This is a genomic window from Anaerocolumna aminovalerica (assembly GCF_900115365.1).
Taxonomy (GTDB): Bacteria; Bacillota; Clostridia; order Lachnospirales; family Lachnospiraceae; genus Anaerocolumna; species Anaerocolumna aminovalerica.
On the sequence record NZ_FOWD01000004.1, the window covers coordinates 115344 to 217307 of the forward strand.

Consider the following 101964-nt stretch of genomic DNA (forward strand, 5'->3'; position numbering starts at 1 on the left):
TATGATAATAACACACAAACAATTAAACTAGCACCTCCAAAAAGTCCTGTTTATAAGCCGGTAACTAACATGTTCTCTATCGTTAAAAATGAAGGATGGGGCTACGCAAATACATACTATCTAGCTTATTTTTATGATTTAAATACAGGAGAGAAACTAGAAAAACCGCAAATAACTATTTTTACAGTTGAAAGAGATTTAAAGTCTCCATTTCTTAAATATGAGATAAAAGATGGAAATATACGATACTACTGGGATGAGGTTCCAGGAGCAGTGGAATATATACTTAGTTTTGTTAAGAAAGATGATACTCAGTTTGATTTTCTATCCTTTAAAAAAGTGAAAGATTTAGAGCATGTGGATAAGGACATCATCGAAATGGGAGTCCATAAGTTAATCAACTTTAAATATAGATTAAATAATGACGATGATCTTGATCTTTACTATGTTACGGTTATGGCAATTGATAAAGATGGTAATGCATCCAATGCAAGTAATATGATTTCCATTGATTCTTTTCGAAATCAACTGCCATACAGAGCACTTAGTCAATCAGAAGAAGGGGTAAGCTCTATAGCAGATAAAATTAATTTGCTGGGAAACAGACGTCTTGTAGAAATGTGTGATGGCAGCACGGTCCTGTATACAGTTACCTATGATATTGAAAATGCAAGAATTACCCAATTATCGGATATTGTATTTAAGCTGGAGGGGGAAGATAGAACCCTTTTAGTTCTGGATTCTTTTATCGATGGTACAGATTTAAAATTAATTTCCATAGTAAAGAATTTTGATGAGACAACTATGGAAAAAGAATTGAAGTTATTATATGAGCAAACAGAAGCTTCAAAAGGAAATGCTGGTGTAACGAATAAACCAGAATTTACCGTAGTGGAAGAAAATAATCAAAAGGATAGTCCTAAGAATCCGTCAAAGGAATCTGAAATTGTTGTAAAAGGTGATAACTTTCCTGTATTTGCTTCCAGTGCTTTATCAGAATACCTGGCAAGACATATGCTTTTAAATGAAGAAACGATTGACCTGAGGGACTTTAGCGAAGCAGCGGATATTGATTTATTATGGGACTCTTTGTATGAAGCAATCTATCAGAATCCTCTTATTCTTGGTGTAAGCAGTTTTCAATACAATCGTTTTACTAAAATGTTGAATATTGAGTATGAGCAAGATAGGGCGGAACAGGAAAAGAAACAGGAAGAAATTAAAAAGGAAGTACTGCGTGTTGTTAATGATATTATAACACCGGGAATGACAGATATTGAAAAAGAGTACGCAATCAATCAGTATTTATGTGACATTGCCGAATATGATAATGCTGCGTTAGAAAATGCAATGGAAAATGATTATATTGTGGATTCTTCTTTCCGTGATTCCTTTACACCATATGGAGTTCTTATAAATAAGACAGGTGTATGTGCCAGTTATGCAGCAGCATTTAAGCTATTAGCGGAACAAGCCGGACTTAATTGTATTGTTGTTACAGGTAATCTAAATGGTAATCTGCCCCATGCCTGGAATCGAGTATTTGTAGATAATGAGTGGAAAACTGTAGATTCTACTAATAATGATAATGAAGAGTTATTCAATGCTTTGTTAAATCTTCCGGATAAGGCTGCTGCAAAGGTCTTAGTCGAAGATGATCGTTATATCCTAAATCAAAAATACGGAGAATTTACTTCGGTAATGGAGGAAGCTGAGTACTACAGGGCAAGCAACCAATATTTTAGTAAAAGTACTATAGCAGACAGTCTTGCAAAAGAAATATTGGCTTCTGGTACTGTTACACTTCGAACAGATTATGACTTATCCGATGAGGAATTCCAAGACATTGTAATGTCAGTGATTGAACGTGCAAAATTGGAAGACAAATTAGACAGATTAATGGGTGGGCATTGGCTTGGCGTTATCTATTTATCCGTTGAAGACTAAGAGAATGGAAAGGATGAGACAAGCATGAAAAGAATAAATATTTAATACTATAATAATGATGCACTAGTATGTACCGCATGTTCAAGCAGTAAAAAACAGTGAATAATACACCGGCTACAGCAGGAATATATGTAATGAACCTCACCGGTAAATAGTACAAATAATATAGGATAGACCAAAGAGGATTTCTATGGTAGAATAGCGTTTAATGACTATTTAACTAGAAGGAGAGTACATAAAAATGGAAAAAATAAAATTAGCGCTGATGGGCTGTGGATATCTGAATGAAATTGTTGCCAATGCATTAAAGGATGGCTATCTGCCGGAATATGAGCTTGTAGCTGTATTAGGAAAGACTTATGACCGCACGAAAGCATTTGCTGAGCATTTTGGATGTAAGGCATGTTCTGATATAAATGAACTTATGGAGACGAAACCGGATTTTATCGCTGAAGCAGCATCAGTTAAGGCTGTAAAGGATTATAGTGAAATCGTGTTAAAGGGAGGCTCAAATCTTGTTGTATTATCTATCGGAGCTTTTGCAGATCAGGAATTTTATGAACGGGTAAAAACTACAGCAGCACGTAATAACCGCCGTGTTTATATTGCCAGTGGTGCTGTAGGGGGTTTTGATATTTTGCGTACCGCAGCTTTAATGAGTCCGATTACCGCCTCTATCAGTTCGCAAAAAGCACCGGGTTCACTTTATTATACGCCCCTTTACAAAGACGGACTACTTGATATTACAGAACGGGAGCAGGTATTTACCGGTACCACCAAGGAAGCTATTTCTATCCTTCCTACCCATGTTAATGTAGCAGTGGCAACTGCTCTTGCCAGTGCAGGTCCTGAAAATACTGTCATGAATATCGATGCAGTACCTGATTTTAAGGGGGACGAATACAAAATTGAAATACAAGGCGAAGAAGTAAGAACGGAACTTAATATCTATTCACGAACCAGCAAGGTTGCAGCCTGGAGCGTAGTAGCTGTTCTGCAGAATGCAGTGTCGCCAATTGTATTTTAGGAGGTATGAGAACATGTTTAAAAAGTTAGTGGCAATTGAGCCAGTTAGCTTGATTCCCTCTGCGGAACAAAAACTTCATGATTATGCAAAAGAAGTAATCTTATTTGATGATATACCAGAGGATAATAAAGAGATTATTCACCGAATCGGAGATGCCGATGCCGTACTGCTTAGCTATACCAGCAGTATTGATAAGGAAATTTTAGATGCCTGTCCCAATATCCGCTATATCGGAATGTGTTGCAGCTTGTATTCACCGGAAAGTGCCAATGTGGACATTCTTACTGCCAATGCTAAAAATATCACAGTTTATGGAATACGTGATTATGGTGATCAGGGAGTTGTTGAATATGTAATCAGTGAGCTTATTCGTTATTTACATGGTTTCGGAAAGAAGCAGTGGAAGGAGCTGCCGGTAGAGATTACTGATTTAAAAGTCGGAATCGTAGGTCTTGGTACTTCAGGACAAATGATAGCAGTTGCACTTCAGGCTTTTGGGGCAGATGTATATTATTATAGCCGTACCCGAAAACCGGAAGAGGAAGCAAGAGATATTAAATATCTGCCTTTAAAAGATTTGCTGCAGACTGTAGATGTAGTCTGCACCTGTCTAAATAAAAACGTCATCTTATTCCAAGAAGAACAATTTGAATGGCTTGGAAATCACAAAATCATGTTTAATACCTCCATTGGTCCATCACATGATATTTCTGCACTTACCAAGTGGCTTTCACATGGGGATAATGAATTTTTCTGTGACACTGCAGGTGCGTTAGGGGATACAGGTGAGCTTCTGTTACATCCTCATGTCAATTGTATGGATGTGTCTTCCGGCCGGACAAAACAAGCCTTCGATCGTTTAAGCGAAAAGGTATTGAATAATATTGAGACATACTTAAAGAGTGACATAGAATTAAGATAAAGATATCCAAAATATCCATTATCCACACAGCATTATGGTAGATGCAAAAAATAATATATTTGCATTTCCAATTATAATAGATGATGACCTGTATGATAACAGAAAAACCGGTACAGTTGTAAAGATTGATCCTTCCTCCGGTTTAACCACACTTGCTGACGTAAATGGTTTTACGTATGAATTTTTGATGCCCGTTTTTGCTATGGGAATGATAAATTATATTTTTTGGCAGATGGCAGGATAACAGTATATAGCTATCCGGAATGTCAACTTATGGATAGTACTTTATTTTACTAGATAGCAATGCTTTTGTTACAGATATTTTAATTTTAATGCCTTGTTATAATCATGATTTTATTAATAAAACGAAAAGGAAGGTATAATATAATGAGCATTAATAAAAAAATATGTCCTCTATGTGGAAAAGAGAATAACTGTGGTTATGAAAAAGGCTTGGAGCATGGTACCTGTTGGTGTACAACCATCAAGGTTCCAAAAGAACTTTTAGCGCAAACTCCGGAGGAATTAAAGGGAAAGGCATGTATATGCCGTGATTGTATCATTGCTTTTAAGGAAAAAAATAATAATAAATAGGACAATCCTATTATCTGCTTTAGATCAAATCAATGCCAGTTAATAATATAATGTTTATTGAATCCAATTTATTTTACTGGTTAATGAAAAATAAAGATGGTATCCTCAAGTCATTTCATGACTTGGGAGATACCATCTTTTAGGTTCTTTGCCAAAAGTGTTTATTACGCTGTACTTTTTTAACAAACATTTGTATGGCTTAGCATTGTCTTATTTATCTAGTAAAAAAACAGTCCAAAAAACTTTAGACACTTTTTTATGTGATTCATTATTCTATATCAGCTATAATGCGGCAAGGTAATCCGGTTGCGATTTCATCATTAAACCATAGAGCGTAAATGTTAAAGTTAATAGCGTCAACTAACTTATCTAAATTCGTAAGATTTTCTACCACATAAACTCCTTTCGATTCACATAATCTATCAGCTTTTTCATGCTCATCACCACGTCGGATGCCAGAACAGTCAATTCCGATAAAACGTATTTTTTTACTCAATAAATAATTAATCAAATCATGGGATAATTGGGGATGGTTAGAGAAATAGCCAGCTGTTCCATAAACTTCATTTTCACTACGTGCTGTACGAATCAGAACGAAACTATTTTGCGGGATATTTATACCGTCTATATCATCTATTCTAACTTCTCTTTCTTCGGAAATACTGGACACATCCAGTAATACACCTATATTTTTAAAATATTCTAAAGGTATTGTTGACTTATTATAAACATCCAAATGTGTACCTGCATGACCGGTTGCAATATGTCTGTTCTCTTGAGTGGATAACCACTGTTCCATTAATTTCTTATCCATTTCTGTAGTTAATTCAATTTCCATATTATGATTCCTCCTTGATTAGCTGTTCCAGGTAAGCGTTAAATAAGGTTAAAAAGGATAAAATTATTTCTCGTTCATTTAAATCAATGGTTTCTAAAAAGTTTATATCTCTTTCTACCCATGCTTTATGGGCAATTTCATGTTGCTTATAAATATCCATACCTTGATCGGTTAATTTGAAGTACAATTCTTTCTTATTTTCAGGATGCTTAAAGGCTTCAACTAGCTTATGTTCCATTAATCTTTTCGTAATCTTGCTTGCTGCTCCTCTAGTTATATTCATAATCTGGGCCAATTTTGTACCATTGATTTGCACTCCCTGTCCGATTATTTCAATGCAATGAATTTCTGTAAGACTATAATTAAAATTTAGTTTTCCATTTATTAATTTACTTAATATATCCTGATAATTATATAGCCGTGTAAACTCATATAGGATTTTATCATTCATTCTATCACCTCAATATTATTTCCATGGAAACAATATTATCCTATTTAATTCTATTTGTCAAGTTTTAAATTAATAAAGAATAGTTCAGTTAACTAATAATAGCATTAACTGGAGGTATTTTCTGAGAAGTATTTATCTGGTACCAATAAAATATCTTGCTAATTTAAGATTAATTTGTTATTATAAATGTACAAATAAAAGGGAGGTGTCTTGATGTCGTCTATTCGATAAGATAATGAACAATAAATTTTGAAGCTCTCGTATCACGAGGGGGTATTTGTTGTACTTATTTTGAGGATAGATAAACTCAAGCTACCTATACTTTAACTAAAAATTATAGGTCTCTATACAAAGACAAAAATTAGGTTAATATAATGACTGATTTTTGTCTATAACATGAGAAACACTAAAAGTGTTTCTTTGTTGTTAGTGTATTATTAAGTATTGCAGGTAACTCTGAGTGATAGGGTTATCTGTTTTTTTTGTTCTAAATATTACATTATTAATTTTAATAACGATACCAGCCAGCCAATGTAAATGTTTATCAAACCATTAAAAAAATCAAAGGAGGAATGATGATATGATTAGAGAATTTATGTTAAAAGATTTAGACTCCATCATGGAACTGTGGCTAGAAACGAACAAACAAGCTCACGATTTTATCGATAACAGTTATTGGGATAATAACTTTAAATCTGTTAAAGAAATGCTGCCCCAATCAACAATTTATGTATATGAACACAATAGCCAAATACAGGGATTTATAGGTCTGATTGATGATTATATTGCAGGGATATTTATTTCTAAGGACAATCAATCCAGAGGAATAGGCAAAAAACTTCTAAATTACACTAAAGAAAAGTATATGAAATTATCTTTACAAGTCTATCAGAGAAATGCCAGGGCAGTTCAGTTTTATTTAAGAGAAGGCTTCACAATTTCCAAAGAACAAATAGACGAGGGAACCGGAGAAATAGAATATATTATGGAATGGAGCCGATAATCTGAATTTAGGGTATGTACATCAAAAACAGCTAGTTTCTTTTGGATTTGCGAAATTAAAGCTGGGCAGCCAGTAGACTAAAGGGCTGTTGCCATTTCCCAAAAAGATAGTCAATTTGACATACTGATAAAACAATATTATAATTAATGAAATAAGTTAATGGAAGGAGTGCACTTCAGCATGCTAAGTACATTTTCCTCGGTTCGTTATGCGTAGCAAAGGCTATTGAATACAACCGAATGGACGAATAGCCTTTGCTCGAACCTAAGAAAAATTTAGGAGGGAGCATAATGGGCTACAAACAAGGCGGGAAAATATTCCCAGCTAAGTTGTTAATTGAGATACAAAACTATGTTGATGGGCAATATGTTTATATTCCCCGCAAAGAAGGCAATCAAAGAATGTGGGGGGAAGTTAATAGAAGTAAAGAAATAATCAAAAAGAGAAACATTGAGATTTTTAAAAAATATAACAATGGAATTTCTGTAAAAGAACTTGCATCAATATATTATTTATCTCCAAAAACCATATATAAAATTATTAACAAAATAAAATCTAGTTTATAATTTCAAGAAAAGCGACATGGACTTCCCTATGTCGCTTTTTTATGTGCTTTACTGATGTGATGTAAGGAGTCAGAAAGTAGAAGTAGTATTCAACTGCAAAAAGTATTGAAAAATAAGATGATTGATCATTCGGATAAAGTGCTGTACAGTCGTATACTTAATTAACAGAAAGTCTCCTATTCGATTGTTAGACAAAGAGTAGACACTTGACATGTAGGTTATCTGTTATAATAAAAAATAAGTAAAGCTTTATGTAAACAAATACTAACTTACTAAAATAATGGTACCTATTAGGTTGAAAAGAAAATGATAGATAAGATGGATGTAGTGTCGTAATACAGTACGCGTATATTGATAATGTTAATTATGTACTTTGTGCGGTTGAAAAAGAATTGTAAAAGTGATAGGTGTAATAATGAAAAATAACTATTTAGATATAATGTATCAAAATGTAAAGATTCAAGAAGGCCGGCAGGCCATAGAGAAATTATTGATTGACTTTTATTTTTCCCGTGGAGATACCAGTAAAGATTATGCCATATTAAACAATATCCCTGTACCTTTGGTAACAGCAATAAAAAATGAAGCGATGAAACTTAAGCTTTTAGAAAAATCAACCGGTATTCATTTGAGTCTCAAAGGTAAACAATTTGTTGAAAACGAATTAGGGTATAAAGGAATTAATGTGGAATTATATAAAAAATTAAATCATAATTATGTTGACGAGGTAATTGAGCAATTATCACAAAAGCTTAATAATATCTTTGAGAACAGGCCAGAAGTGGATGTATCTGTTGATCAATCTAAATGTACTCTGGAAACTGCTATAAAAAGAGCTTTATTATGTCTTGAAAATAATTGCTTGATTGGGAAAAATATTCTCTGTGTCGGTGATGATGATTTGATCAGTGTTTCCATAGGAATACTGTTGCATACTTTATATGGAGGCAACATGAACCTATGTAAAACAAAAATCTATGTTTTAGACAGTGACCAAAGAATATTGGATTATATTAGTGATATCGCAAGAATTTATGACTTACCTATAGAGTGTTACAATATTGATTTCCGTAACCCAATCCCCAGCAAATATCTTTGCAAAATGGACTGCTTTTACACAGACCCTCCCTATACATTATCAGGAATGAAGTTATTCTTATCAAGAGGATTGGAATGCCTAAAAAATTCTGTTTCTTTGAACGTGTTCTTATCCTACGCCCATAAATCACAAGAAGAAATGTTAAAAATTCACAAGATGTTTATCGAATTAGGTTTATCTGCATTAAGAATTATGCCCCAGTTTAATCGTTATGAAGGTGCAGGTATTTTAGGAAATAGCAGCCAAATGTTTTTATTGAAGACTACCGCAGCTACAAGAACACCAAGTATGGGGGAAAAATTTAATATTCCAATATACACAGGAGAAATAAAAAGGACGCGCCGGAAATACGTCTGCAAGAAATGTAATACCATACATTATGTTAGCTTTGAAGATACTTACAGTACAATAGAAAAATTAAAAACTGCCGGCTGTACAATTTGCGGCCACCATTTCTTCAATATGGTTAGTAAAAAAGAAATATTAAATGGTAATAAGGAAATTTACAAATAACACCATATAGGATCCTAGTAAATGTAAATATAATATAAAATCATAGGAAAAGAGCATATCAGTATGTCACAATAATGTATCCACAGTTAAGATACAACTTTAAATTTACACAATTAACAATGGAATTAAATGAAAGGGAAATAAATTTTGAAATACACAGGATATCACCTAATGTTTGATTTATTTGGTTGTAATTTTGACCAACTAGAAAATACAGATTATATAATAGAAATGCTTGAAAAATTAGTAGAGATACTGGATGCCACAATTATTTCAAAAGCGTTTCACAAGTTCCATCCTCAAGGGTTAAGTGTCGCATTAATCATTTCAGAATCACACGTAACAATACATACATGGCCGGAAGATAATTATGTAGGAATTGATATATTTACATGCTCCAAAAGTTTTGATTCTGATAAAGTAGTAGCATATTTAAAAGAAAACTTAATATTTGAAAAGATAGAAATGAAGGAAATATTGAGAGGTCAAATTTGTTGATATTACACTTTGAATTTTATTCTGTACTGAAAATATAATTTTATTAAATGGGGGCTGTCCCACTAAGTAATTAGTGACCAGCTCCTTTTTCGTGAAAACAACACCAAAATAACAGTAAATCCTTTGCAAATCCTAAACTTCAGGCATTTCTGAAATGCCTGAAATATTAACAGAATTTTATTTAAGTTGATCAATTGGGCATTCCAATTGCTGTTCTCGTATAAATAACGGTTTATGTTTATATAAGCTGCACGTAATTGTGTCAGTTTCATGGTCTTTTTTTACATATATGCAATCTCTGAAAGGTGAAGTTGTTCTGATTTCATATTTAAAATTCATAGCTATAATAATCAATAGTATCGTTAAAGCAAGCAAAAAGATAAGCAACGGTATTTCTAATCCTCTCTTTGCCGCCCATTGGTATAGTTCTAAGCCGATTCCCATTTTAACACCGCCTTATTATAGTAATTAGAAGTTTATACTTCATGTATATATTATATCATAAATATGGTCAGTATGGATATACTATCTAAAAAATATATACTTTATGAACACGATTCGACCTAATGTGTATATTACAATTATACGCAAAGGAGGATGAACTATAATGAATGAGGATGATAAGCACGAATATGAAGCTTTATTTATAAGGCAACTGGAAAAATTTCGTATAGATAAAGGAGTTTCACAAAGAGAAATGTCTCTATCCCTTGGTCAATCAGCAGGCTATATCGCAAAGCTGACCAGTGGACACAATCTACCGCGGATGATAACATTCTTTTGGATATGCGATTATTTTAATATCCATCCACGGGATTTTTTCAATGAGGAAATCATAGGAAATCCGGTACTGATAGACTCCATTAATAAGGGATTATATAAGCTGAGTAACGAACAACTTAAATATATATTAGCTCTTGTTACGGATTTGAGTAAAAAGTAAAAAAAGTCATGTAATTCCATTTGATTTATAATTTTATACTTGAATTGATTCCGCACTTGCCTTTCTAATTTTAAATTTATTGACTTAATAATCGCCTTCATTTATAATTTATTTACCTGATGTAGTGCGTAAAATGGAGTTAGAATTCCACTTCTCCGTTTGTGATAATAAATTGTGGTACAAGCAGGTTAACGGCAGAAGAAGATACATTCATGAGTTCCCTATGTTAAAGGAGAGAAGTAAATTCTACAATTAAGTGGTATCAGGGGATTAATGAGTAGATTTAAGGAACAGCAGAAAGGGAAAAATATGAATACGTATCATAATGTAATGGAGACATTGGTACTTCAAATGTTAGATGAAATGTGGGATACTTTAGATTGCTGTAAATGTGAAAAATGTAAAATGGATATTATCGCTTGTACATTAAATCAATTACATCCTAAATATGTTGTAACAAAAGAAGGGGAGTTATATGCCCGCTTATGTGAATTAAATAATGAGCACGAAATCGAAATTGTTATAGCATTAACAAAAGCTATTAAAGTTGTAAAAGATAATCCAAAGCATGACGAATAGCATCTACTGCGTATATTGAGTTTATAACTAGAAAATTAAATAATAAAATAAAAAGACTGTTATAAAATATACAATTTGGCAAAATAATTATATATTTTATAACAGTCTTTTTTATAAATTACAGTTACGAATGGGTTAGTTTCGTAACTGCTATATGATGAATTAAGCGATTGAATTAACAGCTTTGCTTAAACGAGATACTTTTCTTGATGCAGAATTCTTATGATAAACGCCTTTTGAAGTAGCTTTATCAATTTCAGAAATTGCAGTAGTAAGAGCTGTTTTAGCAAGTTCTTTGTCGCCGGCAGCCACAGCAGCATCAACTTTCTTTATAACAGTCTTAACTTTAGATCTGATTGCTTTGTTTCTTAAAGTCTTAGTTTCATTAACTAAGATTCTTTTCTTAGCAGATTTAATGTTAGCCAAATCATACACCTCCAAAAATAATATTATTGAATTAACTTTGTTTCATTAAATCCGGACACGGTCGTTCTAATGTAAACATACTATTATATAGTATTATAAACCAAGACATCTGTCAATACATATTTTTTAAATAAATGAAGAAAATACTACAATAGATATAATTGTTTTAACTTATTTTGTATAGAGAATCTATTTTAAATTTTATTACGGTTAATAAAATAGATGTTCAGAATGCTTTATCTTAACGTAAGTAAAAGAAATGATATGGAGAGTGATATTATGGTAGATAAAAATACGGATGGTTCTAACCAGAGTTTCAATAGTTTTTACAATAAAGAAAATGTAAAAGGTATGTCCCGTACTGACCTTGCATTAGAAGTTCGTGAGAGTTTCAAGGAAGATGATGTTGAGATTAAGGGAGTTATTCTGGATGAAGAATATAATAAGGATAAGGATATACGGATAACAACTGTTGTCATAAAGGATCAAAAAGGTGCAGAAGCCATGGGTAAACCCATTGGAACCTATATAACCATTGAAGCACCAAAATTACAGGAAGATGATGAAAGCTTTCATGAACCTATTACTGAAGAAATAGTAAAATATCTTAAAAAAGTGGCAGCTAATTTGGAGGAAGTAAATGTTCTGATTGCCGGACTTGGTAATAGAGAAGTAACACCGGATGCTTTAGGACCACAAGTGGTGGATAATTTATTTGTCACCAGACATTTAATTCGGGAGTTTGGCGATGAATTTAAAGAAAAAAATAATTTAGGTAATGTAAGTGCTATATCACCGGGAGTAATGGGGCAAACCGGTATGGAATCCAGTGAGATTTTACGGGGAATTATCAAAGAAACAAAGCCTCAACTAGTTATAGTAATAGACGCCCTTGCAGCAAGAAGCATCAATCGTTTGAATACTACCATTCAAATCACCAATACTGGAATCAGTCCGGGATCCGGTGTAGGGAATAATCGAAAAGCTTTGAACAAAGAAAGTCTTGGAGTTGATGTCGTTGCAATTGGAGTTCCCACTGTTGTGGATGCTGCAACTATAGTAAATGATACTATGGAACAATATATGAGAAAGCAAGGATTGGAGGAAAAAGAGATTTATCAATTTCTTTCAGAAGTTAATCAGCAAACTGCAAATATGTTTGTAACACCGAAAAGCATTGATGATTCTATAAAAAGAATTAGTTTTACCATATCAGAAGCACTAAATAAATGTTTCTCATAATAAGCATGTCTAAAATCTTTTAAAATAATGCCCTAAAAAGTTATCATAAATTAGAAAGCTGCATATGATAGAATATGACATTTGCTTACTAAAGATGCATTACCCAAGTAAGATTTTAGACTACATATTAATTTGCAGTGGCAAGTACGGCCGTAAAAAAGGAAAAAAAATCGGGAAAGGGTAATCCTCGGCATTCATTAGAACGCGCGAAAGCATGGCAGGAAAGAGGGAAGACTGAAAGAACTTCATTCTTTCAGCCGGAGATTGTGCTGTACAAAATCTCCAAACTTTGAAAGGAGCATGGTTATTAATATGAAAAAGTGTAGCAGGTACAGAAAGGCTAGACTGTTTCATATAACCGTATGGGGGTTAATAGTTTTCTTAAGCATTCGATTAATCATTCAATGTATACAGATATTTGGGGCAGAATTAAACACAGATTCAAGAACCCCTGTTGAAAATAAATTGATTTCCTCCTTATGTAATTATATGATGCAGAGTAATATACCAATTGCAGATTATGTGATAAACGACGGTAAAGATAATAAACAAAATAATTTCATTCTAAATGCTATGGCCGGTATATCTCCAATTAACCGATATGTAGCAGAAAATGCAGATTCAAACCATTACATAGAAGAAGATCATGATTCAGGAGTATTAGCAAACGGAGACTTAAAATTCAGTGATGAAGTTTATATGGCAATTCTAAATGAGAACAAAAAAAAGTTACTTGATGATTCAAATGGAACGAATGAAGATTCTGACATGGATAGTGAAGCAGCAATGACAAATCCCCAAAACCTAATGCCAATTGATATTATAAACGGAGATGTTTATTTGGAGCAAGGTGATACCGGTAATCTTATATTAAATGAAAGCAATAATACAAAGAATAAAATAAATGCAAAGGAAACACTGGGAAAAATAAATGGTCAGTATTTTACATTAGAGAATTTACTAAACCGATCATTTTTATATAATAATTTTTATATCACGGATGGTTCCACCAAAGTGGATGATAAAATGTTTGATGCAAAGAAATTATTAGGCAAGGATATGACAATAAAACAAAAATCTGAGAAGCCGCAGATTTTAATATATCATACCCATTCAAGAGAAACATTTATTGACAGCCGTGAAGGTGTTGAAGATGATACCATAGTAGGATTAGGGGCATATTTAACAAAGGTGCTTACGGAGAAATACGGATATAATGTAATACATGATAAAACCCATTATGATATTGTAGATGGTAAATTAGATAGAAACCTGGCTTATAATTGCGCAAAACCAGGCATAGAAAAAATATTGGAATACAATCCATCTATTGAAGTAGTGATAGATTTACATAGAGATGGTGTAAATTCGGATGCTAAAAGGGTGTCCACAATTAACGGAAAAGAAGTTGCTCAACTTATGTTTTTTAATGGTTTAAGTGCAAATTCAAAAGGTGAAAAAATATCTTATCTGGATAATCCATATACTCAGGATAACCTGGCATTTAGTTTGCAATTGCAATTAGCAGGCAGGGAATTGTATCCGGGATTAATGTATAAAAATTATTTAAAGGCCTACCGTTATAATATGCATTTACGTCCGAAATCCTTGCTGGTAGAGACAGGCACTCAGAACAATACATTGGGAGAAGCTAAAAATGCCATGGATCTGCTTGCAGATATATTGGATCAGGTACTGACAGGTAAACAGTAATAACCAAACTAAATCAAGGAGCCCCGCCTGTTGTGATATAGTAAGCAGGGGGGCTTCCTTTTCAGTTATAAAGATATACTTTATGGATAGGAGTCACATTCACGGAGGCTAATCCGGTTAGGAAATATTATGAAAATGTAACATATTCAATATTTTCGATTTTTTCTTCTTTTACCTCGCCACTTCCTACTAGTCTGATGCAGAAAGTATCATTGGAAACTTTTAATATTTGTCCTCTTACTTTTACAGGCATCCCATTGCAATTCAAACCAACTTTTACGATTTGCCGGGTTACCTCGGCAGCATCTAAGGCTTTTATAATACCTTGAAGCTCTTCTTGATTAGTATATTCGGAGCAACTGCCACGTATTTCATCTTCACCATCAAAGGTGACAGATTGGATTGCGTGAATTGCAATCCAGGCTTTTCTGATTTCGTTATTGGAGCGGCAAAGTTCTCCGGGATTGATCCATAAGCGGCATGCTGTTGGGCATAGCTCTTCTATGATGCCTTCTAACTCCTGTCCGCTGCATAAAGTGATTCTAACAACCTGTCCGGTGAATTCAGCAATATTCAATGCACCTATAACAGTTAGACAATTAGTCATATTTATACCTCCTTTTGGTCTATACTAAATGGATTTCTACTATATAATATGAGGAACTCTATTCCGTGTTACATAAAATAACATAATATGAGTTTTTACGACATGATTTTGTGGACTTAGTAAGGGATACAACTCTTTTTGGTTTCTATATATTACTAATCTTATATGCTTTTTCTTGTAAGAGAGATATGACTATGCTATAATACAACAGAATATAACTCACTTTTGCAGGAGGAAATGTTAATGAACCAGAATCATATACGAAATTTTTGTATTATCGCACATATAGATCATGGAAAATCAACCTTGGCTGACCGTATTATTGAAAAAACAGGCTTACTGACAAGCAGAGAGATGCAATCTCAGGTTTTGGATAATATGGAACTTGAGAGAGAACGTGGAATTACCATTAAGGCTCAAACCGTTCGTACCGTTTATAAAGCAAAGGACGGAGAAGAATATATTTTTAATTTAATTGATACTCCGGGACATGTAGATTTTAATTATGAAGTATCAAGAAGTTTAGCTGCATGTGAAGGAGCAATCCTGGTTGTAGATGCAGCCCAGGGTATAGAAGCACAAACCTTAGCTAATGTATATTTAGCCATTGACCATAATCTGGATATTTTGCCGGTAATTAATAAAATAGATTTACCAAGTGCTGAACCGGATCGGGTGAAAGCTGAAATTGAAGATGTTATAGGACTGGATGCAGAAGATGCTCCTTTGATTTCTGCAAAAATCGGTCTGAATATTGAAGAAGTTCTGGAACAGATTGTAGCTAAAATAGCACCCCCTAAAGGTGATATTAATGAACCTCTAAAGGCTTTAATATTTGATTCCAAATACGATTCTTATAAAGGCGTTATTATATTCTGCCGTATTATGGAGGGAAAGGTCACCAGAGGGACTGAAATAAAAATGATGGCTACCGGTGCTACGGCAGAGGTAGTAGAGTTAGGTACTTTTGGGCCGGGACAATTTATCCCCTGTGAGGAATTGTCTGCTGGAATGGTAGGTTATATTACTGCAAGCTTAAAAAATGTAAAGGATACTCAGGTAGGCGATACCGTAACAGATGCCAATAATCCTTGCAAAGAAGTTTTGCCAGGCTATAAAAAGGTTAATCCGATGGTATACTGCGGTATGTATCCTGCGGATGGCGCAAAATATCCTGATTTAAGAGATGCTTTGGAGAAATTGCAGCTTAATGATGCTTCTTTACAATTTGAACCTGAAACTTCCGTTGCTTTAGGTTTTGGTTTCCGTTGTGGTTTCTTAGGACTGTTACACCTTGAAATTATTCAGGAAAGACTGGAGAGAGAATATAATTTAGACCTTGTAACAACAGCACCAAGTGTTATTTATAAGGTTCATAAAACAGATGGACAGGTACTTGAAATTACCAATCCTTCCAATTTACCTGATCCTTCAGAAATTAATTATATGGAAGAGCCGGTAGTAAGTGCTGAGATTATGGTTACAACGGAATTTGTGGGTTCTATTATGTCATTATGCCAGGAACGAAGAGGCGTTTATCTTGGCATGGAATATATGGAGGCTACAAGAGCCCTTCTTAAATATGAACTTCCTTTAAATGAGATTATCTATGATTTCTTTGATGCTTTAAAATCCAGGTCCAGGGGATATGCTTCCTTTGATTATGAGTTAAAGGGTTATAAAGAATCCAGTCTTGTGAAATTAGACATTCTTATTAACAAGGAAGAAGTGGATGCCTTATCCTTTATTGTTCATGCTGACACTTCTTATGAACGGGGAAGAAAAATGTGTGAAAAGCTAAAAGATGAGATTCCAAGACATCTTTTTGAAATTCCTATTCAGGCTGCTGTTGGTAGTAAGATTATTGCAAGGGAAACGGTAAAGGCTATGCGTAAGGACGTTCTTGCAAAATGTTACGGCGGTGATATCAGCCGTAAGAGAAAACTCCTTGAAAAGCAAAAAGAAGGTAAGAAACGTATGCGCCAAATCGGTAATGTAGAAATTCCTCAAAAAGCATTTATGAGTGTTCTTAAATTGGACGAAGATTAAACTGTGGACTGAGCATGATGGCAAAGGGACGCTGAAAAAGCCTGTAAGTGGTTGGATTTTGCAGAGGGTGGCAGCATTTCATTTGTTTTTCGCTGCCTTTCCCGAAAGCGGAATCCAAATTTTTTACAAGCCTCTAGGATGTTATGAAAATGCAAGGCCAATGCTTGCATTTTCTCAACATCCTAGAGGCTTAAGTAAGCATGGAGACCGCTTTCGGCCGGTCGACGCGAAAAACAAATGAAATACAGCCACCCTCTGCAAAATCAATTTATGTTGTGGAGGCTTTTTCAGCTGTTTGTTGGATGATATTGTCAAGCTTAGTACAAATTCAGCTTGACTGAATTGGGGAGAAGAATCTACAGAGGGATTAGGAATGGTAGATTTTTTATAAATTGGAGGAGCTTATGGAGAATACTATTGAGATACTTAATGATATTTACAAGCCTGTTTATGAATATTTAAAATGTTTATTAAAAGCATTGAAGGAATTGAATTATGACTATGAATGGAAGTTTTGTAATAATCATTCTATCAGAAAAGATAACCAATGGATTTTGGAGTATTATCCAATTCCTCTTGTTACAGTAAAGGATATTTGCGATATTGGAATAGATATAAATCATATATTTATAGAATGTAAAATGAAGAAAGAAAAGATAATTGGATTTGAGTGGAAGTTAATTTCCGATTATAATTTTGATGTTTACGGAGTAGAAGATTATTTGAATGATTTTTATAATTCCTCTCTAAAACTTGATGACATTACGGAAAGAATCATTCACAGCAATGAAAATGAAATTGGTATAGAATTTCAACTTAGATTTCTTGAAGAAAAAAGTATTATATTAGAATTGATTAAAAAATTAGAATTTATGGGTACATTTATTTTGTAAATAGTTCATTTATTATTGAAATAGGTAGTTAAGGATTTGATTAAGTAAGGTGCATCATTTGCAAATGAATTTTGAAAGGAGGAATAATATACTATGGAAAATAAGTTGATAGACAGTTATAAGGACTTAGGGTTATATATTCATATTCCTTTTTGTGTAAAGAAGTGCGATTATTGTGATTTTCTTTCGGGGCCGGCTAGTGAAGAGACTAAAAGACTTTATGTGAAGGCTCTGATTAAGGAGATTTTATCTAATAGGGATTTGGCGTCGGAGTACCTTGTTAAAACGATTTTTATCGGTGGAGGTACTCCGTCTTCTGTTGATGGGAGGTTTATTGGGGATATTTTAGAAGCAGTACGAGAAGTCTTTCCTGTTAGTGAGAAGGCAGAGATTTCCATTGAAGCAAATCCGGGGACTCTGAATGAAGATAAACTTAAGGAATATAAGAAAGCAGGTATTAACCGGATTAGTTTTGGACTGCAATCAGTGGATGACAGAGAACTTAAGCTGCTTGGAAGAATTCATTCTTATAAGGAATTTGAAGATAATTATTTGCTGGCTAGAGAACTGGGATTTCAGAATATTAATGTGGATTTGATATCGGCTTTGCCGGGGCAGACCATGGAGCAATGGTTATGTACTTTAGAGAAGGTTATCTTGTTAAAACCAGAACATATTTCTGCATATAGTTTGATTCTGGAAGAAGGGACGCCGTTTTTTGAACGGTATAGTGAAGAGGATCAAGATGAAGATCTGGATAGAAGAATTTATGGTAAGACAAGAGAAGTTCTTGAAAAAGCAGGGTATTATAGGTATGAGATTTCCAACTATGCAAGACCTGGTTATGCTTGTAGGCATAATTCTTCCTATTGGACTAGAACTAACTATTTGGGGCTAGGATTGGGAGCTTCTTCCTTGTTTCATAATATCAGATTTCATAATGAAGAGAATATGCAGCTTTATATTGAAAATTCCCATAACAGAAAGCAAATTAGAAAAGATATTGAATATTTAGATAAAAATAAACAAATGGAAGAGTTTATGTTTTTAGGTCTAAGAATGACAGAGGGAATTCATAAGAATAAGTTTAAGGATTTGTTTGGTGAAGATATTGAAAATATTTATGGAGATGTTTTAAAACAATCTTTTGAGGAAGGTTTATTAATGGAGGAGCATAATCATATATTTCTTACGGAAAAGGGACTAGACTTAAGTAATGTAGTTATGGCTAGATTCTTATTAGATGAATAATTATTTTTTATATCGGTTATTATTATTTCAATGGATAGAGATTTTGTTTATTAAATTGTAAAAAGGAAGGTAATAGCGATTGGTTTTATTAAAAGAAATTACAAGGGAAAATTTTTGGGATTGCATTGAACTTTCTGTTACAGAGAATCAAGTTGAATATGTAACTTCAAATGCAGTTTCCATAGCACAATCTAAAGTTCAACCGGAATGTATACCACTTGCCGTCTATGATGATGAATTGTTGGTAGGATTTGTTATGTATTGTATTGATGAAGATGACGGGGAGTATTGGATCTATCGATTGATGATTGATAAACATTACCAATCAAAGGGATATGGTAAAAAGGCTATGAAAAAACTTTTGGAAATCATTGAACAAGATAAGTCTCATAATAAAATCTTTCTTGGTGTACATAAAGAAAGCATAAATGCAGTAAAACTGTATAAAAGTGTTGGCTTTGATTTTACCGGACAAATATTTGGTAAAGAACATATTATGAAATTAGATTATTAAACATAGTATGGTTTTCTTTTTTGATGAAATTTAAATATTAATTGAGTAAAATAACACTTGACAAAGCAATTTGATAGTGCTATTTTATGTATAAAGATGTTAGCACTCCTTGACAGTGAGTGCTAACAATAAAGTTGGGGGTGGTTAGATGGTATTGGATGATAGGAAGTTAAAGATATTACAGGCAATTATTCAAAATTATCTTGAAACCGGCGAACCTGTCGGCTCCAGGACAATTTCTAAATTAACCGATTTAAATCTAAGCTCCGCAACAATTCGTAATGAAATGGCTGACTTAGAAGAACAGGGGTATATTATTCAGCCTCATACTTCAGCAGGTCGTATTCCATCTGATAAAGGATATCGTTTGTATGTAGATACTATGCTGCAGGACAAAATTCAAGAAGTAGAAGATATGAAAGTACTTCTGGTAGACAAAGCAGATAAGATAGATACTTTATTAAAACAAATAGCTAAGTTACTAGCTGCGAATACCAATTATGCCACATTAGTTACAAAGCCTCAATACCGAAGCAGAAAAGTAAAGTTCATACAATTAACAGAAGTGGATGATGATCAGATACTTGCTGTTATTTTACTGGAAGGTAATATAGTAAAGAATAAGATAATCGATACATTAGAAAAATTAGATAAAGAGATTATTCTTAAATTAAATATTGTGTTTAATACTTTCCTTCAAGGATTAGATCTTTCTGAAATTAATCTGACTATTATTCAGAAGATGAAAGAACAAGCAGGTTCATACAGTGGCGTTGTAAGTGATATTCTTGATGCAATTGCTCAGGCAATCAGTGAAGAAAAGAATGTGGAGATTTACACCAGCGGTGCAACCAATATGTTAAAATATCCTGAACTTAGCGATATGGATAAAGTATCAGAATTACTGAATACTTTTGAGGAAAAAAATCAACTGACAGAGCTGGTAGCCGCTTCCCCTTCAGAAGATTCCGAAAAGAGAGGTATTCAAGTATATATTGGAAGTGAAACTCCCGTAGAGGCTATGAAAGATTGTTCTGTTGTAACAGCCACTTATGAAATTGAAGACGGTGTTTATGGCAAGATAGGCATTATTGGTCCAAAGAGAATGGATTATGAAAAAGTAGTCAGTACGCTGCATACACTTATGGTGCAGTTGGATGAAATATTTAAGAAAAAAACTTAACATAAGGAAAGGCGGTAACAAAAGTGGAAGATAAGGATAATTCTGTAGAGGATTTAAAGAAAGATGGAGTTAACCAAGAGGAAGAAATGAAAAATAATATAAATCCAGATAGTGCAAACCAAACCTTAGAAAATGAAGATAATAATGAGCAAATAGAACAGGATGTGAATCTGGAAGCTGAAGAAGGCACAGAAGAAAATGAAGATAAGAAATCCGGAAAGTTCTTTAAAAAGAAAGAAAAGAAGAAAGATCCGAAAGATCTAAAGATTGAAGAACTTGAGGACAGATTAAAGCGCACCTTCGCTGAGTTTGATAATTATCGAAAGCGCACGGAAAAGGAAAAATCACAGATGTTTGAAATCGGTGCAAGAGACATTATAGAAAAAGTCCTTCCGGTTATTGATAATTTCGAAAGAGGACTAGGAACCTTAACAGAAGAAGAAAAGTCCGGAGGATTTGCACAAGGTATTGAAAAAATCTATAAACAATTAATGGATACCTTAACGGAATCCGGTCTAAAACCGATAGAAGCAGCAGGTAAGGAATTCAATCCTGATTTTCATAATGCAGTAATGCATTCTGAGGATCCTGAACTGGGAGAAAACATAGTAGCAGAAGAATTCCAAAAAGGTTATATATTTAAAGATACTGTAGTTAGACATAGTATGGTAAGAGTTGTTAATTAAAGTAATATAATTATTTATTAAGTAAATACATTATATTTATTTATAATTTATTAGTAGTTTGTAATAATTTATATTGTTATATTGAAAAAATTAGGAGGAATAAATTATGGGCAAAATCATAGGAATCGATTTAGGAACGACAAACTCATGTGTTGCCGTTATGGAAGGTGGAAAACCGGTAATTATTGCTAATACAGAAGGTACCAGAACGACTCCTTCAGTAGTTGCATTTACAAAAACAGGTGAAAGATTAGTTGGTGAACCAGCAAAACGTCAGGCTGTAACAAACGCTGATAAAACAATTGCATCTATCAAAAGGCATATGGGAACTGATTACAAAGTTAAAATAGATGATAAGAGATTTTCACCACAAGAAATTTCTGCAATGATTCTTCAAAAATTAAAAACAGATGCAGAAAGCTATTTGGGAGAAAAAGTTTCAGAAGCAGTTATTACTGTACCAGCTTACTTTAACGATGCGCAAAGACAGGCTACAAAAGATGCGGGTAAAATTGCGGGACTTGATGTTAAGAGAATTATCAACGAGCCTACAGCAGCAGCTTTAGCATATGGTCTTGATAATGAAAAAGAACAAAAAATCATGGTTTATGATTTAGGCGGCGGTACTTTCGACGTTTCTATTATTGAGATCGGTGACGGCGTTATTGAAGTTTTAGCTACTTCAGGTGATAACAGACTTGGTGGTGATGACTTTGATGAAAAAGTTACAAGATATATGATTGATGAGTTTAAGAGAACAGAAGGTGTAGACTTATCTACAGATAAAATGGCCCTTCAAAGATTAAGAGAAGCAGCAGAAAAAGCAAAGAAAGAATTATCTTCTGCAGCTACAACAAATATAAACTTACCTTTTATTACTGCAACCGCAGAAGGACCAAAGCACTTTGATCTGAACCTGACAAGAGCAAAATTTGACGAATTAACTCATGACCTAGTAGAAAGAACAGCAACTCCTGTTCAAAACGCATTAAGAGATGCCGGAATTGCTGCTTCTGAATTAAGTAAAGTTTTACTTGTTGGTGGTTCTACCCGTGTTCCAGCTGTACAGGATAAAGTAAAGCAATTAACTGGTCATGAACCATCCAAATCCTTAAATCCTGATGAATGTGTTGCTCTTGGTGCTTCCATTCAGGGTGGTAAATTAGCCGGAGATGCCGGAGCAGGAGATATTCTGTTGCTTGACGTTACACCATTATCCTTAAGTATTGAAACTATGGGTGGTGTTGCAACAAGATTAATCGAAAGAAATACAACTATCCCTACCAAGAAGAGCCAAATCTTCTCAACAGCTGCGGATAACCAAACAGCAGTTGATATTAATGTAGTACAGGGTGAAAGACAATTTGCCAAAGACAACAAGAGTCTTGGACAATTCAGACTAGATGGCATTCCACCAGCTAGAAGAGGAGTTCCTCAAATCGAAGTTACTTTTGATATTGATGCCAATGGTATCTTAAACGTATCAGCAAAAGATTTAGGAACAGGTAAAGAACAGCACATTACAATTACAGGCGGTTCTAATATGTCTGAAACTGATATCGAAAAAGCAGTGAAAGAAGCGGCTGAATTTGAAGCACAGGATAAAAAACGTAAAGAAGCTGTTGAAGTTAGAAATGATGCAGATTCAATGGTATTCCAGACAGAGAAGGCATTAAATGATGTAGGTGATAAACTTAATGCAGATGATAAATCCAAGGTAGAAGCTGATTTGAATCACTTAAAGGATTTAGTGGAAAAAGCAAATCCAGAAGTTATGTCTGATGGAGAATTAGAAGATTTAAAAGCTGCAAAAGAAAAATTAATGGAAAGTGCACAGAACTTATTTGCAAAAGTATATGAACAGGCACAGGGAGCTCAAGGTACACAAGGGGGACCTGCACCGGATTATACAGCCGATGGCGGAGCTGCTGCTGATGATGTAGTAGATGGAGACTACAGAGAGGTATAAATCAGTAGCATCTATAAAGGTTTTCCGGAGTTGACTTTTTCAAATATTTTGTATAGTATATTGGTTGTGGGTCGTTCCCTGACATTTATAAATAGGCGGTCTTTTGACTGCCTATTTGTGGATTAAGAATAAATTACGGTCAAGAGGATGAAATATATCCCCTTAGATTGATTATTAAAAAGTGAAGTTTTGGACTAAAAGTCAAGAAATAGACATGGGAATTTTCTTGGCAGTTTTTGTTCGCTTAGAAAATTCGCAAGGAGGATAGATAAAATCATGGCAGATAAACGTGATTATTATGAAGTCTTGGGGGTCTCCAAGTCTGCAACAGATGATGAACTAAAAAAAGCATATAGAAAATTGGCAAAACAATATCACCCGGACGCCAATCCTGGTAATAAAGAAGCGGAAGCTAAATTTAAAGAAGCTTCAGAAGCTTATACGGTATTAAGTGATCCGGATAAACGAAGACAATATGATCAATTTGGCCATTCTGCATTTGAAGGCGGTGCTGGTGGCGGCTTTGACTTTACCAATATGGATATGGGAGACATCTTTGGAGATATCTTCGGAGATTTATTTGGTGGCGGAGGTCGCAGAAGAAGCAATAATGGCCCAATGAAAGGACCGAATGTCAGAGCTGCGGTAAGAATCACATTTGAAGAAGCAGTGACCGGTGTTGATAAAGAATTAGATTTGAACTTAAAAGAGGAATGTACTACCTGTCACGGAACTGGTGCAAAACCAGGTACCAATCCGGAAACTTGTACAAAGTGCGGTGGTAAAGGCCAGGTTGTATATACCCAGCAGTCCTTATTTGGCATGGTTAGAAATGTTCAACCCTGCCCGGATTGTCGTGGTACCGGTAAAATAGTAAAAGAAAAATGTCAGGATTGTTATGGTTCCGGCTATGTGAACAAGAGAAAGAAGATTGCAGTTTCCATACCAGCCGGTATTGATAGTGGTCAGAGTATCAGAATTCGTGAAAAAGGGGAACCTGGAATCAATGGCGGCGAAAGAGGAGATTTACTGGTAGAAGTTACCGTAAGCAGACATCCAATCTTCCAAAGACAGGACTATGACATTTATTCTACTGTACCTATTTCTTTTGCTCAGGCGACCCTGGGCGGTGATATCCGCATTAATACGGTAGACGGAGATGTTATTTATACAGTAAAACCGGGTACCCAAACGGATACCAAAGTACGTTTAAGAAGTAAAGGTGTACCTACACTTCGTAATAAACAGGTACGTGGAGACCATTATGTTACTTTAGTAGTTCAGGTACCGATGAAATTAACCAACGAGCAAAAGGAGTTATTGCAAAAATTTGATGATGCAATGAACGGTAAAAGCGTGGAACCGGAACACGAAAAAGAAAAGGAAAAAGGAAAGAAGAAATTCTTTGGTAAATAACAATGAAATGGACAAAATTAACTTTAAAAACCATGTCGGAAGCGGAAGAACTTATTAGTAATATGTTAACGGACTTGGGGTTTGAAGGTATTGAAATAGTAGATAATGTTCCAATTACAGAAGAAGAGAAAAAAGCTATGTTCATTGACATACTGCCTGAAGTAGATGAAGAAGATAAAACCGCTGCTATAAGCTTTTATTTGAATGAAGGCGAAGATGTGGAAGAGACTATAGCTAAAATCCAGGAGGGCTTAGATGAATTAGCTGAATTCGTGGATGTGGGAAGCAGAAAAATTATGGTCTCCGAAACAGAAGATGTAGATTGGATCAATAACTGGAAAGAATTTTTTAAACCATTTCGTGTAGATGATAATATTGTAATTAAACCAACCTGGGAACCTCTTAATAATGTTTCGAATAAGGACCTTATCATTGAAATCGATCCGGGTACTGCTTTTGGTACCGGTGCTCACGAGACTACCAAATTATGTATCAGTGGTTTGAAAAAGTATGTTAATTCGGAAACAAAATTGTTAGATGTAGGCTGCGGAAGTGGAATTCTATCCATTATCGGAGCAAAGCTGGGAGCTTTTTCCGTATTCGGAACGGATATTGATCCTAATGCAGTAAAAGCCGCCTATGAAAATGCAAAAGTAAACCATATTTCGGATGATGTTTTAACCATTATTAGTGGAGATATTATATGCGATGAAAGTATTCAAAAACAAGTAGGTTTTGAATGTTACGATGTTGTTGCAGCAAACATATTGGCGGATGTTATTATTCCCCTTTCTGCTGAGATCGGAAAACACATGAAACCGGGCGGCGTATTTATCAGTTCCGGAATCATAAACATGAAGAAGGAGCAGGTAAAGGAAGCAATTTTAAAAAACGGTTTTCAAATATTAGAAATAAATGAAATGGGTGACTGGGTTTCTATTGTAGCGCAGAAGTAGTTTTACAAAACTGTTGCAAACTGTCATTCTGAGCATAAATTCAGCTGTGCCAAATTTAAGGGATGAATCTTGTAAAATTGGGATTCTCTAGCATAGAATTCGGCACAGCTGAACTTACGCTCTTAGAGTGGCAGTTTATTGTTTTCTGACAGCTTCTTTAATAAATGTAATAGAATTCAGCTTTGCAAAATTACTGTATAAAATATTAATTGCGAAGGAAGGCAGGTGCTTGGGATGTACCGTTTCTATGTAGATCAAGATCAAATAGGTGAAGAATTTATCACCATTAAAGGCATAGACGTAAATCACATAAAAAATGTATTACGGATGCGGACTGGTGAGAAACTAATAATTTGTAATGGACAAGGGAAAGACTTCTATTGTATAATAGATAGCGAATCTAAGGACGAAATTATAGTCTCTATTGAAGAAGTCTGTAACACGGATACAGAATTGGATGGGAAAATATATTTATTTCAGGGACTTCCTAAAAAGGATAAGATGGAATTAATCATTCAAAAAGCAGTAGAACTTGGTGTTTTTGAAATTATTCCTGTTATGACACAAAGAACCGTTGTAAAATTAGAAGATAAAAAGAAGGAAGACAAGAAAGTAGAACGCTGGCAGTTAATTGCAACAAGTGCGGCAAAACAATCCAATCGGGGAATCATACCCACGGTATCAGGAACTATGAGTTTTAAAGAATCGCTAGATTACGCAAAGAATATGGATATTAAAATAATTCCATATGAAAATGCAGATGACATAAATGAAACCAAGGAAATTATACAAAGTATAAAAAGTGGACAGTCAGTGGGAATCTTTATCGGACCGGAAGGTGGATTTGAAGAAAAAGAGATCGGACAAGCTTTAGAGGCAGGTGTTCTACCCATAACTTTAGGAAGAAGAATTTTGCGAACGGAAACTGCCGGACTTACTATCTTATCTATGATTATGTTACAGATGGAACTGGGCTGACAAGGATATCTCATCCGCAATATATAAGAGATTCTTTATAAATGGTATAGAAGTATTGATTAGTATTAGAGAAGAGGAAAGTATGGAAGCATATTTGGACAATGCCGCAACTACAAGGGCATTTGATTCGGTAAAAGATATTATGATAGAAACTTTAAGTATGGATTATGGTAATCCCTCCTCCAAACACTTAAAGGGAATGGAAGCAGAACGGTATATACGGGATGCAAAAGATATTATTTCAAAGAGACTGAAAGTGGAACCCAAAGAGATTATATTTACCTCCGGTGGCACAGAATCCAATAATATGGCTTTAATTGGTACCGCTTTAGCCAATAAAAGAAGGGGCAACCATATCATTACAACCGGAATTGAACATTCTTCCGTTCATAACCCACTTATATTCCTTGAAGAGAATGGTTTTCAGATAACTTATGTACCAGTAGATTCCTATGGAAAAGTCATAACGGAGGAATTACTAAGTGCAGTAAAGGAAGATACTATACTGGTATCTATTATGTATGTAAATAATGAGATTGGTTCCGTACAAAATATCAGTGAAATATCAAAAAAAGTAAAAGCAAAAAATCCTAATGTTATTTTACATGTAGATGCCATTCAGGCATTTGGTAAATATAATATATATCCAAAAAGAGAAGGAATTGATCTGTTGTCTGTCAGCGGGCATAAGATTCATGGACCGAAAGGAAGCGGATTCCTGTATATAAAAGATAAAATAAAGATAAAGCCTATATTATATGGCGGGGGACAGGAAAAAGGTATGCGTTCCGGCACAGAAAATGTTCCGGCTATAGCTGGACTTGGACAGGCGGTAAAAGAAATTTATGAGAATCATGAGGATAAAATCAAAAATCTGTATCATATAAAAAAATCTTTTATAGAAGAAGTCAGTCAAATAGAAGGTGTAACCATAAATGGAGCGGGAGACAAATTAGAAGATTCTGCACCTCATATTGTTAGCGCTAGCTTTGAAGGAATTAGAAGTGAAGTTTTATTACACGCATTAGAAGAAAAGGGCATCTATGTATCTTCCGGTTCTGCATGCTCCTCTAATCATCCTGCTCTCAGTGGCACATTAAAGGCAATTGGAGTAAGAGATGATTTGTTGGATGCCACAATAAGATTTAGTTTTTCTGTCAATACAAACATGAAAGAAATCGGGTATACGGTGGATATGCTGAAAGAATTATTACCTGTTTTAAGAAGATTCAGAAGACATTAATGCATTTTATAAACGAAAATAATATTTTGGTAATGATAGTTAAATTAGCGTAGTGTAAATTATTGAAATACATAATTTACACCTTGATTTGTTGCAGTGCTGCATTTGCAGGCAGGTACAGCATGCAGTGGGAGCTAGAAAATATTTTATATACAGGAAAAGAGGAAAGTATGTATAAAGCATTTTTAATAAAATATGCAGAAATAGGTATTAAAGGTAAGAACAGATATTTATTTGAGAATGCCCTGAGAGACCAGATTAAGAACTCTTTAAAAAATCTCGGTAATTACATGGTAACAAAAGAACAAGGCAGAATCTATATTGAATGTCCGGAAGATTATGATTATGAAGAAACGGTAGAGGCCCTACAAAGGGTATTTGGTATCGCACAAATATGTCCTGTAATGATTATAGATACCATAGAATGGGAACCATTGACCAAGGCAGTAGGCGATTACGTAGAGGCAAGGTATGAAGATAGAAACTTTACCTTTAAGATGGAAGCAAAACGGGGAGATAAAAATTATCCTATGACTTCTCCGGAGATATGTATTGAAATGGGAGCTTATTTGCTAAAGCGTTTTCCGGAAATGAAAGTAGACGTTCATAATCCTTCTGTGCGTATTATGGTGGAAGTTAGGAACAAATCTTATGTATATTCGGAAGTAATACCAGGTCCAGGGGGTATGCCTGTTGGAACCAATGGTAAAGCGATGCTTCTTTTATCAGGTGGAATTGACAGTCCTGTTGCAGGTTATATGATTTCCAAAAGAGGTGTTACTATAGATGCCGTTTATTTTCATGCACCTCCATATACCAGTGAAAGAGCAAAACAAAAGGTAGTGGATTTGGCAAGATTGATTTCTAGATATACCGGTCCTATAAAACTTCATATCGTTAATTTTACAGATATTCAGTTGTATATATATGATAAATGTCCTCATGATGAGTTAACCATTATTATGAGAAGATATATGATGAGGATAGCAGAACAGATTGCAGAAGAATCGGGCTGTCTTGGATTGATTACAGGTGAAAGTATCGGTCAGGTTGCAAGCCAGACACTTCATAGTTTAGCTGCAACAAATGAAGTATGTAATTTGCCGGTTTATCGTCCGCTGATAGCATTTGATAAACAGGATATTGTAGATATTGCTGAGAAAATCAATACCTATGAAACTTCTATTCTTCCATTTGAAGATTGCTGCACCATATTTGTTGCGAAACATCCGGTAACAAAACCAAGTTTAAAGGTAATTCATCACTCTGAAAAATCACTGGAAGAAAAAATAGATGAGATGGTTAAAACTGCATTAGATTCAAGGGAGATTGTTCTTGTAGATTAGATTCTGACCGGAATGCTGCCTGTTATATAGTGAAACTGGGATAGTATATGCCAGATGTTATGTATATACTATCCCAATTAATGTACTTGTTGGATCGTGATTTAGAAGACATATTTATGAACACAAAAAAAAGAGGATACGGTAGTATCCTCCATAAGTAACAAACAATTAAACATTATTCAACGATATACGGACTTAGTTTTTCTAAGATTTCATTAACGTTTTCTTCGTTGTGAATATTTAAATCAATTGGTCTTGATAAATCCAAACTGAAGATACCCATTATAGATTTTGCATCAATTACGTATCTACCGGATACTAAATCAAAATCTGTATCAAATTTTGTAACTTCATTTACAAAGGATTTTACTTTATCAATTGAGTTTAGCGAAATTTTTACGGTCTTCATAATGATCCTCCTTTAATTAGTTTTTAGGATTGATTTTATAGCATTTATAAGTTATATACTACATATTAGACCATAAAAAGTCAATATACAAAGTAGATAAAAAATCCAACCTATAATATATCAAATTATAGTAATTACCAATATAATACATGTAAAATTTTGTAATTGAAATAAGGGAGTTGGAATAGAAGAAGGCTGTTTTGAGGCACCGAGGCAGATGTCATAACCGAAAGGTTAAAAGAAGACATATTGTTATATAGAATTTTGCAGAAGGTTTTATGTTTAGAAAGGATTCCTATGAATAATAATCATTTTGATAAAAATGGAAAAACGGTAGCTTTTTTAACTTTGGGTTGTAAGGTTAATTCTTATGAGACAGAAGCTATGCAGAAGTTGTTTGAAGATGAAGATTATCAGGTTGTTGATTTTGATTCAAAAGCAGATGTTTATGTAGTTAATACCTGTACCGTTACCAATATTGCAGACCGTAAGTCCAGGCAAATGCTTCATAGAGCAAGAAAATTAAATGAAAATGCCACCGTTATTGCAGTTGGCTGTTATGTTCAGGCAGCAAAAGACGTGTTGGAACAGGATGACGCCATTGACATAGTTATTGGAAACAACAAAAAAAATAAAATCATAGATATATTAAAAGAATATAATCAGGGTAAGAATATAGAAGATGAAGCGGTTATAGATTTGAGCATAGAAGCTAAATATGAACCACTTATGATAGAGTCGGTAACAGAAAAGGTACGTGCTTATATTAAGATTCAAGATGGATGTAATCAATTTTGCTCTTATTGTATCATTCCTTACGCAAGAGGCAGGGTAAGAAGCAGGGACGAAGAATCTATTATGGAAGAAGTACAAAATCTTGTTACGAAAGGTTATAAAGAAATTGTTTTAACCGGAATACACTTAACTTCCTATGGTATTGATTTGGATGAAAGAAAAGAATCAAAGCTGTTAGCTCTTATTGTAAACTTAAGTACAATTGAAGGTTTGGAAAGAATTCGTCTAGGTTCTTTAGAACCAAGAATAATTACTGAAGATTTTGCCAAGACTTTAGCTGTTAATAAAAAATTCTGTCCTCATTTTCATTTATCTTTGCAAAGTGGTTCAGATGAAACTTTAAAACGAATGAACCGTAAATATTCCCCAAAAGAGTATTTTGAAAAATGTGAACTTTTAAGAAAATATTTTGATAATCCGGCTATTACTACCGATGTGATAGTAGGATTTCCCGGAGAGACAGAAGAGGAGTTTAATGAAACGAAACAATTCTTAGCAAAAGTTGCTTTTGCTCAAATGCATGTCTTTAAATACTCCAAGAGAAACGGTACCAGAGCTTATAGTATGCCTGATCAGGTGAAAGAAGAGATAAAAGCGGAACGTAGTAATATTCTTATTGATTTGAATGCAAAAATGATGGAAGACTATCACAGTTCCTTCATTGGTAAAAGTGAAAGAATTTTAGTAGAAGAAATTATTGAAATTGACGGTAAACAATATCAAATCGGGCATAATGAAAGATATGTAAAGTTGGCAATAAATGCTGAAAAATCTTTGATTAACCAAATTGTAACCGTGAATGTTATAAAAGATCTTACAAAAGAAATTATGTTCTGTGAAATAATGGATTGAAATTTCATTTGATTTATATTAATATAGATATAATACAATGTGCGTAATCATAATTATTGAGTTAGATTTAAATATTTATTCTTTTGATAATATCAAATAAATAGAATATATATATGGATTTCTAACCATTATGTTAAAAGAAGGACGTGATGAAATGCAGGAAATGAATCATACACAATATTTTAAAGTGCAGAAAGAAAATGAAATTTCGGTAAGAGATATTATATCAACGGTATATATTGCAATGAAGGAAAAGGGATATAATCCAATTAATCAAATTGTGGGATATATTATGTCAGGAGATCCCACCTATATAACAAGCCATAAAGGCGCTAGAAGTTTGATTATGAAAGTTGAGAGAGACGAAATTCTGGAAGAATTATTAACCAATTATATTAAACACAATGTAGTGAAGTAATTGTAAAAGAAAGTATGAAAAGGATTCTAAGGAAGTATTACACCTGTAAACTAGCAACCCTCTGGGAGCAAAGTAAATTATCTGTAAGCAGAGCAGTCATCTGTAAACAGAATAGAAATCTGAAAGCAGAGTAACACATATCTGAAGCGGAGCAGAGTAGTATTCTGCAAGCAGATGTGTATTGCAATAGGTATATATATGAGAATAATGGGATTGGATTACGGCTCTGTCACAGTTGGAGTATCCATTAGTGATGAGCTGTTAATAACCGCACAGGGAATCGAGACTATTCATCGGAAACAGGAGAATAAGTTACGGCAAACTTTGGCGAGAATAGAGGAATTGATAAAAGAGTATGATGTAGGGCGTATTGTATTAGGCTATCCCAAGAATATGAATAATACCATTGGTGAACGGGCAATTAAATCGGAAGAATTTGCAGAAAAATTAAGAAAAAGAACCGGCTTGGAAGTTATTTTATGGGATGAAAGGCTTACCACAGTAGCTGCTCATCAGATTTTGGATCTTGGTGATGTAAAAGTAAAAGACAGAAAGAAAGTAGTGGATAAAATAGCCGCTGTATTAATTTTACAAGGGTATTTAGATTTGCTGAGTCAGCAAAAAGAAAATCAGGAAGATAGTGAATAGCAAGGAGCGAAATAATGGATAATAAAGTTGTTTTTACTACTGACAATAATGAAACTGTTGAATTTCATGTATTAGAACAGACTAAATTAAATGGTAAAACCTATCTTTTGGTTACGGATGCTGATGATAATGATGAAGTAGGCAATGCTTATATATTAAAAGATTTATCGGCGGATACAGATGAATCAGCTGTTTATGATGTGGTAGAAGACGAAAAAGAGTTGGAAGCAATTGCTAAAATATTTGAAGAGTTATTAGATGATGTTCAAATAGAAACAGAATAATAAATTTGATTATAATTAGTGCGAACTATTCAATTAGATTACAAGAATTTAAATGATTTATCAAAAGGAAACCGGGAAGGTGATAAGAATGCCTGATAATCAAGAAAGATTTAAAATGTTGTTAAGACAAAAAGGGCTTAAGGTTACAACCCAGAGAATATTAATACTTGAGACGTTGGAAGACAGACCAGATGAACATTTAACTGCTGAAGAAATATATGAATGTGTAAAACAGGAGAATCCCGATATTGGATTAGCAACAGTTTATAGAACAATTCAATTATTATCTGAGTTAAACCTAATAGACAAATTAAATTTAGGTGATGGTTATGTGCGTTATGAAATAGGTCATCATGGAGATGATGCCACAATACACCATCATCATCATTTAATCTGTCTTGATTGTGGTAATGTATTTACGTTTCAGGACGATATGTTAGAAACCTTGGAAACAAGGATTCAGGATTCCATGGATTTTAAAATCGTAGATCACGAAGTTAAATTGTATGGATACTGTAGAGAATGCCAAAAAAAGAATCAGGGTGAATGAATGTGAAATCATTTGAATTATAATCTAATTAAATAAGGAGTGCACTGTAAATATAATGGACAATATTACATAAACTAACCATTGGAGGTGCAATCTTTTGAATGAACAGATAACAGACATAAAGGGAGTCAAGATAATTCCCTTAGGAGGACTTGAACAAATAGGAATGAATATGACTGCATTTGAATACGAAGACAGTATTATCGTTGTAGACTGCGGTCTATCTTTTCCAGATGATGAAATGTTAGGAATCGATTTGGTTATACCAGATGTTACCTACCTGAAAGAAAATATTAATAAGGTAAAAGGTTTTGTTATAACACATGGACATGAAGATCACATTGGTGCTTTACCATATGTATTAAGAGATATTAATGTTCCTATATATGGTACAAAGTTAACCATTGGTATTATTGAAAATAAACTCAAAGAGCATAATCTTTTAAAAACCACAAAAAGAAAAGTTATTAAATATGGACAATCTATCAACTTAGGTTGTTTTAGAATCGAATTTATCAGAACCAATCACAGTATATCGGATGCAGCGGCTTTTGCAATTTTTACACCTGCAGGGACTATTGTGCATACCGGAGACTTTAAGGTAGATTACACACCTGTATTCGGTAATATTATTGATTTGCAACGTTTTGGTGAACTGGGTAAAAAAGGTGTATTAGCTTTACTTTGTGACAGTACCAACGTTGAAAGACCTGGTTTTACTATGTCAGAAAAAACGGTAGGTAAGGTATTTGATAATATATTTGCTGATAATGTAAGAAGCAGAATTATAGTAGCCACATTTGCTTCCAACGTAGACAGAGTGCAACAAATTATTAATTCAGCCGCAAAGTTTGGAAGGAAAGTAGTAATTGAGGGAAGAAGTATGGTTAATATTATCTCAATTGCACAGGAATTAGGCTACATTAATATACCAGATAATATTCTCATTGATATTGAACAAATGAAGAATTATCCTGATGAACAGTTAACTTTAATAACAACAGGCAGTCAGGGAGAATCCATGGCCGCGTTATCCAGAATGGCAGCTTCCATTCATAAAAAAGTAACCATTAAGCCGGGAGATACGGTAATCTTTAGTTCCAATCCGATTCCGGGAAATGAAAAACAAGTATCAAAGGTAATCAATGAATTATCCATGAAGGGAGCTAAGGTTATATTCCAGGATACTCACGTATCCGGTCATGCCTGCCAGGAAGAAGTTAAGCTGATTTATGCTTTAACGAAACCTCAATATGCAGTGCCCATTCATGGTGAATACAGGCATCTGATGAAACACGCAGAACTGGCACAAACCATGGGAATACCAAAAGAAAATGTATTTATTATATCTTCCGGAGATGTGTTAGAAATGTCAAAGGAGAAAGCCGGTATAGCTGGTAAAGTTCCTGCGCAGGGAGTACTGGTAGACGGACTTGGTGTTGGTGACGTAGGTAACATTGTACTTCGTGACAGACAGCATCTGGCAGAAAACGGTTTAATTATAGTAGTAGTTACTTTGGAAAAATATTCAAATCAGATTCTTTCAGGACCTGATATTGTATCCAGAGGATTTGTATACGTTAGAGAATCAGAAAACCTTATGGATGATGCCAAAGAGGTTGTATATAGTGCTTTGGAAAGATGTTTAAACAAGAACACTTCTGATTGGGGTAAAATCAAAACTGAAGTAAAGGATTCCCTAAGTGATTATTTATGGAAGAGAACAAAGAGAAATCCTATGATATTACCAATCATTATGGAAGTATAAATAAAAGGTATAATAGAAAATCAATTATAGGGGGATGGCATATTATACTTAAAAGGAGATGGCAAGTATGGCTTCTAAGTCCACATCACAAAATGCATTAAAAATACTTAGTTTCATAATTCGTATGTTGCTTAATATTATATTTTATATAGCGATTATTTATTTTATAGCTAAGATTAGTCAGTTAACTTATAACTTTACCTATCAAATCTTTGGACAGGTGACTAAAGAAGAAGCACCAGGACGAGATGTGGAGATTCAAATTAGAAAAGGTGAATCTACAATGAATGTAGCAAGCAAGCTGGAAGTAAACAGGGTAATCGTAAATAAATACTCTTTTTATGTGAAAGCCAAACTTAAGAAGTATGTTATTATGCCAGGTGTTTACACTGTAAATACTTCCATGACCTATGATGAGATATTTTCTATTATCACGGTTCCGTCCACAGATGAAACGGAAGAAGCGGTGGAATAGATAAGCTTAAATTGTTGACGAAACCGAAAGACAGTAGTCAAAGCGGATATTCCCACTTGCCTGGAGGCAAGTTATCCGCTTACGCTACTTGCTCATAACCTCATTGCCACTACGTGGCATTTCAGCAGGAGCTTGAACTCCTGCTGAAACAGGCAAGTCCTTACCCCCGCTTCTGAAAGCGGGGGTAAGGACTTGCCTGAATGAGGTTAAAATAAGAGGCGAATCGTAGTCAATCTGAAACGATTCGCCCTTTGTTCATAAATCATAAAAACAAGGCAAATTAGTGGTATAACATACCAAAGTATTTTCTTGTTTTATAACAGGGAGCATACCATGATAGTTGACGAAAGAATTACAGATTACATGAATTCCTTAGTTCAGGAATTACCGCCTTATTTAAGGGAACTTGAGAAAACAGCTTTAATGGAAAGTATTCCGATTATAAGGAAAGAAACGCAGACATTTTTAAAGGTACTCATATCCATGAAACAGCCGAAAAGAATTCTGGAAGTGGGAACAGCAGTTGGCTTTTCGTCTCTTTTCATGAGTGAATATATGCCGGAGGGCTGCTCTATTACCACTATAGAGAAGATGCCGCTGCGTCTTGAAAAGGCAAAAAAGAATTTTATGGAAGCTAACCTAGGAGAAAAAGTCACATTGCTAGAGGGAGATGCTTTAATAATATTAAGTAATCTTGCAAAAAGTGAACCATTTGCTTTTGATTTTATCTTTATGGATGCTGCAAAGGCACAATATATGAACTTTTTACCGGAAGTTATGAAGCTATTACCTATTGGGGGAGTGCTGATAACGGATAATGTGCTTCAGGATGGAACAGTAGCAGAGTCCCGCTATAGTATTACAAGAAGAGATCGAACCATTCATTCAAGAATGAGAGAATATTTATTTACTTTAACCCATATGGAGGAAATGGAAACTTCAATAGTTCCTGTAGGAGATGGGGTAACGGTAAGTGTTAGAATAAAGTAACAGTGAAAGGAGCGTGTGAGATACAATTAATACGCTTTTTTCAGAGGTTGAAAGAAAATAGAGATATAGAAAGGATACCACAATACATTTCTTTCAACGTTTTTTGTGGAAATATTATATATGCCACAGAGTCTTATATCTGTATACATATGTAATATATAATTGGTGTAAATATGAGAGAATATAAAAAACCGGAGCTATTAATACCATCCAGCAATTTAGAAGTTTTAAAAGCCGCAATTCTATATGGTGCAGATGCGGTATATATTGGCGGAGAGATGTATGGATTAAGAGCAAAGGCAAAAAACTTTAGTAATGAGGATATGAAAGCAGGAATAGAATTTGCACACTCTTATGGCAAAAAGGTATATGTTACTGCCAATATCACTGCTCATAATGAAGATTTGTCCGGTGTCAGAAAGTATTTTAAAGACTTAAAAGAAATTAAACCGGATGCTGTTATTATTTCTGATCCCGGTGTATTTGAAATAGCAAAAGAAGAAATACCTGAAATCGATATTCACATCAGTACTCAGGCAAATAATGTGAACTATGGTACTTACCGCTTCTGGCACAGAATGGGTGCCACCAGAGTAGTATCTGCAAGAGAACTATCCTTAGAAGAAATTAAATCCATTCGGGAAAATATTCCTGATGAATTAGAGATTGAAACTTTTATTCATGGAGCTATGTGTATTGCTTATTCCGGAAGATGTTTATTAAGTAATTACTTCACCGGCAGAGATGCAAACCGGGGGGCCTGTACTCATGCCTGCCGTTGGAAATACCATATTGTAGAGGAAACCCGCCCGGGAGAATATCTTCCAATTGAGGAAAACGAAAGGGGAACCTATATCTTCAATTCAAAAGATTTATGTATGATTGAATATATACCGGAATTAATCAATGCAGGAATAGACAGCTTTAAAATAGAAGGCAGAATGAAGACAGCTTTATATGTAGCTGCAGTTACCAGAACTTATCGTAAAGCCATTGATGATTTCTTTGAATCGCCTTCCAAATATCAGGAGAATATTCCTTATTACAAAGATGAAATATCAAAATGTACCTACAGACAATTTACTACCGGCTTCTTCTTCCAGAAACCCGACGAGGATGCTCAAATATATGATAATAATACTTATGTAAAAGAATATACTTACCTTGGAATTATTAATGGAAAGAATGAGGAAGGTTTATATGAGTTAGAACAAAGAAATAAATTCGCTGTAGGGGAAGAAATTGAAGCAATGAAACCCGACGGAAGAAATCTTATTGTAGCCGTTAAGAGAATTACGGATGAAAATGGTGAAGATATGGATAGCTGCCCTCATCCGAAACAAAAGATATTTGTTGATTTTGGAATAGAACTGGATATCTACGATATATTGAGAAGAAAAGAAGACTAAAATAATAAGGACCCTTTAACCAATTTATTTAATGGTTAAAGGGTCCTTTTGTAAACAAAAAATATATTAAAATTTACTATATTTCATTGCATTTTATGTTTAAACGTGCTACAATAAGCCGAATTATTATACAGAAAGGTTGTGATGTTAGGGTTGGAGAAAAAGCTGACTTTGTATGGCTTTAACAACCTCACAAAAACACTTAGCTTCAACATTTATGATGTTTGCTATGCAAAAAGTGAGAGAGAGCAAAGGGATTATATTGCATACATTGATGAGCAATATAATTCAGAAAGATTAACAAAAATCTTATGTGACGTAACAGACAAGATTGGTGCACAGGTATTAAATATTTCCAAGCAGGATTATGATCCTCAGGGAGCCTCTGTTAATATTTTAATTGCAGAAGAAAAACTTTCTCCGGAGAATATTGATGAATCTTGCAATCAGGGAAAATATCACATTGAGCAAGGTAATTTTGTACATGCTCATTTGGATAAGAGTCATGTTACAGTCCACACTTTTCCAGAGTATCATCCGGATAATTCTATTTCCACTTTTCGTGTAGATATTGATGTATCTACCTGTGGTGAGATATCGCCACTGAATACGCTGGATTATTTAATTGGTAGCTTTGATTCTGATATTATTACAATTGATTATAGAGTCAGAGGATTTACCAGAGATGTTGAAGGTAAAAAGTTCTATATTGATCATGATATTACTTCTATTCAAGATTATATTGACGATAGTACCTTAAAAAAATATGATGCAATTGACGTGAATGTGTATCAATCAAACATTTTTCATACGAAAATGCTCATTAAAGAGATTGAGCTGCAGAATTATCTTTTCAATAAAGATGTCTATGAATTGCCGCCAAAACAAAGGCTGGAGATAACCAATAGCCTTCGAAAAGAAATGATTGAAATATTTAGCGGCATGAATATATACTAGATAATTTTCAATAATGTTATGTTTACATTGAAAATTTGTGTTTATATTTGAATTTACGTAAGAAAAATATTGAATAAATGATTCTAATATTGCAGAGATGAATACCAATAAGAGACAGAGATAGTGTATTCACATATGTTTATTATAGTTAATATATGTTGGAATAGATAGTGCTTATATATATTTCCAACTTTTCTATGAGTTTATACCGGAAAATAAACTCATGTATTGAAAGGTATGGGTGATAAATGAATATACTTTTACAGCAAAAGGCGCCTATACACGAGGCGCTTCAAAGACATAAATTGAATCGTGTAGTCCCATTTGATGTGCCCGGACATAAAGGAGGAAGAGGCAATAAAGAATTAACCGATTTCCTGGGAGAAAAGTGTTTAAAATTAGATGTAAACTCTATGAAACCTTTAGACAACCTTACGCATCCTGTTTCAGTAATTAAAGAAGCTGAAGAAATTGCAGCAGATGCCTTTGGAGCAAAAGCGGCTCTGTTTATTGTAAATGGAACCACTGCTTCCGTACAAGGCATGGTTATGTCAGTCTGCAAAGCAGGGGACAAAATCATTATGCCTCGAAATGTGCATAGAAGTGCAATTAATGCGCTGGTTGTGTGTGGTGCAGTACCGGTGTATGTGAATCCCGGTGTGAATAAAAACTTAGGAATCCCTTTGGGCATGTCCGTAATAGAAGTGGAAAAAGCTATCAAAGAGAATCCGGAGGCAAAGGCAATCCTTGTAAACAACCCCACTTACTATGGAATCTGTTCAAATTTAAGAGAAATTGTAAGGGTTGCCCATAGACATAATATAAAAGTTCTTGTAGACGAAGCACATGGTACACACTTTTATTTTGGTGAGAATATGCCTGTATCGGCAATGGCAGCCGGAGCGGATATGGCGGCTGTAAGTATGCATAAAACAGGTGGGTCTTTAACCCAAAGTTCCTTCTTATTATGTGGAGAAGGTGTAAATCCTGATTACGTTAGGCAGATAATTAATCTTACCCAAACAACAAGCGGGTCTTATTTGCTTATGGTTTCACTGGATATAGCCAGAAAGAACCTAAGTCTAAAGGGAAAAGAAATATTTAAAAAAACAGTAGAGCTTGCAAAGTATGCAAGAGGAGAAATTAATAAACTGGGCGGATATTATGCATTTGCCGAGGAAATCATGGATGGAGATACTACCTATGACTTTGATCCCACCAAATTATCGGTTCATACCAGAAAAGTGGGACTTGCCGGTGTTGAAGTTTATGACTTGCTGCGGGATGAATACGGTATTCAGGTTGAATTCGGTGATATCAGCAATTTCCTTGCCATTGTATCCGCTGGTGATAGAGAATTCGAAATTGAGAGACTAATTGCCTCCTTGTCAGAAATTAAAAGATTATATGGAAAAGATGATATATCGGGAATGTTAGACCATGAATACATCAATCCTGATGTTGCCATGATTCCGCAAAAAGCCTTCTATAGTGTTAAAAAATCCTTGCCTATACAAGACAGCATTGGTGAAATCTGCGGTGAATTTGTTATGTGTTATCCCCCGGGAATACCCATATTAGCCCCAGGTGAAAGAATTACGGAAGAAGTAATACAGTATATTCAATATGCCAAGGAAAAGGGAAGTTTTCTAACAGGTACAGAGGATATGAATGTTGAAAACATTAATGTTGTTTTGAGATAATATTTCTTGTTATTGTAGAGTGAATTGGAGCCATATTGCATGACAAGATAAACTCACATGACAAAAACATAAAGGAGGATAACCTATGGATCTATGGTATACGGAACAACACTCGAAATATGCCCAGTTCTCTATAAAGATTGACAGGCAGCTAGCCAGTGTTAAAAGTGATTTTCAAAGAATTGATGTATTTGAATCAAAAGGCTTTGGAAGAATCCTAACCTTAGATGGATATCTAATGGTTACAGAAAAAGATGAGTTTATTTACCATGATATGATTACCCATATTCCAATGGCTACAAATCCGAATATCAGAAAGGTATTAGTTATTGGAGCGGGAGATGGAGGGACAGTGCGTGAGCTCCTCCGTTATGAAACCATAGAACATATTGATATGGTAGAAATAGATGAAGATGTAGTAAAGGTCTGTAAGGAATTTCTGCCCTTTACGGCTTGTGGACTGGAGGATGAGAGAGTTCATCTGTACTTTGAAGATGGTCTGAAATTCGTCCGAAGAAAAGAAGGAGAGTACGATTTAATCCTTGTCGATTCTACAGATCCTTTCGGACCTGGTGAAGGTTTATTCACCAAAGAATTCTACGGCAACTGCTATAAAGCATTAAATGAAACAGGAATTCTGGTAAACCAACATGAAAGTGTTTATTATGAATCTTATGCAGTTTCCATGAAACGGGCACATCAAAGAATAAAGGAATGCTTTCCGATAGCAAAAGTTTATCAGGCACATATTCCTACTTATCCATCAGGACACTGGTTATTTGGGTTCGCATCGAAAAAATACGATCCCATACAGGATTTAGACACCGGAAGGTGGAACGAATTGGGAATAAAAACAAAATATTATAATACAGACTTACACATAGGAGCATTCGCCTTACCTAATTATGTAAAGGAGCAATTAGAAGATGAATAAAAATGTTCATACCTTTATTGGCTGTGACAGAGAATATGAAGAAAGTAAAATAGTACTGTTTGGAGCACCTTTTGACAGTACCACTTCCTATCGCCCCGGTACAAGATTTGCAAGTTCAGCCATACGCAACGAAAGTTTTGGCATTGAAACCTACAGCCCATACCTGGACAAGGATTTAACCGATTATAAGATATTTGATGGCGGTGATTTAGAGCTGACTTTTGGTAATCCTGGAAGAGCTTTGAAGGATATTGAAGAATTTTCTTCACAGATTATAAAAGACGGTAAGATTCCCTTTATGATTGGGGGAGAACATCTTGTAACCTTAGGTGCCGTACGTGCTGCAGTAAAGGTATATGAAGATTTGCACATCATTCATTTTGATGCTCATGCTGATTTAAGAGATGATTACTTAGGGGAAACCCTGTCTCATGCATCCGTTATGAGAAGATGCTGGGATTTAGTAGGAGATAATAAAATCTTTCAATTTGGCATCAGAAGTGGTGACCGAGAAGAGTTTAGGTGGGGCAAAGACCATGTGAAAACTACCAAGTTTACATTTGAAGGCTTAGAAGAACTTATTGAAAGTCTAAAAGGGAAACCGGTATACTTTACCATTGATCTGGATGTTCTGGATCCAAGTGCATTCCCGGGAACAGGAACACCGGAAGCAGGCGGTGTGACTTTCCTTGATTTATTAAGTGCTGTGAGGAAAGTAAGTAAACTAAATATCGTGGGGCTTGATATGAATGAATTATCGCCTATATATGACCAAAGTGGAGCATCTACTGCACTGGCTTGTAAGCTGGTTAGAGAGATACTTTTATTGTTGGTATAAAAATATAGCTTTTGCAAATATATATTTAATTACTTATTTGCAAAAGTGGATAGCATCTCAGACAGAAACGAAGATTTTGTCAGGTTCAATTTAATTTAGGTAAAGGCCTAAAATAAGTAGGGTGTGTCGAGGCAGTGTGTGTGACAGGTAAGTAAGTCAAAGCGCTAAAATCAGATTTAAAAGTGCTAGAAAGCCATAAAAACTGTATTGATATACTTGAAGCTTATTACATGAAAACCTAATAACATAAAAGAAATAACGTAAAGGAGATAAATTATATGGGAAAAGCGTTAATTATTGGTGCTGGCGGAGTTGCCGGTGTTGTTGTTCATAAATGTTGCCAAAATTCTGAGGTATTCGAAGAAATCTGTATTGCAAGCAGAACCAAATCAAAGTGTGATGAATTAAAAGAAAAATTACAAGGCGGAAAAACAAAAATTACAACTGCCCAGGTAGATGCAGATAAAACAGAAGAAGTAATTGCATTAATTAACAGTTTTAAACCGGATATCGTTATTAACGTTGCTCTGCCTTATCAAGACTTAACAATTATGGATGCTTGCCTTGCAACAAAAACAGACTATGTGGATACTGCTAACTATGAACCGATAGATACTGCAAAGTTTGAATACAAATGGCAGTGGGCATATAGAGATAAATTCAAGGAAGCAGGTATAACCGCTTTGCTTGGAAGCGGATTTGACCCTGGTGTTACCGGTGTATTCTCAGCCTATGCTATGAAGCATCATTTTGATGAAATACATCAGATAGATATTCTGGATGCAAATGCAGGAGACCATGGATATCCATTTGCAACAAACTTTAATCCGGAGATCAATATCAGAGAAGTAACTGCTAACGGAAGTTATTTTGAAAATGGTAAGTTTATTGAAACAGAGCCTATGTCCATTAAAAGAGTATATAACTTCCCTGAAATCGGTGAAAAAGATATGTATTTATTACATCATGAAGAAATGGAATCTCTTGCTTTAAATATGAAAGGAATTAAGAAGATTCGTTTCTGGATGACATTTTCGCAAAATTATTTAACTCATTTAAAATGTCTTGAGAACGTGGGAATGACTTCTATTGAACCAATTGAATTTGAAGGTCACAAAATTGTACCTTTGCAATTCTTAAAGGCAGTATTGCCAGATCCGGCATCCTTAGGACCAAGAACAAAAGGAAAGACGAATATCGGATGTATCTTCCAAGGCATCAAAGACGGAAAAGAAAAGACCTACTATGTATATAATGTCTGCGATCACGAAGAGTGTTACAAGGAAGTGGGTTCCCAGGCAATATCATATACTACCGGTGTTCCTGCCATGATTGGCGCCATGATGGTAATGACTGGTAAGTGGAAGAAACCAGGAGTATTCAACATTGAAGAATTTGATCCGGATCCATTTATGGAGGCATTGAATAAATTTGGATTACCTTGGCAAGAAAGCTTTAATCCTGATTTAGTAGAATAGGAAGTGACAATGAATATAGATTTTACAAATTTACCTACACCTTCATATATAGTAGATGAAAGACTTCTAAAGAAAAATTTAGAGATATTAAAATACGTATCAGATCAGACTGGCTGCAAAATACTGCTGGCACAAAAGGCTTTTTCCATGTTTGCTACTTATCCTTTAATAGGAAAATACCTACAGGGAACAACTGCAAGCTCTTTATTTGAAGCAAGGCTTGGAAAAGAAGAAATGGAAGGTGAAGTGCATATTTTCTCTCCGGCTTATAAAGAAGAGGAAATGAATGAAATCCTATCTATTTGTGACCATATTGTATTTAATTCCTTTTCCCAATGGAAAAAGTATAGAAACAAGGTAAAGGAAACAGACAGAAAGCTAGAATGCGGTATCCGAATCAATCCGGAATACTCTGAAATAGAAACAGACATGTATAATCCATGTTTTACTGGTTCCAGATTAGGTGTCACTCTATCTCAATTTGAACCGGAAGAAATGGAGGGCATTGATGGACTTCATTTTCATACCATGTGTGAACAAAATTCCGATGTATTGGAGCGCACCGTTAAGGTGGTAGATGAAAAATTCGGCAAATACATTGCTAAATGCAAATGGATCAATTTTGGTGGCGGACACCATATTACCAGACCGGATTATGACTTGGATACATTGATTCGCTCTATTAAGTTTATGAAAGAGAAATACGGCGTGGAGGTTTATTTAGAGCCCGGTGAGGCAGTAGCCCTAAATTCCGGATATTTGGTTGCTAAAGTATTAGATACCCTGCACAATGACATAGACCTTGCTATACTGGACACTTCAGCAGCCTGCCACATGCCGGATGTATTAGAGATGCCCTACCGCCCTGATATAATCGATTCAGGCCAACCGGGAGAATATCAATATACCTACAGACTTGGCGGGCCTACCTGCCTAGCAGGTGATATAATAGGAGATTATTCCTTTAAAGAACCATTAAAGCCTGGAGATACTTTGGTTTTTTGTGATATGGCTATCTATACCATGGTAAAAAACAATACCTTTAATGGAATTGGATTACCTGCAATTGCACTATATAGTGAAGAAAAAGGAATGCAGTTAATCAAGCAATTCGGCTATGAAGACTTTAAGATGAGGTTATCTTAGATTCTTTTTCCTGTAAGGATAAAAAGTTTTCGCAGCAGGACGCTTTGCTTTATAGTTTGTCTGGAACCCAGAAAATGCTTATTTAAAGCTTTCATAATGACTCAATTTACATGTTCAAGGATAACAGGGTGTATATAATTAATTTTGCTACCTTACCCTGTCGGCCGGATTACGCAAAATTAATTATATACACCCTGTTATCCTAATTTAGTTTACGTGAGTCATTACTAAAGGCTAATAAGCATTTTCTGATTTTAATTTATGCTGTAGAGCAAAGCTGTTGTTACCGAATTATTTTAAAATTACGTAGTGAGGCAAAAGCTGTTTATAAAATAATTATACTCTCTATCAAACAAATTTATATAATTTCTCTATTAGACAATAACTTTTCTTTCCATATAATAAACATAATAGGTTCTTCCTTTAAAAATTTCTATATCTATCTACATAAATATCAAATATCTTTTCAAGAAGAATTAAAAGCCTTATCGAAACCTTCAAGTTCAATTTATACATTGAGATAAAGTTCCGTATTGAAAATTGTATTTAGTGCCTTAATAGTCTTCATTAAATATGACTATTAGCTATAACAGCATAAAATTAAGTATGTTTTATAGCTAAGCTACATACTAGTTTAATAAATTCGGTAATAACAGCTTTGCTTCAAAACATAAATTGAACCCAAAAGAACTCATTAAAGCTTTCGTAATGACTCCACAAACTAAATTAGGATAACAGGGTGGACATGATTAATTTGCGTAATCCCACCGCGAGGGTAAGTTAGCAAAATTAATTATATCCACCCTGTTATCCTTGAATATATAAATTGAGTCATTATGAAGCTTAGTGAGCACTTTCAGATTTCACAACAAACTTCAGAGCAAAGCATCCTACTGAGACAAATTTTTATATGGTCTTCAAAAAGTATTAAGAAATATCTTACGAATAAATTGTAGGAAAGGCACTTAATTGGTCCCACTAACATAGATTAATAATAAACTCTAATCATGAGGTGCTTATTCAGTGAAATCTTTTCCGAAACCACTGAGCGCCAAGGAAGAAACGGATATCTTGAACCTATGTAAACAAGGTAATAAGGAAGCGAGAGACATCCTAATTGAAAGAAATCTCCGTCTGGTTGCACATATTGTTAAAAAATATAATACGGCGGAAAAAGACATAGATGACCTGATATCGATTGGCACAATCGGACTGATCAAAGCAATAGACACCTTTGATTCAGATAAAGGTATAAGACTTGCTACTTACGCATCCCGATGTATTGATAATGCACTTTTGCACATTGGCGGTAATTAAAACTAGTTAGTAAAAAAGGTTTCCTTAAAATTTAATGATAATAGGGAAGCTTTTTTCTTATATGAGTTATAAATTGGTTTTATGGTAAAATATTCATCAAATTTGTTGACACTAACGAAGTATGGAGTTATAATCTTATTCATACTATTCATATAAACATAGTATGAATATAGAAAAATCTTTGAAAATAGAATTTTGAATATGTACTCTAAAAGAATTTTAAATTAAGGAGATAGGCTATTAAAAGGCGCTAAAGCGCGGAATCGAGGATTGTATGAAAAAAAATAGTAGTAGAAGAATAGCTTTATTACTAATAACTGCAGCAATGGTTGCATTAACAGCTTGTGGAAAGAAAAATGCAGATAATTCAGTTGGCAATTTAACTGCAGACCATGACAATGGAGCAAATACAGAGGGAGGAAACTCTGGAAATATTGTGAATATAGGAGTAACAGATACTATAGGTTCCCTAAATCCATTACTTCAAGACGGTACAGAAGTCGTAAAATATGCTGCTTCTCTTTCCTTTCTTTCTCTGATAGAGCTAAATAAAAATCTGGAATTTGAAGCACAAATAGCAAAAGAAATTACAACAGAAGATAATAAGCATTTTACTATCAAACTGGATGAAAATGCAACATGGTCTGATGGTACACCAATTACATCAAAGGATGTGTTATTTAGTTTTTTATGCTGGGCAAGTCCGGAAGTGGGTAACACAGGTATGTCCATATATAAGATTGAAGGTATTGGAGATGATGGATATGTAGAGACCGGCGCAGAGGAAATCAGTGGAATCAAAGCAATAAATGAAAAAACGGTTGAAATCACAACAAAATCTGAAATGGCTCTTTATGCATTTAATAATACTTATGGAAGATATATTTTAATTTTACCGGAGCATATACTGGGAAGTGTTCCTAAAGAAGATTTATTGACTTATAAATGGTTTAATACACCAAATGTAATAAGCGGACCTTATTTTATTACTGATTTTGATTTGAATCATTATGTAACTTATGTGGCAAATGATAACTATTGGAAAGGTTCTCCTAAGATTAAAAGCTTAAATATTAAAGTGGTGACTTCCAGCCAGCTTCTTGCAGGACTTCAGTCAGGTGAAATTGATCTGGTTCAACAGACAATGGGAGTAATATTACAGGAAGATTATGAATCTGTGGAAGCTTTAAGTAATATAACCGTATTTGAAGGAACTCCGGTTACGAATCAATCAATTTTCATTAATACAGATAATATTAGGGATGTTCGAATTCGTCAGGCAATACTTTATGGAATTGATAGAGAAATCATATTGAATGAAATTCTAAAAGGAAATGGAGAAATCGTGGATGGATTCCTTGCAAGTGCCGGTCCTTTCTATGATAGCAGCTTAAAGCCTACGGAATATAATCCCCAAAAGGCTGCAGCTTTAGTAAAAGAAGCAGAAGCAGATGGATGGGATCCTTCCACTCAATATACTTTCTATGTAAACAGCGGGGATACTACATTTACCCAGGTTGCCAGTTTTTATACTGCACAGTTAGCGGAAATAGGAATTAATTTGAAAGTTAATACCGTTGATTTATCAACATTAATGTCAGTAGCAGGTAGCAGAGAATTTGATATTATGGCAGTGCAATATACTTTTACTCCAGTAGATCCCTATACAGACGTAGACTGGCTTTTGTCTAAAGATGGCTGGACCGGATATTATAATGAAGAAGTCGCAGCTGCTCTTGTTAAAACCCAGACAGTTAAGGACAATGAAGAAATAAAAAATTTGTATCTGACGATAGACACTTATGTACAAAAGGAAGTTCCAATGATTTCTGCATATATTATCAGCGCTCTTGGTGCAAAAAGCAATCGTCTTCAAAATGCGGTTCCTGATGTATATGGTACGTTTCTCAATGTACATGAATGGGAAATAGCAGAATAATACAGAAAGGGGCAGGGGGAAGATGATACCATTATTGGAAGTAAAGAAACTGGAAGTTGCATTTATAGAAGATCATAAACAGACAATATGTACGGATAAAGTAAGTTTTTCGGTAAATCCGGGTGAAATTCTTTGCATAGTAGGAGAATCCGGATGCGGTAAGAGTGTGACCGCGCTGTCAATTATGGGACTTCTAGGTAATACAGCAAAGGTTATTGGTGGTGAAGTGCTCTTTGAAGGAAAAGATTTACTCAAAATGACAGAAAGGGAACTGGATAAAATTAGGGGAAGTGAACTTACCATGGTCTTTCAAGATGTAATGAATAGTTTAAATCCGGTATTTACCATAGGAAATCAACTGGAGGAAACCATTCGCATTCATCTGGGATATGATAAAAAAGCAGCAAGAGAATATGCTATAGAAATACTGGAAAAGGTTGGGCTTCCGGATTCGAAAGCTATATTAAAGAAATATCCCCATATGTTGTCCGGCGGCATGCGCCAGAGAGTAATGATAGCCATGGCACTTGCCTGTCATCCTAAACTTATCATAGCAGATGAACCTACCACAGCTTTGGATGTAACCATACAGCTGCAGATCATGAAACTTTTACTTGAACTTCGTAGGGAATTTAAGTTATCCATTATATTAATTACCCATGACATGGGAGTGGTTGCGGAATTAGCAGACAGGGTAATCGTAATGTATGCAGGACAATGTGTGGAAGAAGCTGATGTAAATTCTCTTTTTGAAAATCCGGTTCATCCATATACACAGGCGTTACTACAATCAGTTCCGAGTATTTATGGCAATAGAAATCAAAAATTAGCATCCATTCCCGGAATAGTACCTGAAAAATACCAGAATATGAAGGGATGTCGCTTTGCCAAACGATGCCCCTATGCTTCTCCCGAATGTGCAAACAGGCAATTGTATCAGAAGTTTGATTCAAAACATAAGGTACGATGCCATCTTGCCCGAACCGGAAAGGAGACGATTTCTAATGTTTCATAAAGAAATAAAAGAGCCTCTAATGAGGATAGAGAATCTAAGAAAAGATTATCCGGCTAAGGGAACCGGTCTCATAGGACATAAAAATATGATACATTCTGTGGATGGAATTGATTTAACCATTTATGAAGGAGAAACTCTTGGTATTGTAGGGGAATCCGGCTGTGGTAAGTCAACAATGGGACGACAGATGGTAGCTTTGGAGCGGCCTACTTCAGGCCGCGTTCTTTATAAAGAGCAGGATATATCCAATATGCCCGCTGGTCAGCTTCAAAAAATACGTACAGAATTTCAGATGATATTTCAAGACTCCACTTCTTCTTTGAACCCAAGAAAGCAGATTTATGATATATTGGCTGCTCCTATGCTCTACCATGGAATTGTCAAAAAGGAAAATATAAGTCATGAAATAAACCGGCTTCTGAATCTGGTGGGATTACCAAGCTCAGTCAGACACAGATATCCTCATGAATTTTCAGGAGGACAAAGACAAAGAATTGGAATAGCAAAAGCGCTGTCTTTAAAGCCTAAACTAATTGTATGCGATGAGCCGGTTAGCGCTTTGGATGTTTCTGTTCAGGCTCAGGTACTAAATTTATTAAGACAACTACAGGAAGAGCTAAGACTGACATATGTATTTATTGGGCATGGACTGGGAGCTGTTCATTATATAAGTAATCGCATTGCAGTTATGTATTTGGGAAAAATTGTGGAGGTAGCAGATACAGAAGAACTTTTTAATAATCCCATACATCCATATTCTAAAGCTCTTTTTGATGCCTCTCCTTTGCCGGATCCAAAGTGTCGTCACCGGGACAGAATAGTCCTAAGTGGAGAGATACCATCTGCAGCAGCACTTCCCGGTGGCTGCAGGTTTCATACTCGATGTCCTTATGCCGTGGATTCCTGTAGAGAAATGGAACCCAAATTAGAATCAATTAGTGCCGGCAGCAACCACTTATCAGCCTGTCCGGTGATGTCAGATAATTTACGCAGAAGAGATTTCTCTAATGGAAGGGAGGAAAATAAAGATAATTAAATATATAATAAAAAGAATATTCACTGCCCTGCCTGTGCTCCTTGGAATCACCATTATTGATTTTATAATTATGAGTCTTGCAGGAAGTCCTTTGGAAATGATGGCAGGACCCAGAGTTACAGCTGGGGCAGTAGAAGTGAAGGCGGTCAAATTAGGTTTGGATCAGCCGGTATATCAGCAGTATCTTAATTGGTTAAGCCAGCTGCTTAAGGGAAATTTGGGATATTCTATTAAGAATTATCAGCCCGTTAGTGAAATTATTGGAAGCCATATTGGACCTACTTTTTTATTAATGGGCACATCCATAATCATAGGTTTAATTATAGCGGTACCTTTCGGTATTTATAGTGCAGTACATCGTTATACTAAGCGTGATTATGCCCTGGTTTCTCTTTCGTTCTTAGGAAGCAGTATTCCAAGTTTTTTTCTTTCGCTGATATTTATTTATGTATTTACGGTACGTCTTGGGTGGCTGCCATCAAGCGGTATGACCACTGTAGGTGGTGAAGGGGGAGTTTTAGATATAATAAAACATATGATCATGCCTAGTATGATTTTAGCAATCTCAATTGCCGGTTCTAATATTCGGTATATTAGAAGCTCGGTATTGGAGATATTACAGCAGGATTATCTGCGAACGGCAAAATCAAAAGGAATAGGCCGGTTTTTAACCATTAATAAACATGGACTGCGGAATGCTTTAATTCCTATAGTTACAGTGCTTGGCATGCAGATTCCTATGTTGTTTGGTGGTGCAGTTATCATTGAACAGGTTTTTAGCTGGCCGGGACTGGGACTGATTACTATGAATGCCATAACAGGACGGGATTATCCTGTTATTATGGGAGTTTGTCTATTAACTGCGGTGGTGGTTTTAGCAGCTAACTTACTTACAGATATTGTATATGCCTTGGTAGATCCAACAATTAAGTATCAGTAATTATGGAGGAACAACTGTAAATGAAAAAGATATTAGAAGAAAATCTATACGGTCAGAGCGGTTGGAGGATGATAATCAAACGATTTAAAAAACATAAACTTGCAGTTGTCAGTCTTTGGTTTTTATGTATAGTGGTAGTTCTTGCAATATTTGCACCGGTTATAGCTCCATATGATCCAAATAAAGTGACAGGTTCATTTGGAAGACCACCCACTTTGGAACATTGGCTTGGAACTGATCAGATAGGCAGAGATATGTTAAGCAGACTTCTTTATGCTACCCGCTGTTCTCTGCTGGTAGGATTTGCAGCTACTATTATTTCAACAATAATCGGAGTGATATTAGGACTGGTATCAGGATATTTCGGCGGTTTTGTGGATAATATTATTATGCGTATTACCGATACCATTATGTCCTTTCCATATATATTATTAGTTTTGGTTGCAGCAGCTATTTTTGAACCTGGTTTATGGAATATTATATTAATCCTTGGCCTTGTAGACTGGCCGGGCGTTGCAAGGCTTGTTAGAGGCAGTGTGTTATCCCTAAGGGAAACGGATTTTATAAAAGGAGATATGGTGGCGGGTATGCCAAGGAGATATATTTTATTCTCTGAGATCTTACCTAATACAATTGCTCCTGTATTGGTATATGCTACCACAGTCTTTGCCATATCCATTCTGGATGAAGCTGCATTAAGTTTCCTGGGGATGGGTGTACAGCCTCCAACAGCCAGTCTTGGGAATATTTTAAATGGAGCGGAATCCATTACTATTCTTACGAGTAAGTTCTGGCTATGGATTCCTGCGGGACTTATTGTTATACTATTGGTTATCAGTATTAATTTTATAGGAGATGCATTACGTGATGCAGTTGATCCTACCGCATGAATTGGATATAATTCACATGTAGAATGAATAATACATCACAAATGGGAATGGAGAGGAAGAGTGAAAGAAAATATAATTTATGAAAGGCTGCCACCAACAGATTCTTTCACTCATTTTTATTTATGGCAGTATCCCAGGCTCACCTGGGATATGCAACGGGTGTAAAATATAAATGAAAAACATATTAAATTATCAGACATCAGAATATGATTGCGGCCCTACCACACTAATAAATGCCTTCCGCTATTTATTTGAGAGAGAGCAGCTGACACCGGAACTGCTAAAGACCATTTCGATGTATACACTAGATGCGTATGATGAAAAAGGAGAATCCGGAAAAAACGGAACCTCTAAAATGGCAATGAAATTTATCTCCAGTTGGCTGAATCAATATGGAATAACCAAGAATTTTCCTGTCTTTTCTGAATTTTTAGAAGGGGAGCAGGTATACATCGGACAAAATAGCGGAATTATAGGATGTCTTCAACAACGTGGAGTAGTGGTTGCAAGAGTTTGGCTGGAGGATGTTGGACATTATGTTCTGCTAAATGATGTTGCGGGAGATGTAATTGAAGTATTTGATCCATATTATATAGAGAACTTTCCTGATAACCATGAAGTTTCTGTTGTGGAAGGACTGCCAGGTAAATTGAACCGCAGAGTAAAGGCGGAATTAATGAATCGGAAAGAACCGGTTTCTTATGCTTTCGGACCTGTAGAGATTAGAGAAGCAATGCTTATCTATAATACAACAACCCGAAAAACGGAAGAAAATTCAATTGAATATATTATATAGTTAAATAAAAAAGTAACTTATTATCCTAACGCTGAAAACCAGGATATTTATGAAAAGCTGTATGCAGAATTTAAAATTCTTCATGAATATTTTGGAAATGGACAAAATGATGTTATGAAACGTTTAAAAGATATAAAATCAGAAGTCAGAAGAAGTGATTTTTAGGATACCTATAAAATTTAACAGTATAATAATTGAGCCAGCATCAGAATACAGGTGCTGGCTTTTAACATTACTTGAAATAAGACAAACCGCACAAGTCATATGATATATAAATAGACAACGGAGTTGTTCATATGGCAAGAAAACCGGCAGAATTTGAAGTTATTTTTCATTTACCTAAAGATGAAAAAGGAAAACAATTATTAGCAAAGACATTAGGTGAAGTTCATACTAAAATGATAAAAGAAATCATGAACCGGAAAATAAATGATGCAGTACAGAGGAATAAAATGATGGCGGAAATACAAAAAAAATTATGTAATCAATCGGAATAGAATTGTTTAAGTCAGGGGATCAAAATGGAGAAAAAAGTGATTGCCATTTATGCAAGAAAAAGTAAAGCAACGGATAAAGGTGAAAGCCTTCAGGTACAAATAGAAAAGTGCAAACAACTTGCCAGGTTTAAATACTCCGATTTTAAAACGGAATTTATTATATATGAGGAACAAGAGGGAAAAACAGGAGCCAACTTAGACAGGGAAAAATTTAAAGAATTGATGGGGGATATTACCAGTGGAAGTAAGCCTATACATATATTATTGGTATATAAATTAGATCGCTTAACACGTTCTGTTCAAGATTTTACTGAAATCTATGAAATACTAAATGCCCATGGAACGGAGTTCATCAGTGTAAAGGAAGATTTTGATACCACAACACCAATGGGAAGAGCAATGTTGACTATTACCGTAGTTTTTGCTCAATTAGAAAGAGAAGTCATCGCAGAACGTATTCAAGACTCTATGCTGGAACTGGCAAAGCGGGGAAGATGGTTGGGAGGAAAAACTCCTTTTGCTTATGAATCAAAACTTACGTCATATATTAATCATGGAGGGCAGGAAAAAAAGAAAAATTATTTAGAAATCGTTCCTGGAGAAGCAGAAATAATTGAAAAAATATTTGCAAATTATTTAGAGTTGGGCTCTTTATCCAAGGTAGAAGCATATTTATTAAAACACTTATACAAAACCCGTTCTGACTCAGATTTTAGAAGATACAGCATTAAATTTATACTGGCAAATCCTGTTTACTGCAAAGCTGATTTGAATGCCTATGAGTACTTTATAAAAAACGGCTATTCTATATATTCTCCTAAAGAAACATTTGACGGTGAACATGGAATAATGGCCTATAATAAGACTTTATCGGTAAAATATAATGACACTAATCTGGATATGAAAGAATCAAGATGGAGAAAGAAAGAAGACTGGGTTATTGCAGTGGGTGAGCATAAGCCATTAGTTGAAAGCGGTGACTGGATTAAAGTACAAAAAATGCTGGATAAAAATAAAGAAAAATCCTATCGTGCTTCAAGAACAACGGATGCCTTACTTTCCGGTGTATTAAAATGTAAATGCGGCCATCCAATGAGACCAAAAACATCCGGTACTCGGAATTCTGAAGGTGAAAAGTCTTTTTATTATCTGTGCGAAATGAAAGAAAGAAGTAAAGGAGCACGTTGCAAAGAGTGTAATCTAGCAGGTAATATTTTAGATAAAATTATTATAAAAAAAATAACAGAATTAGAAAAAGAGATTGCACCTATATTTAATAAAGCACTATTCAGATGCCATAAAAGAAAAGAAGATAATCGTATATTCAGTACTGCCAGAGATAGTTATATAAGAAATCAGATTGATAAAACTAAGAGATATATAAATAATATTAAAAAAGCAATTCTGAAAGCCACAACGGAAGAAGCTATTGCTGATTTTATAGAAGAATATCAGGTTTATCTGGAGGAATTAAAACAGTTGGAAATTTCATTAGAAGATACAATTGAGGAAGAAGTCATGGAATATGGGGAAGAAGAATGGGTTGAATTATTAACCGTATTTGATAAAATAATGTGGAAAGAGTTGAGTTATGAACAAAGGAAATATGCTGTGAAAGAATTAATTGAAGAAATTTATTGGAATGGTGGAAAAGTAGAAGTGTTTTTTAAAGGCAGCAACCTGTCAGAGAAGTGTTAGCTGCAATTACCGCCAAACATGAGAAAGAGCAAATGAATTGTTAATGATGCTAAGAAATGGGAAGCGGCAGGCAAAAGAAGTATACCTTTATGAACCTATCGGTTCTGATAAAGAAGGTCATGAAATAAATCTACTGGACATTATTGAAAGTGCAGACACGGATATTGTGGATGAGCTGGAGTTACAAGGTAATATCAAGCGTTTATATACATTAGTGGATAAAGTATTAACAAAACGGGAACGACAAATTATTGAAATGCGGTATGGATTAAATTCAAACAATGAAGTTACCCAAAGAGAAATTGCCAATATTATAGGTATATCCAGATCCTATGTATCAAGAATTGAGAAAAAAGCGTTGAAGAAATTACGAGAAGGATTTGAAAAAGGATAAGACGAGAATAAAAAAGAAATTAAAAAAGAAAAAAGTTAAACTGGTTTGTGGAAAGAATAGTAACGGATATGAATTAATGATGCAAAGAAAAATAATTTACAAATTTGATATCACATTTTACTAAAGGCATTGAAATAGTTAGTAAAATGTGATATTCTTATTTTAAGCTTAAGAAGCTTAAAAATTTGAAGGACTTTGTTAAAAAAATATCAATTTCTAAGAAGTTCTTCATTTTTAGAACAGGTAATAATCTTTTATTACATAAATCAGTGTAATAATCTTTATTACATAAATCAGTGTAATAATATTTTTATTACATAACTACTCCTAAGAAAAGAGGATGCTGCAATATTAGTAGCGTCCTCTTTTTTGCCTTTACAGTATGTTCCAACTGATGTAGAATTAAATAAGGTGACAAGCCTATCTAAAATATAATTCTCATTTAACATAAATTATATAAAATAACAAAGGAGAGAGTTCCTTATGTATAAAAATCACATGTCATATAAAAAATATTGGAGCAAGTTTGTAAACCGTGAAACCATTACATATACCTTTGCAGGTATTATGACAACCATTGTAAACTTCATATTCTACTATATTCTGTGCAATATATTAGAAGTAGAAAATTTAATGGCCAATACCATTGCGTGGTTGGCTGCAGTTTCATTTGCTTATATTGTGAATGCTTTATGGGTATTTCAATCGGAAAAAGAAGATATATTGAAAGAATGCATAAAAATAACTAAATTTTTTGGAGCCAGAATACTTTCCTTTCTTGTGGAACAAATGGGAATGTTTCTTTTTGTTGATAAATTAAAATGTAATAATTTAGTTGTAAAAGCACTCTTAATGGTTGTTGTAATTGTATTGAATTATTTGTTCAGTAAAATTTATATATTTAGAAAGCAGGACAAATGCGCGGATTAAAAAATATAATACTATTTAATGTAATTATTATTAGTGTAGGATATATGTAATGTATGTTGTGTTATAGCAAACCGTTGAATCATTGGGGAAACACAAGGGGGATAGGGGTATGAATCATAGCACTGAAGAAATTGTTCCTTATATTCGCGAAGTGGGATTGCAAAAAAGAGATTCCTGGAAAAATCTTTATCGGAGAATCTATGATCATCAGTTCTTATATTGTTTTTGCGGCATTATACATATTCAAATTGAAGAACGGAATTATGAAGTGAAACAAGGGGATTTGGTTATTATTAAACCCAATGTTCCTCATAAGTTATGGTTAGATGAAGATGTTCAAGGGGAGCTTTATTGGTTTCATTGTGATTTGTTTTCATACCAGGATAAGAAATGGCACTATACATTTTATAATACCATTGAAACATACGTAACTCTATTTGGAAATGAATTACAGTACAAGGAGCATATACGCATAGATCCGGTGTTCGAAAATGATATAAGATTTCCAGAATATATGACTATGAAGGATCAAGAGACTACAGAGTATCTGTTTCGTAAAATGTATAAAGCATATACATATGAACAGAAGAACTGGCAGCTCCTTGTTCGTGGATATTGTTACGAGTTACTTTATTCAATCCTTCGTCAAATGGGAGATACAAAGAAGAGAGATCTTTCGAAAGTATATGAAGTAAATAGGATGAAATCTTATATTGCCAAGAATTATTATAAACCAATTTCTGTCCAGGAGATTTGCAATGTAACAGGATTTAATGTGGATTATGCAAGTCGGTTTTTTTATAAAATGACAGGAAAAAAGTTAAAGGAGTATTTAAACGGATATCGTGTGGAACAAGCCAAAAAATTAATGATAGATCGTGACTTGAAATTTGCAGATATTGCAGAAATGGTGGGATTTAAGAACGAAAATTATTTTAGTACTATAATTAAGCGATATGAAGGTAAAACACCAGCAAAGTTAAGAGAATCCTTGATAGAATTGCTGCTGTTAGATGATAAGTAAATATAAGAAAGTACATAAGGTTAGGGAAGTTACTTTAGTGTTAAAGAATGGTAATAGAATATTCAAGAATGTACAAGATGGGAACATAAGAGATGCTTTAAAATGAAAGTCATTTAGACAGTCCCATGAAAAATACAAAATACATATAAATATTAATACAGAAAAGTCGGAAAACTATAAGTTTTTCGGCTTTTCTGCATTTACAGGGTAAAGGCAACTGTATATAATGTATGAAAAGATTAAAAAAACATTAAAGCAATTAGCCAATATGTACATACTGCGCAGAAAAAGAAATATATAGTAAAACATCTAAAGAAGTACACTTTACATAATAGGAGATTAATTCATGAAAATGAAAATGGAAAAAAGTCAAAGAATGCGTACTTTTAAGAGGCAGTTGCCTTTACATGGTTTTGTTTTTGCAGGACTAATCTTTCTGCTGTTATTCTCACTTATACCTATGGCCGGAGTTATTATTGCATTTGAAGATTATGACATTAAAGCAGGACTTACAGGGATATTTACAAGCCAATTTGTAGGATTAAAGCATTTTAAAGCATTTTTAACAGACCGAAAGTTTCCAATACTAATGAGAAATACATTGTGTATCAGTGTTTTGAAACTCATTTTTTCGTTTCCACTTCCGATTATTTTTGCAATTATGATATCGGAGATGGGAGGAAAAGTTTATAAGAGGGTAGTGCAAACCGTAAGTTATTTGCCACATTTTTTCTCATGGATTATTGTATCAGGAATCTTGTTTACGTTTTTCTCAACAAATACAGGTGTGGTTAATGAAGTCTTGTTGAAACTTGGGGCTATAGATAAACCAATTCCTATTCTAATGGATCCAAAATATTATTATGGCCTGGCAGTATTCAGTGAGATATGGAAAGAGACCGGTTGGGGAGCCATTATTTATTTGGCTGCCATTGCAGGTATCAGTCCAACACTATATGAAAGTGCAAGAATTGATGGTGCAGGAAGAATGCAATGTATTCGGCATATTACACTTCCATCCATCAAGGGAACGGTAGCAATTCTTTTAATTTTAGCAATTGGTGGTTTATTCGGGTCTAACTTTGACCAAGCAATGTTATTAGGAAATACAATGAACCTTTCACGTTCAGAAATCTTAGAAGTATTTATTTATAAGATAGGTTTAGGGCAAGGCAGATATTCATTTGCCGCTGCTGCCGGTTTATTTCAGTCGGTGATCTCCTTTATTTTAGTGTTGAGTGCAAATGCAGTATCCAAGAAGGTATCAGGGTCTTCCTTATTCTAACTCTTTAATAAAATAAGTTTATAAGCCTAGGTAGAAAATTAGAAAGGGGCAATTGTGATGAAGCATCAACGAAGAAAAATTAGGAGAACGGCGGAAGACAAAGTAATGGATACCGTAATTTTTATCCTTATGACATTGATCTTACTTGTAACGTTATATCCATTTTATTATGTTATTATTATCTCTTTTAATGATGGGGTAGATGCACTGAACGGAGGTATTTATTTTTGGCCGCGAAAATTTACCTTAGCTAATTATCAACAGTTTTTAAGTGATGCAAAATGGTTACATGCGCTTTTGATTTCCATTTTAAAGACAGTGGCAGGAACCACCCTTACAATATTATTTACTTGTATGGTGGGGTATGGGCTATCAGCGCCGAACTTAATGTTTCGGAAGTTTTACAATGTTGTGTTATTGGTCTGTATGTATTTTAGCGGAGGGCTCATTCCCTATTATTTAGTATTGAATTCTTATGGACTTTTGAATACCTTCTGGGTTTATGTCATACCCACAATGTTTAGTACATATTATTGCATTCTTGCAATTTCCTTCTTTCGGGAAATACCATATGAGTTATATGAATCGGCACGACTGGATGGTGCAAAAGAGATACGCATCTATACATCCATTGTATTACCTTTGTCTAAGCCATTAATTGCTACATTGGGGTTATTTGCAGCAGTTGGTCAATGGAATGCTTGGAGTGATACTGCATTCTTTGCACCAGGAAAGAAATCACTGCGTACTTTGGCATTCTTGATGAGAGATGTCATTACGAAAAATCAAGTTGATGTTACCTCAAAAGCAGCAATGATGCAAGCATCACGTTATGGTCAAGTAACTACAACATCTGTTCAAATGGCAGCAATGATTATCACTATTTTACCAATTGTTTTAGTGTATCCATTTCTTCAGAAGCACTTTGTAAAAGGAATTATGTTGGGAGCTGTAAAGGGTTAAAATAAAAAAGGCTGAAGGAGAGTTATTTATGATTAAAATGAAGAAACTTATTAGTGTTTTATGTATTGGTCTACTTGTAATCTCATGTACAGCGTGTGGTAAAAGCGCAAAAACAGGAAGTAATTCCGTGTTAATGGAAGCCAAAGACAGTGAAAATCAATTTCCAAACCCAGAAAACAAAGTTACTTTTGATATGTTCGTTGATTGTACTTGGCTGCCATATGATACTATGGAAGATGGAATTATAGAACAATTAATTGAAGAACAAACTGGAATTAAAATCAACATAGTGAAAGCCACGGATGCAGAACAGTTGAATCTGCTGATTGCATCGGATGATTTACCAGACCTAGTTATGACATCAAGTTCTTCAAAACTAAATAAATTGTCCAGTGATGATCGTTGTTGGCCATTACAGGAACTTATTGATAAATATACTCCGGATTTTAAAATTCCGGAAATCGAACAGAAGTTAAATGCATTGAGTTCAGAAAATGGAAAGTATTATATGTTAAAAAATGAATTTAATACAATTGAAGAAATTCAGAATGCAAAGAATATTGGTCCAAACTTTGGACAATTAATTATGCGGGAAGATATCTATAAAGAATTAGGTTCACCAGCATTACAGACAAAAGATGATTTTTTTGCGCTGATGCAGATGGTAAAAGAGAACTATCCCGACATGGTGCCATTGACGATCAATATGAGACAATATGGGGGATTGGCGCAACTGGTAGGTTACGATCCTGTGAAACCTGAGGATGAAAATGGAAATTATGTTTGCGATATCTCGGATCCTAAATACCGTGAGTTATGTAAGGTAATCAATGATTTATACCGGATGGGTTATGTTACAGAGGAAAACTTCACATTTACTTCTGATGAGCAGACTTTCCAAAATATTGGTACTGGAAAAGCATTTATGGTAACACATTTTGCTGGAAACGATGAGCAAAACTTTACAGCCAGAGTAAAAGAGGAGGTTCCCGGAGCAAAATATGTTCAGGTACCTCTCATGAAAGACTGGAATTATACGATGCCTGTTTCAGGCTGGTCTGCTATGTTTATTACAAAGAATTGCAAAGATCCGGAAACTGCAATTAAGTTCTTAAATTGGGCAAAACAAAAAGATAATTCTATTGCATTAAGTACTGGATACAAGGGAATTGATTGGGATTATGATGAGAGCGGAAACATTATATTATTAGAGCGGCGCCAGAAGTCGGTAGATGCTGGTACAAAAGATGCAGATTATAAAGGGGATGGATTTATCTTTTCTGCAGATAATTATATTACCATTTCCAATGGTTTTTATGCAGTAGCAACACCAGAGACACGTAGAATCTATGACGATGCAGTAAAACGTGCAAATTGGTCCAATGCCTTAGATTTGGCATATCCTAAGTCAGGTACAGACATTCGTATTAAATTTGATGATATTTCCACATTGTCAAGTGAGTCATTTACAAAGATCTGTACAGCAAAGTCAGATGAGGAATTCAATACCTTATATGATGATATGGTGAAAGAAGCAGAAAAAATCGGACTTCAGGAAGTAAATGAATATCTGACCACCAATTATAACAAATTATGTGAAGACTTGGGCGTTAAGTAAGTTTAAAGAGTAAACTGAACTAAATAGTGAAGCGGAGCAACCTTGCTGATTTATCAGCTCGTTGCTCCACTTTTTTTCATAAGCTTAGAATAGTCCGGTTAATACTTGCAATTTTAAACCACCAGTTTAATGATATATTTTTCTCTTACGAATATAATGAATTATAGTAAAGAGCATGGCAATATAATTATAAGTGTAATGACGAATACGAAAAGGGGATATTAGTATGATAAAAATAACATCAGCAGGAGCAAACAAATTAATTAGAACTTTAGAGGATGAAAAGAGTTATATTTTGTCTATTGAAAATAATTCTAAGACCTATATTCGTGGGGAAGGTGAAGAAGCCGAAATACCTCAATATGATTATGAGGAAACCAGCAAAAAGTTAAATGAAATTGATGAAAAGGTTTGCAAAATAAAGCATGCAATTAATGTATTTAATTCAACAACATATTTGCCGCAACTCCACATAACAATAGATACGGCATTAGTAAAAATGGCCCAGTTAAACATTCGGAAATCAATACTGGACAATATGCGAAAACACTTACCTAAAGTACGTATTACAGATTTTATGGGACGAATGAATCGTGGTGTGGAATACGAATTTGTAAATTATGATTTAGATAAAGTGAATAACGACTACAAAGAAATATGTGAGCAGATTATTGAGATTCAATTGGCTTTAGATACTTGCAATCAGACCATTACATTCGAAATAAAGTGGTGAACTTAAAGGGTATTTAAATATACTTAATCAAATTTCCTTGTACGTATCTCAAATATTTTTCAAGTTAGGTGGTTATTGCTATTGAGTGTTATTGTTAGCTGTTATTCTGTTATATTTTTATAAGTTTAAGTTTAAGGTTAAATAAAAGAGGCTAAATAATATCATAATGATGCGTACTAAAAACTTGATAGAAATATCAGAGCATGGAAGTATAGGTTATATATGCTAATTTTCTATAAATCTTTAAATTAGATTACACACATTTCAATCGGTATTAATTATAGTTTCAAAAATCTTCCATATTGTTAAAAAGAAGAAAAGTAGTAAGTTTAATATTGTAAAAATAATGAAACTATCTTATAATAACTCTTGTATGTTTATTATGTGTTCGGGATAATACATAGTTCACTGAGGAGGTATGATTTTAATGGCAACATTGTGTACATCTGCAACAACATTTCCAACAATCAATCTCAAGGAAACAGGAAAAAACATATTAAGAATCCGGAAATCGAAAGATATTTCGGTTAAGGATTTGCAGCACTATTTTGGATTTGAACAGCCGCAAGCTATTTATAAATGGCAATGGGGTGAGTGTTTACCAACCGTTGATAATTTATATGCATTAAGCAAATTATTTAATATGACAATAAACGAAATCTTGGTCTCTTCAGACCAAGATTTTGTTCATATATGCTTATTGAATTTAATCAATTAAATTTTATTTAAATGCTCTTACATTATAATTTTGTTGTCCAGTTAGAACAATCCCAAACCTTAGTAGCAAAATCTTCATAGAAATCCGGTTCATGACAGATTAGAAGGATACTTCCCTTATATGCTTTTAAAGCACGGTGTAATTCCTCTTTTGCCTCAACATCTAAGTGGTTGGTAGGCTCATCTAATAATAAGAGATTGGTTTCTTTATTAATTAATTTACACAGGCGGACTTTTGCCTGCTCACCGCCGCTTAGTACTCTTACCTGGCTTTCAATGTGTTTTGTTGTAAGACCACATTTGGCCAGGGCAGAGCGGGCTTCGTATTGGGAAAAGGAAGGGAATTCTCGCCATAATTCTTCAATGCAGGTATTGTTCTTGGCACCGGTCATTTCCTGCTCAAAATATCCCTGGTACAGGTAATCCCCCAAAATTACTTTACCTTGTAATGAAGGAATTAATCCCATAATACTTTTTAAAAGAGTGGTTTTACCGATGCCATTGGCTCCTTTTAATACGATTTTATCTCCACGTTCCATAGTTAAAGTTAGTGGTTTGGAGAGAGGTTCCTCATAGCCAATAACTAAATGCTCTGTTTGAAAGATATATCTTCCTGCTGCCCGGGCTTCTTTAAAATTGAACTCCGGCTTTGGTTTTTCTTTTGCAAGTTCGATGATATCCATCTTGTCTAATTTCTTCTGTCTGGACATAGCCATATTTCTGGTAGAAACCCTTGCTTTATTTCTGGCAACAAAATCTTGCAGCTCAGCAATTTCTTGCTGCTGTCTTTTATAAGCGGATTCTAATTGTGCTTTTTTCATTTCGTAGACTTCTAAGAACTTATCATAATCACCTACATAACGGTTTAATTCACCATTTTCCATGTGATAAATAAGATTTACCACACTGTTTATAAAAGGAATGTCGTGAGAGATTAGTATAAAGGCATTCTCATACTCCTGAAGATAGCGTTTTAACCATTCAATGTGTATGGTATCCAGATAGTTGGTAGGCTCATCTAATAATAGAATATCCGGTTTTTCCAACAAGAGCTTTCCAAGGAGTACTTTAGTTCGCTGGCCGCCGCTTAATTCGGTAACATCCTGATCCAGGCCAATCGCATCCAATCCTAAAGCCCGTCCGATTTCTTCTACTTTGGAATCAATAATATAAAAGTCATGGGAATCCAGCATGTCTTGCAGTGTACCAAACTCTTCCATAATGGTCATAAGTGCATCCGGTTCCGCATCAGCCATTTCATTACAAAGAGCGTTCATTTTGGCTTCAATCTCATATAAATAAGTAAAAGCAGATTTTAGTACTTTTCGTATGGTCATTCCTTTTTCCAATACGGAATGCTGATCTAAATAACCGACCCTCACATTCTTAGCCCATTCAATATTTCCTTCATCAGGCATTAATTTTCCGGTTACTATATTTAAAAAGGTAGATTTGCCTTCTCCATTGGCACCTACCAGTCCTATATGTTCTCCCTTTAGAAGACGAAAAGACACATCGTGAAAGATTGCTCTGTCTCCAAAACCATGAGTAAGATTCGTTACATTTAAAATGCTCATAAAAAGCTCCTCTTTGAAGTAATATGGTAACTCAAAAGCTACCTTATAGATTATACATGAAAAACGTATTAATTCAAGAAAAAATTTTTATCAGTTTATTAGGATATGTTATAGTGCTGAATATAATTTCGATAAAATAGGACAAAAATCAACGAATTATGTAAAATTCATGTAACTTTATATGTATAGATTGATATATTTATCCTATTTTGTTATAATATGGTATACATATGTTGTAACTATTCTACAAAAAGGGGGAACGCGATGCATAAGGGAATGAAATATTTTAGAGTAGGATTTATACTTCTTGTGTTACTATTGTTTATTAGTTGGCAACCATGGAATAAAACTGTAGTTTTTGGTGAGAGTACAGCGAAAAGGGTTTTATTCATTAGTTCTTATGACGGAAATTTCCTTAGTGTTCCTGATCAGATTGCAGGTGTCAAAAGCGTATTTGATTCTGAGAATATATATCTTGATATTGAATATATGGATACGAAACGATTTGATACCAAAGAAAATGTCCGTTTATTTTATAATACCCTAAAATACAAATTGACCCATCTTGATCCATATGATGCGGTTATAGCTGGTGACGATAATGCTTTGCAGTTTGTTATGGATTATCAGGAAGAACTATTTAATAGAACGCCTGTTGTTTTTCTTGGAATCAATGATTTAGCAAGAGCAAAAGAAGCTGCACAAAATAATTTCATTACAGGTATCGTAGAAGAAACCTCAATAAAAGATAACATTGAGTTAGGATTAAAACTGAATCAGCAAGCTTCCAAAATAGTGGCTATTGTTGATAATACATTAACCGGAGTGGGAAATAAGGAACAATTTTATTCTTATGAGGATGACTATGATAATTTAATTTTTGATGATATTAATACTTCCCAATATACTTTTAAAGAATTAGAGGAGGTATTGGATCATATAGATCAGGATACCATTGTACTGTATTTTAGTATGTATTCTGATATAACCGGAAAATATTTAACTATAGAAGAAGCTTGTGAAATTTTAGCAGCCCATACCAAGGTACCCATTTTACGTGCGGAAGTAGGGGGTATTGGTTTGGGGATATTGGGCGGCAAGATGATTTCTTATTACGATGCTGGAAAAATCGCAGGAAATATGGTTCTCACAGTATTTCAAGGAACACCTGTACAAGAAATTAAAATGATAGAAGAAAGCCCCAATCGTTATATGTTTGACTATGAGATTCTGCGAAAATATAATATTGACGAAAGTGTGCTTCCGGAAGATTCTATTATATTAAACAGGCCTTTTACTTATTTAGAAGAGAATAAAGATTTTATAATAAAAGGTATATTTGTTATCACAGTTTTATTTGTGATTATAGCAATTCTTCTTTATGATAATAGAAAACAAAGAAGGATGGAAAGAAAGCTACAGGAAAGCCATGAGGAACTATCACAGACCTTTGAAGAATTGACAGCTACGGAAGAAGAATTAAGGGCACAATATGAAACCATTGAAAAACATGCCAGAGATATTGAATATCTGGCACAGCATGATTATTTGACAGACCTTCCCAATAGACTCAGTTTTAATGAAAAATTACGAAACGAGATAGATTCCGGTAATCCGGGAGCGATTCTACTCTTGGATATTGATAATTTTAAAGAAGTAAATGATACTTTAGGACATGTTTACGGTGATAAGTTGTTACAAAGCATATCGGAAAGATTATTAAACCTTTCCGACGATACGGTCTTTGTATCCAGATTTGGGGGAGATGAATTCTTAATACTGATTGCTAATGAAGAGAATCAAGAAAGAATTGAAGACTATATCCGTAAAATTTTAATGCAGTTTCAAAGGGCTCTGGTTCTTGATTATAAAGAATACTTTGTTAATTTCAGTATTGGTGTATCTATGTACCCTAAAGACAGTTCCAGCGTAGACCGTTTGATTATGAATGTGGATACGGCTATGTATACAGCTAAAAGGGAAGGAAGAAACAAATATAAGTTTTACTGTGAAAGTATGCAGGATGAATTGATGGATAAAAAAGAAGTGGAAGCCATCTTAAGAAATGCAGTAAAAAATGATGGATTTATACTGTTATACCAGCCCCAGGTTGATGTTGATACTGGTTTTATTGAGGGATTTGAAGCACTCTTACGTATCAAAGGCTATAATATTTCACCATTGAAATTTATACCGGTTGCAGAAGACACCGGATTAATTACTGAAATAGGACGCTGGGTAACAAGAAAAGCGGTAGAACAAATAGCAGAATGGAAAGAGAAAGGGTACGATACAAAACCTATCTCTGTGAATTTCTCAAGTAAACAGCTTCAGGATACCGCATATGCAGATTTCCTTCGCAAAATATTATTGGAAAAAGGTGTGGAAGCGGAATATTTCGAATTGGAGATTACGGAAAGTATTTTGTTAGAAAAGTCGTCAAATACGCTGGAATTCTTGAATACTCTTAAGGATATGGGTATAAGAATTGCTTTAGACGATTTTGGAACGGGATATTCATCTTTGAATTATTTAACCTTTATTCCAGTTAATAAGATTAAATTAGATAAATCCTTATGTGAAAAGTTTTTAGAACTAAGTAATATTAAGGTGATGAATAGTATTATAGGTCTTGCACATAGCCTGGGTCTTGTCATTACCGCAGAGGGAATCGAAGATATGGAACAATATAAAAGGTTAAAAAAAGGCGGATGTGATTATATTCAAGGATACTTATTTAGCAGGCCTGTAAAAAGTGATGAAATAGAAAAAATTTATCATATCAATATGTTAGATAATATATTGTAAATACATTGGCATGGTATTCTTGACGAATTACGCCGAAGCTCAACGGACTGCATGGATTGGGAACTCCATGCAGTTCTCTTATATATCAAACCAATAAACTTCATTCTCTTTATAGAATTTAAATCCAGCTTTTTTGGCTGTTTTTTGAGAATTAGGATTTGATTCCATGCAATCCCATTGAGCCATCAGACCATTTTTAATACATGCATTAACAAATTCAATAGTTAATGAGTAAGCCAAGCCTTTATGTCTAAATTTTTCCTCTGTCTCAATATCTATTGGAATAACATTTTTGAATCTTGCAGTTCCTACAATAACAGAAGCAATGCTATCTGAATATGTAATACAGTATGCAACACTTCTTTTTTTGAAATTTTCAAAGCTTTCCCATGATTCTAAAATTCTCTTTGTTAAGAATGTTTCATTTTTAAAATCTCCATTTAATATTTTATCCCAAAAGTCAGAATCGACTTTTTGCATTCTAAAATCATCTGGTAAATAATAATTTTTATCAATGTGTTCTGTTTTCCTAAATGAATATTCTTTTTCCCTTTGAATGGTCTTATCCTTAAACATTTTAAAAATATATGGTCTTAACTCAGCATTTTCTATAGTAAATTCAAAATAATTAATTCCCTGTTGTTTCAGATAATAAAAAATATCCTTTTTAATGAAATTATCTAACTCTATATATGTATTATCATTAACGATGTTTCCTAAAAAAGCAAAACTACCAACTGCATAAGAATTTGCCAGTGCAATTGTTGGTTTATCAATAGTATCGACCCATAACTCCCCTTTGCATTCGCCGGCTATAATTCCCGAAAAGCTTGGACAGTCTTCATTTACAACATTTTCAAAGTTACTAACTGTCTGCAAATTATTTATTTTAATCATTTTTATCCTCCCAAAACTTAGAAACTAATTCTTTCATTTGAAGAGCTCCGATTTCATTAGTTGAGAATATTGTATATTAATTAAGTTGAAATGGCAATGAGCGGAATCAACAACTGAATAATTGGAGATCATGGTGGAGAGAAGACATTTTTCCGATTTTTACCTGCATAAAATTATAAATATAATTTTATGCATCTTGGAAACATTTGAATAATTACTATAGAGAATGGAGATTTTAATAGTAGCTAAGGCTATCGTTAGATATTTTAAATTAATTTAGAAGGAGGATTTTTCGACTTATGGAGAAAGATAAAAATGTACTGAGCGGTGAAAATAATAGCAGGCTTGATAAAACTTCCCCAACCAATAAGGAAGTAACTGCAGCTTGGGCAAATATTGAGAAACTGCAGGAGGTAAGCCAGGTAACCATACCTTCTGAATATGAAGTAGGAAAAGCGAAAAATTGGGTTGATAACGGAAGTCAATTATAAGTTTATATTTTTAAACATCATAGTTCTATTACATTTTAGTATACGAATATACTAATCTTCGTTTAATATAGATAAAATATTTGCAAAAGGCATAAATTCAAAGCGTATAAACACGTTTTGCTTTTCTGCTGGATTTTAACATTTCTTTAACGAATCTTAGTATAAGATGTATTACAAATTTTTAAGAAAGAGGAAAGAGATATATGGCAAAAATTCAAATGACAGTAGATGGTAATACCGCAGCTGCCTATGCGGCATATGCCTTTACCGATGTTGCAGCTATTTATCCTATAACACCATCTTCTCCAATGGCTGAAACTATGGATGAATGGGCAGCAAAAGGTCAGAAAAATATTTTTAATCAGGAAGTAAGTGTAATTGAAATGCAGTCCGAAGCAGGTGCTTCCGGTACATTCCATGGTTCCTTACAAGCAGGAGCCTTAACAACTACATTTACATCTTCCCAAGGTTTATTATTAATGATTCCTAACATGTATAAAGTAGCCGGTGAATTATTGCCCGGTGTATTTCATGTTAGTGCCAGGGCAATTGCTGCTCATGCTCTTAGTATATTTGGTGATCATCAGGACGTTATGGCTGCAAGACAGACAGGATGTGCATTTCTTGCTTCCGGTTCTGTACAGGAAGTAATAGATTTGGCACCTGTTGCTCATTTATCAGCTATTAAGGGAAGATTACCATTCGTACATTTCTTTGACGGATTCCGAACATCTCATGAAATCCAGAAGGTAGATGCTTTAGAATATAGTGATTATGAAGAATTATTGGACAAACAGGCATTGCTGGAATTTAGAAAACGTGCCTTATCACCGAATCATCCGGTTATAAGAGGTACCGCACAAAATCCGGATATTTATTTTCAAGGAAGAGAAGCCAGCAATCCATTTTACACTGATCTTATTCCAATTGTTGAAGATTATATGAATAAGATGGGCGAAAAGACAGGACGTAAATATGGTTTATTTGATTATTATGGGGCACCTGATGCCAGGTATCTGATTGTTGCAATGGGTTCTGTAACGCCTACAATTGAGGAAACCATTGATTATTACAATAGCAAGGGTGAAAAGTATGGTTTGATAAAAGTACATTTGTTCAGGCCGTTTTCATTAAAGCATTTTATGGACTGTATACCACATACAGTAGAAAAAATTGCGGTTTTAGACCGTACAAAGGAACCCGGTTCCATTGGCGAGCCATTATTTGAAGATGTATGTACTTGTTTTCATGATGCAGGGAAGAAACCGGTAATCATTGGAGGACGTTATGGTTTAGGTTCGAAAGATACCACACCAAATCAAATAGCAGCTGTATATGAGAACCTGAAACAAGATGAACCTAAGAATCATTTTACCATTGGCATTGTGGATGATGTTACTCATCATTCCCTTCAGGTGGGCTCTTATGTATCTATAGAACCGGAAGACAGAATCAGCTGTAAATTCTGGGGCTTAGGTTCTGACGGTACAGTGGGTGCCAACAAGCAGGCAATTAAAGTAATTGGCAATAACACTTCTTTAAATGTGCAGGCATATTTTGACTACGATTCAAAGAAATCCGGCGGCATAACTATGTCCCACCTTCGTTTTGGCAAGGAGCCAATTAAAGCCACATATTTAGTTAGTAACGCAAATTATGTTGCCTGCCATAACCACTCTTATGTTACAAAATACGATTTAACAGCTGATTTAAAAGAAGGCGGTACTTTCGTACTTAACTGTCCGTGGACCGATGAAGAATTAGAAAAGCATCTCCCTGCAAAGATTAAAAAGGATCTGGCTGAGAAACAGGCTAAATTCTATACAATTAATGCAGTAAAGATTGCAGGTGAAATAGGACTTGGCAACCGTATTAACATGATTATGCAGGGGGCATTCTTTAAATTAGCTAATATATTACCGGAAGATGTATTTGTGAAAGAGTTAAAAGATGCAGCTACTAAGTCCTACTCCAGAAAAGGTGAAAATGTAGTTAAGATGAATCATGAAGCCATTGATCGGGGTATTAGGGATATTCATGAAGTAAAAATACCGAAAGAATGGATAAATAGTATTGATGAAGAAACGGATACCATAAAAGAGCCAGAATTCGTACGCAATATTATGCGTCCAATGGAAGCACAACAAGGACACAAATTACCGGTTAGTGCATTTAAAGACCGTGAGGATGGTACTTACCCATCTGGGTCCACCCAGTATGAAAAACGTGGCATTGCAGTATATGTTCCTGAATGGGTAGAAGAAAGATGTATACAATGTAACCAATGTTCCTATGTATGTCCCCATGCAGTAATCAGGCCATTTTTATTAAACGACGAAGAAGTACAAAAGGCTCCGGAATCTTTTGTTACAAAAAAAGCTACTGGTAGAAATCTGGAAGGTTATCATTATAAAATCCAAATCAGCCCAATGGATTGTACCGGATGTGGTAACTGTGCCGATGTATGTCCTGCAAAAGGTAAAGCTTTGATCATGAAACCAATAGAGACTCAATTACCAGAGCAGGTGGACAATTGGATATTTGCAGTGAATCAGGTGGGTTATAAGAAAGATATAGAGCTCAGCGCGACTTATAAAGACAGCCAGTTCAAGAAACCTCTTATGGAATTCTCAGGAGCCTGTGCAGGATGTGGTGAAACACCTTATATTAAATTAGTTACCCAGTTATTTGGCGAACGAATGATGATTGCCAATGCTACCGGTTGCTCTTCTATTTGGGCAGCATCTGCTCCAAGTACGGCATACACTTCCAATCACGAAGGTAAGGGACCGGCTTGGGCAAATTCTTTATTCGAAGATAATGCGGAATTTGGATTCGGTATGTATATTGGTGTTAAACAAATGAGAAAAAAAATAGAAGAGAACATGAAGAAATTAATTGACATGGATGTGGATACTCATGTAAAAGAAGTATTCTCAGTCTGGATTGAATATAAAGAAGATGGAGAGTTATCCCAGATGATAAGTGCAAAAGTACAGGATATCATAAGGGATTATAATTCTTCAGATAAGAATATTCAGTGCCTTATTGATGAAATCAAACAGCGCAGTGAATATTTAGTAAAACGTTCCCAGTGGATTGTTGGGGGTGACGGATGGGCATATGACATTGGTTTTGGCGGCTTAGATCAGGTTTTATCTACCGGTGAAGACGTCAATGTACTTGTATTTGATACAGAAATATATTCCAATACAGGTGGTCAGGCATCTAAATCCACTCCTACAGGTGCTATTGCAAAATTTGCAGCTTCCGGTAAAAAGTCTGGTAAAAAGGATTTAGGCAGAATGATGATGACTTATGGCAATGTATATGTTGCCCAGGTTGGTATTCATGCAGATAATAACCAGCTCATTAAAGCCCTGCGTGAAGCAGAAAGTTATAAGGGCCCATCTATTGTTATATGCTATGCACCTTGTATCAGCCATGGTATCAAAGACGGTATGGGCAGAAGTATGGCAAACATTAAGAGTGCAGTGCAAGCAGGTTACTGGCATTTGTATCGATACAATCCTGATTTAAAGAAAGAAGGAAAAAATCCATTCACTCTAGATTCTAAAGAACCAACCGGTAACTTCAGAGAATTCTTAATGAATCAAGTACGCTATAGCTCATTGGCAAAAATGTATCCGGAACAGGCAGAGGAACTGTTTAACAAGGCAGAAGAGCTGGCAAAAGAAAGGTATGAGACTTATAAGACGCTGGCGTCGCTGTAGAGATAATATAGTTAGCGCTTAACACACTCTTGCCAAGTAAGTTTAAGGAAGAACTTTGAGAGTAAGGATATGGTTTTTTGGGTATGGAAATGCAATGATTATATTTGCTGTTAATCTCAAAAGGATAATCAGACCTCAAGGTTAAATGATAAAAAAATAAATCAAATATCAGTGAAAAACGGTTAAATGCCCATAGTCGGACATTTAATCGTTTTTTTATACTGATTAATGGCGTATGAACCGTTCCGGGCTTAAGCATGGCTCAAATAAGGGTTTCATGTGTAAGTATAATACATGAATTGCTTGACGTTTGTAACAAAGGCCGTGATTCCCTACAAAAACATCATGAAAATAATGGAGTTTCCTCCTTGACAAAACTGTTATATCTGAATATACTGTATATGTAGTTAACATTACAGTTAGGGGTGATGATTTGGAAATTGTAATATCGAATAGTTCCAGTCTGCCGATTTATGAGCAAATAAAAGAACAGGTAAAGGTTCAAATACTGTCGGGGGAATTAAAGGAAAATGAAATGCTCCCCTCATTGCGACAGTTGGCAAAAGACTTGAAAATTAGTGTACTGACTACTACAAGAGCATACAATGAACTTGAGCAAGAGGGGTTTATTGCAAGCCGACAAGGTAAAGGCTTCTTTGTTATGTCCAGCAGTTCTAACCTTATCCGTGAACAGCTAATTAAGGAAGTTGAAAGTAATCTAAATAATGCAATACAGGCGGCTCAAAGAGCGTCCATGTCTGATGATGAGATCATCAGCCTTTTACAGCTTTTATTGGAGGTTAAAAATGATTGATAATGCTTTAGAATTAAAGGGAATAAGCAAAGACTTTCCCGGTTTCAAGTTAAACAATATCAGTTTTTCCTTGCCCAAAGGGTATATCATGGGGCTTGTTGGTCCGAATGGAGCCGGAAAAACAACTACTATACAGCTTATTCTTAATATGCTAGAAAAGGATGCCGGGGAGATATTAGTTTTTGGCAAGGACAACGTAGAAAGTGAAAATGCCATAAAGCAGGATATTGGGGTTGTATTTGACAGTATATTTTATGTGGATAGCTGGACGATCAAAGATACGGAAAAGGCCGTTTCTCTCTTTTATGAGGATTGGAAACATGATGTTTTTAACGAAATGATAAAACGGTTTGACTTACCACAAAATAAAAAAATTGGAGAGTTATCCCGTGGTATGCAAATGAAGCTGATGCTTGCTTGTGCTTTTTCACATAATGCTAAGCTTCTTATACTAGACGAGCCAACAAGCGGGCTTGATCCTGCTATCCGGGATGAGTTTTTAGAAATTCTACAAGAATATATAAAGGATGGTGAAAGGAGTGTCTTATTCTCTACCCACATTACAACGGATTTAGAACGGGTAGCAGATTATATTACGTTTATAAATCGAGGTGAATTAGTTTATACCGGTAGTATAGATGAACTTTTAGGCAGTTACCGACTTATTAAAGGCAGGGCGAGGGATTTAACTGCAGAGCTTAAAAAAAGCATTGTTGGTTTAAGGAAAACCGACATGGGCTTTGAAGGTCTTATGGAAGCAAAAAAAGCTACGCAGTTTAAGAATTGTGTCATTGATGGTGCAACAATTGACGATATTGTTATCTGTATGAGCAAAGGGGGTACAAGATAATGACAGGCTTTTTAAGGATTACAAAATTGGACTTTTTTACAATGAAGGCACAGCTTGTTTCGTATTTATCATTGGTTCTAATCGTGATAATGTATGCTTTCATGGATTCATCAGTTACTATATTGTGCATAACCGGTGCATGGTTCGTAGCGTTATTATCAACAAATATTTTCGCCATACAGGAAAAGAACAATCTTGACCGCCTATACGGTTCAGTTTCTGTTAGTTTGAAAGACATTGTGCTTGGGCGATATGTTTACGTATTTCTGAACTACCTTACAGCATTTCTTGTGATTATTGTATTACACTCTTGCTTCACACTTTTTCAAAATAAAGCATTGGAATTCAACGATATTATGCTTGGTTTTAGTTTATCATTTTTAGTGTTTTCCGCTATTACAGGAATACAAATGCCCTTGTTCTTCAAGATGGGCTACACAAAAGCAAAATTTTGGTCTATGGTTCCATTTATAGTTGTAATGGTCTTAGTGGCTGCCCCAGCTTTTGTATCTGCGTTATACGGTGTAGTTGAGTTTATGCAATCCAATGAAACTGTTTTAATTATAAGTGCCTTACTAGCAAGCTGTCTTATTCAATTCTTTTCATATCTGATAGCCATTGTTCTTTATCGCAAACGAAAAAGAGGGTGATTATATGAGGTGCAAAGCCTTCATTCACAGCTTTGCCTCATAAACCTACCTTGACCTTCGTGAGGATGGAAAACCACATGGCTTTCCATCCTCACGAAGGTATGAATAACCTCTATTGGGCAAAGCGTACGTCCTTAAATACACTAATTTTTATAGCACTTAATTCGTCCAAATGGATAAAAACGTCCCGATTGGATAAGAATTATGCTCTACAATTTGTTATTGTAAAAAATGAAATGTCTTCGGACATTTTTCTTTATGAATGGCGGTTAGTTAAATCTAACCAAATATTAGAAGGATTTATTTCTTTTTTAAGAAAGGAGTGGGAGGGCTTGTGGAACAAAAATTCAGAGCAGCAAAACCTGACCCTAGGATATTGATTTTACAGATTATTGTTATGTCTGTGCTTAGTTTTTCTTTTGGTAACTGGACTGCGGTAATACTTTTATTTGTGGCAGTGGATGTGCTGATATGGATTTTCTTTGATTGGCGGACAAGTGCAAAATTTCTTTTGGGTTATTTTTTTGTGTTTTTTCTCCAACAACTGCTTCAAAAGATTTATATTCCGGTATTGTCTTTTCTGTTTCCTATGTTTCTCATGGTAATTATCCGGGCAATGCCGGTGTATATGACTTGCGGTATATTGATACGGAAGACACCAATGAATGAATTGATGACAGCGTTGAGAAAATTTCGTATCCCCATGATTGTATTAATCCCCATGGCAGTTATGTACCGGTATATCCCAACGATTCGTCAGGAAATTGTTTATGTCCATGAGAGTTTGGTAATGCGTGGATTGCATTCTTCTGTCTGGAAGATAATGCGTCATCCTGTAAGAAGTATAGAGCATTTCATAATTCCATTGTTATTTAGAAGTGAAAAGATAACGGAGGAATTGTCAGCGGCAACCCTTTGTAAAGGTCTTAGCTTGGAGAGGGAAAGAACTTGCTGTACGGATGTGAGGCTGGAGAAAGAAGATTTTCTGTATCTGTTCATACTTTTCATAGCGGTTGGAGTATTGATTTATGTTAATACCAAACTGTATCTGTTTTAGGAGGTGATGATTTGGAAAAGAATATGGAATACCCTGTATTGAAAATGGAACATTTTTGTTTTACATATGCCGGTTCAGAAAGTCCCAGTCTTTCTGATGTAACGCTGACAATTAAACAAGGGGAATTTGTTTTACTTACCGGAAAAAGCGGGTGTGGCAAAACGACTTTTACAAGATGTTTAAATGGCCTAATCCCGGATTTCTTTGAAGGAAATCTATATGGGAACTGTTGTGTATGGGGAATGGATATTAAGAACCATGAAGCAGGCGACTATTCCCAATTTATCGGTTCTGTGTTTCAAGACCCACGTTCACAGTTTTTTACCCTCCATGTAAAAACAGAAATTCCTTTTACCAGTGAGAATTTGGGTGTGCCAAGAGAACAGATACAAAAGGGGTGTCAGGAAGCTGTCAATGTTTTAGAGATAAAACATCTTTTAAGTAAAAGTATCTTTCATTTGTCCAGTGGAGAAAAACAGAAAGTAGCTGTTGCATCAGCCTATGCAGCAGGAGTTCATGTGTTTGTTTTAGACGAACCCTCAGCCAACTTAGATGAAGAGGGAACAAAACAGCTTTTTGAAGTATTAAAAAAGCTAAAAGAACAGGGACACACTATAATTATATCGGAACATAAAATTCATTATCTGAAAGAGTTAGTGGATCGTATAATACTTGTGCAAGACGGAAAAATCAAGGAGGATATGACTGGAAAAGAATTTTCATTAAAGCCTTCACAATGGTTTTTCGAGAATGGATTACGCCAAATTGATTTATCTGCTATTATGCCAACTCTTCCATATAAAGATTGCTTTCAAAATGCCATCCAGATAAGAGCAGAAGACATCTCATTTTACTATGATAAAAAGATATCTCTGTGGAAAAATGTTTCTTTTGAAGCTGGTAGCGGAGATATTGTTGGAGTGATCGGAAAAAATGGAGCGGGAAAAAGCACCCTATTCCGGGTTTTGATGGGGCTGGAAAAATCAAAATCCGGAAAGATTTATATTAATCAAAAGTATGCTGCAAAAGGGCGCAGAAAAAAGCACTCTTTCTATGTGATGCAGGATGTGGATTATCAACTCTTTGCTCCTAGCGTTTTAGAAGAAATGCTGCTTGGAACCTCCAAAACTGAAGAAGAAAAGAAAAAAGCACTGCACCTTCTGGAGTATTTTGGTCTCAATCCTTATGTTAGCACACATCCATCGGAACTCTCCGGTGGACAAAAGCAGCGGCTGTCTATTGCTTTGGCTTATATGAGTAATGCAGATTTTCTATACTTAGATGAACCAACCAGCGGGCTTGACGGACAAAATATGTTGTTAGTGAGGGACGCAATTTGTGACCTAGCGAAAAAGGGATGTTGCATATTTGTGATAACACATGATTATGAGTTTGCAGCGCAGACCTTCCGTTCACTTCTTATATTCAAACAACGAGAACAGGTGGTTCGAGTCCCGCCAGAGCAATATGATCCCAAATCGCTATATCAAATTTTTCAAATTAATAAAGGAGAATGAAAAATGAATACAAAGAGCAAAAACAGCCGAGTATTAAGAGATTTAATACGTATTGGTGTATTTAGTGCATTATGGATTGTTGTTTCATTCCTAATAGCTTGTACAATGGGGTTTTTCCTGCCTTTGCTAATGGTAATGCCTTGTATTCTTGGGGTTGTAGGCGGAATTATTTACATAGTAATGTTGTCAAAGCTGACCATTAGCGGCGGTATGGTGATTAGTTCAGGACTGTTAGGGGTATGCCTGTTTACCATGGCACCCTATGGGATGATGTTTTTTTGTACTTTGGCTGGAGGAATAATAGGAGAAATCATTTACCGTATTATCGGTAAGGATAGTCTCCTAGGGAAAATAACCGGCACTTGCATAACTTTACTTGGCCTTGCTATTGGTGAGTATATACCATTTATCTGGATGCAGGATGCCTACTTGGAATTATATTCAGCTAATACCTTTGGCTCTCTGCCCGTACTGCAATATGCTATCAATGTAACCTCGGTTCCGGTTATGTTCATTCTTTTGGCTGCTACAGTTGCCTGCACAATACTTGGCTGCTTCTGGGGAAAAAGGATTGTAGAGAGGAACTTCAAAAAATCTGTTGCCAAATAGCTCTGCTTTTCTTTTTTTACAGATTATGTTACCATGTAAAAATGTGATAAGTTCGGGAACTTTATTAACTTAATAAGCTAATGCAATTACTTTGAGGATAATGTGATGAGTAAATCTGTTATGAATATAGAGGCTTTAAGTCAAAATCTATTCCACGATACGAAAGTTTATACCCTTGCGGAGGATGAAACAAGCCAGATCATACAAGTGCAAAATGATACCGGAGACGGCCTTATGAGTTCTTATATGGTCTTTCCGGGTGTCTATCTTATGTTTAATGACTTCCATATGGAACAATGTGAATCTCAATTCCAAGCAGAAGTGGACATGTTATGTATTGACCATTGCAGAGAAGGGCGTATTGAGCAGGAAATCAAGAACGGTGCGTATATTTATTTAGGAGCCGGTGATCTTTGTGTGGATCGCCGAATGAACAGCGGCAGACATGTGGAATTTCCATTGGGACATTATCATGGAGTCAGCATATCCTTTGTCCTAAAGGATGCAAATGAGGGAATCAACTCTTACATTAAGGATTTTCCTGTTGATATTGCCAGACTGAAAAAGAAATATTGTGATGGCAGAATTAATCTTGTTTTACAAAACGAACAGGGATTAGAAGGTATACTTGCTGACTTATATGCCGTTCCGGCACAAATTCGTTTACCTTATTTTCGTGTTAAGATACAGGAGCTTTTATTATATCTTGATGCCCTGGAGATTCCGGCTACTCAAATGGAACGTCCATACTTTTTCAAGACACAGGTAGAAAAAACAAAGGCGATTCACACCCTGATGACTAACAATATGGAGCAGCATTTTACCTTGCAGGAGTTATCGGAACGCTTTGATTTCCCTATGACTGCCATGAAGAATTGCTTTAAAAATATTTATGGCGATTCGATTTTCTCCTATATGCGTGTGTATCGAATCAACCAGGCAGCGGTATTACTACGCCGTAACAGAGAAAAGAGCGTATTGGAAATCGCTGCACAGATGGGATATGACAGTCCGGGCAAATTCTCCACCGCATTTAAGAAAATCATGGGAGTATCCCCTTTAACTTATCGAAAAAGTTCTGTCGGGTTGGATAAAAAACACCCGGACGGAAAAGAAAGAAATTAAATAAATTGATACACTTGGATTGGTTAAGCATTTAACCAATCCATTTTTTATGAAAGATAAATAAAGGGCTAGGTTTATAGGTTCCCTATTGAATAACCTAAAATTTTATACAAGGAGAAAAGTTTAATGAAGAAAAAGAACTGGTTAAGCATACTGATGTCCTTTGCATCTATCTGCAAAGTAAAAATGATATTGGCTGTGATGTTTGCGATCCTCAGTGTTTTTGGCGGCATGATTCCGTATTTTGGTGTCTATGCACTGATTCGGCTCGCAATATTAAATGAACTGACACCTGGAAGTCTTTTGCTATGGTGCTCCGTTTGCGGGGGAGGGTTTATATTGCAAATTGTTTGCTATGCAATTTCGACTACCTTTGCCCATGTCTCTGCATATACGATTTTAGAACAAATCCGGATAAATATGGCACAGCGCCTGTTACAAGCTCCACTTGGTGAAATTACAAGCCAACAGGCGGGGAAGCTTAAGGATATTTTTTTAGATAAAGTGGGAACGATCGAGCTTCCTCTGGCTCATGTAATTCCGGAAGTGGGTTCCAGTTTACTATTACCTTTAGCGATGTTTATTTACTTGATTAGTATCGATTGGCGGATGGCACTTGCAACCCTTGCCACATTGCCCCTTTGTATAATTCCCATGCTGTCTGGGAAAGCACGGGAGAACTTTAACAAGAATTACACTGCCTATATGGAGGCCAACGACCATGTAAACAACGTTATTGTAGAGTATATAGAGGGGATTGAGGTGGTCAAAACCTTTAACCAAGGGGCAACTTCTTATGAAAAATATGCAGGGGCAGTCAGTTCATTTAAAGATTTTACCATGGCATGGTTTTTAAGCAGTTGGAAAACACTTACCCTAATGTCCTCGGTTCTGCCTACCACGCTGTTAGCCACAGTTCCAGTAGGACTGATGCTTTTCATCAATGGAAGTCTGAATGTGTCTGAACTGACCATCTGCTGCATTCTAGCTCTTGGTCTGGTTACACCTCTTATCAAATTCACAACCTATATTAACTTGGGAAAAACTATGGAATATGCAATTCTCTCCGCCAGTGAGCTGCTGGATTTGCCTGAATTGCCGGATGGTAAGATTCCCCAAATCCCCAGGGAATATTCGATTTCCCTGAAAAATGTTTCTTTTTCCTATACAGGGCAGAAAAGTGGCAATGTGCTTCATCAGATTAATTTGGAGATACTCCAAGACAAAGTGACTGCATTAGTGGGACCGTCAGGGGGCGGAAAATCCACCGTTGCCAAACTGATTGACCGCTTTTGGGATGTCAGCAGCGGTTCCATAAGTATTGGTGGAATTGATATCAGAGAAATTCCTCTTGCTGAACTTTCTAAAATAGTTAGCTTTGTGACACAGGATAATTTTTTATTCAACTGTTCATTAAAAGAAAATATCCGGCTTGGTAATCCTACTGCAACAGACGAAGAGGTATTCCAGGCGGCACGGGCTGCAAGATGTGAGGAGTTTATCAGTAAACTGGAAAAAGGATGGGATACCTCCGCCGGAGAAGCCGGCAAATATCTTTCAGGCGGTGAAAAACAGAGGATTTCCATTGCTCGTGCCATACTGAAAAATGCCCCCATCGTCATTCTTGACGAGGCTACAGCATTTACAGACCCGGAAAATGAAGATAAAATTCAACAGTCTATTATGCAGCTTGCTAGAGGTAAAACCCTATTAGTTATTGCTCATCGGCTTTCAACAATAAAAAATGCGGATCAAATTGCTGTTATAGAGAAAGGTCGTATTGTTGCTGTAGGCAGACAGGGAGAATTGCTAAAAACCTGCCCGCTATACGAGCGGCTCTGGAATGCTCATGTTGGAGCCAAACAGTGGGCTGTTACAGTTAGAGGAAAGGAGGTTAGTGGGGATGTTTAAGACTATAAAAAGAATTATCTCCTGGATAGGACCTTATAAAAAAAGACTGTATCTTGGTACACTTTGCGCTTTTTTATCGTCATGGTGTACGGCTGTTCCGGTCATAACCGCGGCCTGGGCCCTTAATAAAGCTATCTCTAATATGGAGGAGGGCACAGACTTGACTTATACTATTGTATGGCAATCCTTACTTATTATCTCCGTATCGGTTTTTCTTAGATTTTTGCTTTCCTATACACGTGCAAGATTGCAGGATAGCATTGGTACTGAACGGGCCGCAGAGGAAAGACTACGCATTGGAGATATGCTAAAACGTGTTTCCCTTGGGTACTTTTCTAAAAATAGTACCGGGGAAATTTTGGCTGACCTTACCAGTGAATTTTCTCAGCTTGAACTAAATGGCATGAGTATGATTAACAACGTATTGAATGGATATATCAATTTTCTGGCTATTGCAATTTGCCTTTGCTTATTTAGCTGGCAAGCGGCGATTACTGCCATCGTAGGTGTGCTATTATCTGCCCTTGCATTACAGGGGATTAACCATCAAAGTAAAAAAAACTCTCCTGATAATCAAAAGGCAAGCGAAATGCTTGCAGGTACGGTACTTGAGTATGTCAGGGGTATTCCGGTAGTGAAATCCTTTGGGCAGGAAGGTCCTGCTTTTGAAGGGTTCCGTAAAGCCTGCCGCGAAAGCAGAAAAATCAACATTGGTATTGAAAAATCCTATATTCCTTGGAACACGCTGCATCTTCTTGCGCTAAAGCTGGCATCAGTCATAATTGTATTAATTACAGCATGGCACACAATGGATGGAACTATGACCCTCCCGGTCTTACTGCTAATGGCGATGTTCTCCTTCTCCATGTTTGGAAACATAGAAGCTATTAATGATTCTGCCCATGTACTTGGTATGATAGGTGCAGCTATGGATAAAATCGACAAATTAGAGCAGACAGATTTTATTGATCAGGATGGTACTGATATAAAGATTGATTCTTTTGATATTTGCTTTAACCACGTATCATTTGGCTATGGCAGCAAAGAAATCATACATAATGCGAGTTTTACTGCTCGCCAGAATACCACAATAGCCATAGTGGGGCCGTCAGGAAGCGGAAAAACCACCCTTTGCAATCTTATGACACGTTTTTATGATGTGGATAGTGGAGAGATTACCGTCGGCGGACACGATGTCCGGGAATTCACCTGTGACAGTCTGATGAAGAACTTCAGTATGGTATTTCAAAATGTCTATCTATTCCGGGACACCATAGGGAATAATATCCGCTTTGGTAAACAGGATGCCACAAAAGAGGAAATCATTGCAGCCGCAAAAGCAGCCTGCTGTCATGAGTTTATTTCAACTTTGCCCGAAGGATATGACACCATGGTGGGGGAAGGAGGATCTTCCCTTTCTGGCGGTGAAAAGCAGAGGATTTCTATTGCACGGGCGATTCTAAAAAATGCCCCAATTGTAATTTTAGATGAAGCAACTGCAAGCATCGACCCAGAAAATGAACATCTGATCCAACAGGCGATTTCAGCACTTACTCAGGGTAAAACGATTATAACCATAGCCCATCGCCTTGCTACCATTGAACAGGCGGATCAAATAATTGTCCTTGATAATGGCCGTATTGCTCAAAAGGGAAATCATCAGGAATTGATAATGCAAGATGGTATTTACAAGAATTTCGTTTCTATCCGTCAACGTGCTGAAGGGTGGAGCATTACTTAACCGATACGGAGAATAGAATATACCATGCAGACTACTGCTCATCAGATTTTAGTCTAATTATATATTATTGATTTCATCTTCAGAATGTTTATCCGGCTGACGGGTTTTGTTGGGGTTACTTGGAAACCATCCTTTTTTTACTCTTTGTGTTTGTTCAAATAGTTCCCGGATGGCCCATAAAAAGGAAAAGCCCAACACAGATAAAAGTATTGATAACACGGATAATTCTATAAAAAGAGATAAGGAAATAAAAAGCAGCCCCATTATCAAAAACAATGGCCATACCTTTGAGCCAAGATAATATTCCGTTTTTATAACAACAGGATGCATAATACCGATTATCAAGAACACACCAATACCAATCATTAATCCATCATAATTCATATATGATACACTCCATTCGATAAGTTTTATGTAATTATATTATATCATTCTTTTGTTAAAATAGTTGTATTTTATAAGTTAAACTGCCGGATTTTCGATAATTATCACAATTATATCATAGAAGTATTTAATTTAATGAAAAAGAAGTCAACCCTTTGTCTAAGTAAACAAAGTGCTGACTTCTTATATTTTTATTTAAAATACAACAATTAAGAACATTTTAAATTGTTCCGGTGCATATACAGCATGGGGAACTTCAGACGGCATAACAATGGTCTGTCCTTCTGAAAGGGTGTAAGTTTCATCACCTATGGTAAACTGACCGGTTCCATCTATTACATATACCATAGCATCACCATGTGAGGAATGAGTGCTTATTTCTTCTTCTTTATCGAAAGCAAATAATGTTAAACTCACATTATTATTCTGGGCTAAGGTCTTGCTTACCACTTGTCCCGGTTGATAATTTACTAAATCCTTTAAGGTTAAAATTGTTGATAAATCAATATTTTTTAATATTTTTTTAGACATTTTATATCTTCCTTTCCTGAATATGATAACAGATTTATTTGTTGTTATTACTAGTATAGATAAATGCCTGAAATTAGTATGTTGCAAATGCAACATAAAATTATTTATTTATATTATTTAAAAATTTATGAAGTATATCATGGAGAATGGCCGCTTCTTCTAAGCTGATTGGAAGGCATGATCCCATCTGTTCCGGAATGTGAACAGCTTTATTTTGCAGTTCAATACCTTTTTGGGTTAAATTAATATAAACAGTTCTTTCGTCTGTAGTACTCCTATCTCTGGTAACAAACCCCTGCCGTTCCATTTTTTTAAGAAGAGGGGTTAAAGTTCCGGAATCCAGAAATAACTTATGTCCTAGTTCCTTAATGGATATATGGTCTTTCTCCCATAGTGCCATAAAGGCAATATATTCCGTATATGTGATTTCTAAAGGATCCAAAAAGGGTTTATATTTCTTAATTATTTCTTTAGAGCATACATACAAAGGAAAGCAAAGCTGACATTCAAGTCTTAAATTTTCATAATTCATTAATTATTTCCTCCCAATAACCAAAAGCTTCAGCCTTATTTTAAGCCTTTACAGGCAACTGCGTAAAAACTGGTACTTTCTAAGATATTATTTATTTAAAAGTTCTTCAATTTTTTCTCCTATATCTTCTGGTTTGGCAGTAGGAGCAAATCGTGCAATGACATTACCATTCTTATCAATTAAGAACTTTGTAAAGTTCCATTTAATATCTGAATCAGAGAAAGTTTGATTTAAGCTCTCTAATTTTTTAATAAATGCAGCAAGTTCTTCATCTTCTAAATCATTAGGTGCTTCTGCTTTTAAGAATTTGTATAATGGATCTGCATTTTCGCCATTTACATTTATTTTTGAAAAGGTCCTGAAAGAAACACCATATTTTGTCTGGCAGAAAGTTACGATTTCCTCGTTAGTACCGGGAGCCTGACCTAAAAATTGATTGCATGGGAAATCAAGAATCTCAAGTCCTTTATCCTTATATTGCTTATATAGTTTTTCTAAACCTTCATATTGGGGAGTAAAACCACATCCCGTTGCTGTATTCACGATTAATAAAACTTTTCCTTTATATTCATCTAAAGAAACATCGTTATTTTTGGCATCTTTTACTGTAAAATCATAAATATTCATATTTTTTTCTCCTTTACTTTATTATTATTTTATGATATATTATACTCAATTAAATTGTATACAATGCATTTATATTACTATAATATATAATAATGGTTTCAGTGTCAATTGTTTTTTATAATACTTAGTATAAATGATTTTGTGAATTATATGAAGGCTTCTTATACATTTCAAAAAATATTAAAAGTTTGTAAATAATGTGATACTTCCATTGTTAAAAATAATATAATCATGTAATATAGAAACGTTGTAAGAAAAAAGGATAAAGGAATTGGAGATTACTTATGTTAAATTTTAAACCGATCTCTTTAGAAAGTTTGGATGAGATTAAGGAATATTTACCCTGTAAGAATAATAGAACCTGTGATAGTACAGTAGGTACATTATTCATGTGGAGGGAATTCTATAAAAGCGAATATACAATATATAATGAAACACTTTTTATGAAAGTACAGATATTTAATGGAAAGACTTCCTTTACTTTACCGGTAGGAAAGAGACCAATGGAGGAAGGACTTCAGACACTGGTGGAATATACGGATCAAATGAATATGCCCCTTACATTTTGTGCAATACCGGAAGAGGCCCTAGAACCTATTAAAGTCTTTTTCAAAAATAAAGTAGAATTTCAATTTGACCGGGATATGTCAGACTATCTATACTTATCAGAGGATTTAAGCCAGTTAAAAGGCAGAAGATATAGCGGCCAAAGAAATCATATGAACAAGTTCAAAAAACTATACCCTGATTATCAATATATTAGAATGAATAAAGATAATTTAGACCGGGTTATTGATTTTTATGATGATTTTTCCAAGAACATGGTAAAAGCAATGGAGACGGCTATTGAAGAGAATAAAAGAACGGAAGAGATATTGCCTCTAATCGGTGATATAGGCTTATTTGGGGGATTTATTGAAGTGGACGGTGAGATTATTGCCTTATCCGTTGGTGAAATAATTAATGATACTCTTTATGTTCATATAGAGAAAGCCTTAAAAGAATACCCAGGTTCTTATCAGATGATTATGAATGAATTTGCTAAGGACAGTGTAAATGATTCTGTTCTTTATATTAATAGAGAAGATGATGCCGGGGATTTGGGACTTAGAACTTCGAAATTGTCTTATCATCCTCATAAATTATTAGATAAGTATTATATTAAAGTTATTAGTAATTAAAAATATTTTTGAAAAATGTAAAATAAGCCACAGGTGAAAATAAAATATTTTTCACTATGGCTTATTTTTATGAATATATAAAAAATATAATTTTCTTATTCACTCTATAGCACACTTAAAAGCTATTCAAAACTTCTGGGATATAACCAAATGTATATGTAAGTATCACATTTTTATAATGCTATCCTCGTTTTTCGTTACGATATTCGATGGGAGAAACTCCGGTATGGTTTTTAAAAACCCGGGAAAAATAATGTTGGCTGGAATAACCAACAAGTTCCGCAATTTGAGCGATTAATAAATCTTCTCTGGAAGATAGAAGAAAGATTGCTTGCTGGATCCGTAGTTTATTCAGATATTCTGTAAAACTTAAATCGGTACTTTTTTTAATCATTCGGGTCAGATAAGATTGACTGATATGAAATTTATCTGCAATGAAATTAAGACTCATATTACTATCGCAGTGATGATCGTTGATATAAGCCAATGCCTTTTTACACACCGTACCGTTCACTGCTTCTGACACAGAAGTTATATCAGTATCCGTTAAAACTAAATCTTTTTCTTTTTCTTCAAGTGTTTCTAAAGCATGTTCCACCACGGATAACAGCTGGTTTCGCTTGATGGGTTTTAAAAGATAATGAAAGGCACCCAATTCGATTGCTTTTTGAGCAAATGGAAAGCTGTCGTGCCCAGAGATGATAATGAATTTCGAAGCCGGTAGAAATTCTTTGGCTTGTTCAATTACATCGAGTCCGGTAATGGCTGGCATTGTGATATCAATGATGACAAGCTCCGGATGTGTTGAATGCATCATCTCCAGGGCTTGCTGTCCATTTGCGGCCTGGCCAACGATAGTAACAGGTAAATCAGAGGTTTGAATGAGTTTGGCTATGCCTTCGCGTATTATCTTTTCATCATCTGCAATTAATAATTGTCTCATTGTTCTGTAACTCCTTTACTGCTGGAATAGTAATCATAGCGGTTGTCCCAATCTGCTCTTCACTGGTAATGGAAATACCATACTCTTTTCCATACACCATTTGTATTCTACGGTGAATGTTATATAGGCCATATCCCCTACCAGGAGAGTCCTGTTCCAATGAACTGAGTAATGTTTCAAGTTCAGCAGGTGACATACCAACGCCATCATCCTGTACTATGATTTGAATGGTATCCTCCTTGTTGGTTACTATGACAGTAATCGTACCAGGAGAAAGCTTCGGTTTAATTCCGTGATATAGCGCATTTTCCACCAATGGCTGTACAATCAGTTTGATTGTAACATATTCTAAGACCTCAGGGTCATAGGAAATGGTAAAGTTTAAAATATCTTCATACCGTTTTTGCTGAATGAACAGGTAGCTCCTGACATGCTCAATTTCTTTTATTACCGGAATAAATTCTTTGCCGTCACTGAGTGAAATTCGGAAAAAATCGGACAACGCCTCAATCATTTCAGAAAGCTCAATGGCATTATAATCATAGGCCCTCCATTGAAGGTTATCCAGTGTATTGTATAAAAAATGAGGGTTGATCTGTGATTGTAATACCTGAAATTCAGCAGTACGTTTTGCTTCTTCTTCTTCCTTGATTCGTTCCATTAGAAAGGAAATCTGTTCCGTCATTGTATAAAAATTGTTGGCAAGGAATGCAAGTTCATCCTTTTTGTTGCTGATTACCTGTTTTGGTAAGACAAAATTTCCGTCCTTTACGAATTGCATTGCTTTCGAAAGCTTATGAATGGGGGCCGTAATGGTACGGGAAAATAAGGAACAAGTTATGATAGATATGGCAAGCATAAGGATCCATATCACTAATATGGTATAGATTAAATGCTGAGTATGTAAATTTAATTCCTTCAAAGAAGTCATGGTACATAAGGACCAACCATTGGAGTATGGTATTGGAGAATAAAATATCACTTGTTCTTCCTTTTTTTCATTTTTAAACGAATATATTCCAACCTTTTTTGAGATTGGTTCTTTGATATGAGACACTAAATTTGTCAATTCAGTTACGCTTATCCCCTGAATTGGATTGCTGGAGTAAAGATTTCCCTTGGCATCCATGATCCATGAAGTGCCATTATAAAAATCAATACCTTCTGTAATTTCAGATAATTTATTCAGAGAAATCGCTCCATTAATAAATCCAATTTTTTCATTTCCATCATTGTAAATAGGATAACAAATGAGTGTGATTGGTAAATTATCTGTTCTGGAAAATACGGGAGTACTAATGACGTATTCTTCATCCGTTAACATGGCACGTTTAAAATAAGCACGATTGGATACGTCAATGGTCTGTTCATCACTGACATAACCAAGTCCATTTGTGGTTCCGGCAGCAAATGTTCCGTATTCATTTCCATAATGTTCTCCCACATTTTGATTTAGCCGTTTTATAAAAGTTTGTAAACTTTTTGTTTCCATTGTTCGAAGTGCTTCCGTCTGACTAATCACTCGGATTTCACTAATTCGCTGATTCAACCAGGAGCCGATTTCGTTTGCCTTTGACTCAACAATTTGTGTATTCAGATCTTCTAAACTTGTCTGATTGGAAGTTAATATACGATCTCTTACCATAAGCAAAAGGCAGGAGAAAGCAAATGAAATACAGATACTAAATAGTAATGCAATTTTTGTATGTAATTTCATAAAGTCCCCATTCCTGCGCACGTTGTTTGCGCGTAACAAGTTTGTGGTGCGCAAGCACAAACTTGCGTGTGAAAATTGATTTCTATTTTCACATTATCCCTCTTTTAAGTAATGAATGTTCGTTAAAGTGCAAAAATACGAAAATTAATGTAAATACAAATCGTTGTCAGTATACTATAATCTAATATGTATGATAAGTATTTAACAAACTTTTTGACAAAAGATAATTAATTTGAATGAGAAACCTTTGATTGGACAACAATAAATGGAAGAAATTCAAATTTGTTTTCAATTGTTGACAGGTCTTAACACAATGGGAAAGAGGAGAAATGAGATGAAAAAGTTAAAATTATTAGCTCTTGGGTTAATTGCGGCTCTTGCTATAACCGGCTGCAGCTCAAAGCCAAAAGAAGAACCAAAAACATCACCAGATACAGGTGCAAACACAACAGGTATTCCAAATGGAACTTATACAGGTGTTGGTGAAGGTAAAGGTGGAAAAATCAAAGTTGAATTAACATTGGAAAATGGAGAAATCAAAAAAATTGATGTTCTTGAAAATAATGAAACTCCAGGATACGCAGATGCAATGAAAACGATAACAGATGCAATGATTTCAACAAATTCATTTGACGTAGATTCTGTAAGTGGTGCTACCTTAACATCCACAGGATTTAAAACAGCAGTAGAAAATGCATTTGAACAAACAGGTGCTTCCAAAGATCAATTGGCTGCAAAAGAAGCAGCTGGAACAAGTAATAAAGAAGAAAGAGAAGCAGCATATACTTCTGATGTAGTTATAGTTGGTGCAGGCGGAGCTGGTCTAACAGCGGCAATTGAAGCAGCTAACAACGGAGCTTCTGTTATCTTACTAGAAAAGATGCCAATGGAAGGTGGTAACACATTGATTTCCGGTGGTGAATATGCAGCACCAGGCAACTGGCTTCAAAAAGAAGAAGGTATTGAGGATAGTAAAGATACTTTTTATGAAGACATCTTAAAAGGTGGAGACTATGAAAATGATCCGGAACTGGTTCGTATCTTAGCGGACAATGCATTAGAATCTGCAGAATGGTTAAGAGATGAAGTAAATGTAACATTTGAAGATTACTTGCTTTTCTTTGGCGGACATTCTGTAAAACGTAGTTTAGTTCCTAAAGATGCAAGTGGTGTAGAATTAATTGGTAAATTGACAAAAAAAGCACAAGAAGTTGGTGTAATTACTCACTTAAATACAACTGCAAAAGAACTTATTGTAGAAAATGATAAAGTGGTTGCAGTAAAAGCAGAGTTTGACGGAAAAGAAATCACTTATAATGCAAACAATGGTGTAATTCTTGCAACTGGTGGATTTGGTTCCAATCTTGAAATGAGAGTAAAATATAACCCGGAAATGAATGAAAAAATTCTTTCTACAAACTCCGTAGGTAGTACCGGAGATGGTATTACAATGGCAGAAAACGTTGGAGCAGAACTTGTAGATATGCAATACATTCAAACCTATCCAACATGTGATCCTGAATTAGGAACACTTCTCTATGTTGGTGATGTTCGAATGGAAGGACGTTCTATCCTTGTAAATAAAGAAGGAAAACGTTTCGTAGAAGAATTAGAACGTCGTGATGTTATTTCCAAAGCAGTAGTAGAACAAACCGGTGGAGTATCTTACATGTTCTGGGATGAAGCTTCCATGAAAGCAAGCGGCGTTAATGTAAAACACAAAAGAGAATATGATTACTTAATTGAAAATGGTATCCTTGTAAAAGCAGATACAATCGAAGAAGCAGCTGCATTCTTTGATATTGATGCCAAAGAGTTAAAGAAAACAGTAGAAAAATATAATGAATACGCAAAGAATGGTAAAGATGAAGAATTCAATAAGAGAGGTACATTAACAGCATTTACAGATGGACCTTACTATATCATGAAATCCAAGCCAGCAATCCATCATACAATGGGTGGTATTAAAATCAACAAAGATGCAAATGTAATCGATACAGAGGGAAATGTAATCAAAGGTTTATTTGCTGCTGGTGAAGTAACTGGAGATATCCATGGAACAAACCGTTTAGGCAGTGATGCAATTGCAGATATTACAGTATTTGGTCGTATTGCAGGCAGAAACGCTGCAAAAGCGGAATAGTTAAAAAAAGATCCCATAGAAAAATAAGCTGCTGTCAAACTAACGTAAGATTAGTCTGACAGCAGCTTATTTCACAAAGCGTCTGGAGTAAAGCTTTCAGAAATGGGTTATACATATCGATCGAATACTCCACTTGAGGGAAAACAGTAAACTAAGCCAAGGTGAAAATAACAGATAAATATAATTTTCACTATGGCTTAATTTTTATGAATATATTAAAAGTGTAGTTTTCTTATTCAATCTATAGTATACTTATAAAAATTAACTGGAGGGGAAGTAGATGAAATTAATTATTATCTTTGGACCACATGCAGTAGGTAAAATGACAGTAGGACAAGAACTTGCTAAAATCACAGGTTTGAAGCTGTTTCATAACCATATGACAATTGATATTGTTTCAGATTTATTTACTAACATGCCTCAGGAGAGAGGGAGACTAACAGAGTTATTCAGGAAAGAAATCTTTGAAGCATATTCAAAGAGCGATGAATATGGTATGATTTTTACTTTTATGTGGGCTTTTGATTCTCAGGACGATTGGAATTACATAAACGGTTTGGAGGAAATTTTTCGCTCAAGAAATGCAGAAGTTTATTACGTGGAATTAGAAGCAGATTATGAATTGCGTATAGAAAGAAACAAAACAGAGAATCGATTATTTAATAAACCATCAAAAAGGAACATCAAAAAGTCTGAAGAACTTTTTAGAATATTGGAAGATAAATACCGTCTGAATTCATTTGAGGGAGAAATTCAAAAAGAAAATTATATAAGAATTAATAATTCGGATATTAATCCGGATATAGTGGCAGAAATGATAAAGAGTAGATTTTCATTATAAGGTAAATAAAATAGCCGCCCTTACCAAGGTTACGGCTATTTTTATATCAATCCCATATAGTTCAAATAATTATTTCAATATTATATTTCTCACCAATAATTCACCTCAGATGATTATGAATGAATTTTCTAAGGAAAGTGTAAATGAATCTGTTCTTTATATTAATAGAGAGGACTATGCCGGAGATTTGGGACTTAGAACTTCGAAAATGTCTTATTATCCGCATCAACTATTAAATAAGTAGATATGTCATTAAGTAATAAAAATAGTAGAAGTTCTCTCTCGTCAAGCATGATTTTGAAGCAGACACCGGAGTATAAAATCAGTCAATGATGCCCAAATGGGTATGGCATCTATTCGACTTTCTGCATTACAACACTTGCCGCTTAATTTTTACGAAATCGCCTTGCGGTATACCCTTGTAGCCCAAAAAAGAGTTACTATAACCAATGGTACAATAACGGCAAAAGCTTTGAAAACCTCAGTGTCTCCAATTGTACCTGTGCCCAATACACGGGAGGCCTCAACCACATAATAAAGTGGGTTAATATGAGCTATGGCCTGCAGCCATTTTGGACCTAAAGAGATTGGAAGTAACACACCTGAAAGAAGTGTCAACGGTAATTCAAGCCCTGCCACCAGCGCAGCCATACTGCTGGCTTGCTTTAATATCAATCCAAGGCTTCCTGACCAAGCAGATACGATTGCTGTCAATAGGCTCAAAAGCACAAGCATGACAAGCAAGCCTCCGGCGTGTGCTTTGAATCCAAACAAATGGGCAATGAATATAACCAAAACGGATGGCACAAGAAACGCGACGATATCTCTTAAAATTGTACCCATAAGCAGTGAAAAACGAGATACAGGGGAAACGCGCAAACGCTCAATAACTCCAGTCTGTAGTTCGCCAATGACTCCATATCCGGCACCTGTGCCTCCGATAAAAGCCAATAGTGTCAGCACACCGGGAACAAATGCATCTAAAACTTTACCGGTGCTTAGTGGCGGATTGCTCAGATTTTTTAATAACGGAGAGAATAGAGAGATATACAAAAGCGGCGTTGTAAGTGCCATAAACACCCATACCGGTTGTCGAATCGTTTCTAACATTTTACGTTTGAATAATAACCAAATTTCTAATAAAATCCTCATAGAGATGCCTCCATTCCCGTATCGCGCAGGGATTTGCCTGTTTGCTTTAAAAATACGTCATCCAGTGATGGCTGTGAAAGGGAAACTGATTCCAATTCAACGCCCCTCCCTTTAAGGACATTGAATATTTTAGGCATAGCTATTGCACCGTCCTTGACATATAGGCTTGTTTTTCCACCTTCTATACGTATGTCAAGTACATCTTCCTCGTCGTCAAACATGTATGCAAGATCCCCTTGATTGTTTTTTGGCTTTATTGAAACTACGTCGCCGGAAATCTCCCTTTTTAATATCTGTGGAGTTCCTTCTGCCACAATAATACCCTTATCCATAATACAAAGGCGGTCACAAAGTTCGTCTGCTTCCTCAAGGTAATGGGTGGTTAAAAAGACGGTCATTCCCGCAGATTTCAATCTTCGGATATGCTCCCAGAGGTTAGCGCGGTTTTGGGGGTCAAGCCCGGTTGTCGGCTCATCTAAAAATAAAACATCAGGTTTATGTAGAATTCCCAGTGCTATTTCAAGCCGTCTGCGTTGACCTCCCGAATAGGTTTTTACCAATCTGTCAATGATATCTCGTAAGTCCAGTAAATCCATTAATAATTCCGATTGTTTCTGTGCAGCCTTCTTAGCTATACCATAAAGTCGTCCGGATAACATCAAATTTTCACGCCCCGTAGCTTCAATGTCCGCACCTCCAAGCTGCCCCACATAGCCAATATGCTTGCGAACTTCCCTGGGGTTTCTCTTTACGTCATATTCACCGATTTTAGCCTCTCCCTCATCAATGGGCAGTAATGTTGTAAGCATACGCAGGCTGGTGGTTTTCCCTGCGCCGTTTGGTCCTAAAAAACCGAAAATTTCACCTGGTTTTACCGATAGGCTTATTCCTTTTACAGCTTCCACGGTTTTCTGATTTCGTTTTCCTTGGAAACTTTTCTTTACATTCCTAATTTCAATCGCATTCATAAAAATTCCTCCTTTTCTGAAATAGTGGTACTAATCAATGGTAACAAATCAGGCCCTGCCATTCATGATAATTTTTGCGAATTTTAATGCCCTGTTTGCCACTATTATGGTATAATAATAGTTCGGACTGGAGGGGTGAGCATGGATTATATCGTATCACTTGAAAAAGCAATTGAATATATAGAACAACATTTAGATGAGGAATTATTTCCAGAAGACATTGCGAAAGCCGGGGGGTATTCTCTTTACCACCTCACGCACATTTTTACTGCTGTTATTGGAGAGCCAATCGGCAGTTACATTCAAAAGCGCAGATTGTCAAATTCCTGTAAAAAACTACTGTATTCCAATAAGCGTATCATTGATATCGCAATGGAGAGTGGCTTTGGTTCGTCAGAAGCATTCAGCCGTGCATTTAAGTCTGCATATGATGTTAGCCCATCTGCTTATCGAAAAAACAATTCAGATTTGTATACTGGTTCAAAAAAGATGCTAGACCGGGAATCATTACTGCATCTTGCAGAAGGAATAACAATTAGGCCACGTATTGTTGAATTGGATAAAATTTTTGTTGCTGGTATCCGTGGGGAAACATCCACTCTGCATAATATATTGCCTGAACTTTGGAACAGTCTGCTTGAAATATGCAGTCAAATACCTGCCTCATCTGATGCACGTCGTTTTGGTATATGTGAAACAGACAGGACAGAAGTAAGTATATCAAAAGATGGTAATGTAACTTTTTCAGAGATTGTAGGTATAGAAGTAGATAGTTTTGGGTGTTTGCCTAAAGGTGTAGATGTAAAAATAATTCCAGGAGGGCGGTATGCTGTTTTTACACACAAAGGCACCGTGGCAACTCTGCTAAAAACCTATGACTACATTTGGGGTAGTTGGGTTTTGTTTACTAAGGAAAAGCTGGATGAGCGTGAGGATTTTGAGATTTATGACAAACGTTTCCTTGGAGCTGACAATGTAGATTCACAAATAGATATTTATATTCCAGTAAAATAAACCAAAAATTATAGAGAGACAAACTTCCTCTATTGACAAATAGGTCGGGATAAATTAGACTAATCTAAAGGTCTAATTTATCCCGACCTATTTGCAAAGGGGGAACCAACATGAAAATTGTGTACAAACTGACGAATGCTGAGGCTAAGCTGGCAGAACTTCTCTGGAATATTGCGCCGATTGCGTCAATGGAGTTGATAAAAATTGCCCAACAGGAATTTGGATGGAAGAAGTCCACAACGTTTAGCGTACTGAAAATACTTATTGAGAAAGGTATTGCACAAAACGAAAAATCCACTGTGACCATGCTTTGTACGCGAGAACAGTTTATCTCGGGACAAAGCCGCAGTTATGTGGAGGACACATTCGGTGGATCGCTTCCCAAATTTATAACATCATTCATCGGTGGCAAGAAGCTCACGTCGAAACAAGCCGAGGAACTTCGGCGGTTGATAGACGAGCACGAGGGGGGCAGCAATGGATAAAGTATTCCTTACAATCTTGAATATGAGCTTAACCGGGGCATTCGTAATAGCAGCCATATGTCTTGTCCGACTACCGTTGAAAAAAGCCCCAAAAATCATTTCATATTGCCTGTGGGCCATGGCGGGCTTTAGGCTTGTGTTCCCATTTTCAATTGAGAGCGTCTTTAGCTTGATACCGTTTAAAGCCCAGACTATACCACTTGATATTACAATGCAGCCCATACCGCGAATTGACAGCGGTGTAACGATTGTAGACAATATCATCAGCGGTTCGCTCCCTGCTCCAACACTTGGAGCCAGCGTAAGTCCGTTGCAGATTTGGACAGCAATCGGTACATATGTCTGGCTGATGGGCGTTTCCATTATGGTGATTTACGGCATTGTATCATATGTCTTGCTCAAAGGAAAGATGGGGATGGCAGTCCACGTAGACGATAATATTTATGAGGCTGGCAACATTCAATCGCCCTTTGTTCTTGGCATAATCGAACCCAAAATATATATTCCCCCTTCTTTGAAGGCAAGTGAGCGGAAATATATTATTTTGCATGAACGGACCCACATACGACGTAAGGATTATATTATTAAATTTGCCGCGTATTTCATTCTGTGTCTGCACTGGTTTAACCCGCTGGCATGGGTCGCGTTCCTGCTGATGGGAGTGGACATGGAAATGTCCTGCGATGAACGTGTATTGAAAGAACTTGGCGGCGGCACAAAGAAGGATTATTCAATGTTACTCCTGTCGATGGCCACGGACAGGGGTACTATCAGCGGTTCACCACTGGCCTTTGGGGAGGGTGGCGTAAAAGAACGGATAAAGAACATTTTGAACTTTAAAAAAACCTCTCGAGTGGTCATTGCTGCGGCAGTGGTGTTGGCGGTAGTGGTTAGTGTGGGGTTCGCGGTGAATAAGGTAAACAGCATAGGCAAAGAAGATAATACAAGGAACGAAATACCGATTGTATACGCCAACTTGGATAACAATACGCAAGTTGAACTTGTACGTTTTGGGTATTCATGGAATTACGGGGATTTGTCAAAGTCCGAACAGCAAATTGTGGAGGCCGATGCCCTGGCGCCGTTTCAATATGAAGAATACGGCCCGGAGAACACTATTACTGTCAGCGACCAAGCTACATTGAGACTATCCACAGATAAGGAAAAATTGGTAAAGGGATACGTGGAGGCCTTATCCTATACGATTTGGAAGCCAGACGGTACAGTTTATGATGATGGGCATCGTGAGATTTACAGTTCTCTTTCTAAGCGTTTAGGAACAGACAATAATGGAAATATCATTTTGCTTGGGCCTTTTGAAGAGGGTGAGTATATCTACGGTGTGAATTTGAAGTTCCAGCGGGGCACGGTCAATTATGGATTTAAGATTGTGGTTTCTTATATGAATGTTCCCGAAGCACAGGAACTTGTAGGCGTGCACTATCCGGAAGCAACAGAAATCCGCTATAGGGGTGAAAAAGATATTAGCTATACCAACCCACCTGCCCCTGTTGATGTGTACACCTTCGAGGTTGACATAAATGATGAAACGATCATTTGTGCCGTGTCAAAGGAACGGGGCATATTCTTTATTTACAGCGACGGTACGTGGTTTGCGTTCACAGGGGTGGGCCAGAAAGAAACGGATAAAAAGCAAATCCTTACGCTGGACGATGTGCGAGCCATGGCACAAAAAATCGGGACGGATCTGACAATGGGGGATTTGGAAGATTTTGCCGGGCAGGATGCTGGTAGTGGAATTTACATTATGCAATACTATGTAGATGATGGCCCATATTTGCTTGTGGTGGGTTCAATAGACGGGGAGAACATTTTGTATGCCAATTTGATTCATGCTACTGAAGGTGGGGAAAATGAATCTATAGATATTCGTTATTACGATGTTGATAAGTTTATCGAGAATGAAACAATGGAGCTTGTACGGGAGTTACCGTCCGGTTTAATTGATTTGCCCGACTTCAAGCCTGGAAATCCCATAGGTGTCTATGACGGTAAGATTGACGACAGAGCATATGGAGGAATCTTCAACTCGGCTATTTTAAAACAATATGGCGGTTCCGATAAAGGGTTTCTTGTTTACGCGCCTACTATTCATGGTGTTTATGAGGAATCCGGTAAGATGAAAGCCCTTGTTACGGTACACTATGAACATTACCGTTTGGAAGGTAAGACATTAACATCAACCTCCGGTGGTATTATCGTAGCCGCTATAACCTTTAGACAAGATGATTTCAGTGACGGTTGGATCCTGGAGGAATACACAGAGGTAGGTTCCAAAGACTTCCCAGACGGTGCTTACTTTGCCGATTCTATCCGCAAATTATGTGTTTTACCCCCATCAGGAAAGGAAAACAGCGGGTTAGCGCAAAAGATCATCAATGATTATACTGACCACACCACCCGGAGCGAGCTACTTAGGGAAAGCCTTATAGAACATCTATTGCTATATGGTCAGACAGATGTATATTTACAAAAACCGGATGGGAATTTGGAAAAATTAACATAGCAGGCGATAAGATTCAATAAACAGGATGCAGGAAGGGGAGGTTAATCAAAACCTATCACTTCCTGCATTCCATTTTTCTTCCTGATAGTTATGCTATATTTTATGAATAATAACCCTATAAAGATAGAACTTTGACTTTCATATAAAAATTAGCATACTAAGAATAAATAATCGTTTGGTTTTTCCATCCAGTATAGTTAAATTATTATTTCAATATTATATTTCTCAAGCCAATAATTCACCTGCAACATGTATGCAAGCATCTGGGGACCTGCCATCAACTGGCCATACCATGGCTTTCCATAATCAGAAGGGGTGTTAATAAAATTCTGTACCTTCTTTTTATCCAATAATTTATTAATAGGAGAGGAACTGTCTTCTAAAACAGTCAGTAATCTGTCACCAAGGAGTTTTTCATATCCGGGATTATAAGTTTTTGGATAGGGACTTTTTCTTCTATATAATATTTCCTCCGGTAATAAACCTTTTACTGATTCCCTGAGAAGGTGTTTCACCTCACCATCTTTGCATTTGATATCCCAGGGTACATTCCATACATATTCTAAAATTCGATGATCTGCCAGTGGAACCCGGGCTTCCAAACCGGAATACATGCTTGTTCGGTCTAAGCGGTCAAGGAGGGTAACCATGAACCATTTTATATTAAGATAGGCAATTTCCCTTCGTCTTTTTTCGGTGAGGTTTTCCCCTTCCAGATAAGGAGTTTCAGAAACTGATTTTTCATAGGTCCCAATTACATATCTATCAAGATCGATTTCTTTTAATAGTTCATCGGACAGAAGCAGCTTTCTGGGCTCCATGTTCTTTGACCAGGGAAAAGTATGCAGCTGAAAAGATTCTTCCTTATGAAACCATGGGTAACCGCCAAATATTTCGTCAGCACATTCCCCGGTTAAGGTAACATTATTATGCTTTTTCACAAGAGAACAAAAATAAAGTAGAGAGGATTCCACGTCTGCCATATTTGGCAAATCTCTGGCATCCACCGCTTCGTATAAATAATCTGCCAATCTTTCGTTACTGCATTCCAGATAAGTATGATTGGTCTTAAAATGTTTAACCATAATATCCACATAAGGCCGGTCTTGAGAAGGTTGAAAAGCATTTGACTTAAAGTATTTTTCATTGTCCACAAAATCAAAGGAGAAGGTATTCAGTTGTTCTCCATTCTTTGCTAATTCATTTGCACATACAGCAGTTACGATGCTGCTATCCACACCGCCAGATAAAAAAGTACAGATAGGTATATCGGATACCATCTGGCGTTTGATAGAATCCATTACTAAATAAGAAGTTTTGTCGATTGTTTCAGAATAGGAGTCTGTATGAGGTCTACTGATTAATTTCCAATAAGGAACTTCCTTTAAGCCATCAGGATTATATACGGTATAATGTCCCGGCAATACTTCGTAACAATCTTTAAATACGCCGCTTCCGTAGGTCTTTGCAGGACCTAAGCCAAATATTTCACATAATCCGTTCTTATCTATCTGAGGTTTAATCTGTGGATATTCGAATAGTACTTTTAATTCGGAGCCAAAGACTAAAGTACCGGACTGGACGGTATAAAACAATGGCTTTATGCCTAATCTGTCTCTGAAAAGATATACATGGTCCTTACTTTCATCCAGTATAGCATAAGCAAATATACCATTTAGCATTTTAACGGATTCCGGACCATATTCCATAAAGCCGACCAAAATAACTTCCGTATCACTGTTTGTTTGAAAAGACCATCCTTTTTGCTCCAAGTCTTTTCTTACTTCATCGGTATTATATAGTTCACCATTATAGATAATAGTAAAGACATGGTCGTCTATTTTACGTGACATAGGCTGTTTCCCATTTGCCAGGTCAATAATGGATAGCCTTACATGAGAAAAACCAACATGCTTTGTCAGATATGCCCCCTCATCATCGGGACCTCTATGTTTAATCTTATTTTTCATGTTATCAAGAACCTGAGTCCATAGAGATGTTTCTGTCGTATAATCTTTATTGTAATTACAAAATCCTGCTATTCCACACAATTTATTACCCTTTCCTTTCATAATAGTAATCTTATGCAGTAGTTTATAAGCAAATGCATAAAATTTTCATAGTATTTTGTCTTATTTAGGATTATTTTTCATGCTTTACAATTAGTATGTCTTGAATTTAAAAAATAATTGAACTATAATTAATATAAGTAAAAAAGTTAGTATTCTACTGACATATACTATATTACAAAGGAGAAATGATTATGAAAGGAACTGTAGTATCGACCTGGGTAGAATCTTGCAGAAAATTATTCGGAGATTCTGTGGTGGATGAAGTACTGAAAGGGAATGGAATAGATACGGATCATATTTTTAGCCCATTTGAAGATGTTCCGGATGTAACTGCAAAAGGGATAGTTGATCAAGTGGGAAAAAAAGTAGGAAAAAACCATAAAGAAATATGGTTTGTTATGGGAGAAGAAAACATAAAGACTTTTAGCAAGGCATATCCCGGTTTCTTTCGTCATGAATCTGCTTATCAATTTTTAAAATCCATGAATGATGTTCATGTTATTGTGATGAAACGTTTTAAGGGAGCCGTTCCGCCTATACTGGATGTAACGCCTATATCTTCCCATGAAATTATATTTACCTATCGTTCGAAAAGAGAAATGGAAGATTATTTGACCGGCTTGATCAGCGGAGTTGCACATTATTTTAAGGAAGATATTAAAGTGGAAACCCTCAGTAAAAATGAAGGAGAAACACAATTAAAACTTAAGTTTGAAAAAGAAATTCAATATACTAAGAAATATGGTATCAACCGATTTTTCTCATTTGGAATATTTAAAAAGGTAGCAGTAAAATGTGCCATTCCTAATGCGTTAATTGCTGCTTTAGTTACATTAGCATTATCAAAAGATATTGCCCACACCTTAATATTAGCGGGAGTTACTTTATTAACTACTTTAGCATCCAGTTTTGTGTTTAATCAACCAAGAAAATTAATTCTAAAAGAGCTGGATAAGTTAAGTGAACGTAATTTTGTAGAATCTGTAGTACTAAAATCCAATGATGAATATGAAGATTTTATGAATAAAATTAACATGGTGAAAAAGAACGTACAAAAAGATTTCATTGGATTCAATGCCATTGTGGATGAATTATATACCTTTAATAAATCTGTTTCAGAAATTGCAGGTACTATGGAAACTACCTCCAATGATATAACCAATGTATTAGAACAGGTAGCAGAAGCAGCAATTACTCAGGCAGAAGATACAGAGAAAGCTATAACAGTTCTTGACGGAAGTATACATAATGTAAATTCAATATCTGATGATGGACAATATAACAAGGGTCAAATTGAGGAAGCAGTAGTTGGAATCGAAGAGAGTTTTCATAATGTTGAAGCCACTGCTTCACAGATTACGGATATATTAACAAGATTTAGTGATATTAGAAAACGCAGCAATGAGATGAAAGAAAATGCGGATAATATGACGCAAATTGTATTAATTGTATCCTCTATTGCAAAGCAAATTAATTTACTTGCATTAAATGCTTCTATTGAAGCTGCGAGAGCCGGAGAAGCAGGAAGAGGTTTTACTGTAGTTGCAGAAGAAGTCAGAAAACTTTCGGAAGAAACCAATAGTGCCGTAGAGCAAATCAACGAAAGTCTGAGCTATTTCGTTTCCAACATCAATCATGTTGGAGAAGGCATTGAACAAGAATACAGCGTCCTTGAAAATGAGAACAATAAATTATCAGAAGCAGTAGATACCTCCAATCAGTCCAATAAGAGGCTAAAAGAAGTATCTAAGTTATTAATAAAGAATTCTCAGGATTTAAAACTGGAAGCGGATAATATATCAAAATTATTTGATGGTGTTAAGAATCTTGCAGATATTGCAGAAGAGAATTCGGCATCTACTCAGGAAGCAAATTCTAATGTTGCAGTTTACGTAGAGCAAATTAATGAATTGTCACATCAGATTAAGGTATTTGATGGGATGATTAAGAATTTCCAGGAAGATTTGGGCAATTATGAAATATAATTAAAATTTAGTTTATTAATGCACGTACGCTTTGCCCTGAAGTTTGTGAAGAACTCAGAAAGTGCTAACTAAGCTTTATAATGACTCTATTTATATTGTTCAAGGATAACAGGGTGTATAGGATTGATTTTGCTACCTTACCCTGTCGGCCGGATTACGCAAAATCAATCCTATACACCCTGT

Annotated in this window: 92 protein-coding genes and 1 pseudogene (1 of these 93 cut by a window edge); 76 read left to right on the top strand and 17 right to left on the bottom strand. The window is 35.4% G+C overall.

The genetic code is table 11. The annotated features are described in order from the left end of the window. The 5 genes from BM183_RS03600 to BM183_RS03620 all read left to right on the top strand — a co-directional run. Positions 1-1947, top strand: partial view of a transglutaminase domain-containing protein gene (locus BM183_RS03600; RefSeq protein ID WP_091684451.1) — the 3' portion only. 360 nt of this gene lie to the left of the window's left edge; only the last 1947 of its 2307 coding nucleotides appear in the window; its start codon lies beyond the left edge, outside the window; its stop codon occupies positions 1945-1947. A 241-nt stretch (positions 1948-2188) separates the two neighbouring features. Next, entirely contained in the window at positions 2189-2974 is a 786-nt protein-coding gene (locus BM183_RS03605; protein ID WP_091684453.1) for an aspartate dehydrogenase domain-containing protein, read from the top strand. Between the two features lie 13 nt (positions 2975-2987). After that, entirely contained in the window at positions 2988-3896 is a 909-nt protein-coding gene (locus tag BM183_RS03610; protein WP_091684455.1) for a D-isomer specific 2-hydroxyacid dehydrogenase family protein, read from the top strand. Positions 3897-3930: 34 nt separating this feature from the next. Further along, entirely contained in the window at positions 3931-4140 is a 210-nt protein-coding gene (locus tag BM183_RS03615; RefSeq protein ID WP_091684457.1) for a hypothetical protein, read from the top strand. 143 nt (positions 4141-4283) lie between these two features. Next, positions 4284-4490, top strand: a complete 207-nt coding sequence (locus BM183_RS03620) for a cysteine-rich CWC family protein (RefSeq protein WP_091684459.1) — start codon at positions 4284-4286, stop codon at positions 4488-4490. Positions 4491-4758: 268 nt separating this feature from the next. Here BM183_RS03620 and BM183_RS03625 read toward each other — a convergent pair whose 3' ends face one another. Both BM183_RS03625 and BM183_RS03630 read right to left on the bottom strand, forming a co-directional pair. Next, positions 4759-5328, bottom strand: a complete 570-nt coding sequence (locus BM183_RS03625) for a cyclase family protein (RefSeq protein ID WP_091684460.1) — start codon at positions 5326-5328, stop codon at positions 4759-4761. A gap of 1 nt (position 5329) precedes the next feature. Further along, positions 5330-5779, bottom strand: coding sequence for a MarR family transcriptional regulator (locus tag BM183_RS03630; RefSeq protein ID WP_091684462.1), 450 nt, complete (start codon positions 5777-5779; stop codon positions 5330-5332). A 580-nt stretch (positions 5780-6359) separates the two neighbouring features. On the opposite strand from BM183_RS03630, the gene BM183_RS03635 reads away from it, so the two are divergent. From BM183_RS03635 to speD (BM183_RS03650), 4 genes are all read left to right on the top strand, one after another. Beyond that, positions 6360-6782: an N-acetyltransferase gene (locus BM183_RS03635; protein WP_091684463.1), complete on the top strand. Its 423-nt coding sequence runs from the start codon at positions 6360-6362 to the stop codon at positions 6780-6782. Positions 6783-7072: 290 nt separating this feature from the next. Continuing rightward, positions 7073-7348: a CD3324 family protein gene (locus BM183_RS03640; RefSeq protein ID WP_091684465.1), complete on the top strand. Its 276-nt coding sequence runs from the start codon at positions 7073-7075 to the stop codon at positions 7346-7348. Positions 7349-7763: 415 nt separating this feature from the next. Continuing rightward, positions 7764-8960 (top strand): bis-aminopropyl spermidine synthase family protein, encoded by a 1197-nt coding sequence (locus BM183_RS03645; RefSeq protein ID WP_091684466.1) that lies wholly within the window; start codon positions 7764-7766, stop codon positions 8958-8960. Positions 8961-9107: 147 nt separating this feature from the next. Beyond that, positions 9108-9458, top strand: a complete 351-nt coding sequence (gene speD, locus BM183_RS03650; RefSeq protein ID WP_091684468.1) for an adenosylmethionine decarboxylase — start codon at positions 9108-9110, stop codon at positions 9456-9458. 177 nt (positions 9459-9635) lie between these two features. On the opposite strand, the gene BM183_RS03655 is transcribed toward speD (BM183_RS03650), so the two are convergent. Next, entirely contained in the window at positions 9636-9902 is a 267-nt protein-coding gene (locus BM183_RS03655) for a hypothetical protein (protein WP_091684470.1), read from the bottom strand. A 163-nt stretch (positions 9903-10065) separates the two neighbouring features. Between BM183_RS03655 and BM183_RS03660 the strand changes: the two genes are divergently transcribed. Continuing rightward, positions 10066-10401 carry a helix-turn-helix transcriptional regulator gene (locus BM183_RS03660; RefSeq protein WP_091684471.1) on the top strand — a complete coding sequence of 112 codons (336 nt, stop codon included), beginning with the start codon at positions 10066-10068 and terminating at the stop codon, positions 10399-10401. A 273-nt stretch (positions 10402-10674) separates the two neighbouring features. Beyond that, positions 10675-10980, top strand: coding sequence for a late competence development ComFB family protein (locus tag BM183_RS03665; RefSeq protein ID WP_242960840.1), 306 nt, complete (start codon positions 10675-10677; stop codon positions 10978-10980). A 162-nt stretch (positions 10981-11142) separates the two neighbouring features. Here the strand turns inward: BM183_RS03665 and rpsT are convergent, their stop codons facing one another. Next, positions 11143-11406, bottom strand: coding sequence for a 30S ribosomal protein S20 (gene rpsT / locus BM183_RS03670; protein ID WP_091684473.1), 264 nt, complete (start codon positions 11404-11406; stop codon positions 11143-11145). 279 nt (positions 11407-11685) lie between these two features. On the opposite strand from rpsT, the gene gpr reads away from it, so the two are divergent. Then, positions 11686-12648, top strand: coding sequence for a GPR endopeptidase (gene gpr, locus BM183_RS03675; protein ID WP_308742636.1), 963 nt, complete (start codon positions 11686-11688; stop codon positions 12646-12648). Between the two features lie 312 nt (positions 12649-12960). Continuing rightward, entirely contained in the window at positions 12961-14361 is a 1401-nt protein-coding gene (gene spoIIP / locus BM183_RS03680; protein WP_170847877.1) for a stage II sporulation protein P, read from the top strand. 127 nt (positions 14362-14488) lie between these two features. Here spoIIP and BM183_RS03685 read toward each other — a convergent pair whose 3' ends face one another. After that, a complete protein-coding gene (locus BM183_RS03685) occupies positions 14489-14968 on the bottom strand; it encodes a hypothetical protein (protein ID WP_091684477.1) in 480 nt (159 codons plus the stop codon). A 237-nt stretch (positions 14969-15205) separates the two neighbouring features. Between BM183_RS03685 and lepA the strand changes: the two genes are divergently transcribed. The 12 genes from lepA to thiI all read left to right on the top strand — a co-directional run bounded on the left by lepA (position 15206) and on the right by thiI (position 29452). After that, on the top strand, positions 15206-17017 hold the full coding sequence (gene lepA / locus BM183_RS03690; protein ID WP_091684479.1) for a translation elongation factor 4: 1812 nt from the start codon (positions 15206-15208) through the stop codon (positions 17015-17017). A 404-nt stretch (positions 17018-17421) separates the two neighbouring features. Continuing rightward, positions 17422-17910: a DUF3201 domain-containing protein gene (locus tag BM183_RS03700; RefSeq protein WP_091684483.1), complete on the top strand. Its 489-nt coding sequence runs from the start codon at positions 17422-17424 to the stop codon at positions 17908-17910. Positions 17911-18003: 93 nt separating this feature from the next. Then, positions 18004-19161 carry a radical SAM family heme chaperone HemW gene (hemW, locus tag BM183_RS03705; protein ID WP_091684485.1) on the top strand — a complete coding sequence of 386 codons (1158 nt, stop codon included), beginning with the start codon at positions 18004-18006 and terminating at the stop codon, positions 19159-19161. A gap of 79 nt (positions 19162-19240) precedes the next feature. After that, positions 19241-19675, top strand: a complete 435-nt coding sequence (locus BM183_RS03710) for a GNAT family N-acetyltransferase (protein WP_091684486.1) — start codon at positions 19241-19243, stop codon at positions 19673-19675. 148 nt (positions 19676-19823) lie between these two features. Then, positions 19824-20858, top strand: a complete 1035-nt coding sequence (gene hrcA / locus BM183_RS03715; RefSeq protein WP_091684488.1) for a heat-inducible transcriptional repressor HrcA — start codon at positions 19824-19826, stop codon at positions 20856-20858. A 23-nt stretch (positions 20859-20881) separates the two neighbouring features. Further along, positions 20882-21544 (top strand): nucleotide exchange factor GrpE, encoded by a 663-nt coding sequence (gene grpE / locus BM183_RS03720; protein ID WP_330392308.1) that lies wholly within the window; start codon positions 20882-20884, stop codon positions 21542-21544. A 106-nt stretch (positions 21545-21650) separates the two neighbouring features. Beyond that, positions 21651-23513 carry a molecular chaperone DnaK gene (dnaK, locus tag BM183_RS03725; protein WP_091684489.1) on the top strand — a complete coding sequence of 621 codons (1863 nt, stop codon included), beginning with the start codon at positions 21651-21653 and terminating at the stop codon, positions 23511-23513. A gap of 276 nt (positions 23514-23789) precedes the next feature. Continuing rightward, entirely contained in the window at positions 23790-24929 is a 1140-nt protein-coding gene (gene dnaJ / locus BM183_RS03730) for a molecular chaperone DnaJ (protein ID WP_091684491.1), read from the top strand. A gap of 2 nt (positions 24930-24931) precedes the next feature. Continuing rightward, complete coding sequence (gene prmA / locus BM183_RS03735; RefSeq protein ID WP_091684492.1) at positions 24932-25885, top strand: 50S ribosomal protein L11 methyltransferase; 954 nt, start codon at positions 24932-24934, stop codon at positions 25883-25885. Positions 25886-26119: 234 nt separating this feature from the next. Continuing rightward, positions 26120-26863, top strand: a complete 744-nt coding sequence (locus BM183_RS03740) for a 16S rRNA (uracil(1498)-N(3))-methyltransferase (protein WP_091684494.1) — start codon at positions 26120-26122, stop codon at positions 26861-26863. An 82-nt stretch (positions 26864-26945) separates the two neighbouring features. Further along, positions 26946-28106, top strand: a complete 1161-nt coding sequence (locus tag BM183_RS03745) for a cysteine desulfurase family protein (RefSeq protein WP_091684495.1) — start codon at positions 26946-26948, stop codon at positions 28104-28106. 170 nt (positions 28107-28276) lie between these two features. After that, entirely contained in the window at positions 28277-29452 is a 1176-nt protein-coding gene (gene thiI / locus BM183_RS03750) for a tRNA uracil 4-sulfurtransferase ThiI (protein ID WP_091684609.1), read from the top strand. Positions 29453-29627: 175 nt separating this feature from the next. Here thiI and BM183_RS03755 read toward each other — a convergent pair whose 3' ends face one another. Further along, positions 29628-29861: an HPr family phosphocarrier protein gene (locus tag BM183_RS03755; RefSeq protein WP_091684497.1), complete on the bottom strand. Its 234-nt coding sequence runs from the start codon at positions 29859-29861 to the stop codon at positions 29628-29630. A gap of 297 nt (positions 29862-30158) precedes the next feature. Between BM183_RS03755 and mtaB the strand changes: the two genes are divergently transcribed. From mtaB to BM183_RS03915, 32 genes and pseudogenes are all read left to right on the top strand, one after another. Next, positions 30159-31508: a tRNA (N(6)-L-threonylcarbamoyladenosine(37)-C(2))-methylthiotransferase MtaB gene (gene mtaB, locus BM183_RS03760; protein ID WP_091684498.1), complete on the top strand. Its 1350-nt coding sequence runs from the start codon at positions 30159-30161 to the stop codon at positions 31506-31508. A 154-nt stretch (positions 31509-31662) separates the two neighbouring features. Next, positions 31663-31926 carry an IreB family regulatory phosphoprotein gene (locus tag BM183_RS03765; protein WP_091684610.1) on the top strand — a complete coding sequence of 88 codons (264 nt, stop codon included), beginning with the start codon at positions 31663-31665 and terminating at the stop codon, positions 31924-31926. Between the two features lie 198 nt (positions 31927-32124). Further along, complete coding sequence (gene ruvX, locus BM183_RS03770; protein WP_091684612.1) at positions 32125-32574, top strand: Holliday junction resolvase RuvX; 450 nt, start codon at positions 32125-32127, stop codon at positions 32572-32574. Positions 32575-32588: 14 nt separating this feature from the next. Further along, complete coding sequence (locus BM183_RS03775; RefSeq protein WP_091684501.1) at positions 32589-32858, top strand: DUF1292 domain-containing protein; 270 nt, start codon at positions 32589-32591, stop codon at positions 32856-32858. A gap of 88 nt (positions 32859-32946) precedes the next feature. Further along, positions 32947-33408 carry a Fur family transcriptional regulator gene (locus BM183_RS03780; protein WP_091684503.1) on the top strand — a complete coding sequence of 154 codons (462 nt, stop codon included), beginning with the start codon at positions 32947-32949 and terminating at the stop codon, positions 33406-33408. A gap of 97 nt (positions 33409-33505) precedes the next feature. Further along, complete coding sequence (locus BM183_RS03785) at positions 33506-35176, top strand: ribonuclease J (RefSeq protein WP_091684504.1); 1671 nt, start codon at positions 33506-33508, stop codon at positions 35174-35176. A gap of 67 nt (positions 35177-35243) precedes the next feature. Then, positions 35244-35651, top strand: coding sequence for an MltG/YceG/YrrL family protein (locus BM183_RS03790; RefSeq protein WP_091684506.1), 408 nt, complete (start codon positions 35244-35246; stop codon positions 35649-35651). Positions 35652-35984: 333 nt separating this feature from the next. After that, complete coding sequence (locus BM183_RS03795; protein WP_091684507.1) at positions 35985-36641, top strand: O-methyltransferase; 657 nt, start codon at positions 35985-35987, stop codon at positions 36639-36641. A gap of 173 nt (positions 36642-36814) precedes the next feature. Further along, the gene (locus BM183_RS03800) at positions 36815-38050 is read left to right on the top strand and encodes a peptidase U32 family protein (RefSeq protein WP_091684509.1); all 1236 of its coding nucleotides are present in this window, start codon (positions 36815-36817) and stop codon (positions 38048-38050) included. Positions 38051-38203: 153 nt separating this feature from the next. Continuing rightward, a complete protein-coding gene (gene speD, locus BM183_RS03805; RefSeq protein ID WP_334292864.1) occupies positions 38204-39007 on the top strand; it encodes an adenosylmethionine decarboxylase in 804 nt (267 codons plus the stop codon). Between the two features lie 248 nt (positions 39008-39255). Next, a complete protein-coding gene (locus BM183_RS03810; protein ID WP_091684512.1) occupies positions 39256-40710 on the top strand; it encodes an aminotransferase class I/II-fold pyridoxal phosphate-dependent enzyme in 1455 nt (484 codons plus the stop codon). Positions 40711-40795: 85 nt separating this feature from the next. Next, on the top strand, positions 40796-41644 hold the full coding sequence (gene speE, locus BM183_RS03815) for a polyamine aminopropyltransferase (protein ID WP_091684513.1): 849 nt from the start codon (positions 40796-40798) through the stop codon (positions 41642-41644). Continuing rightward, a complete protein-coding gene (gene speB, locus BM183_RS03820; protein WP_091684515.1) occupies positions 41637-42482 on the top strand; it encodes an agmatinase in 846 nt (281 codons plus the stop codon). The genes speE and speB overlap by 8 nt, the downstream gene beginning before the upstream one ends. 278 nt (positions 42483-42760) lie before the next feature. Next, positions 42761-43960: a saccharopine dehydrogenase family protein gene (locus BM183_RS03825; RefSeq protein WP_091684516.1), complete on the top strand. Its 1200-nt coding sequence runs from the start codon at positions 42761-42763 to the stop codon at positions 43958-43960. 9 nt (positions 43961-43969) lie between these two features. Continuing rightward, complete coding sequence (nspC, locus tag BM183_RS03830; RefSeq protein WP_091684518.1) at positions 43970-45106, top strand: carboxynorspermidine decarboxylase; 1137 nt, start codon at positions 43970-43972, stop codon at positions 45104-45106. A gap of 1023 nt (positions 45107-46129) precedes the next feature. Continuing rightward, positions 46130-46405, top strand: a pseudogene (locus tag BM183_RS03835) (sigma-70 family RNA polymerase sigma factor); the annotation flags it as partial. Between the two features lie 292 nt (positions 46406-46697). Next, positions 46698-48362 carry an ABC transporter substrate-binding protein gene (locus BM183_RS03840; RefSeq protein WP_091684522.1) on the top strand — a complete coding sequence of 555 codons (1665 nt, stop codon included), beginning with the start codon at positions 46698-46700 and terminating at the stop codon, positions 48360-48362. 22 nt (positions 48363-48384) lie between these two features. After that, positions 48385-49377, top strand: coding sequence for an ABC transporter ATP-binding protein (locus tag BM183_RS03845; protein ID WP_091684525.1), 993 nt, complete (start codon positions 48385-48387; stop codon positions 49375-49377). Then, positions 49367-50413 carry an ABC transporter ATP-binding protein gene (locus BM183_RS03850; RefSeq protein WP_170847879.1) on the top strand — a complete coding sequence of 349 codons (1047 nt, stop codon included), beginning with the start codon at positions 49367-49369 and terminating at the stop codon, positions 50411-50413. Before BM183_RS03845 ends, BM183_RS03850 begins: the two co-directional genes overlap by 11 nt. After that, complete coding sequence (locus BM183_RS03855; RefSeq protein ID WP_091684615.1) at positions 50406-51353, top strand: ABC transporter permease; 948 nt, start codon at positions 50406-50408, stop codon at positions 51351-51353. Before BM183_RS03850 ends, BM183_RS03855 begins: the two co-directional genes overlap by 8 nt. A gap of 20 nt (positions 51354-51373) precedes the next feature. Then, a complete protein-coding gene (opp4C, locus tag BM183_RS03860) occupies positions 51374-52243 on the top strand; it encodes an oligopeptide ABC transporter permease (RefSeq protein ID WP_091684527.1) in 870 nt (289 codons plus the stop codon). 172 nt (positions 52244-52415) lie between these two features. After that, positions 52416-53039 (top strand): hypothetical protein, encoded by a 624-nt coding sequence (locus BM183_RS03865; RefSeq protein WP_091684528.1) that lies wholly within the window; start codon positions 52416-52418, stop codon positions 53037-53039. A 296-nt stretch (positions 53040-53335) separates the two neighbouring features. Further along, positions 53336-53536, top strand: coding sequence for a hypothetical protein (locus BM183_RS03870; protein ID WP_091684530.1), 201 nt, complete (start codon positions 53336-53338; stop codon positions 53534-53536). A gap of 24 nt (positions 53537-53560) precedes the next feature. Continuing rightward, positions 53561-55234, top strand: coding sequence for a recombinase family protein (locus BM183_RS03875; RefSeq protein WP_091684532.1), 1674 nt, complete (start codon positions 53561-53563; stop codon positions 55232-55234). Positions 55235-55277: 43 nt separating this feature from the next. After that, entirely contained in the window at positions 55278-55628 is a 351-nt protein-coding gene (locus BM183_RS03880) for a sigma-70 family RNA polymerase sigma factor (protein ID WP_091684533.1), read from the top strand. Positions 55629-56111: 483 nt separating this feature from the next. Continuing rightward, entirely contained in the window at positions 56112-56558 is a 447-nt protein-coding gene (locus BM183_RS03885) for a GtrA family protein (RefSeq protein WP_091684535.1), read from the top strand. A 109-nt stretch (positions 56559-56667) separates the two neighbouring features. Continuing rightward, positions 56668-57582 carry a helix-turn-helix domain-containing protein gene (locus BM183_RS03890; protein WP_091684536.1) on the top strand — a complete coding sequence of 305 codons (915 nt, stop codon included), beginning with the start codon at positions 56668-56670 and terminating at the stop codon, positions 57580-57582. 346 nt (positions 57583-57928) lie between these two features. Then, positions 57929-58867, top strand: a complete 939-nt coding sequence (locus BM183_RS03895) for an ABC transporter permease (protein ID WP_091684538.1) — start codon at positions 57929-57931, stop codon at positions 58865-58867. 57 nt (positions 58868-58924) lie between these two features. Next, complete coding sequence (locus BM183_RS03900; protein ID WP_091684540.1) at positions 58925-59830, top strand: carbohydrate ABC transporter permease; 906 nt, start codon at positions 58925-58927, stop codon at positions 59828-59830. Positions 59831-59858: 28 nt separating this feature from the next. Next, complete coding sequence (locus tag BM183_RS03905; RefSeq protein ID WP_091684541.1) at positions 59859-61448, top strand: extracellular solute-binding protein; 1590 nt, start codon at positions 59859-59861, stop codon at positions 61446-61448. Positions 61449-61674: 226 nt separating this feature from the next. Next, entirely contained in the window at positions 61675-62181 is a 507-nt protein-coding gene (locus BM183_RS03910; protein WP_091684543.1) for a hypothetical protein, read from the top strand. A 427-nt stretch (positions 62182-62608) separates the two neighbouring features. Continuing rightward, complete coding sequence (locus BM183_RS03915) at positions 62609-62899, top strand: helix-turn-helix domain-containing protein (RefSeq protein WP_091684544.1); 291 nt, start codon at positions 62609-62611, stop codon at positions 62897-62899. Between the two features lie 22 nt (positions 62900-62921). Here the strand turns inward: BM183_RS03915 and BM183_RS03920 are convergent, their stop codons facing one another. After that, entirely contained in the window at positions 62922-64475 is a 1554-nt protein-coding gene (locus BM183_RS03920; RefSeq protein ID WP_091684546.1) for an ABC-F family ATP-binding cassette domain-containing protein, read from the bottom strand. Between the two features lie 264 nt (positions 64476-64739). Between BM183_RS03920 and BM183_RS03925 the strand changes: the two genes are divergently transcribed. Next, positions 64740-67283 (top strand): ABC transporter substrate binding protein, encoded by a 2544-nt coding sequence (locus tag BM183_RS03925; RefSeq protein ID WP_091684548.1) that lies wholly within the window; start codon positions 64740-64742, stop codon positions 67281-67283. Between the two features lie 78 nt (positions 67284-67361). Here the strand turns inward: BM183_RS03925 and BM183_RS03930 are convergent, their stop codons facing one another. After that, a complete protein-coding gene (locus BM183_RS03930) occupies positions 67362-68180 on the bottom strand; it encodes a GNAT family N-acetyltransferase (protein WP_091684550.1) in 819 nt (272 codons plus the stop codon). A 299-nt stretch (positions 68181-68479) separates the two neighbouring features. Between BM183_RS03930 and BM183_RS03935 the strand changes: the two genes are divergently transcribed. From BM183_RS03935 to BM183_RS03990, 11 genes are all read left to right on the top strand, one after another. Beyond that, positions 68480-68671, top strand: a complete 192-nt coding sequence (locus tag BM183_RS03935; RefSeq protein ID WP_091684552.1) for a CDIF630_02480 family spore surface protein — start codon at positions 68480-68482, stop codon at positions 68669-68671. A 203-nt stretch (positions 68672-68874) separates the two neighbouring features. Continuing rightward, on the top strand, positions 68875-72405 hold the full coding sequence (gene nifJ / locus BM183_RS03940; protein ID WP_091684554.1) for a pyruvate:ferredoxin (flavodoxin) oxidoreductase: 3531 nt from the start codon (positions 68875-68877) through the stop codon (positions 72403-72405). Positions 72406-72838: 433 nt separating this feature from the next. Next, positions 72839-73219 carry a GntR family transcriptional regulator gene (locus BM183_RS03945; protein ID WP_091684556.1) on the top strand — a complete coding sequence of 127 codons (381 nt, stop codon included), beginning with the start codon at positions 72839-72841 and terminating at the stop codon, positions 73217-73219. Then, the gene (locus BM183_RS03950) at positions 73212-74069 is read left to right on the top strand and encodes an ABC transporter ATP-binding protein (RefSeq protein ID WP_330392312.1); all 858 of its coding nucleotides are present in this window, start codon (positions 73212-73214) and stop codon (positions 74067-74069) included. Before BM183_RS03945 ends, BM183_RS03950 begins: the two co-directional genes overlap by 8 nt. Then, entirely contained in the window at positions 74069-74719 is a 651-nt protein-coding gene (locus BM183_RS03955; protein WP_091684558.1) for an ABC-2 transporter permease, read from the top strand. Before BM183_RS03950 ends, BM183_RS03955 begins: the two co-directional genes overlap by 1 nt. A gap of 334 nt (positions 74720-75053) precedes the next feature. Beyond that, positions 75054-75776, top strand: coding sequence for an energy-coupling factor transporter transmembrane component T family protein (locus BM183_RS03965; protein ID WP_091684562.1), 723 nt, complete (start codon positions 75054-75056; stop codon positions 75774-75776). Between the two features lie 11 nt (positions 75777-75787). After that, a complete protein-coding gene (locus tag BM183_RS03970; protein ID WP_207650126.1) occupies positions 75788-77293 on the top strand; it encodes an ABC transporter ATP-binding protein in 1506 nt (501 codons plus the stop codon). Positions 77294-77296: 3 nt separating this feature from the next. Next, positions 77297-77902 (top strand): MptD family putative ECF transporter S component, encoded by a 606-nt coding sequence (locus BM183_RS03975; protein WP_091684563.1) that lies wholly within the window; start codon positions 77297-77299, stop codon positions 77900-77902. 105 nt (positions 77903-78007) lie between these two features. Then, positions 78008-79027: a helix-turn-helix domain-containing protein gene (locus BM183_RS03980; RefSeq protein ID WP_242960842.1), complete on the top strand. Its 1020-nt coding sequence runs from the start codon at positions 78008-78010 to the stop codon at positions 79025-79027. 126 nt (positions 79028-79153) lie between these two features. Continuing rightward, a complete protein-coding gene (locus tag BM183_RS03985) occupies positions 79154-80938 on the top strand; it encodes an ABC transporter ATP-binding protein (protein WP_091684565.1) in 1785 nt (594 codons plus the stop codon). Beyond that, the gene (locus tag BM183_RS03990) at positions 80931-82679 is read left to right on the top strand and encodes an ABC transporter ATP-binding protein (RefSeq protein WP_091684567.1); all 1749 of its coding nucleotides are present in this window, start codon (positions 80931-80933) and stop codon (positions 82677-82679) included. The genes BM183_RS03985 and BM183_RS03990 overlap by 8 nt, the downstream gene beginning before the upstream one ends. A 57-nt stretch (positions 82680-82736) precedes the next feature. Here BM183_RS03990 and BM183_RS03995 read toward each other — a convergent pair whose 3' ends face one another. The 4 genes from BM183_RS03995 to BM183_RS04010 form a co-directional block, all read right to left on the bottom strand. After that, the gene (locus BM183_RS03995; protein WP_091684569.1) at positions 82737-83063 is read right to left on the bottom strand and encodes a DUF4491 family protein; all 327 of its coding nucleotides are present in this window, start codon (positions 83061-83063) and stop codon (positions 82737-82739) included. Positions 83064-83258: 195 nt separating this feature from the next. Then, entirely contained in the window at positions 83259-83594 is a 336-nt protein-coding gene (locus tag BM183_RS04000) for a cupin domain-containing protein (RefSeq protein WP_091684571.1), read from the bottom strand. A gap of 100 nt (positions 83595-83694) precedes the next feature. Continuing rightward, positions 83695-84126, bottom strand: coding sequence for a MarR family winged helix-turn-helix transcriptional regulator (locus tag BM183_RS04005; RefSeq protein WP_091684573.1), 432 nt, complete (start codon positions 84124-84126; stop codon positions 83695-83697). Between the two features lie 87 nt (positions 84127-84213). Next, positions 84214-84753 carry a glutathione peroxidase gene (locus BM183_RS04010; protein WP_091684574.1) on the bottom strand — a complete coding sequence of 180 codons (540 nt, stop codon included), beginning with the start codon at positions 84751-84753 and terminating at the stop codon, positions 84214-84216. 284 nt (positions 84754-85037) lie between these two features. Between BM183_RS04010 and BM183_RS04015 the strand changes: the two genes are divergently transcribed. Then, positions 85038-85934, top strand: coding sequence for a DUF2156 domain-containing protein (locus BM183_RS04015; protein WP_091684576.1), 897 nt, complete (start codon positions 85038-85040; stop codon positions 85932-85934). 181 nt (positions 85935-86115) lie between these two features. Here the strand turns inward: BM183_RS04015 and BM183_RS04020 are convergent, their stop codons facing one another. Then, positions 86116-86877, bottom strand: coding sequence for a response regulator transcription factor (locus tag BM183_RS04020; RefSeq protein WP_091684577.1), 762 nt, complete (start codon positions 86875-86877; stop codon positions 86116-86118). Beyond that, positions 86852-88594 carry a cache domain-containing sensor histidine kinase gene (locus BM183_RS04025; RefSeq protein WP_091684579.1) on the bottom strand — a complete coding sequence of 581 codons (1743 nt, stop codon included), beginning with the start codon at positions 88592-88594 and terminating at the stop codon, positions 86852-86854. Before BM183_RS04025 ends, BM183_RS04020 begins: the two co-directional genes overlap by 26 nt. A gap of 334 nt (positions 88595-88928) precedes the next feature. Between BM183_RS04025 and BM183_RS04030 the strand changes: the two genes are divergently transcribed. Further along, on the top strand, positions 88929-90737 hold the full coding sequence (locus BM183_RS04030; protein WP_091684580.1) for a flavocytochrome c: 1809 nt from the start codon (positions 88929-88931) through the stop codon (positions 90735-90737). A gap of 280 nt (positions 90738-91017) precedes the next feature. Continuing rightward, positions 91018-91578: an AAA family ATPase gene (locus BM183_RS04035; protein WP_091684582.1), complete on the top strand. Its 561-nt coding sequence runs from the start codon at positions 91018-91020 to the stop codon at positions 91576-91578. A 393-nt stretch (positions 91579-91971) separates the two neighbouring features. On the opposite strand, the gene BM183_RS04040 is transcribed toward BM183_RS04035, so the two are convergent. Further along, complete coding sequence (locus BM183_RS04040) at positions 91972-92730, bottom strand: ABC transporter permease (protein WP_091684584.1); 759 nt, start codon at positions 92728-92730, stop codon at positions 91972-91974. Next, complete coding sequence (locus BM183_RS04045) at positions 92727-93698, bottom strand: ATP-binding cassette domain-containing protein (protein WP_091684586.1); 972 nt, start codon at positions 93696-93698, stop codon at positions 92727-92729. The genes BM183_RS04040 and BM183_RS04045 overlap by 4 nt, the downstream gene beginning before the upstream one ends. 141 nt (positions 93699-93839) lie before the next feature. On the opposite strand from BM183_RS04045, the gene BM183_RS04050 reads away from it, so the two are divergent. The 3 genes from BM183_RS04050 to BM183_RS04060 all read left to right on the top strand — a co-directional run bounded on the left by BM183_RS04050 (position 93840) and on the right by BM183_RS04060 (position 97724). Beyond that, on the top strand, positions 93840-94712 hold the full coding sequence (locus BM183_RS04050; RefSeq protein ID WP_091684588.1) for an AraC family transcriptional regulator: 873 nt from the start codon (positions 93840-93842) through the stop codon (positions 94710-94712). A gap of 110 nt (positions 94713-94822) precedes the next feature. Then, positions 94823-95197, top strand: a complete 375-nt coding sequence (locus tag BM183_RS04055; protein WP_091684589.1) for a BlaI/MecI/CopY family transcriptional regulator — start codon at positions 94823-94825, stop codon at positions 95195-95197. Continuing rightward, on the top strand, positions 95190-97724 hold the full coding sequence (locus BM183_RS04060; RefSeq protein WP_091684591.1) for a M56 family metallopeptidase: 2535 nt from the start codon (positions 95190-95192) through the stop codon (positions 97722-97724). Before BM183_RS04055 ends, BM183_RS04060 begins: the two co-directional genes overlap by 8 nt. 197 nt (positions 97725-97921) lie before the next feature. Here BM183_RS04060 and asnB read toward each other — a convergent pair whose 3' ends face one another. Beyond that, positions 97922-99775, bottom strand: coding sequence for an asparagine synthase (glutamine-hydrolyzing) (gene asnB, locus BM183_RS04065; RefSeq protein WP_091684621.1), 1854 nt, complete (start codon positions 99773-99775; stop codon positions 97922-97924). A gap of 212 nt (positions 99776-99987) precedes the next feature. Here asnB and BM183_RS04070 point away from each other — a divergent pair, with 212 nt between their 5' ends. Beyond that, a complete protein-coding gene (locus tag BM183_RS04070; protein ID WP_170847880.1) occupies positions 99988-101781 on the top strand; it encodes a heme NO-binding domain-containing protein in 1794 nt (597 codons plus the stop codon). Positions 101782-101964: the final 183 nt, after the last annotated feature.

Excerpts from the sequence above, each read along its gene's own strand:
- BM183_RS03605 (WP_091684453.1), top strand. The coding sequence starts at position 2,189 with ATGGAAAAAATAAAATTAGCGCTGATGGGCTGTGGATATCTGAATGAA.
- BM183_RS03610 (WP_091684455.1), top strand. The coding sequence starts at position 2,988 with ATGTTTAAAAAGTTAGTGGCAATTGAGCCAGTTAGCTTGATTCCCTCT.
- BM183_RS03615 (WP_091684457.1), top strand. The coding sequence starts at position 3,931 with ATGGTAGATGCAAAAAATAATATATTTGCATTTCCAATTATAATAGAT.
- BM183_RS03620 (WP_091684459.1), top strand. The coding sequence starts at position 4,284 with ATGAGCATTAATAAAAAAATATGTCCTCTATGTGGAAAAGAGAATAAC.
- BM183_RS03625 (WP_091684460.1), bottom strand. The coding sequence starts at position 5,328 with ATGGAAATTGAATTAACTACAGAAATGGATAAGAAATTAATGGAACAG.
- BM183_RS03630 (WP_091684462.1), bottom strand. The coding sequence starts at position 5,779 with ATGAATGATAAAATCCTATATGAGTTTACACGGCTATATAATTATCAG.
- BM183_RS03635 (WP_091684463.1), top strand. The coding sequence starts at position 6,360 with ATGATTAGAGAATTTATGTTAAAAGATTTAGACTCCATCATGGAACTG.
- BM183_RS03640 (WP_091684465.1), top strand. The coding sequence starts at position 7,073 with ATGGGCTACAAACAAGGCGGGAAAATATTCCCAGCTAAGTTGTTAATT.
- BM183_RS03645 (WP_091684466.1), top strand. The coding sequence starts at position 7,764 with ATGAAAAATAACTATTTAGATATAATGTATCAAAATGTAAAGATTCAA.
- BM183_RS03655 (WP_091684470.1), bottom strand. The coding sequence starts at position 9,902 with ATGGGAATCGGCTTAGAACTATACCAATGGGCGGCAAAGAGAGGATTA.
- BM183_RS03660 (WP_091684471.1), top strand. The coding sequence starts at position 10,066 with ATGAATGAGGATGATAAGCACGAATATGAAGCTTTATTTATAAGGCAA.
- BM183_RS03665 (WP_242960840.1), top strand. The coding sequence starts at position 10,675 with ATGAGTAGATTTAAGGAACAGCAGAAAGGGAAAAATATGAATACGTAT.
- gpr (WP_308742636.1), top strand. The coding sequence starts at position 11,686 with ATGGTAGATAAAAATACGGATGGTTCTAACCAGAGTTTCAATAGTTTT.
- spoIIP (WP_170847877.1), top strand. The coding sequence starts at position 12,961 with ATGAAAAAGTGTAGCAGGTACAGAAAGGCTAGACTGTTTCATATAACC.
- BM183_RS03685 (WP_091684477.1), bottom strand. The coding sequence starts at position 14,968 with ATGACTAATTGTCTAACTGTTATAGGTGCATTGAATATTGCTGAATTC.
- lepA (WP_091684479.1), top strand. The coding sequence starts at position 15,206 with ATGTTAATGAACCAGAATCATATACGAAATTTTTGTATTATCGCACAT.
- BM183_RS03700 (WP_091684483.1), top strand. The coding sequence starts at position 17,422 with ATGGAGAATACTATTGAGATACTTAATGATATTTACAAGCCTGTTTAT.
- hemW (WP_091684485.1), top strand. The coding sequence starts at position 18,004 with ATGGAAAATAAGTTGATAGACAGTTATAAGGACTTAGGGTTATATATT.
- hrcA (WP_091684488.1), top strand. The coding sequence starts at position 19,824 with ATGGTATTGGATGATAGGAAGTTAAAGATATTACAGGCAATTATTCAA.
- dnaK (WP_091684489.1), top strand. The coding sequence starts at position 21,651 with ATGGGCAAAATCATAGGAATCGATTTAGGAACGACAAACTCATGTGTT.
- dnaJ (WP_091684491.1), top strand. The coding sequence starts at position 23,790 with ATGGCAGATAAACGTGATTATTATGAAGTCTTGGGGGTCTCCAAGTCT.
- prmA (WP_091684492.1), top strand. The coding sequence starts at position 24,932 with ATGAAATGGACAAAATTAACTTTAAAAACCATGTCGGAAGCGGAAGAA.
- BM183_RS03740 (WP_091684494.1), top strand. The coding sequence starts at position 26,120 with ATGTACCGTTTCTATGTAGATCAAGATCAAATAGGTGAAGAATTTATC.
- BM183_RS03745 (WP_091684495.1), top strand. The coding sequence starts at position 26,946 with ATGGAAGCATATTTGGACAATGCCGCAACTACAAGGGCATTTGATTCG.
- thiI (WP_091684609.1), top strand. The coding sequence starts at position 28,277 with ATGTATAAAGCATTTTTAATAAAATATGCAGAAATAGGTATTAAAGGT.
- BM183_RS03755 (WP_091684497.1), bottom strand. The coding sequence starts at position 29,861 with ATGAAGACCGTAAAAATTTCGCTAAACTCAATTGATAAAGTAAAATCC.
- mtaB (WP_091684498.1), top strand. The coding sequence starts at position 30,159 with ATGAATAATAATCATTTTGATAAAAATGGAAAAACGGTAGCTTTTTTA.
- BM183_RS03765 (WP_091684610.1), top strand. The coding sequence starts at position 31,663 with ATGCAGGAAATGAATCATACACAATATTTTAAAGTGCAGAAAGAAAAT.
- ruvX (WP_091684612.1), top strand. The coding sequence starts at position 32,125 with ATGAGAATAATGGGATTGGATTACGGCTCTGTCACAGTTGGAGTATCC.
- BM183_RS03775 (WP_091684501.1), top strand. The coding sequence starts at position 32,589 with ATGGATAATAAAGTTGTTTTTACTACTGACAATAATGAAACTGTTGAA.
- BM183_RS03780 (WP_091684503.1), top strand. The coding sequence starts at position 32,947 with ATGCCTGATAATCAAGAAAGATTTAAAATGTTGTTAAGACAAAAAGGG.
- BM183_RS03790 (WP_091684506.1), top strand. The coding sequence starts at position 35,244 with ATGGCTTCTAAGTCCACATCACAAAATGCATTAAAAATACTTAGTTTC.
- BM183_RS03795 (WP_091684507.1), top strand. The coding sequence starts at position 35,985 with ATGATAGTTGACGAAAGAATTACAGATTACATGAATTCCTTAGTTCAG.
- BM183_RS03800 (WP_091684509.1), top strand. The coding sequence starts at position 36,815 with ATGAGAGAATATAAAAAACCGGAGCTATTAATACCATCCAGCAATTTA.
- BM183_RS03810 (WP_091684512.1), top strand. The coding sequence starts at position 39,256 with ATGAATATACTTTTACAGCAAAAGGCGCCTATACACGAGGCGCTTCAA.
- speE (WP_091684513.1), top strand. The coding sequence starts at position 40,796 with ATGGATCTATGGTATACGGAACAACACTCGAAATATGCCCAGTTCTCT.
- speB (WP_091684515.1), top strand. The coding sequence starts at position 41,637 with ATGAATAAAAATGTTCATACCTTTATTGGCTGTGACAGAGAATATGAA.
- BM183_RS03825 (WP_091684516.1), top strand. The coding sequence starts at position 42,761 with ATGGGAAAAGCGTTAATTATTGGTGCTGGCGGAGTTGCCGGTGTTGTT.
- nspC (WP_091684518.1), top strand. The coding sequence starts at position 43,970 with ATGAATATAGATTTTACAAATTTACCTACACCTTCATATATAGTAGAT.
- BM183_RS03840 (WP_091684522.1), top strand. The coding sequence starts at position 46,698 with ATGAAAAAAAATAGTAGTAGAAGAATAGCTTTATTACTAATAACTGCA.
- BM183_RS03845 (WP_091684525.1), top strand. The coding sequence starts at position 48,385 with ATGATACCATTATTGGAAGTAAAGAAACTGGAAGTTGCATTTATAGAA.
- BM183_RS03850 (WP_170847879.1), top strand. The coding sequence starts at position 49,367 with ATGTTTCATAAAGAAATAAAAGAGCCTCTAATGAGGATAGAGAATCTA.
- opp4C (WP_091684527.1), top strand. The coding sequence starts at position 51,374 with ATGAAAAAGATATTAGAAGAAAATCTATACGGTCAGAGCGGTTGGAGG.
- BM183_RS03865 (WP_091684528.1), top strand. The coding sequence starts at position 52,416 with ATGAAAAACATATTAAATTATCAGACATCAGAATATGATTGCGGCCCT.
- BM183_RS03870 (WP_091684530.1), top strand. The coding sequence starts at position 53,336 with ATGGCAAGAAAACCGGCAGAATTTGAAGTTATTTTTCATTTACCTAAA.
- BM183_RS03875 (WP_091684532.1), top strand. The coding sequence starts at position 53,561 with ATGGAGAAAAAAGTGATTGCCATTTATGCAAGAAAAAGTAAAGCAACG.
- BM183_RS03880 (WP_091684533.1), top strand. The coding sequence starts at position 55,278 with ATGATGCTAAGAAATGGGAAGCGGCAGGCAAAAGAAGTATACCTTTAT.
- BM183_RS03885 (WP_091684535.1), top strand. The coding sequence starts at position 56,112 with ATGTATAAAAATCACATGTCATATAAAAAATATTGGAGCAAGTTTGTA.
- BM183_RS03890 (WP_091684536.1), top strand. The coding sequence starts at position 56,668 with ATGAATCATAGCACTGAAGAAATTGTTCCTTATATTCGCGAAGTGGGA.
- BM183_RS03895 (WP_091684538.1), top strand. The coding sequence starts at position 57,929 with ATGAAAATGAAAATGGAAAAAAGTCAAAGAATGCGTACTTTTAAGAGG.
- BM183_RS03900 (WP_091684540.1), top strand. The coding sequence starts at position 58,925 with ATGAAGCATCAACGAAGAAAAATTAGGAGAACGGCGGAAGACAAAGTA.
- BM183_RS03905 (WP_091684541.1), top strand. The coding sequence starts at position 59,859 with ATGATTAAAATGAAGAAACTTATTAGTGTTTTATGTATTGGTCTACTT.
- BM183_RS03910 (WP_091684543.1), top strand. The coding sequence starts at position 61,675 with ATGATAAAAATAACATCAGCAGGAGCAAACAAATTAATTAGAACTTTA.
- BM183_RS03915 (WP_091684544.1), top strand. The coding sequence starts at position 62,609 with ATGGCAACATTGTGTACATCTGCAACAACATTTCCAACAATCAATCTC.
- BM183_RS03920 (WP_091684546.1), bottom strand. The coding sequence starts at position 64,475 with ATGAGCATTTTAAATGTAACGAATCTTACTCATGGTTTTGGAGACAGA.
- BM183_RS03925 (WP_091684548.1), top strand. The coding sequence starts at position 64,740 with ATGCATAAGGGAATGAAATATTTTAGAGTAGGATTTATACTTCTTGTG.
- BM183_RS03930 (WP_091684550.1), bottom strand. The coding sequence starts at position 68,180 with ATGATTAAAATAAATAATTTGCAGACAGTTAGTAACTTTGAAAATGTT.
- BM183_RS03935 (WP_091684552.1), top strand. The coding sequence starts at position 68,480 with ATGGAGAAAGATAAAAATGTACTGAGCGGTGAAAATAATAGCAGGCTT.
- nifJ (WP_091684554.1), top strand. The coding sequence starts at position 68,875 with ATGGCAAAAATTCAAATGACAGTAGATGGTAATACCGCAGCTGCCTAT.
- BM183_RS03950 (WP_330392312.1), top strand. The coding sequence starts at position 73,212 with ATGATTGATAATGCTTTAGAATTAAAGGGAATAAGCAAAGACTTTCCC.
- BM183_RS03955 (WP_091684558.1), top strand. The coding sequence starts at position 74,069 with ATGACAGGCTTTTTAAGGATTACAAAATTGGACTTTTTTACAATGAAG.
- BM183_RS03975 (WP_091684563.1), top strand. The coding sequence starts at position 77,297 with ATGAATACAAAGAGCAAAAACAGCCGAGTATTAAGAGATTTAATACGT.
- BM183_RS03980 (WP_242960842.1), top strand. The coding sequence starts at position 78,008 with ATGAGTAAATCTGTTATGAATATAGAGGCTTTAAGTCAAAATCTATTC.
- BM183_RS03985 (WP_091684565.1), top strand. The coding sequence starts at position 79,154 with ATGAAGAAAAAGAACTGGTTAAGCATACTGATGTCCTTTGCATCTATC.
- BM183_RS03990 (WP_091684567.1), top strand. The coding sequence starts at position 80,931 with ATGTTTAAGACTATAAAAAGAATTATCTCCTGGATAGGACCTTATAAA.
- BM183_RS03995 (WP_091684569.1), bottom strand. The coding sequence starts at position 83,063 with ATGAATTATGATGGATTAATGATTGGTATTGGTGTGTTCTTGATAATC.
- BM183_RS04000 (WP_091684571.1), bottom strand. The coding sequence starts at position 83,594 with ATGTCTAAAAAAATATTAAAAAATATTGATTTATCAACAATTTTAACC.
- BM183_RS04005 (WP_091684573.1), bottom strand. The coding sequence starts at position 84,126 with ATGAATTATGAAAATTTAAGACTTGAATGTCAGCTTTGCTTTCCTTTG.
- BM183_RS04010 (WP_091684574.1), bottom strand. The coding sequence starts at position 84,753 with ATGAATATTTATGATTTTACAGTAAAAGATGCCAAAAATAACGATGTT.
- BM183_RS04015 (WP_091684576.1), top strand. The coding sequence starts at position 85,038 with ATGTTAAATTTTAAACCGATCTCTTTAGAAAGTTTGGATGAGATTAAG.
- BM183_RS04020 (WP_091684577.1), bottom strand. The coding sequence starts at position 86,877 with ATGAGACAATTATTAATTGCAGATGATGAAAAGATAATACGCGAAGGC.
- BM183_RS04025 (WP_091684579.1), bottom strand. The coding sequence starts at position 88,594 with ATGAAATTACATACAAAAATTGCATTACTATTTAGTATCTGTATTTCA.
- BM183_RS04030 (WP_091684580.1), top strand. The coding sequence starts at position 88,929 with ATGAAAAAGTTAAAATTATTAGCTCTTGGGTTAATTGCGGCTCTTGCT.
- BM183_RS04035 (WP_091684582.1), top strand. The coding sequence starts at position 91,018 with ATGAAATTAATTATTATCTTTGGACCACATGCAGTAGGTAAAATGACA.
- BM183_RS04040 (WP_091684584.1), bottom strand. The coding sequence starts at position 92,730 with ATGAGGATTTTATTAGAAATTTGGTTATTATTCAAACGTAAAATGTTA.
- BM183_RS04045 (WP_091684586.1), bottom strand. The coding sequence starts at position 93,698 with ATGAATGCGATTGAAATTAGGAATGTAAAGAAAAGTTTCCAAGGAAAA.
- BM183_RS04050 (WP_091684588.1), top strand. The coding sequence starts at position 93,840 with ATGGATTATATCGTATCACTTGAAAAAGCAATTGAATATATAGAACAA.
- BM183_RS04055 (WP_091684589.1), top strand. The coding sequence starts at position 94,823 with ATGAAAATTGTGTACAAACTGACGAATGCTGAGGCTAAGCTGGCAGAA.
- BM183_RS04060 (WP_091684591.1), top strand. The coding sequence starts at position 95,190 with ATGGATAAAGTATTCCTTACAATCTTGAATATGAGCTTAACCGGGGCA.
- BM183_RS04070 (WP_170847880.1), top strand. The coding sequence starts at position 99,988 with ATGAAAGGAACTGTAGTATCGACCTGGGTAGAATCTTGCAGAAAATTA.